Source organism: Alteromonas gracilis (assembly GCF_002993325.1).
Lineage (GTDB): Bacteria > Pseudomonadota > Gammaproteobacteria > Enterobacterales > Alteromonadaceae > Alteromonas > Alteromonas gracilis.
Genome location: NZ_PVNO01000005.1, coordinates 173014 through 277157, shown reverse-complemented (window position 1 = coordinate 277157; position 104144 = coordinate 173014). Strand labels below are relative to the sequence as shown.

Here is a 104144-nt window from a genome sequence, read left to right as displayed (position 1 = left end):
GACACTCTTAACGAGTGCCCACACAGATTGTCTTGTCTAAATTGTTAAAGAACGTAGCAGCGTCGCTGCTATTCACTAGAAGCCGTTGCTTCTTAGTGATTCACCCTGTCCGAGTGAGGTGCGCATTATACGCTGGAAGTTTTCGTTGTCAACACTTTTTGAAAATTTATTTTCTGAAGCGTTTCTTCTAAACTCCCGTCTTTACTGGCCTATAAAGGTAGTAGAGACTTACTTCAGGAGGGTTGCTGTTTTGCTTTTCCCCCGAAGCGGATGCGCATTTTAGGGAAATGAGCGCTCACGTCAACACTTATTTTAAAAAAAACCTTATTTTTCGATCGTTTGCACAAACAACACTCAAAACGTTCATTTTACCTACGAATTAACCATGCTTTTAATCATCTATAAGGTTAGTTAAGTGGTAACTGCTGGTTTGTACTATAAATTAAGTACCACGTAACTACTTAACTGTACGCTCTAATTAGGAACTCACTATGAAAGTTTCAGAGTTTAAAACCGCAGGAAAACTCATTACGGGTCTTGGTTCTATAAAGGCACTGGCAGATGAGATGGCGCGACTGTCTATCAGAGACTGCGCCATTGTGACTGATAAAGGTGTTTCTTCTTCAGGTCTTCTTGATCAAGTACTGAAATTAATCCCCTCTTCGCCATTACTTATTATCGATGACATTCCACCTGAACCAGAGGTTAATATTATAGAAGCTAAGTTAACGGTGCTTCGTGAGAATAAGGTTGACGGAATCATTGCCCTTGGCGGAGGCAGTGCTATTGATAGCGCAAAAGTACTCGCAGCTACCTATAACTACACTGGAAGACTAAGCGAACTATTCGGTGAGAATACGCTTTCGAAACGACGCCTACCTCTAATCGTCATTCCTACTACCGCCGGAACCGGCTCGGAAGTTACTAACATAGCTATCTTGTCTGACCCGATAGCACAAATGAAGAAAGGCATTGTTAGTCACTGCTTATTACCCGATGTTGCTATTGTTGCACCAGAGATGACAAAAACGTGCCCGCCGTCTATAACAGCAGCGAGCGGTATAGATGCATTTGTTCACGCCCTTGAAGCGTACATAAGTGTTAATGCCAGCCCGATTACTGACGCCCTCGCAGAAAAAGCACTAAAGCTTATCTTTAATTCACTACATCACGCTTATAATAATGGAGAAAACTTATCTGCACGTGAAGATATGGCCACCGGCAGTTTAATGGCTGGCCTTGCGTTTGGAAATGCGGGCGTAGGTGCGGTACATGCATTGGCTTATCCGTTAGGCGGTAGGTTTCATTTATCACATGGTATGAGTAACGCTGTTATGCTACCCCATGTCTTAAAAGTAAATGCGCCGTTCTGCCAAGACAAACTCTACTGTGTGGCTAAGCTTCTAAAGGTATGTGAGCGCCACCACTCAAAAGAAGAGGCCGTTAAGCTGTTATTAACTGCTATAGAAAAACTGTGTCGCGATGTCGGTATTCCCGCTTCACTCACCCACTTTAATATTTCGCCTTCTTGTGTAACGGAATTAGCAGAAGAGGCGAGTAAAGTAACTCGCCTTCTTCGCAACAACCCCAAGCAATTGAGTATTGAAGAGATTGAAGATATCTACCGGCTTGCGTTTTAAAGCGGTCTTACCCACATATTTTTAAAGCTTACTAAGTTGCCGTGGTCTTGTAATTGAAGCGGTGCGCATCCGTGAGCTTTATATTCAGGCGCACCGATCCATTCAGTTGTACCTTGGATCTCAGTATGATTCTGAACCACCACCCCGTTATGTATTACGGTAACATAGCCCTTCGTTGCCAGCTTTTCACCATTAAAAGTGGGTGCTTTATATATGATGTCATAAGTTTGCCATTCACCGGGGGCCTTCATAGCATTGACCAAAGGAATGGTTTGCTTGTACACACTCGCCGCTTGTCCATTGGGATAGGTCTTATTCTGATATGAGTCCAATACTTGAATTTCATATCGCTGCTGAAGGAAGATACCGCTATTGTTGCGCTGCTGTCCTTCCATATCCGCCTCTGGTTGCGGTACTTTCCACTCTACGTGCAACTGAATATCACAAAACTCAGTACTTGTTTTGATGTCACCCGTTCCTGGCATCACTGTTAGTACACCGTTTTCCAGCGTCCACTTAGCCTCATCTCCTTTTAATGACGTCCAGTTTGACAAGTCATTACCTATTAAAGCTATCGCATCAGAGGGTACACCTGCCTTATCAAAAGAAACCACTTCAGGAACCGGCTCCCAAACTTCTGTTTTGGCGGCCTGTTGTTCGCGTGTTAAACGCGATTCGCTTTTCTCTGCATCTTCATCTGTTGCAGCACATGCAAAAAACGGCGTAAGCAATGCTACAGTTAAAGCCACGAGTGTTTTATTCATAGTGTTAAACCCTTTTCTAATCTGTTCCATCACGTGTTGCGTTTGGCTCTATTATTTCTATTCCCATCATTAGGTTCTGCGTATCGAATATCACGTCGCCCACGCCTTATCACCCTTCTCGTAGGGGTATGCACCGTCGTAACGCCCGGGGATAGCTACATATCGAAGCACTTTAGTCGCGCCAATTTGAGACGTGAAAAAGCAATAGAGTGTTAGCTGTTTAAGTAAAGTAAAGTAGTGAGGGGTTGGCTCATCGGTGCCTGGCTCCCATTGGCTAGGCTTTCCTGTTTCAACGCCTTGATAAACATCGTTAGCAAGGTTAGCCGCTTTCGCTTCTACATCAAGGTCGTTAAATAGAGCCTCTCGTTCTAGTTTGGTAAGCTGTACAAACTGCTTATTGAAACGACTTTGACTTAGCGAAGATATTTTCTTAATGCCATCAAGAAAGGTCTTTTGAAGTAAAGGTGTGTAGCAGTCGGTTACCAATACAGCCATTGTCGCGCCAACGTTCGCTGCTTTTGCTCCAGGCGTATCGGTTTGCGGAATAATTACCTCCCCCATTTCGTTGAGCAAAGCCACATCTTTTTCATTAAATAGCGTATTACTTAGCGGTACTGCGGGAATGTCTTTGTACGCAAACGCACTTCCAGCGAATAAGGCAGTTCCTGTTGCTGTTGCGATAAGTTTAAGTAGTTCTCTGCGCTCCATTATAGGTTTCCTCGCTTTAACTCTTCTACTGCGAAGTCTGCTGCTCTTGCCGTTAGCGCCATGTAGGTGAGTGATGGATTAACACAACTGCCTGATGTCATTGCCGCACCGTCAGTGACAAATACATTGGGTGCATCCCATACTTGGTTATGCGCATTTAAAACTGAGGTTTTAGGGTCTCTGCCCATTCGCGCCGTACCCATTTCGTGAATACCCATGCCAGGTGCATAGTCGGAATCCCAACCTTGAACATTCTTAAGTCCTGCCGCTTCAAACATCTCAATAGCGTCTTGCTGCATATCCTTACGCATCTTGAGTTCGTTTTCTTTTATCTCAACATCCATGGCAAGTACCGGCAACCCCCACTTATCGGTGACCTTTTTGTTCAAGTACACTTTGTTCTCGTGATAAGGAAGCATTTCACCGAAGGCTGTCATACCTATTGTCCAAGGACCCGGTTCGGTTATCGCATCTTTAAGCCCAGCTCCTATACCAAGCTCTGCAATATCTTTGCGCCACCCTGAACGACTTGCGCCGCCTTGATAACCAAATCCTCGCAGATATTCTCGCTTATCGTCGCCCCAGTTTCTAAACCTTGGCACATAGAATCCACTTGGCCTGCGGCCGTAGGTATATTTGTCGTCAAAGCCTTCTACGTCTGCCGAGGCGCCCACTCTAAAGTGGTGATCCATAACGTTGTGGCCCAGCTCTCCACTACTGCTACCCAATCCTCCGTCCCACACGTCTGTGGCAGAATTCATCAGTACCCACGCCGAGTTAAGTGCAGACGCGTTTACGAAAACAATTTTACTTTTAAAGACATAAGTCTCGTTGGTTTCAGCATCAATAATTTCAACGCCAGTCGCGCGTTTCTTGTCTTTATCAAACAAGATTTCTTTTACTATCGAGAAAGGTCTTAGCGTTAAGTTACCTGTTTTTACCGCAGCCGGAAGGGTAGATGCTTGGGTACTGAAATAACCACCAAAGGGGCAACCCAACCAGCATTTATTTCGGTATTGACAATGAACACGCCCTTGTTCGGGCTTGCTTTGTGTCATGTTTGACGTGCGGCCATGCAATATATGACGGGAGCCTTCAAACGCTTTCTTAACGCGGGCTGCTACACTTTCTTCAACGATATTCATTGGCATTGGTGGCTGGTAGATACCGTCTGGCAATACATCTAATCCGTCTCGGTTACCACTGATACCCGCAAATTTTTCTACGTAATCATACCAGGGCGCCAGATCTTGGTAGCGAATAGGCCAGTCAACCGCAATACCTTCTTTAGCATTAGCTTCAAAGTCTTCTTTGTTCAAACGGTAGCTTTGACGGCCCCACAACAGTGAACGCCCGCCCACATGGTAGCCTCTGTACCAGTCGAAGCGCTTGTCCTCGGTATAAGGGTTGTCTTTTTCATTGGCCCACATACCGTAGGTTTTTTCATTTAGCGGGTAGTCACGTTTAAGCACAGGATAATCTACTTTCATTGCCTGCGTGGGCAAATCACGATGAGGATAGTCCCAGTCTTCTTTATGCGCGTTTTTATAATCCTTTATATGCTCAATGTTTTGGCCGCGCTCGAGCATCAGTACTTTTAAGCCCTTCTCGGTTAGCTCTTTTGCAGCCCAACCACCACTGATACCAGACCCAATAACAATTGCATCATATTCGTTACTCGCCATAACACGTCCTTATCGCTAATTTTGTCGCTGTGCCAATTCGCACATTACACATCGCAGATCTGTATCGCTTCTTGAAGCGACGCAATTCTCTGGGCTTGTGTCTTCGGTGTGGGTATAAACTCTTGCGCTAAGTAGCCTTTGAAACCGGTTTCGACAATGGCTTTAGCAATGGCCTCATAATTGAGTTCTTGTGAGGCGTTAATTTCGTGACGCCCTGGAACACCCGCCGTGTGGTAGTGACCAAAATACTGGTGGTTGTCCCGAATGGTACGAATGATATCTCCCTCATTAATTTGCATATGGTAGATATCGTAAAGTAATGAAAAGTGTTTGGAGCCAAGACGCTTGCAAAGTTCTATTCCCCAAGCAGAATTGTCGGCCATGTAATCGGGGTGGTCGATTTTGCTGTTAAATAGCTCCATGAAAATTACTACGTTACGCTTTTCAGCGTGAGGCAAAATGCGCTTTAACCCTTTAACCGCATTTTCAAGGCCATCTTCTCGTGACATTCCTCGCGCATTACCGCTGAAGCAAATAAGGTTGGTGTAACCCGCATTGGCAACTAAATCGATGTGCTTTAAATAACGTGCCTCTAGTTCGTCGTGTAATTCAGTGTGAATAAAGCCATCTTCAAGACTAATTTCAGCGCCGTTGCACATAGAAGAGTCGATACCGTATTGCTTTAGCACAGGCCAGTCTTCGGGGCCTACTAAATCAATGGCTCCGAAGCCTAATTGCTTAACGGTCTGGCACAATTCTTCGATACTCAAATCGCCATAGGTCCATCGGCTTACTGAGTGATTCACATTGCCTTTAAGCGGCGTATTCATGGTATTGCCACCTTTTGTGCCGTTTGTACTTGCTAGAGTAGGCATAGCAGTGGCTAAACCAGCAGCTGCTAACCCGGTTCCGGCAATGCCTGCTCCTGTCATAGCCATACTCTGAAGTAATTTCCTGCGGGTAATGTTATGCATCTGCGCTCACCTTTTCCTTTCTGAACAGAATGGCGAATAGCACCAAGACAACAGCGGCGAACGCGGCTGGGAATAACCAGATTTGCTGCCAACTATGTGCTCCTGTGTCTAACGCGTAGGTGTCTGTAATTGCGCCAGCAACGGCAAAACCCACCAGCATACCTACGCCATATGTCGCCAGGGTAATAAGCCCTTGTGCTGCACTTTTTACATTCTCGCCCGCCTTCGCATTGGTATAGATTTGCCCTGATACAAAGAAGAAGTCGTAACAAATACCGTGCAGTGCAATGCCGATAATAAGCATAAATAGATTCTCGTCAGCATTCCCAAATGCAAACAGTGCATAGCGAATAACCCACGCCGCCATACCAATGACCAACGTCGCTTTGATGCCAAAACGATTCAAAAATACTGGCAGAGCTAACATAAACAATACTTCGGATACTTGGCCCAGCGTCATTTTCCCTGTTGCATTCTCAACACCTATTTCGGTAAGAAAAGGGTTTGCATTCTGGTAGTAGAACGCCAGCGGTATACAAATAAGTACCGAGGAAAGAAAGAATACAAAGAAGTTTTTGTCTTTGAGCAATGCCAACGCGTCCAAGCCAAGAATATCGCGTATGGTTACCGCTTTACCGCCAGATTGAGGTGGCGTGCTTGGCAACGTAAAGCTGAACACACCTAAAATTAGCGAGGCAATACTGCACAGTAGGAAGGTGTTTTTGAGCATACCGTCGGCAATAGACTGGGCAGAATCCCATGAAAAGACATAGCTAATCATTAAACCTGCCACAATCCAGCCGATGGTGCCCCACACACGAACCTTTCCAAACTCTTCAGATGGGTCTTGCATTTGACCAAAGGACACTGAATTGACCAAAGCAAGTGTAGGCATGTACGCAATCATGTAGGCCAACACGTAAGGGTAGAAGCTGGCAAAATCATCTGCTTGGTACATACAGTACATAAGCGCAGCGCCAACGATATGCAATAAGCCAAGGATCTTTTCTGCATTAAAGAATCGGTCAGCAATAAGGCCCACAATAAAGGGGGCAATGATGGCGCCCCAACTTTGGGTTGAAAAAGCCATACCGATTTGCCCACCATTGGCAGAGAGCGTATTTGATAAATACGTGCCTAGTGTTACAAACCAGCCTCCCCAAATGAAGAACTGAAGGAACATCATCAAACTCAGGCGTAGGGTTATCATAGTTATTGTTATCCTATTGATGGCGCTTAGCGCTCAAGGCCTAAAATGCGATTATTTTTCGCTTCGCTAACCTCACCACCAGCAAAATCGTCAAACGCATATTTGCTAGGCTCGATAATGTGTGAAGCGATAAACGGTGCGCCTTCAGCTGCACCCTGCGCACTGTCTTTTAAGCAGCATTCCCACTCAAGCACTGCCCAACCTGAGAAGCCGTATTGGGTAAGCTTGCTAAAAATACCTTTGAAATCGACCTGACCGTCGCCAAGGGAACGAAAACGCCCTGCGCGCTCCTGCCAGTTTTGATAACCACCATACACACCGTTTCTACCGTTAGGATTGAACTCGGCGTCTTTAACGTGAAACATTTTGATCCGGCTGTGGTAGCGATCAATGAAATCAAGGTAATCTAGCTGCTGTAAAACAAAGTGACTTGGGTCAAAAAGAATATTTGCTCGTGGGTGGTTATCTACCGCTTTTAGAAACTGCTCGAACGATGCTCCATCGTGTAAATCTTCCCCGGGGTGAATTTCGTAGCATACGTCAACACCTGCATCGTCAAATGCGTCGAGAATAGGTTTCCAACGCCTAGCCAATTCAGCAAAGCCTTGCTCAACCAAGCCAGCAGGACGCTGTGGCCACGGGTAAACCAAATGCCACATTAATGCACCAGAAAAAGTAGCATGAGCTTTTAACCCCAAGCGCTTACTAGCAATAGCTGCACACTTAAGCTGATTAATTGCCCATTCGGTTCGCTCTTGTGGCTTACCGTGTAAGTGCGCAGGCGCAAAGTTGTCGAATAACTCGTTGTAAGCAGGATGAACCGCCACTAGCTGACCTTGCAAATGGGTAGAAAGCTCAGTGATTTCTACCCCTGCGTCTTTACAAATTTTAGCGATATTGTCGCAGTATTCTTGGCTTTCAGCCGCTTTTTCTAAATCAAAAAGACTAGGATCGGTAGGAACTTGTATTCCCTTATAGCCAAGCGACGCTGCCCATCTGGCCATATTTTCAAGCGTATCGAAAGGTGCGTCTTTTCCCATGAACTGAGCAAGAAAGATAGCAGGCCCTTTTATAGGTTGTTGGTTAGTAGCCATAAGCGCTTACCTTTTTCATATTAAGTTGTAGTTTCATTACTGCGTTCCTTCCTGACTGACCGACTCCCACTTGGTGTCGCTGTCAGTACTGGCGAGCATGGCATCAATAAACACCATGCCGCGTATGCCTGAATTTATTCCCGGTACGCCCTCGGCTTTACCTTTTTGATTAGCACGCACTGCTTTCGCAAAGTCGGTATACAAGTTTGCCATAGCTTCTAAGTAGCCCTCTGGATGACCAGCTGGAACACGACAACGTGCAGATGCCTCATCACATAGCCCAACTTGACCTTGGCCCGCTCTAAACACTTGATAAGGCGCGTCGACGGGGCGATAAATAACAGAGTTTGGCTCCATTTGACGCCACTCCAAGCCACCTTTGTCACCATAGACGCGGATCTTCAATGCGTTTTCTTCACCAGCACAAACCTGCGAGGCAATCAGCACACCCGACGCCCCCTTTTTAGTTTTAATAAGCGCAGCGCCGTCGTCATCTAATCGACGTCCTTCAACATGGGTATTTAGTTCTCCACATAGCGATGTAACACTGTCGTTTAATACAAACTCAACCAACCCAAATGCATGAGTACCGATATCGCCCATTGCGCCTGTTGCCCCAGAAATGGCTGGGTCGGTACGCCACTGCGCTTGTTTGTTGTGCGTTTCTTCTTCACCAGACAGCCAGCCTTGCGGATACTCAACATAGACTTTTCGAATTTTACCCAGCATACCGCTTTCAACGAGATGGCGAGCTTGCCATACCATAGGGTAGCCAAGGTAGGTGTGGGCTAAGCCGTATAAAGACTCACTAGCGTGTACAACGTCTTGCAGTTCTTTTACTTCAGCAAAGCTAACCCCTGCTGGTTTTTCACAGAACACATGGAAGCCCGCTTTAATAGCGGCAATTGAAATGGGAACATGAAGGTGATTAGGCGTTACGATAACCACAACCTGCATGCGCTGCTGCTCTGGCAGCTTGGCCTCTTCTTCAAGCATAGTTTGCCAACTGGCGTATGAGCGGGAAGTGGGTACGTTCAATGACGAGGCAGTGCGCAAATTATTTTCCTCATTGCGACTAAATGCGCCACATACCAGCTGATAGTTCCCATCTAACATAGCGGCGTGGCGATGCACAGCACCGATGAACGCCCCCTCTCCGCCACCGATCATACCCATTCGAATTGGTTTCATAGCAGATCCTCTGTGCGCAGACGCACGGTTGATGTGATCAATACACAAAAATGTAACCCGTTACATTTTAATGGTCAACCATAAAATAATCATTTCATTAATCTAAAGTTTACATTCGGCGTGGAAAGCAAACAGAAATAGACGGTTAACGGGATTACAGTGCCTATAAACCAACGCTAAAATGCTATTAATATTTACAAATAACATACAAATACCCTTTGACGTTTCTTTTTAAGCGAGTATTCTTTTATGAAATGAAAACGGTTACATATTACTATTCCCTTTTTCAACACTCATGAATAGTAACTAAAAGCACGGTTTCAGTGAGTTAGGTTTACAATGCGATGAAAGCAGCACTAAAAAACAAAAACACGAATGGCTAATATAAGAGATGTAGCAGATAACGCGGGCGTGTCGGTGGCGACCGTTTCAAGAACATTGCAGCAGCCCGAGCGCGTTTCACCAAAAACGCGCAACAAGGTAATGGCCGCGGTACAAGCGGTTGGGTATAAACCCAATTTAATGGCGGTAAAGTTTCGCTCGGGAAAGACACATAACCTAGTGGTGCTTGTGCCCACGGTTGCTAATGTATTTTTTGCCCGCGTGATAAGCGGCATGCAGGAAGCCGCAGCTGAATTGGGCTATTCCATTTTATTAGCTAACACCCTTGGTAACAGCGACATTGAAAGCCATTACGCCAAGATGGTCAGCACCTCTCAAGCGGACGGTCTTATTCAACTTCGTGCAAACAATCCGCTTGATGTTTCCATGATTAACGATCACGGGTTACTGCCTATGGTTAACGCCTGTGAGGTTATCGACGACGGGCAATATCCCGTTGTGTCGTTAGACAACCGGGCCGCGGCCAGAGCAATGACAGAGCACTTGATCGGTAAAGGGCATAGCCGCATCGCCATGGTCAAAGGGCCGGACTCCAGCCCACTTACGCAAGAACGTTTAGCCGGTTATAAAGATGCATTGGCTAACGCTAATATCGCTTTTGATGAAAAGTTATTATTTCCCGGAGATTTTACCCTGCATGCAGGTTATAACGCCGGGGTACATATAGCAGCCCTTCATAATAGACCAACAGCGGTTTTCTGTGAAAACGATGAAACGGCTATTGGTGCCATGCAGGCATTCAAGCAAGCCAACTTAAACATACCTAAAGATATTTCCGTGGCGGGGTTCGACGACATCGCATTTTCTGCTTTTGTTGACCCACCGCTTACTACCATAGCTCAACCAGCCGAAGAGTTTGGCAGAACAGCGGTTACACTGTTGGTTGATTTACTTAACGGAAAAATTCGCAAGGCGCCGAAGGTTATTATGCCCTTTGAACTAATAGTGCGTGAGAGCACGGGCGAAGCTTCGAGTTAATCGGCTATCACTTAGCACCATCACCTATGTACCACGACAGTAAAGGAGTAAGCAGTGAATTTAAGTAAAGAAAACTTAAGTAAAAACGCAACATCGGACGCAGCCAGCAAAATTGGCTCTGCTGTTTCACGACGACAGTTCATCAAACTTTCGTCTGGCTTGTTAGCGGCTATGAGCGCTCCTACTGTTTTGGCGCACAATCACAGTGATGAAAAAGGAAGGATGATGAATGGCATGCATAGCAGTGCAGTTGGACTGCAGCTTTATACCCTTAGAGATATTATGAAGGTAAGCGTGCCTGCAACTCTTAAGCTGGCCGCCGACGTAGGTTATTCGGAAATGGAGTTTGCGGGCTATTTTGGCCACAGCGCCAAAGAAATTAAGCAGCTGCTTGATGAAAATGGCCTTACTGCACCGTCGGCTCATATTCAACTAGATGCCTTTGACACTAATTTGCAACAAATTTTAGATGACGCGCAAACGGTTGGTCACAAGTATTTAGTAGTGCCTTGGCTTAGCGAAGCGCAGCGTGGTAAGGGTATAGCGCCTTATCAAGCCCTAGCCGATAAACTTAATACCATTGGTGAAGCCTGTAAAAAAGAGGGTATTACCCTTGCCTACCACAACCACGATTTTGAGTTTGAAGTACGCGACGGCAAGACGCCATTAGATGTGCTTATAACCCAGACCGACCCAAACCTGGTTGCCATGGAGCTTGATTTATACTGGACGGTAAAAGCGGGTAAAAACCCGGTTGATTACTTCAAGCAGTACCCAGGCCGCTTCAAGCTTTGGCATGTTAAAGATATGGCTGAAGACGGCAGCTTTGCTGATGTGGGCACAGGCACCATTAACTTTAAAGAGATATTCGCACACGGCAGACTAGCAGGCATTGAACACAAATTTGTAGAGCGTGATCAAACCACCGACCGCATTGCCACTATCGAGCAAGGTTTTAAAGCAGTAAGCGCACTAAATAAAGGCGTTAGCTAACGCTTTTGCCCTTGCCGTGGTTATAATGGGCACACAGTAAGAACGTCATAATAGTAGTCATTTTATGAGTGAACTTTTCAGTGCCCTTTCTCGCGCATTAAGCCCCTATTACAACGAAATGAGCATTATGCTTATGGCCACTATTTTAGTGGTGTACGGCGACCTGATTAACGGCTATGTAAAACGCATACTTGCACCTTACCATTTCACCATTCGCGTTAGCTTGTTTGTAGTGCTGTGTGCTTTTGGCTATGGTGCACTAACCTTGTACGGCGCACCGTTCTTAAAACACACCCTAGCCTACTTGCCCTGGCAGTACCAAGGTGCAGGCTATGTGGCGTCGTTTCTATTGATTGGCTTTTTGGCGGAGAGACGTAAATATTTATAAAGGCCTGTTAGACGTTAGGGTCAAGCTCTAAGCTACAGTTTCGTTGTACTGCTCTACGAATTTCTTTGGCGGTAGGAGCATGACCTTCTTAAAAGATGTCGAAAAGTAAGCGGCTGTGCCAAAGCCCACGTCTAAGCAGGTATCTAGAATACTGTTTCCTTCCAACAATAGTGGAATGGACTTCTCGATTCTAAAACGTGACAGGAACTCGCTAAAGTTGTATTCAAACAACTCAGACATTCTTCGATTTAAACTTCGCGCGCTGATAAGTAATTCCGCTGCGGCCTGCTCTCTATTGAAAGATTCATCGTGGTAGTTTTTTTCCAGTACCGCGATAAAGTTAAGATAGAACGCCATATCTTTTTCATTATTGAACTCAGGAATTTTCAGGCATCCATATTTAAATACAGGCCGATCATTTTCTTTGTCTTCGTTTTCGTTGGCCTTTCTCAGGGCTAGCAAATGTTCGACACGCAGGGTAATTTCTTGGTTAGAAGCGGGTTTAGACAAGAAATAATCCACTTTTTCTTCTAGCGCTAATTTCTCTAGACCAGTTCCGGTTTCTGCGGTTAGCATTAGGATAGGAATATGAGCGTAGCTATTGTTACTACGAATGGCTTTAGTCAGCGCAAGCCCATTCATTTCATTCATCATTTGATCGGTAATGACTAAATCGACTAAATAGTGCTGCATGACCTCCAGAGCCTGAACCCCGTTCCTTGCGACCAAACATCTATATTTCTTAGAGAATAGATCAAAAAGATAAGTCCGGAATGCTCTGCTATCGTCAACGATTAAGAGTGATTTCCTATTTGTTTTTGCATGCGCTGGGGACAAGTCTTCAGCATGTGAATTTACAAATTCTACGTCATCCATGGGGAGTGTTACTGTAACTTTCGTACCTATACCCTTTTGGCTCTCAAGGTTAATCTCACCTTGGTTCAATTCCACCAATGACTTGACCATTGCCAAACCAACGCCGCTGCCCTCTTTATCGGTATTTCCTTTTTCAAATCTCTCGAATACCTTTTGGTGAAGATGTTCGTCAATACCTTCACCATCATCCGTAATGGTAATCTTCAGTTCCTTGCTATCTTGTACGGCAGCAACTTTTATCGTTCCAAGCTCTGGTGTGAATTTAATTGCGTTTTGTACCAAGTTAACAAGAATTTTTTCTAAGCTATCGCTAATCAGCGACACCTCTTTCTTACCCTTAATTCGAACCTCTAAATTCTGCCTTTTTTGTTTAGCTAAAGGCTCTAGAGATAAAACGATAAATCGAATATTTTCTAGCGAATATAGTTTGTAGTAATCTGCTGCGTTCAAGGCTGTAGGGACATCCTGGCTCATTTGGTTAATTAAATGCTCTACTCTTTTCATATTGTCCTGTACACAAATTAATTCCTTGCTTGCTCCTTTAGCTGTATCAGAGACTTTTTCTAGAGATCCGTTGATGAGTTGGATAGGCGTACGAAGCTCTTGCATAATTTCGTTAATGAAGCGCTCTTTACTACGCAACATTTTTTCGAATTTAGAATGGCCATCGGTGATTTCATACCGAGTAAGGTAGGTGTAAAGTGTTGTTGTTCGAAAATGGTCCATAAATTTAGTAATTAGGCCAACTTTCCATAGCAACCAAAAAAGAAATACTATTAACGCATAGATAAGAAAAGCGGTCGAGGAAGCCCAAAATGGTGGTGCTATTTCAAATGAAATTATCATGCTTTGTGTAGCATTTGATGGAGAGGTTGTTCGCAGGTAGAGATTGTGAGAGCCCGTATCGAGGTCACTTAAGGAAAGATTTAACACTGGTTTATTGTGGGATATCCAATCACCGTCATCTAGATAGAATTCTATTGTTTCTTCTTCCCATTTATCACCATTGATAACAAAGTTAAATGTGGCTCCTTCAAAACTGCTATCAAATTTAAACTCTAAAGATTCTGGAAAATAGGTAACATGCTCTGCAGAATTCTCAATCCACTTTACATTCGAAAGTACAACTGACGATCGACTATTAGCTGACTTTTGCAAACTATCTATCAATATAGCTTCATCTACTAAGTAGCTATATTTATCCCCCTTCAACAGAATTTTTTCGCGTAGCTGCTCAAAACTTTTATATTCGAAGTCAGTGTCTAAAATACCGAATCGCGTTCCGAGCTTAAAGACCTCCCCACTTTCATGAAGTTTAAGAAAAAGCCCCATGTTTGAAGCGACCCAAAGGTTGCGATTTTTACTCATCATAGCGCCACGTATGAATCTGAGCTTCTCATTGCCCAAGATAGATGATGAACTCACGGAGCCTGAGCTTTTATCAATCACTTTTAATCCAGCCCCAGAAGTGCATACCAAGTAGCTATCGTCGAGCTCAATCAGACATTGAAGCCCAAACCAGCTCCCCTCACTGGCTGTAATTGTTCGCCAATTAAATTTAGACAGTTGAAAATGAACGTTGTCATATTCATCAAAAGCAGCGAGCTCACCTCCGGAGAGCAATGTACTTTGCAAAACGCCTCGTGGTGCTTGAATAATGTCTTGGATTTTGCTCTCTTTGACATAAAAGTAACTGGCCTTTTTTCCATCGTAGAAATAGAAGTAAAACGCATCTTTGTCTACATCAATAAAATGAGAATATTCACTGCTACAAACTGCATCATAGTCTTTGTTTATTAGTTTCGTAAAAAGCGTTTCTTGCCAAGAGGTGCAGAGAGAATCGTTCGTTGACGATAGCTGATCAACTAGTAGCTCCCCAGTGCTTTCATTTAATTTAAATACTCCTTTTTCCGTCCGCACCAACGTCTCAGAACCTCGAACAGATGATGTATGAATGTTTTTCCTTAAAACGACATCGTCGATTGACAATAAATTCGTTGCTAACATTGTCTTAGGTAAAGACAGCAACCCCAGTTGCGATGATGCGACAAGGAGAGAGCCACTGGGTCCATTAGCGAGTTTAGTGACCGTCCTTATAGACTCAGATGTGAGAATAGGATTCATAAACAATGGCTTTGATAGCTCATCGTCCGTCAGTGATAAGAGGCGCCCGTCAGAAACCCAGATCTCCCCAGTGTTCGCTTTAAGTACATCGTGGACATAGGTACCGTTAATTCCCTCAAGCGGGACGAAAAGCTTGTTATCGCCAACGATGTATAATCCTTCAGGTCCTCCAATATAGAGCTTGTTATCTATTTCCTTAATAAACGTTCCACTAGTTATAAGAGGCAGGTGCTCGCTAAATTTATACAATTCAACCTCCGAAAAATCTTCGGATGCCTTCACATAGCCTTTGCCTGCTGCAATATAAATGCGCTCTTTTGTTGCATGAAGTGAGTAAGCACTACTTAAGTTAAAGAAGTTTAGATGCGCACTAAGTTTCGCAACACTTTTAGTTCGCTTTTCAACTGAAATGACATCATCGATCACAGAAAAGTAAAAATGTGTTGCGGTATCCTTGATAGCCCAAACAGATTTAGACCACTCTTCTTCAAAAAGGAAAGGTTTCGCGACTCTGCTCTCAAGGTCAACTTTGAAAATCCCAACACCGTACTCGACAATCCACAGGTCAGATCCCACCAAATGGATATCTGAGATAATGCCAGTAGCACTATTAAAAGTATTAAATTCTAGTTTGTGCGATTCACTACCAACTACTTCGAATACACCATTTTCCGAAGCGACGTATAAAATATCACCTCGTATTTCAAGATCTCGTATGGTGCCCGCAGGAACGCCAGCGAAAGAATTGACACCTTCGAGATTAATGCCAATTGCATGGCTCAATTTTGAAAAAAGGAGGAAGTAAAACAGAACTATTGAGACACACGCATTTAATTTATAACGCTTTTGGAAACGCGTCTCAGCAAGCATACCTTACATCCCTGTTCAATCATTAATGTGGTTAAGCTCGTCGAGCTTAAATCTTTAAATAAGAAGGAACTCACATGAATACCGAACAAAAAAAGAACATTCAAGTACTTACAGAGGAAGAGTATACTAAAGTATATGGTGGAACTTATATTTTAGCTTTAGTTGATTTATACACTATTCTTCCAATTGGTCCTATAAAACCAAAGAAACCAGAAATAGATAAATAACGCTAAACCAAAAACCACTTCATCCCTGCATTCTCGGCGGCTTGCTGGTCATAAATAAAGTCGCCTACATACAGGCAGTCTTCCGGTTGAAGCTGCCATGTATTCGCTACCATTAATAATGCGGTTGGGTCTGGCTTGGCTGGGGCATCTTCACGGGTAAGTACATAATCGATGGGAATGTTGTTGTTGGCTACTTTAATTGCGGTGGCTTGGCGGCAGTTTCGGGTAACTATTGCCATGGGCAAATTATGGGCCTGCACTTTTTCTACCATGGCTTTACCAATGGGTAACCACTTGGCGTTTTGCGCATCGTCTAATTCGTGCTGCAAAATTGCATTGTGGGCATTAGCTTTTGTTTCATTACACGCAATAGCATCTACATAGGTCAAAATATCTTGGTCTTGCGGGCAACCAACATCTATACGCATCTTTGTGAAATCTAGGCTCGACTCTACCAAAGTACCGTCTAAATCAAATATTACGCCTTTAATACCGCTTAAATTTAGTTGCTTAATGTTCACGCCTTTTTGCCCTTTCACTTCATTTTAGTTACCTGCACTACCCCAATACCATCTAGGGCGCAGGTTACCACTACAGCTTTTTAACCACATAGTATGAATGATGACATGATTACGCCCAACATTCTGTTACGTTTACTTAAGGCACTGAATTTATCACTAAAAATCACACCATGATTTAAGTTTACCCAAATTGCACCTTGCATTAGCATAGCCGCACTTTTTAGTACGTTTGCTCTTCTTCAAGCTTTTTTCAAAGGTAATTTATGGGTGTTTTTGCTGCGCTAGGTACAGCGCTTTGTTGGGCCATTGCTGCACGTTTATTCCGAGGTACCGGTAACGCGTTTTCGCCACTTACCATGAACTTTTGGAAGGGGCTTATTTCTATTGCCATTTTGGCAGTGGTTTTAGTAGTGGTTGAGCCAACGGGGCTTAGCACTCATGCTGTTTTGTGGCTATTACTTAGCGGGCTTATTGGTATAGGTATTGGCGACACCTGCTTCTTTAAAGCTCTACAGAGCATTGGCGATAGCCAAGCGGTACTGGTTGCTGAAACGCTGGCACCGCTTTTCACTGCGCTTTTTGCGATGGCTTTTATTGGGGAATGGATTACCTGGCAGCAGTGGGTTGGCGTCGCGGTGGTTTTATTTTCTGTTGATATGGTTATTAAAGCGCGCAAACGCAGCACTACTCATGTGTTTGCTACCAGCGGTTACTTATACGGCGTAGGCGCAGCACTGTGCCAAGCTGTTGGCGCGGTAGTCAGCCGCGACATTTTAAGTGCTGGCGAAATCGATGCCGCCAGCGCCACGTTTTTGCGCCTAGTGGGCGGAATGATATTTGTAGTGCCGCTTATAGCCTTTACAAGAACCCGCTATATGCCTGTTATCGACTATCAAAGTGTCAATGGTAAACGCATTTGGCCCGCTTTTGTTTTAGCCACCCTACTTGGCACTACTGCGGCTATTTATTTACAAATGTTTGCGTTTGCATACGCTAAAGCGGCCGTGGTTCAAACCCTTATCGCTACTAGCGCACTGATGTCTTTGGGCGTAGCCTGGATATTGGGTGAGCGCGCTACTAAAGCCACCATTGCGTGGTCTGCTGTTGCCCTAGTAGGCGTCGCTATATTGGTTAGCTTTGGCTCGCCAGCACATTAATAAATTGAAAAAACAACCAAATTCTATCTACTGTTTTTACTTAAACCATATATAGGTTAGGATATCAACAGCCATTACTATTAATGCGCAAAACCATTGATTTTCCGCCGAATAAAGAATGTAGATAAGAAGAAAAATTTATTCTCATGGCTCAAAAACTGTTTTTAACTGTAATTTCGTTTGCGGGCTTCTTGCTAGCCTCTTTTACTTCGTTGGCAAACGAAGGCGTTGATGCTGTTATTGAAAAAGTACGCTCACCTTCTTACGACTGCCCAAGCCAATCCTTACTTCCTGAACTCGAAGATGCGCTTGCTCTTGAGTCTATTTCAAAACAGCAGCACTTCGCGTTGACCGTTGCAAAAGGGCAATTTTTAATTTGTCGGGGCAAGTATGAAGAAGCAGAAAGCCTCTTGCTCAAGGCTATTATGCAAAATGATATCGACCGAGGTTCATACGCATTTGCTTCTGCTATTTATCAAATTGGCTTTTCTTATGACGCTAGGGAAAACCCCGCTCGATGTAAGTATTACCAACAAGCTCAGGCACTGTCATCACCAGAGCGTCACAGCGACATCTACACAAGTTCTTCATTAGGGCTTATAAACTACTGCTCTGATTCAACAGAGCCGGGCATTCGGCTAGGCAAAATGTTTGGTGTTCTCAAACGCTATTCTGATAACGGAAGTCCGGGGGAGCTAGCGCATATACATAATGCGATTGGTTTACTTTACGGCAGCTTAGAACAACACGCTTTGGCTGCAGAGCAGTATTTAAAAGCGCATGAAATGGGGCTTCAAGTTTACAAAGGCAGTAATAAAGTAAGCATTATAATTAGTGCAATTGTGTCATTGATAAGTAGTGGGCAAACTGAAAGGGCTTATCAAAGCATTCTAGAGCTGGGTACCCTTAATAGCGAAATAGACACCCCACTGACTAACTTTTTGTACCAGTACGCATTGTCTATCTATCACAGGAAAACCAAAGACTACAGTAGCTTGGCGTATACACTTCCCGATCTAGAAAAGGCTACAGCGAACATATCAAGCTCGCTTGGAGAGATGCTAGTTGCCTGGCATAAAGCCGAACTCTGTTTACACGAGAATGAACTGAATTGTATTGAAGAATATTTAGCAGAGGTTGAGTCTACTAACACTGCAGCTATACCTCGCGTGTTTCAATCCAACTTAGATTACTTAAGCTTTAATGTTGCCATGTATATGGCGTTAGACAACATGGAGCGCGCTAAGGCGGCTCTTGAGGTTTACTCCAAAGAAGTCACAAAACGACGTGAATTAACACAAGATTCGGCACTCATTATTGGCGCAGCCAATTTGTACACCCGCATTTATGACTTAGAATCTGCAATTGAGCAAGCGGAGCAGCGTCGCAAAAATACCTTGTACATGGCCGTTATCATTTTCCTATTACTAGGCAGTATCACCGGCTATGTATTACGCAGAAAGCACTTGGCCCGCAAAGCCATAGACCCTGTAACGCAACTACTCAATGCAAATTCGGCCATTGCGCGCATTAATAAACTCGATGCGCCGAAAAAGGGCAGAGCGATAGCTATCGCTATTTTCGACATAAGTAATTTGCGCGATATAACGCGCAAAATGGGCTCAACCCAGAGTGACAAAGTACTGAGGCAAATCGCACAAACCCTTCAAAACGTAACTCGCGGTAACGATATTTTAGGGCGATTTGGTACTGAGCAGTTCATTCTATGCCTTCACAATATTGAAGAGCGAAGTGCAAGGCAGTTCTTCGACCGCGTACAGAATGCGCTAGATAATACTTTTGAAAATGAAGCGTCTTCTGAGCATATTGTGGTTGAGTCCCAAATGAGCGTATTTATTGCCAACGAAAAAATTACTGGGCTAAACGACATACTTGATGATATTGCCATGTCGATTGATATGGGTAACCGAACCGACAGCAATTAATACTTACTCAACAAAAAACGCGCAGGCCGTTTATACGGTACCGCGCGTTTTTTGTTTTAGCCGAACTTTTACTATTGGTTCAGATACGATTGAAAGCGGGTATACACCCCATTGGTCCACCCGAAGCCTAGCTGAACGTCGTATTCACCGCCACCTGCTTTTATTTCCGGGTCACACACATTGTACTTTTCTAGCAGCACGCCGCTTGTTGCGAAGTGATTTTCAATGGTTTTGCAAAAGCGTAGCATGATAGTTTGAGCCTGCATTTCAAACCCATAGTTGCGCAGCCCTTCTACGGCAAACAGTTGAAGCGGTGCCCAGCCATTTGGTGCATCCCACTGTTGCGATGTAGTGTTGGAAGTGGTTATCACTCCGCCTTGTTTAAGCAAGGTATTCATTACAATTGCGCGTACCCCTTCCGCTTGTTGGTCATTGGCGATACCGACAAACAACGGCACACACATAGCCGCTGACACAACATTGGTTTGAGTCTGTGTGGGGAAGTGATAGTCAAAATAGCCTGCCTTTTCAGCGTTAAACAAATAGGTGTTTATTGCATTAATTCGCGCCGTAGCGGCTGTGTTAAAGCGAGCTTGCTCGACCCCTTTTGTCACGCTTGCCAGGGTTTGCTCAAGCGTTACCAGTAGAGCATTTAAATCTACAGGTATAATTTCGGTAGTACGAATACTTGCCAGTGAATCTGGATTGGCAAGCCAGCGAGAGCTGAAGTCCCAACCCGACTCGCAAGCCGCGCGAACGTGCTGGTAGAACTGACTTTTATCTGCGCCAATGTGCTCTGCTGTTTCAATGTCTTCTCGATAAGACTCAGGGCGAGGCGTTGGCTCGGTGTCGAAGTAACGGTTGAGTATTGCGCCACAAGGCATGGTAACGGTACGAAGTTGCGCCGCACTTTTCTGCGATGCGCTCTCGCCCGCTCCATTCATCCAAAACTGATATTCTTTCTTCAAGCCCCAAATAACGTACTCTTTTTGCTGGTCGCTTAGTGCGTCTTTGAGCAAGTTATAAAATAACGCCAAAATAGGAGGCTGACTACGAGAATAATAATAAGCGCGGTTGCCGTTAGGAATGCAGCCTACTTCATTTAAAATATCTACAAAATTCACCAACATGTTTATTGCCATGTCGGTGCGCCCCGCGTCAATTAAGCCAAGCGCGGTAAAATATGTATCCCAGTAATAGATTTCACGAAAACGTCCGCCCGGTACTATGTAAGGGCGAGTTAGGGCTATCAAGCTATCTTTCTGTTCGGTGTCGGGAGTGCGCGTTAGCACCTGCCACATATGCTCGATATAGTCGGCTACGTTTGCAAACTTGGTTTGCGAGGTCGCGCTGATCATTTCTGGAATATCGAAATGGCTATTTACAAAAGAGGCTAAATCGACAGTTTCACCACTTTCTTGTGCCTCTAAACACGCCTTATCGTATGCAACTAATACAGTGTTAAGATCTGTTTTAACAATAGCATCAGCAAAAGTTTTGCTGTCAGGAAAAAGCTGTGCCATTTGCACTTGCTTAAACAGGTCGCTGGCGAAAAACGACAAGCTGTCTCGCCAGTTGTGTGAAGAAGAACTCATAATTACTGCGCACCTTTAGGCGATAGAGAAGAAGACGCTTTTTTAAAGAAGAATAGGGTTACTACTAATGCGCCTATCGGAATAAGAGATAGATAAAATGCTTGCTGCCCGCCCACTGCGTCGAAGATAAACCCCGTCACAATTGAGCCTGTGGTTCCACCTAATGCAGAAAATACAACAATTAGCCCTGTCATCGGTGCATGTTGGTGTTGGGGCAACGCGCTTAGCATTACTGAGTTTAATACAGGGTAGATAGGCGCCATCATCAAGCCAATTAGCGGAATGAGAAACGCAGCTATTGGGGCATCAGCCCAGCTGGCAATGGTACTATCCGACACATTTTCGGCAAGTGGTAGACTTAGTAGCATTACCGTAGCCATACCTGCCAAACAGATATTCAAAAAGGGATACCAATTCATTCGCGTGAGCACCGCGCCAGCGGTTAAGCGCCCAACGGCAAGTGCGATAGCAAAAATACTGGTTATTTGAATGCTAACTTGAGTAGGTAAGCCTAGCACCTCTTTGTTAAAGGTTGGCAGCCACGAACCTATGCCCTGCTCTATTAACACGTACAAGAAGATAGAGAATATAAACACTAACACCAGAGGCTTGTAGGCTAGCTTTAACATACTGAAGAACTCACTTGCCAGACCGTCTGATTGTGCTTTCTCTACTGGTTTTATAGGTGCTAGTGCCACAACAATTAAGGTAAAGCCAACCAATGCGGCAAGTAAGTAGTAGACGTTTAGCCAATATAATGAGGCGTCGTTATTGGGGTCGATAAACCCGGCGAACACCCAGTAGCCAGATAACACGCCCAACATGAAAATACCTTCAATAGTGTTCATTAACGATGAGTGCGCTTTAGTGGTTGATGACAACTGACCAATGATGGCGTAAACCGACACTTTCACTAGCGCGAATGCGGTACCTATACAGGCAAACAACACTTTAATGAACCAAAAGCTTGCGATAGAAGGTGTAAGCGCACAGGCAACGGCTACTAATGCTAATCCAAGTAGCATTGAAAGTTTGTAGCCAACCCTTGGGATGAAACTCGCCACTAGGAACGAGACAATTGCGATAGAGAGGTCTTTAAAACCTTCTAGTGTACTCGCCTCTGGCTTACTGATGTCGAAGCTATTGATCGATTGCAGGATAACGGTGCCCACACTGTTTAGCAGTATGGCAAATACGTAATAGCTTATGGCAATGGCTGCAATGACCATGAATCGAGACATGTGTAACCACTCTGTTAACTGAATTATGCAGGAGTGTAGTCGCATGAAAATAAAAATGCAAACGTTTGCAAAACTCTGAATAGCATTAACGAATGTTTACAATCGACCGACACTCCCCGTTAAATAATAGTGTGTGTGAGTAAAAAGCTGTTAAAAAAGCAGAATATTAGTCGCTGTGCTGTGTAGAACGACGGGCTATTAATGTGGTTTCAACTACCTGACTTTCTGTCGGTTTATTTTCAAACTGATTTAATAGCTGAGTCACCATTTCTTTTGCCGCTTGCTGGGTGTTTTGACGCACTGTTGTTAACGAAGGATGCATGAGCTCAGCAAGTGAAATATCGTCGTACCCCACTATGCCAACATCGCTTGGAATACCAACGTAGCGCTCTTTAAGCGCTTTCAATGCGCCCAACGCTACCATGTCGCTTACGCATACGATCCCGTCGAAGTCTAAGCCATTCGCTTTTATGCGCTCGTTAATATATTGGTAAGCCGCTCTAGAGGTAATGTCTATAGCGCAAGTGCACTGCGCATCTATTGGCACGTTAGCGTCTTTATGTGCCTGCGCATACCCTCTGTGACGTTCTTGCATTTCAGCGTGCTCAGAGTCACCTAAGAACAAGATGCGTTTGGCGCCGTGACTTAGCAAATGCTGGGTTGCCGTATAGCCGCCAAGATAGTTGTCGCCGCCAATGATAGGATACGGCGCTTCTGTTTTCGCATCGCCCCATACAACAATGGGGATCCCCGATTGTGCCGCTCGGTCAATCTTAGCAGTAGATTTACCTTGTCCTATAACAATAATGCCGTCGGCTCGCTGGCTGCGAATAAAATAATTCGCCCAGTCATCCGACGCCATAAAAGAATTAGACAGCAGTAGCTCATAGCCTTCGGCGTTTAGTGCCTGATTTAACTCCCCCACCAGCTTGAGTAAGAATGGGTCTGTGGTGCTTTGCTCGGTGTTATCGATTAGATTTAAGATTACCGCAATCACATGCGTTTTCTGCGTTCTTAAACGGCTAGCAGCCGCGTTAATACTGAAGTTATGCTCTTTAGCAAGTGCCTGAATTCTGCTTCGGGTTTCCTGTTTGATAAGCGGATTATCTTTTAATGCCCGAGATGCAGTAGATGTTGATACACCTGCAATATCAGCCAACTTCGCTAAGGTGAGTTTTGTTTCAGAAACCAATGTGACCATTCTCTAATAATATTTTTTTGTACCTTGTTATCCGCGACAGCCGCTTTGAAATAAAAGCGTAAAGCAGTGGCTAAAACCGGATAAATCGTCAGCACTGTAGCCGAAATGACAATATAGCGCGAATCGCCTTAGCGTAAAACCATGTTAACAACAATAAACAAAAAATTTGCAAACGATTGCATTTTATCCTTGCAATCGTTTGCAAACAGATCTATTTTGTTTCGCAATCGTGATGCGTATAACAATTTTTAAACCTGTTTAACGCATTCAGTTAACAACGCAATAGAACATTTTCGGGAGCACACACCATGAAAACGTTGTTTACAAAAGGAATGCTGGCGAGCGCAGTAGCGGTAGCACTAACGCAGCCTGCCATGGCACAAGAAGACGTAAAACAACAAGCGAAAGACAACGCAGAGATCATTGTTGTCAGCGGTACGCCGGGCGGCGCAGGAATTAGAAAAATTGATGCAAGCTTCGCGGTAACGAATATCGATGCGAGCGACATTGAAAAACTCGCACCTAAGTCAACAGCCGATCTGTTTAAAGCCATTCCAGGTGTTTGGGTTGAAAGCTCAGGCGGTGAGTCGGGCGCTAACGTATTTGTGCGTGGTTTTCCAGGTGGTGGCGATGCCCCGTTCTTAACGATTGCGCTTGAAAATTCTCCTATTTACCCTGCACCTACACTTTCTTTCCTTGAAAACTCCCAGCTGTTTCGTATAGACGATACAATTGAAATGGTTGAAGGTTTACGCGGTGGTCCAAACCCTGTAGTAAGCAACGGTCAACCAGGTCTTACGACTAACTTCCGTCTTAAGCGTGGTGGTGAGTCAACAGAAGCATCAGCCAAGTACACTATTTCTGACTACGGTCTTAACCGCGTAGATGTTGTCGCGAGCGGTGCGCTAGATGACGACTTGTACTACATGGTTGGTGGTTACATTAAGAGCTCAGAAGGTATTCGAGATGCGGGCTTTAACTCTGAGCAGGGTAACCAGTTCACCGTTAACATCACTAAAGTATACGATAAAGGCGAGCTTAACCTTTATACCCGTCAAACTGATGATCGCGGTACTTGGTACTTACCTACACCTTTAAACATTGAAGGTATTGATGCCAACTACACGCAAATAGGCCCGTTGAATCGCCAAGGCACCATTACTTACGGCCCTAACGACACAGCTGAGTCTTTCGACTTTGGCGAAGGTCGTGGATGGGACGGACACGTTAGTGGCGGTAGCATCAAGCTTGACTTAGGCAACGACTGGCAGCTTGTTGACCGCTTTAACCTAACCAAGGGTAAAGCAAATACCTTTGGTCTTGTACCAAACGGTTCTGCAACGACCGTTGCAAGCGTTGCCGACAATGGCGAGTCAGCCACCGGCGCTGTAACTGGAACCGTGTATGACGGCGACACTCCAATTCAACAAATTGGACGCTGGGTTGTACTAAAAGACATTGAAGCTTTCACGAACGACCTTGCTGTGTCGAAAAGCTGGGAAGACTTCGATACCTCGTTTGGGATTTACAGTGCAACGACAAAAGCCAAAGACTGGTGGAGCATTGGTAACACGGCTTACCACGTATTACAGCCAGGCGGTGAATTGCTAGACGGTATTAAGTGTAACGCCGACGCACAAGGGTGCGGATTTAACTACGACATCAGCTCAGTAGGTGATGCAAGCACCTTCGCAGTTTATGCAACCGGTACATGGTACGCCACCACAGACTTGAGCATCGACTTAGGGCTACGCCGTGAAAATCACGAAGTGAACTATTCGGTAGATGAAGATCTTGACGGCAAAATAACTAAAGCGCTTGAGTACGACGAAACCAAAACGTCGTGGACAGTGGGCGCAAACTACGCGCTTAATGACACCAGCGGTGTATTTGTTCGTATGAACCGAGGCTATAAAATGCCTTACTTCGATGACTTCAGAGACAACTGGGGTGCTTACACTGGTGGTAACGACCTAATTAAAGAAGTTACTCAGAGTGAACTTGGTTATAAGTTCATGAATGACAGCATTCAGTTCTTTGCGACGGCATTCGCTAACGAAGTAAAAGGCGATACGTTTGTACGCCGTCCGGGTGCGCCGGCTGAAATTCTTACTAACGAAGCTTACGGCCTAGAGCTTGACGGTCGCTATAGTCACGATTCAGGTTTCTCACTCAGCGTAAATGCGACAATTCAAGAGACCGAGATCACAGAAAGCGCAGAAAACGAAGGTAATGAAGCTCAGCGCCAGCCGGGTTGGCAGGTACGTGTAACACCAAGCTATGGCTTTGACATCGGCGATATGTTTGCCACGGTATACGGTACATTATCAGCGGTTGATGATCGCTTTGGTAACAATGAAAACACGGTTGTACTAGAGGGCTACGAGAAAGTTGATGTAGGTCTAACGCTAGAGCCAACGGATTCACTTCGCCTTCAGTTCTCTGTTGATAACCTGACCGACGAACAAGGTATTACCGAGGGTGACCCGCGTAATCCAGATTCGCCAAACGGCCGCTACATTATGCCTCGCAGTATGAAGCTAAGCGTTTCTTACTTATTCTTCTAAGAACGAACACGCAATACCTAAAAAAGATAAAGCCGGCTCTTTGAAGTGCCGGCTTTTTGTTATTCACGGTTCTTTATATTCTTGTCGACTCATTTTGTGGCGCTATCGTTACCCTATTTTTAGCCACATCTTCGGCTCTTATTCCATCAGCGTTAATTCATCGACATTAGTCGTAATTCGCTTCTGTAAAACCAATTCTGTTTTACAGTGGTATAAGCATCGAACAAGGGAAAACAAAGCATACCGTTTTCTGCCATCTACAAAAGGGAGGTGAAGTGTGACGCCAAGGGTAATTTTCTTCGACATTAATGAAACACTCTTAGACATGCAGGCCATTAAAACTGGCTTAGCGGCGGTATTAAATGGCGATGAGACTCTAGTAGACTTGTGGTTCGCTAATTTGTTACATCACAGCTTGGTAGATACTATGTCGTCGCAGTTTCACGATTTCATTGATATCGGGGCGGCAGCACTGACTATGGTTGCGCACGGAAAAGGGATCGTGCTTGATAAAGCAAAGGCGAAAGACACAATCAAACAGCACATCACCCGGCTGCCCGCGCACGAGGATGTTATTCCTACATTAAAGGCGCTTCAAAGTGCGGGCGTAACCTTGGTCGCACTTTCAAACTCCTCAAAAGCAGGGCTTGATGCACAGCTTGAATATGCCAATATTCGAACTTACTTTTCCCATGTATTGAGTGTGGAAAGCATACGCACTTACAAACCCCATGCAGCTGTTTACCACTGGGCCTGCCAGCAGGCTAACGTAAAGAACAAAGACGCCATGATGGTGGCTGCACACGGATGGGATGTGAGTGGCGCTAAAGCGACAGGTATGCAAACTACATTCGTTAAGCGTGCGGGTAAAATGATGTACCCGCTAGGGCTTATGCCCGATCACACTGTTGCATCGCTAAACGAGTTAATCGGTATAGTGACAAAATAGAAGAAGAGGCAGAATGGATTTTGCCATCTTGACGCGGAAATATTTTTTATATTGATAAACGCTGTAACTAGGTTTGCTAATTCGGTTTAATTTTTACTAGCGTTCAAACAAAAAAAGCCCTACCAAGGTAAGACTTTTTCTTTGCTAAACACACTAATCTTAAAGTTTTGCTAGCTCTGTGCTATTAGCTTGAAAACCTTTTGTACTGCAAGACGTTCGTTTAGTTTCTAATGCGCTGAGCTGACGCTTAAGCCATGATTTCTGAATGCCAGACTTTGCTACATCCATCTCTGTACTAACGCGCGTGATTTCTTTGCCAACATTAACGCATTCTTTTTTGTTCGGTTCAAAGCCACCATTGGCTAGTACAGAAGAAGAAAACATTAAGGCCGATATTGCTAAAAGCGTTTGCTGTTTCATAAGAGTCCCCAACTACTCGTTATAATCCCGGGTTTAAGTCATACCGTAAGAAGGAGCATATATTTGCTCTCGAATCTGTAAGAAATATAGCAGGCCTTTTATTCTTGTTAGGTACTTCAAAACATACGCTGTAATAAATCAGCGTTTACTTTGCCACCATCGCAAGTATCAACCATTGTCTTTTATAGTTTTATTATGTCAATTCGTTAAACAGCCAATCTACTTACGTATCAATTCTTATCATTCTACGCACTTAATAAAAAGCCTATCCATAGTATCGGCCACAGCAACAGCATTCTGTAGCAGCATCACTTTTAATTAAGCGGCGTTATTAAATCACCTTAGCTTTAATGGGACAAGGGAAGTGATAACATTTTCTTCACAGATAACCGTTCAATGGTACTTACATAAGCACAGACTCACCCTCATCACAGACGGCTACCGGCATCGAGTTTCTCTACCGTATTCATGACAACGCTGCCCATATCTTCTAGGCTAACTACACTTTTTGCAGCGCCCTTTTCTATCGCTACTTTCGGCATTCCAAATACAATACAACTTGCTTCATCTTGGCAGAAGGTTTCACTACCCGCATTACGCAACTCAAGCAATCCCATTGCGCCGTCGCTACCCATTCCTGTTAGCAATACACCTATGGCATTGCTGCCTGCGCTTCTGCACAGAGAGGTAAATAGCACGTCGACAGAAGGTTTATGTCCGGACACACGCGGCCCGTCGGAAAGCCTAATTCTGTAGTCCGCACCGCTTCTCTCGATTTCCATATGCTTATCACCGGGCGCTAGATAGGCCTGCCCTGGCAATAATCGCTCACCGCCTTTTGCTTCTTTAACCTGCATTTGACATACAGAGTCTAGCCGTTTGGCAAACGTTGACGTGTATCCAGCAGGCATGTGCTGAGTAATCACAGTAGCGGGCGCATTCGCTGGAAAAGTGCTTAATACTTCTTTAATGGCTTCAGTGCCTCCTGTAGACGCGCCAATTGCTATAACTTTCTCTGTTCCTGAGTAACTAACAGTCTTGACTACAGCAGATTTAGTAGGGTTACGTTTTTTGACTTTAGAGCGGGCTGCTGTACGAATTTTTTCTACTATCATTTCATGATAATCAGCCATACCTTGAGCCACGCCAATTTTGGGCTTTGCCACGAAGTCGATAGCGCCAAGTTCAAGAGAGCGGAGGGTGGCATCCGCCCCCTTTTCAGTAAGCGTTGAAATCATCACAACGGGCGTGGGTTTAGCGTTCATGAGTACTTCTAAAAACCGCAACCCGTCGACTTTTGGCATTTCAATATCAAGGGTTATAACATCGGGAGCTTTTTCGAGTACCAGCTTTTTAGCAACAAACGCATCGGGTGCTGCGCCTACAAGTGTCATGTCAGGCTCACTTTTAATTATTTCACTAAGGATCTGCCTGATCAGAGCTGAATCATCCACTACCAATACTTTAATTGTCATTTTAAATCCTCAAACAAATCTACGTCACCGCTTGCATCTCGGTTATTAAGCTCCCAGCGATGCTGGCTTTCTCGCTCAATAATTGTTGCATTATTAAGCTCGTGGATACGTTTCATGAACACATTGCCGTTGGTAGGGAAAAAATATATTTTGCGGGCGTAGGTGTCGCAAAGATCGCTCGCGATAATTGGAATTTTTTCAGTGTTCAAAAATTGTGTAACAAACTCTGCGTTAAACCTGCCCACATCACTTTGTACAAAAGACGGGACGACCCTTCCCCCTCCAAATACCTTTGCTTTTAACCTCTTTTTGGACGCACCTACTTTTATCAGTTCGTTAATAAGCACCTCCATTGCATGCACGCCATACTTCGCCGCCATTCCCTGCACTTTTTCGAACTCGCCCGCCGTTTTATTCACATTAGGAAGCATGAAATGATTCATTCCCCCCACACCGGTTATTGGGTCGAACATGCAGGCTGCTACACAAGAGCCGAGAACCGTGACCAGCATTTTATCTTGAGACGTAACAAAATATTGACCAGGTAACAGCTTGATGGCGTCAACTGAAAAACGCTTATCATAGTAGCTAATAGGTACTTCAAAATTACAGGGCTCCACGTAATCTCCTAACCGGCCGGGCGATAAATAGTCTTTCCTACCGGCCTTACAAGATTAGTATGCATATTGAAGTTTTCAGAGTGCCCCGCCATATAAAGCCCTGTAGGCTTGAGCATATCTACCATCCTTTTCAACACATTCAATTGCGTCGGTTTATCGAAATAAATCATCACGTTTCGACAAAAAATAATATCCAGTGGCGCTTTAACGTCCCAACTTTGGTCGGTAAGGTTGAGCTTCTTAAACTGCACCATTTGGCGCAGCTCATCGACTACCTTAACCTTTCCTTCGTTCGCACCTTTTCCTTTATGGAAAAATTGCTTTTGACGCTCAATGGGGATTTTGGAAATTGACGCTAACGGATAAACCCCGGCTTTCGCCTTTGCCAATACTTTACTATCTATGTCTGAGGCGATTATTTTGACTGGCGTTTTAAAACTACCAAACGCCTCAGCAACCACCATCGCAATAGAGTAGGGTTCCTCGCCTGTTGAGCTAGCAGCACACCAAATATTGGTAACGTTTGAATGCTGAGCCAAATAGTCAGCCAACGCTGTAAAATGATGAGGCTCGCGAAAGAACGAGGTCAGGTTAGTCGTCAGCGCATTAATGAATTGCTCCAACTCTGCTTCAGACCTACCAACAACTGCAAGGTAATCGTTAAAGCTCTTCAGGTTCAGCGCTCTTATACGCCTTGCTAATCGGCTATACACCATTGCTTCTTTCGCGTCGGATAAATTAATTCCCGCCTTTTTAAACAGCATTTGCTGAACTTTTTTGAAGTCCGCTTTTTCAAAAGCGAACTCCCTTGTTCCACTGCGTTCTTGTACTTCTGCCATCATTAAAATGACTCCCACTCCGCTTCAACAGGCATCGCTGGCTTCAAGGCTTGAGCCCTTGGTGCGTGGTTAACTGAAGACGGCATTCTTTGCTGACGGTATTGCCCTTGCGGTAGGGCAGCGATTTGCTGCTGATCAGCAGTCAGCCCTCTTCCTACATTAAACACTGAAACACGTTCATTCAGCTGAGAAGACTGTTGTCTTAAACTGTCTGCCGCAGCAGCAGCCTCTTCTACCAACGCAGCATTTTGTTGTGTCATTTCATCCATTTGGACAACCGCACGACTTACCTCTTCAATTCCACATGCTTGCTCTGCAGAAGCCGCTGCAATTTCAGACATGATGTCGTTTACACGTTTGATGGAAGTTACAACTTCTGCCATGGTTTCGCCAGATTTCACTACTAGTTGGTTACCACTTGCTATCTTAGCTACCGAGTCAGATATGAGCTCTTTGATGTCTTTCGCTGCCTCAGCTGAACGCTGTGCTAAATTGCGTACTTCTGACGCTACTACCGCAAATCCGCGGCCTTGCTCGCCCGCTCGAGCAGCTTCTACGGCTGCGTTAAGCGCAAGAATATTTGTTTGGAAAGCAATGCCATCTATGACCCCTATGATGTCTGAAATCTCTTGGGCAGATTCATTGATTTGAGTCATGGTCTCGACCACTTCTCCAATCACCTCTCCGCCTTGAGATGCAATTTTACTTGCTTGGGCTGCTAGACTATTTGCTTGGTCTGCATTTTCAGCATTGAGTTTAACCGTACCGGTAAGTTCTTCCATGCTTGATGCGGTCTCTTCAAGGCTCGAAGCTTGTTGCTCAGTTCGGCTAGAAAGGTCCGCATTGCCAGTAGCAATTTCTCCCGACGCTACGTTAATAGTCTCTACCGCTTCGTTGATATTGGTAATCGTGCCACGCAATTCATTAATGAACTGATTAATGGCTTCACCAAGGACAGCAAAATCCCCCTCTAGCGCGTGATCGATATTTACTGTCAGGTCGCCCTCTGTCAGCTTGGTCATTACATGCTTGATCTCATCTACCGCCTGGGTTCTACCCGTAATATCAGAGGCAAATTTAACTACTCTGAAAGGCTTGCCGTTGTGATCAAGTATCGGGTTATACGAGGCCTGAATAAAAACTTCTTTTCCGTTTTTACCTAGCCTACGATACTCGCCCGAAGAATAAGAACCATTGCGCAACCCTTCCCAGAATGCAGCATATTCTGGGCTCGCTCGGTAAGAAGGGTCTACGAACATGCTGTGATGCTTACCTTTTATCTCTTCTAGCGTATAGCCCAAGGTGTTTAAGAAGTTTTCATTGGCATCTTGGATAACGCCGTCCATATTGAATTCGATAACGGCTTGTGATTTACCAATGGCTGCAAGTTGCCCTTCAAAATAAGCATTTTTTACTTTTTGTTCAGTAATATTGCTTGCGTATTTGACAACCTTTATAACATTGCCACTCATGTCGAGTATGGGATTGTAGGTGGCTTGGATCCAAACGTCCGTGCCGTCTTTTGCGATGCGATGAAACTCACCAGAATAGAATTGCCCTTCGGCAAGTTGCTTCCAAAAGGTTTTATACTGGTCTGACTCTCGCTCTTGCTTTGTAACGAAAATGCGGTGATGTTTTCCTTGGATTTCATCTAAACCATATCCAACCGTAGCTAGAAAATTATCGTTAGCAGTGAGAATATTGCCATGCACATCAAACTCAATCACCGCCTGAGATTTACTAATGGCGTCTATTTGCCCTGTATTAAAGGCGTTTCTGAGCTTTTGTTCGGTAACATCTGACGCATACTTAACAACCTTAAGGGGTTGACCGAATTCATCGAATATTGGATTGTAAGAGGCTTGGATCCAAAGCTCGCTGCCATCTTTTTTCACTCGTTTGAATTCACCTGATTTGAACTCTCCTTTTTTCAAATCTCGCCAGAAAGCTGCATATTCAGGGCTCATTTTATAATTTGGCTCTACAAACATGCTGTGGTGCTGCCCTTTTATTTCGCTCAGGTCATATCCGGTTGCTGCACAAAAGTTTTCGTTAGCATTTTGTATCACGCCATCTAAGTTAAATTCTATAACCGCAAGCGATTTGCCAATGGCATTAATTTGACCTTCGTAATCTGCATTTTTTCTTTTCTGGTCAGTAATATCGGTAGCAAATTTTACTACACGAATTATATTACCGAGCTTGTCGTATATAGGGTTGTAGGAGGCTTGAATCCAAATTTTATCGCCGTTTTTAGCTACACGGCAATATTCACCGCTGCTACGTTCTCCATTTCTAAGGCCTTCCCAAAACTTGCTGTATTCTAAAGAAACGCCGTAATCGGGTAACACGAACAATCTGTGATGTTGACCAACGATGTCATCTTTTGAATAGCCAGTAACTTTTAGAAAATTTTCGTTGGCGTCTTCAACTATGCCATCTGGCGTAAATGATATGACCGCTTGGCAACGGTCGAGCCCATCTAATACGCCCGTTTTGTATTGAAGTTCCTGGTCATTTAACCACTCAACCATGGTGCCAATTTTTATACCCTCTGCACTTTTAATCACGGTCAGCTTTAACGTAAACAGCAAGTCGCCGATGGGCACTAAGAAGGAATCTTTGCTATTACAGTTGGCATAACGATTGGCGAGTTCATTATTGTTGGAAAAAAAGTTGGCCATAGGCATGCCATAAAGACTGTGGTGGTCAACATTTGGTAACGCTGATTTAAACTTCTGCTGATGTTCTTGTATCAGTGCCAATAGTGCTTTGTTTGCAAAAGTGATTAAGCCTTCAGCGTCGACTAGCATCAAACAGGCCGAACTCTCACTTAGTGCTTGCTCTTGGAAACGAGAAAGGCTTTGTGCTGCTTCCAACTCTTCGTTGTGAAATATTTTAAATACACCCATTGTGTTACCACCTCATCAATAGCGACCCATTTACGACTCGCTTAAAACATATAAAAAAGGCGAATTTTTTTCAAAACTCGCCTTTCTCTCTTCGTTAGAACGATTCCCACTCATCGCTGCTAGGGACCTTTGGCGCAAGCTTTTTAGCGCTATTTAGCTTGGTCACTGGCGCTATTTTTTTCTCGTTACTTATTGCAAAAGATTTTGCAGGCTGCATTTCGTGTGAATCTGCTCTATCACCTATGTTGAACGTTGAAACCCGTTCAGATAAGTTACCAGCCTGCTGCTGTAAGCTTTCAGCCGCTGCTGCCGCCTCTTCAACCAGTGCAGCATTCTGCTGTGTCATCTCGTCCATCTGCACGACCGCTTTGCTCACTTCTTCTATACCGCAGGCCTGTTCAGCACTTGCTGCGGCTATTTCAGACATGATGTCGTTTACTCGCTTGATGGATGTAACCACTTCTTCCATGGTGTCGCCGGACTGGTTAACTAACTTATTACCGCCATCAATTTTATTAACCGAGTCTGAAATAAGTTGCTTTATTTCTTTCGCTGCTTCAGCGGAACGCTGGGCCAAACTGCGGACTTCAGAGGCTACAACGGCGAAGCCACGGCCTTGCTCTCCGGCTCTAGCAGCCTCCACGGCCGCATTGAGTGCCAAGATATTGGTTTGAAAGGCAATTCCATCTATGACACCTATAATGTCTGAAATCTCTTGGGCAGACTCATTGATAGACGACATGGTATCGACCACTTGACGAATTAACTCTCCACCTCGACTTGCGATATCACAGCTTTGAGATGCTAGGCTGTTTGCTTGCTCTGCATTTTACGCGTTCAGTTTTACCGTACCGGTCAATTCTTCCATACTGGAAGCGGTCTCTTCTAAACTCGAAGCTTGTTGCTCGGTGCGGCTGGAGAGGTCGGAATTGCCAGTAGCAATTTCAGAAGCCGCGGTGTTAATGGTTTCTACTGCCTGGTAGATTGAACCTATTGTGCCCGACATTTCAGTCACAAATTGATTAATAGCGTCTCCTAATACTTGGAATTCGCCTTCAAACTGCTCATCGAGCACAGCGGTGAGGTCGCCCTGCGACAAACGTGTCATTACGTCGCTAATTGACCCGATTATGCGACGCATATCGTCTATAAAGCGATTGATAGACGCGCCCAATTCCTTGAACTCTCCCTCAAACTCATGATCGATTCGGCAATCAAGATTTCCTTCAACCAACTCGCTCATAGCGTGTTTAATGTCTTTAATCGCTTGTTTTGTACCCGTAATATCAATAGCGTACTTCACCACGCGATATGGCCTACCGTTTTGGTCCAAAATAGGGTTGTAAGACGCTTGGATCCAAACTTCCTTGCCACCTTTGCCAACACGCTTAAACTCGTCAGAAAATTGCACACCTTGGCGTAGTTGTTCCCAAAATTGTGAATACTCAACGCTGCGCTTGTAGTCATCTTCGACAAAGATGCTGTGATGTTTACCAACTATTTCTTCAAGGCTATAGCCCACCGTATTAGTGAAGTTCTCATTAGCATTTAAAATTTTGCCATCCAAGTCGAATTCAATTACCGCTTGCGCCTTATTTATCGCTTCAATTTGCCCTTCAAAATAGGCGTTTTTAAGCTTTGATGCGGTAATGTCAGTCGCAAATTTAACAATGCGAATAACTTTTCCATCACCGTCAAATACTGGGTTATACGTTGCCTGAATCCATACCTCTTTGCCCATCTTGTCGAAGCGACAAAACTCCCCACTTTGACCTTTACCCGCTTTTAGGTCGCGCCAGAACTGACCATACTCCTCTGACCGCACGTAATCAGGGTCACAAAACATTTTATGATGGTTACCCACAATTTCGTTCAGGCTGTAACCCAAGGCGTTAAGAAAGTTGTCGTTGGCGTGCTGAATAACACCTTCAGCGTTAAACTCTATGACCGCTTGGGCATTGTTCAACACTTCTAACATCGTGCTTTTAATGAGGAGTTCAGACTGATCAACCCACTCAACCATAGTGCCAATGTTTTCTCGGTTTTCGTTGAAAAATGGGGTCAGAGTAAGTTTAAAGTTCAGGTCGCCAATGCTAATTGTAGAAGTCATTGTTGACTTTAATTCGGCTAAAATGCCGCGCTGATGTGAAGGGTTTCGATGAAACTGATCGATGTTTTGCCCTTCTAAGTTATCTGCCGAAAAACTTGGCAAGACAGCTTGAAGCTTTCTTTCGTTCTCTTTTAATAGCGTCTTCACCGATTGGTTGGCATAGATAATGTTCCTATCGGCATCCGCCATCATAATGCAGCAGGTTGTAGCATCTAACGCCTGCTTGTTGCGCAATGCTTGTTCAACGTCAGTTGCTTTAGTAAATTCTTCTAGCCACGTCATAATGCCCATTTTCTCTAGACCTCTACCGCTTGTGTTTTCGTTTCAACTAAACCCAATTCATTGCTCGTTATCAGGCTTTCAATATTAACTAAAATGACCATGTGCTCGTCGACATCAGCCAGTCCATGAAGGTATTTACTGTCGAATGCCACGCCAAACTCAGGTGGCGGCAGCATGTCTTCTTCTGAAAGGCGGATGACATCAGACACACCGTCAACCACAATACCCACGATCCGGTCGTGCACATTGAGCATAATGACTATCGTGAAGTCGTTATATGTCGCCTCTCCCACATTAAATTTAATGCGCAAGTCCACAATCGGAACGATATCCCCGCGAAGATTTATCACCCCTTTGATAAAGCTAGGCGCATTGGCGATTTTAGTAACTTGCTCGTAACCACGAATTTCTTTAACTGTCGTTATATCAAGCGCATAGTGCTCTTCACCTAAAACAAAACTTAAAAATTCGTTTTCTTGTGATGCACTAACGGCTTGCTGTAATGCTGCCTCGCTCATAGTGAAACCTCTTCATTAGGAATATTGATACAGTTTGCTGCCACTGAATCTGCGTCTAAAATCATCGCGACCTTGCCATCACCCATAATGGTCGCGCCGGCTATACCTGCGACCTTCTTGTAATGTTGCTCTAAACTTTTAATAACCACTTGCTGCTGACCGACAAGCGAATCAACTAAGACGCCATACCGCTTTTTGCTACTTTCAAGTAACACAACAATGCCTTTGGTAGGTTCTATAACCCCATTATCAACTTGCATTAGCTGAGTGAGCGAGACGAGAGGCCAATACTGATCTCTAATCCATAGCACCTTGTCGTTGCCCAGTGTTTTGACTTGCGATTTGGTAGGTTGAAAAGATTCGATTACGTTAAGGAGAGGGATAACGAAGATTTGATCTCCCACTGAAACACACATCCCGTCGACGATAGCGAGGGTAAGAGGCAAATGAATATAGAATGCTGAACCCTCACCTTGTGACGATTCAATTTCAATACGGCCACCAATGGATTCAATGTTACGGCGAACTACGTCCATACCCACACCGCGGCCCGATACATCGGTTACCTCTGCGGCGGTAGAGAAGCCTGCTTGGAAAATAAGCTGCCAAATTTCGCTATCTGGCATATCAGGCGAGACCGGAAGTCCGTTCTGTGTCGCCTTTTCTAAAATACGTTCTTTGTTTAAGCCTGCGCCATCGTCAATAATTCCGATGATGATGCTGCTGCCTTTCTGCTCAGCGCTTAATATTACAGTTCCGTTTTCTGACTTACCGCTTGCAAGTCGTTTTTCAGGACTTTCGACGCCATGGTCAATACTGTTTCTCACTAAGTGCGTCAGTGGGTCGACAAGTTTTTCGATTAAGCTCTTATCGATTTCTGTATTACCGCCTTGGATAACTAAGTCGACTTTTTTGCCTAACTTAGAAGATAAATCTCTCACTACCCGAGGGAATCGATTGAACGTCATATTCACAGGCAGCATGCGCATCGACATGACGGATTCTTGTATTTCTCTCGTATTGCGTTGCAGTTCGTCAATCGCTAGCTGCAAGCGCTCTCCGATTTGGCCCTCTACTTCTTGACCTACGTTAGAAAGCATAGATTGGGTAATCACAAGCTCGCCGACTAAATTAACCATGGCATCGATTTTCGTCGTGTCTACCCGTATGGATGCCGCTTCTTTAGGCGCCGCTTTTGGTTTAGGCTTAACTGGTTTAACTATTGGCTGTTTAGGCACTGACTGAGCAGCTTGCTCAGCGTCTGGTTTTATCGGTAAGTTTTCTGGTGCATAGAAGCCAAATCCTTCATCATCTTGAGCTTCATTAGCAGTTTTTTCTGTCTGGGGCTTACTATGGCTTGACTCGTCTTCATCATTGAAAAATCCAAAGCCTTCGATTTCTTCTGACTGCGTCTCGGATACCGCCGTTTGGGCTTCTCCTTCGTCGTCATCAAAGAAACCAAAGCCCTCTATGTCATTGCTTTGGGCTGAGGTATCCTGCTGATGAACAGACTCTTGCAAATCATCAGCGGTCTGCCCAGAAGCTCGAGCTAACGTTTCTTCCAGTACCTTTATACTTGCCTCTATTTGGTCTTGAGGAAGTTCGGTTTGCTCTTTATAAGCCGCTAAGGTGTCTTTCAATACATCCAACGTCTGGAGAAATATGTCTACAATGGCGGCTGTAACCTGAATTTCTTGATTTCGTGCTTTATCGAGCAGGTTTTCCATAACATGGGTGAGGTTCATCAACGCATCAAACCCGAAGATGCCACTGCCCCCCTTAATTGAATGCGCTGCTCTGAAAATACTATTAAGCTCTTCAGGGTCGGGGTTATCTACATCTAAGGTCATGAGCAATTGCTCCATGTCCTGGAGATGCTCGTCGCTCTCGTCAAAAAATACGCCATGGAACTGATTTACATCGATAGTCATAAATGACTCCCCTCTACCCTAAACACGCCGAAATTGGATTAACCTAAAACACGTTTCATCACATCAAGAAGTTTATTCGGGTCAAAAGGCTTCACCATCCAACCTGTCGCACCAGCCGCCTTTCCTTTTGCTTTCATATCATCACCTGCCTCGGTCGTGAGCATGACGATAGGCGTTGATCTGAAATTTGCTAGGCCACGAAGCGACTTGATAAGTGTAAGGCCATCCATTCGAGGCATGTTTTGATCGGTAAGTACAAAATCGAAACGAGCCCCCTGGCATTTATCTAGAGCGTCTTGACCATCTTGTGCTGTTGTCACGTTGTAGTTTGCTGACTTAAGCGTCATTTCCACCATTTGACGGATTGACACAGAGTCGTCCACGATCAGAATGCTTTTACTCATAATTCAACCACCTTTGTGAATATTTGAATGAATCTCACTTGTCTGTGAATATGTTTGTTATTAAAAAAGTTCTACGTCGCCAGCATCCATTGATGTTGCGGAAACCGGGTTATGATCTGCTTGTCCTTTGTCTTTGAGTGAAACCTGATAATTAGCCAAACTCTCTTTAACTTGCTGCGCAGTTTGCGCATTTAGGTCGTTCAGCTGAGCCACTACAAAGTCAATGATTTCTCGCGTATAAGTCAGGTTCTGCCCGTTAATATCGCCAAACTGCATTCCTCTTATGGCGGAATTGGTCGCATCAGATAGCTGTTGACGAATGCCCTCAAGTTCACTTGCACCTTGAATGTCAGCCTCAGCTTTGCGAATTATGCTTTTGAGTTGCTCGCTAATCGCGTCCTTGGCATTTACCACATGAGATATGTCTTGAGAGGCAACGACTTCTGCGGTTTCGGTGAGTTTGTTTATAAGCGACCTAATGTTTTCGATTTGCGTTTTAATTACGTCACTAAATTGGGTTGAGCGCGTAGATAGTGCGCGAACCTCGTCAGCAACTACCGCAAATCCGCGGCCTGCCTCTCCAGCACGAGCAGCTTCTATCGCTGCATTTAGCGCTAAAAGATTTGTTTGAGATGAAATGTCGTCAATACCACCGAGCGCTTCAATTACGGTAGGCATTGCCTGTTGAATGGTCTGTACCTGAGATTCGAGCGCCCGCGTCGACTCGGTCATTTCTTTGGTTGATGCGATAAACTGCGTCAGCGTAGTGTCAGTCTCAGACGCAAAACTGCGCATCTTGTCAGCGTAAGCGCAGTCGCTGTTGTCATCGTCTTTTAGTAAGTTATTGATGCTGACTTCTTGTTGACCTAACAATGACTGGAGCGAGATGAACGCATCACTTAGTGTTCCCACTGCATCCGTTTGCGTAGAGAAGATATCAGCGATATTTGATGAGGTGACCGATAATATCTCGTTAGCATCAGCAATGGTTTCTGCCATTAAATCACTGCTGCTTGCTTCAATTGTCGATACCGTCACTGCTGAGCGAACCTTATTAGGAGCGCTAAGTTGCTCAGACATTTTCGATAAAAAGAAAAGAAGTATAAGGACACACGCTGAGCTGGCAGCCAAAGCTAGATGCTCAAAAGAAGTGAAGAAGAGCGCCCAACTTATCGCCATCGTTAGAAAAGCAATCACGAAGGAATTGCTTTTGTTGGAAAAGAAATTATCCAAATAATCTGCAGCTATAGCGACCACAATCACACCTCTGTTGTTCTTACCGCGCAGGCGGATGCACAAAATACAAACAAAGTATGGTCTATTTTCCAAACCCAACAATTATACTTTTGATTATTTTTATTAAATTGCTACATTGGTGACATTTGCGACATAAAAGCGTAAGAAAAATTAGAGACGGGAACTTGCACCTAACGCTTCAAGCGTATCCAAAATTGCATCTGAGATATCTTCTAACGGCTTGACGAAACTGGCGGCTTTAAGCTCGACAGCAACTTTAGGCATACCATAAACAACACAGGTTTTTTCATTCTGACAAAACGTGACAGAACCTTTGGTGTGCATATTTTTAAGACCTTGCGCTCCATCGCGCCCCATACCGGTAAGCAGCACGCCCACGGCATTAGCGCCTGCATGCTCAGCGAGTGAATCAAACATCACATCAACAGAGGGTTTATGCCCTGATACCTTAGGCCCGTCATCAAGTACTAATCGATAATCAGCGCCACTTCTTTGTACCTTTAAATGTTTATTACCTGGCGCTAAATACGCAAAACCAGGCAATAAGCGCTCTCCACCTTGCGCTTCTCTCACGGTTATTTCACATAGGCTGTCAAGTCGCTTGGCATAGGTTGTTGTATAGCCTGGCGGCATATGCTGGGAAATAATGGTAGCCGGCGCATTGCGGGGAAAATGCATGATTACGTCTTTTATTGCTTCCGTTCCCCCAGTTGATGCGCCTATACCAATTAACTTTTCGGTTCCCGTGTAGCGCATGGAAGCATGTTTTGTGCAGCGAGTTTGGGTTGGTTGACCAAGCTTAGAGTGGGCGGCCGCTTTTATCTTTTCAACAATAACCGCTGCGTACTCAGCCATGCCTTGCGCTACACCAAGTTTCGGCTTTGCCATAAAATCGACCGCACCGAGTTCCAACGCACGTAATGTTGCATCAGCACCTCGCTCTGTCAGCGTGGATATCATCACAACCGGCGTCGGCATCGCCTTCATCATTACTTCTAAAAAGCGCAACCCGTCCACTTTTGGCATCTCAATGTCTAGTGTAATAACATCTGGCCTGAACTCTTGTACCATTCGCTTTGCAGCGTAGGCATCTGGCGCTGCCCCCACCAGCAATAGGTCAGGATCGCGCGAGACTATCTCTGAAAGAATTTGACGTATTAACGCAGAGTCATCAACGACGAGGACTTTTATAGGCATGTGACTGTTCCGGAAATGAAATTACACCCGCTTTAGCTTGTTCAGAAAGTAGAACCCGATGGGTAGATTCACGCTCATAAAGAGTGGCGTTGTTAAACTCACGAATTCGCTTCATGTAAACATTGCCATCAGCCGGAAAGTAATAAATTTTGCGTGCATAGGTAGACATTAAGTCACTACTTATAAGCGGGATATTCGCATTGTCCAAATATTCTAAAACGAATTCAGCGTTTATCCGCCCAATGTCTTGCTGTACAAATCCCGGCAATACCTTTCCTCCGCCAAACGCTTTGGCCGCCAGCTTATTGCGCCGTGCGCCAAGATGAATTAGCTGCTCTATTAGCATATTCATAGCGTGTATACCGTATTTTGTCGAAAGACAATCATCAAGGTTCGTGGTTAAGTTAAGGTCTGGCAGCATAAAGTGGTTCATACCGCCAATCTGCTTTTCCTGATCGAAAATACACGCGGCTACGCATGAGCCAAGTATGGTTACTAAAGCTTTATCTGAAGCCGTGGCGTAATACTGTCCGGGCAAAAGTTTGACGGCTTCTTTTTGGAGTCGGTTATCAAAATATCGAATGGGGTTTTGGTCCTGACTCATACTGCAAATTCCTTTTAAACGACTGGCCGATAAATGGTTTTTCCCATGGGAGCGACCAGTTCAGGATACATCGTGAAGTTTTCAGAGTGCCCTGCGACATACATACCGTCACTGCACATCAATTTAACCATGCGAGCTAAGATTTTGCGCTGCGTGGGCCGGTCGAAGTAAATCATAACGTTACGGCAAAAAATCACATCCACCGGCGCTTCTACACACCAGCTTGGCGACATTAAATTTAGTGTTTCGAACTGCACCATTTTTTTAAGCTCATCCACTACCCTTACTCGTCCAGTTTGTGCGCCCTTCCCCTTATAGAAAAATTGCGTTTTATAGTCGTAAGACAGCTGACTAATACTGTTTTGTGCATACACACCCTCCCGGGCCTTTTGCAGTACTTTACTGTCGATATCAGTAGCAAGTATTTGCACATTGGGGGTATAGGTACCAAACACCGACGCCACTGTCATTGCAATACTATAAGGCTCTTCTCCCGTGCTGCTTGCGGCGCACCAAATGCGCTTAGTTTGAGGTCGCTTTCTTAAATAATTAGCAAGTGCATCAAAGTGATGTGGCTCTCTGAAAAACGCCGTGAGGTTAGTGGTGAGCGCATTAATAAAATGCTCCATTTCATCTTTACAGCTGCCTACGTAAGCAAGATACTCTTTGAAGCTTTTCATATCCAGCAAGCGCAGCCGCCTTGCAAGGCGGCTGTACACCATCGCATCTTTAGCGTCAGATAAGTTAATGCCTGCTTGTTTAAACAGCAGACTTTTTACCCGCTCAAAGTCTCTTCGGCTATATGAAAATTCCCTTTGTGCATCCGTGCTTTGAGTGGCAGTCATACACTAAAATGCCTCCCAATCCGATTCGTCGGGCGCGGCTGGATTAAGCGCTTTCATTCTCGGTTTAGGCACTTCACGCTCTTTAGGTAATGTTTTACTGACATTTAGCGACTGTATTTCAGTGTGCTGGGTAGTCGTGCGACTACTTCCCACTTTGAACACTGACACACGTTGGGCTAGTTCACCCGATTGCTGTCTCATGCTATCTGCGGCAGCGGCTGCTTGCTCAACTAACGCTGCATTTTGCTGGGTCATTTCGTCCATCTGAACCACCGCATTGCTCACTTCCTGTATTCCGGTGGCTTGCTCGGACGATGCTGCTGCAATTTCAGACATGATGTCGTTAACACGTTTAATTGCAGTAACGATATTAGCCATGGTTTCACCAGACTTATTCGCTAACACATTCCCATTGCCAATTTTATCGACCGACGCTGAAATTAGCGCTTTAATGTCCTTTGCCGCTTCAGCAGAGCGCTGAGCCAACGTCCTTACTTCTGAGGCAACGACCGCGAAACCGCGCCCTTGCTCGCCGGCTCGGGCGGCTTCAACCGCTGCGTTAAGAGCAAGTATGTTAGTTTGAAAAGCAATGCCGTCAATAACGCCGATAATGTCTGAAATACGTTGAGCAGAGTCGTTAATTTCCCCCATAGTATGCACTACTTGTTCAATGACCTTGCCGCCTTCAGACGCCACTTCAGACGCTTGGCTTGCCAATCCTTTGGCTTGATCAGCATTTTCGGCATTTAACTTCACAGTACCGGTCAGTTCTTCCATGGCAGAGGCAGTTTCTTCTAAGCTAGACGCTTGCTGCTCGGTACGGCTAGACAGGTCGGCGTTACCCGTGGCTATTTCGTTTGAAGCCGTATCAATAGTTTCAACGGCAGTATGAATTTTTACTATGGTGTCGCGCAGCTCACCAATAAAGTGATTGATAGATTCACCAAGTACCTTGAAGTCTCCCTCTAATGGCTCTTCTATTGTTTTCAGTAAATCGCCATCCGATAGGCTAGCCATAACAGACTTAATACTTTCTACCGCTAAGGTTCTTCCTGTTACATCTGTGGCGTATTTAACTACCCTAAAAGGCTTTCCATTTTGGTCTAAAATAGGATTGTAAGAGGCCTGTATGTAAACCGGCTTTCCTGATTTATTAAAGCGCTTATATTCGCCACTTGCATAAACCCCATGACGCAATTGGTCCCAGAATGCCGCGTATTCAGGGCTATTTTTAAAAGCGGGGTCTACAAAAATACTGTGATGCTTACCTTTAACCTCATCAAGGGTATATCCCATCGCCGCGAGGAAGTTACTGTTCGCATTCAAGATTACGCCTTCAAGGTCAAATTCAATGACCGCCTGAGACTTGCTTATCGCGTTCAACTGTCCCTCAAAATAAGCATTTTTCAGCTTATCTTCGGTTATATTGGTTGCATACTTTACTACCCTGAACGGGTTGCCATTCATATCTTCTATTGGGTTATAAGAAGCTTGAATCCATACGCTTTTACCTGATTTACTTTCTCGCTTAAACTCGCCAGAGAAGAATCTCCCCCCTTTGAGCTCTGACCAAAAGCGCTGGTACGACTCTGACTGTCTGGTTTCTTCATCCACAAATAGTTGGTGATGCTTACCTTTGATTTCGTCTAGCCGGTAACCCATGGTATTCAGGAAATTATCATTAGCAGTGATAATGTTGCCATCTACATCAAACTCGATGACCGCCTGTGATTTACTAATAGCGTTAATTTGCCCTTCGAAATACGCGTTTCTTAGCTTATCTTGCGTTACGTCGGTGGCAAATTTAACCACTTTAAATGGCTTGCCTGTACCGTCAAAAATGGGGTTGTAAGACGCGCGGATCCATATTTCTCTGCCGCCTTTTGCTATCCGTTTATACTCCCCTTCGCTGTGCTCTCCTGCTTTTAAGCTTTGCCAAAATGCGGCGTACTCTGCACTGAGTTTGTAGCTTGGGTCGACAAACATACTATGGTGCTGCCCTTTAATTTCAGACAGGCTGTAGCCCATTGCGGCGAGGAAGTTCTCGTTCGCGTTTAGAACAGTGCCCTCAAGGTCGAACTCAATAACAGCTTGGGATTTATTAATGGCAGTAATTTGCCCTTCGTAATCTGCATTTTTTTGCTTTTGTGCCGTAATGTCAGAGGCAAATTTGATGATGTAATCCACCTTCCCGTCATCGTCAAACACCGGGTTATAGGTCGCTTGGATCCACACCTCTTCGCCTTGCTTGTTAATTCTGCAAAACTCACCGCTGTGTACGTCGCCACTTTTTAGCTTTTGCCAAAACGCTTTATACTCGTCGCTTTGTGCGTAGTTACTGTCAACAAAAATACGGTGATGCTTTCCCACCACTTCATTTTCGCTGTATCCCATTGCGGATAAAAAGTTGTCATTAGCAGACAAGATTTCGCCGTCTGTGGTAAACGATATGACTGCTTGGCTTCGCATGATGGCGTCGACCATACCTTTATTGCGTTTATTTTCAGTGTTGTCCTGCCACTCGGTGACATAAAGCTGAGTGCCGTTTTCGTCCGCCGTTATTGCAGATGCACTTACGCAAAAACTGTGTTCAGCGAGTGAAACGAGCTGCTTGTTATCACCTGTGGCATGGGTGAGTAAATAAGATGGATTTTCTACAGAGTTTGGCCTAACAATAATATCGTCAATGTGTTTTCCCGATAATGTTGACTCGCCACCACCGACAGAGAAGTCTTTGGGATAGGCTTTTGCCATGCTTAAGAAAGCGGGTGTGTGAAAGTGAATAACCCCAGACTTATCAATAACCAACAAGTTTGAGGCACTGGCCTTTAAAATATTCGACTTCAATTGCGCGTCGTGTTTCGCAACTTTTAACTCTTCGCCGTTAAGAAAATTAAATACGCCCATAACTAATATTTCCCAATGTCAGGTGTTTCCGTTTAGTGAAGGACCTTGTAACTACGCGTCGTCTTTTACGCTCTCAGGTGCAACTAAACCCAGCTCTTCGCTGGTAATTAAGCTCTCTATGTTCACCAGAATGACCATCTTTTCATCTACATCGGCTAAGCCGTGCAGATACCTACTGTCAAAAGCTACGCCAAACTCTGGTGGCGGAAGTACTTGCTCTTCAGACAAGCGAATAACATCGGATACGCCATCTACCACAATGCCAACAATGCGCTCTTGAATGTTCAGCATTATCACGATAGTGAAGTCGTTGTAGGTAGCCTCGCCTACGTTAAACTTAATGCGCAAATCCACGATAGGAACAATGTCACCTCGCAAATTAATCACGCCTTTTATGAAGGCTGGCGCATTCGCAATCTTTGTGACTTGTTCGTACCCTCTAATTTCCTTTACTGTGGTTATATCCAACGCGTAATGCTCGTCGCCAAGCACAAAACTTAAGTATTCTTTGTCTTGTCCACCGGTAACCGCTTGATGCAAGGCAGTTTCACTCATGAAAGTAACTCCTTTATTTGACTGGAGGTATACGTTGTTGCAATAGAGTCTGCATCGATGATAAGTGCGACTTTTCCGTCGCCCATAATGGTTGCCCCCGCTATTCCAGCCACTTTGCGGTAATGTTCTTCTAAGCTTTTAATCACCACCTGCTGCTGACCCACTAACGCATCGACTAAAATACCAAAGCGTTTTTTACTGCTTTCAAGTAACACCACAATGCCTTCTGTAGGAGAAAGCGCGGCATCCTCAACTTCCATAAAGTCGTAAAGAGGGACCAAAGGCCAATATTGGTCTCGAATATAAAGTACAGTGTCGTTGCCTAAAGTTTTCAGCTGTTGCTTGGTTGGCTGGAAGGATTCAATAATATTTAAAAGTGGAATTACAAAAATTTGCTTGCCCACTGACACACACATGCCGTCAACGATGGCCAGTGTTAGCGGCAAGTGAATGAAAAAGGCCGAACCTTCCCCAGCACTTGATTCAATATCAATACGTCCGCCAATTGACTCGATATTTCGGCGCACCACATCCATACCTACTCCTCTTCCCGACACATCGGTAATGGCTTCGGCAGTGGAAAACCCAGGCTGGAATATTAGCTGCCATACCTCTGCGTCTGGCATATCGTCTGACACGGCAAGCCCGTTACTTCGCGCCTTATCTAGAATTTTGTCGCGGTGAAGACCCCCACCATCATCAATAATGCTGATAATAATGCTGCCGCCTTTTTGCTCGGCACTTAAAATAACCGTACCTTTCTCTGGCTTGCCGGCAGCCACTCGCTTATCGGGCATTTCGATACCATGGTCGATACTGTTGCGCACCAAATGAGTCAGGGGGTCGACAATCTTTTCGATTAAACTTTTATCAATTTCCGTACTGCCGCCTTGAAGCACCAGCTCTACCTGCTTACCCAACTTTCCTGCCAGATCCCTTACTAAACGAGGAAAACGATTGAAGGTTGCAGTTAAAGGAAGCATACGCATAGACATCACCGACTCTTGAATCTCTCGGGTGTTACGCTGCAGCTCATCAATAGCAAGCTGAAGACGCTCGCCAACTTGCCCCTCAACTTCTTGGCCTATCATAGATAGCATTGATTGAGTGATAACCAATTCGCCCACTAAATTGACCATGGCGTCTATTTTCGTGGTGTCTACCCGAATAGAGGCCGATTCACGGGAGGTGCTTTTTTTCGAAGAGGGCTTGGCTACTGGTTTAGCAGGCGCGGACGCTGCGCTGGTATTCGTTGTTTTGTCGAGGTCAGTTGTGGCAGCGGAGCTTGGTTGTTTGCCTGGGCTTTGCGAATGGTTACTGCTCGCCGTTTCTAGCGTGGTATTTATATGACGGGCTGACGGTACGTCTTCAAAAAAACCGAAAACCTGCTCTTCTTCACCCGTTTCGGTTTCAATTGTTTCCGTCGTAGTGGAGCCCGACGCGTCAGTTTGAGACGCAACAGAATTATGCGGTATTTCATCATCGAAGAAGCCAAATCCGTCATCTTCATTACGCTCACTTTTAGCTTGTTCGTTGTAAGAGAGCTTTTCCTTAATAGGCTCGTTATCGAAAAAGCCAAAACCATCGTCAGAGTTTGCACCAGCACTGGTAGGCTCGTCGTCAAAGAAACCAAAACTTTCATCTGGATTACCTTCGCTTTGGGTATTCGCGCTTATTTCAGGAAGCGCGCCATTCTCGCTAAGCTCAGCGTCGGTGGACTGCTCGTTAATAACGCCGTTTAATATTTTGATGCGATCGTCGATGTTTTCCTGTGGGATTGCAGTTTCATCGCGATAAGCATTAAGCGTGTCTTTTAATACGTCAAGGGTTTCTAAAAGTACGTTCACAATGTCGGCGGTTACAGCAATTTCGTTATTGCGGGCCTTATCTAGCAAATTCTCCATCACATGCGTTAAATTCATTAACGCATCAAAGCCGAAAATTCCGCTTCCGCCTTTAATAGAATGGGCAGCACGAAAAATGCTATTGAGTTCTTCAGGGTCTGGAGACTCGACGTTCAAGCTCATCAATAGCTGTTCCATATCGTCGAGGTGCTCATCGCTCTCGTCGAAAAACACGCCATGGAACTGCTCTATATCAATGCTCATTCTGAATCCTTCCAGACTTAAAGTATTAGAAGATGGGCTTAACCCAAGACGCGTTTGGTTACATCAAGAAGTTTACTTGGGTCAAAGGGTTTTACCATCCAGCCTGTAGCACCCGCGGCCTTGCCTTTTGCCTTCATATCCTCGCCAGCTTCTGTAGTAAGCATAACGACCGGCGTTCTGCTATACGACGCAAGACTCCGCAAGTTTTTTATCAGGGTAAGACCATCCATACGAGGCATGTTTTGATCAGTTAGTACGAAATTAAACTGCTGACTCTTACATTTATCGAGCGCTTCTTGCCCATCTTGGGCTGTCGTTACGGTATATCCAGCGCCTTTGAGGGTCATTTCTACCATTTGACGAATCGACACCGAATCGTCGACAACTAAAATATGCTTGCTCATATGCTCACTTCTCCTAAGAATGTCATTACTGACAGTGCTTCCTGTTCCTTTTTAGCTTAGAACAATTCCACCTCACCCGCGTCCATAGAGGTTGCAGACACGGGGTTGTGATCATTTTTACCTTTTTGTGCGAGCCCTTTTTGATACTCGTTTAACGCTCTTACGAAGCTTTCGATATTGGTCGCGTTTAATGTAGCCAACTGCTCTAAAATAAACTTGAGCATATCTTGGGTATACTGGATATGCTGGCCGTTGATATCGCCGAATTGCATTCCTCGAATAGCGGTATTTATCGAGTCATCAAGCTGTGACCCTATATCTTCAATTTGTTTGGTAGTAATAAGGTCTGCTTCTGCCTTTCTGATGATTTCAGCCAACTGATCGCTAATGTGAGCTTTGGCATTAACAACTTGCGAAATATCTTGCGAAGCTACAAATTCTGCCGTGTCGGTGAGCTTGTCTACCAAACTGCGAATATTCTCAACTTGGGTTTTAATTACGTCGCTAAACTGAGTCGAGCGAGTTGAAAGTGCTCTAACTTCATCTGCAACTACAGCAAAGCCCCTGCCTGCCTCTCCTGCTCTTGCCGCTTCTATCGCAGCATTCAGCGCGAGTAAATTTGTTTGTGCAGCAATATCGTCAATACCACTCAGTGCATCGATAACTGTAGGCATAGCCTGTTGAATGGTTTGCACCTGATCCATAAGGTGCTTGGTTGACGAGGACATTTGCTCGGTTGAATCGATAAACTGAGTCAGTGTCCCATCTGTTTCTTGCGCGAACGTACGCATGCGTTCTGAATAAGATTGTGTTTGCGTACTATCGACGCTCAGTAACGCGTCGATGCACTGAATCTGCTGTGCAACAAGCGCTTTTAAACTGCTAAAAGCGTTAGACAAGGTTTCTACGGCATCATCTTGCGTCGATTTAATGGAAGACAAGTTGGAATCGCATGTACTCAGGGAAGCAGAAAGTTCTTCACTGGCTTTTTTGATGTCTGTACCACCCATACTCTCCCTTTGCGCGAGAGGCTCGCTATCTGGGTAAATCTCTTCGTTTTCTTCCATTGATTTTGCGTAAACGAAAACGCTGAAGACAACCACGCCTGTTAATACCGCAAGCGCCGTGAGCGAAGACACAAAAAAGAATAAAGCCCAAGAAGCAGCAACGCCCACTCCCGAAACTACATATATGCGCTTCAAAGCCCCTTGCTGCGTTGGAGGTAAGTTATTTAACGACAAAAAACTCTCCTTAAAAAAGCACTGTGATCGAAAACCAGCAGAACTCTTTCATAATTACGATGTAACTTAGTTAACGAATTACAGAGCGCGACGCACGCTAGATAAGCGCCGAAGACAAAAAGCCTCGCGCAAAGACAGCATAGCTTTGTTAATCCAGGTAGATAACAAAGTTATACTTAACTGGCTATGACCGTATCTGGCTGTGCCCATATAATGTAAGCGTAGTATCCATTTTGGGAAGTAGGCAAGAACATGCATAAATTTTTTATAAAAAGGGTATTTTGGTCGCTATTTGTGTCTAACTTGAAAGTATGTACCACTCTAAAAGAGTGACAGGTATGGACGATTTAGATATTGATAAACTAAAAGGCACAGCAACAAAGCGTTAAGGGTTAATTAAAAAATCGTGTAACGTTGCAGTTAGGATTGAGATAAAGCGTGACAGGCGTTACGACAAGGGAGCTTTTGGAAAATTGTAGCTCTTCATCATTTTGCTGAGCAAAAGACAGATTATCACTTAGAGAGTAATCTACACGCCCCATCTTTACTAGACGAATACCCGTTACAATGTTTTCAACAAACACCACATCAAAACCCGCATCAGTAAATTGTTGTGCAAACGCAGAGTCCTCTTTTGTGCGCAATAACGCTACACTCCTTCCAGCAAGCTCATGTAGTGATTGCCATGAAAATGTATTTTCTTCTGCTAAGCGCACTAATCCAATACTGACTTTACTTTTAGACAGGACAATCGACTGAGACTTTATGCTCTCAACAACGGGATAGAAACTAGCGCACCACTCCCCTGACCGAATAATTGCTGCCGCTCGCCCTGGGGGCGCATAAACAGCTCGCCATGTTATGTCGTCGCTAAGTGCAGCTTTTCGCAACAGCTCAAACGCTATACCGTCACTTGATTCCTTTGACGTGGTAAAAGGCGGGTACTCAATAGCTAACACGTCAATTGTTTTCGCCTGGCCAGCCGTAGGCATCTGAAGAAGAGCGCCAATAATTATAAGTAAGCCTGAAAAACGCATAATTGGGAAAGGAGAAGAGAAAACTAATTAAAAGAGTAGCAGAACGATTCGAGGCTTGCACAAAGAGATGATAATTCACAATAGGATTGCAACGCGCGGCGCAGCCGCAGGGGCACGTTAGCGTGTGCCTGGTTTTCCAATCATCGGAATCAAAAAAGCCCCTGCATTTCTGCAAGGGCTTCAATGATGGTGCCTCGACCCGGGATTGCAACGCGCGGCGCAGCCGCTGGGGCACGTTAGCGTGTGCCTGGTTCTTCAACCGCCAGGATCAAAAAAGCCCCGCATTTTCATGCAGGGCTCTCTGAATAATGGTGCCTCGACCCGGGATCGAACCAGGGACACGCGGATTTTCAATCCGCTGCTCTACCAACTGAGCTATCGAGGCTGAAACTTGTTAGCGTTCTAGGCGTTGACTGCCTGTCCTGCTGTGGGTGCGTATTAAACGGTTTTCGCTTTCACAAGTCAACCGTTTTTCTCGCTTTTTTTGCGCTTTTATTACTGTTTGCACATTGTTTGCTCAAAAAACGCTTTTTTGCTTATTTTTCAGGCGGAACATAGCCTTCAATCGTAGGCTCTACGTCGTCAAACAAGTAAGCCGACATTTTTTCTTCCAAAAATGAACGGGCATTCGGTTCCATCATATTTAACTTATGTTCGTTAATTAGCATGGTTTGTTTCTTTTGCCATTCGGCCCACGCTTCTTTAGAGATGTTGTCGAAAATACGTTTACCCAGTTCACCCGGATAAAGTTGGAAATCTAAGCCGTCTGCTTCTTTTTGAAGCTTGCGACAAAATACCGTTCTTGCCATGTTATTTCCTTTCGTTCGCTATCTGCTTAGCAATGCATAAACAGTACGCTGTTTATACTCAATTCACTAGCTGCTGAATAATTTTGGTTGTCGGTGCCGCTAAACCAACTTCAATGGGCTCGTTTAACGAAAACCAGCGAGATGCCGTCTCGGCAACGCGTTTTGATGGAGCAGAGTTTACCACGGCCACTACTGGGGTGATATCTAAATGAAAGTGACTAAAGGTATGTCTGAACCCTTCTAGTGCTCGAGTCTCATCAACAACTATGCCTCGCTTGTTTAGCTGTGCAACCCCCTCTTCTAGTGAAGACACCTCTATAAAACCATACAAGCCCCCCCATATTCCCGTTGATGGCCGCTGTTCTAAATACACCTGGCTATTGAACTGCGCCACTATCATAAAAGTAGATTTTTCTGGCAGCGCTTTTTTAGGTTTTTTGCCTGGATAGTCAGTTTGCGCGCCTTGTGCGTAAGCGATGCAGTCGGCTTGGAGCGGGCAGTCATCACATTTTGGTTTGCTACGCGTACAAATCATTGCGCCTAAGTCCATCATCACCTGGGTATAGTTCGCACAACGCCCATCTTCTGGATTAGCAGGTGTGTTTTTCTCGGCGACTTCCCAAAGCTGATTCTCTACTTTTTTCTGTCCCGGCCACCCACCTATTGCGTAGTAGCGAGCCAGCACGCGCTTCACATTCCCATCTAAAATAGGGAAGCGCATATTGCGGGATAGCGACAATATAGCCCCTGCGGTAGAGCGTCCTATACCGGGTAAGTCCATGACTTCTTCAAGAGTGTAAGGAAATTCCCCGTTATATTTGTCTACTAACGTGTTCGCAGCTTTATGTAGGTTCCTTGCTCTTGCGTAGTAGCCAAGCCCCGTCCAATGATGCAGTACGTCGTCTTGGGATGCTTCAGCCAAGTGCTCTACGCTAGGGAACGATGCCATAAATCGTTCGAAGTAAGGGATTACCGTGGTAACTTGGGTTTGCTGGAGCATAATTTCCGACACCCACACTTTATAAGGCGTAACGTCTTGCTGCCAAGGCAAATGCTTTCGCCCGTTTTTGTCGAACCATGCAAGCACTCTTTCTGCAAAGCTACCTGTGTGTTGTTGTTTTGTCATAATCATCTATAAGCTAATGAATACCGTTTGGTCGTTTATCAATAATGCTTGTTCACTTACAACGCCTGGTCGTTTTCTGCGTAGCAACCATTCATTAAAAAGCGCGCTATGGTAGCATGTAACTAGCCAGTTTATTGTTAAGGAGCACACGTGTCTGTGCAGCACCCTGTTTTATTTTTTCCCGGTACGCTTTGCGATGAGCGCATTTTTATGCCCCTTTGGCGCACTTTAACTATCGCGCAGCGTCGTTATGTACCGCTTCAATGGGCTGCATCACAAGAAGAGATGCTGGCATTGAGCGAAGATCGTATTCTTGAAAATGAAAAAGTGCATCTTGTAGGTTACTCCATGGGTGGATTTATAGCCGCCTTAGTGGCACAACGCAATCCTGCCAATATCGCCTCGGTAACGTTAATCGGTTACAACCCAGAAGGGTTGTCAAAAGAAGAAATTGCCAAGCGTAAACAACTGACCACTATGCTTAAGCAAGGAAACTTTAAACCCGACAACGATGCCTATCTTTCACGATTTATACACCCTTCTCGTTTGAAGGATGAGCAAGTGGCTGGCATTGTAAAATCCATGGCGCAGGATTTAGGGAAAACAACGCTACTTAATCATACGCTCGCCACTACGCCACGAGAAAGTACCGTTGATGCGCTGGCAAAGATCAATGCCCCAGTTACCTTTATTGCTGCACAGCAAGACGCTATCGCGCCGGCGCAAGCGATACAACAGCTGAAAGGCAAGCTACCAAAAGCCGCGTTTCACACTATCAGTGATGCAGGACATATGCTGGTACTTGAGCAAACTGAAGCGGTTGCATCTATTATTGCTAAGCAAATTGGCGTATAAAATTACAGCATTTTTACTACTCTAGCGTTGCATAAGCCGTGGGTAAGTGGATAATGCGCCACCAGAAAATTGGGTTAGAAAGGCATTGCAAATGAGGCAATTCAAAAGTCAGGCGGAAGCTGAAGCCGCCGGAGTATACGTAAGCAAAGTAAAAAGCTTCGTAAAACGCGAAGGTAGACTTACAAAAGCACAAGAAAAAGCGCTTGAAGATCACTGGCCAACTAAGGGTATTGACTATGTCGAATCCCCCTTATCGCTGCCTGATCTTTTTGGGCGAAGTGCGCCTGTGGTGTTAGAAATTGGCTTTGGTATGGGCAAATCGTTAGTTGAAATGGCCGCGAATGCCCCTGAAAAAGACTTTATTGGCATTGAAGTGCATCGACCAGGCGTTGGTGCTTGCTTATCCGATGCTAGCGAACAAGGCGTTGAAAATTTACGGGTAATGGAGCACGACGCGGTTGAAGTGCTAAAAAATATGATCCCAGATGGTTCAATATCTCGCCTCCAGCTATTTTTCCCAGACCCATGGCACAAAAAGCGCCACCATAAGCGTCGTATTGTACAACCTGAATTTGTTGAATTAGTTCGCACTAAATTAGCCATTGGCGGCTGCTTTCATATGGCGACTGATTGGGAGCAATACGCTGAGCACATGCTAGAGGTCATGAATAATGCTGACGGTTACACCAACACGGCAACTGACGGCGACTATGTACCTCGCCCGGACTATCGTCCAATCACCAAGTTTGAAACCCGCGGCCAGAAGCTAGGCCATGGGGTATGGGATTTAATATTCGAGCGCACTAAGTAATGATCTTATCTCCTCAAAGCCAGCTGTTAGAACGCAATATTTCACTGTTCGAAAAAGGCGAATGGGCGTTTATCAACCCTTCCGACGCTTACTTCCTAGATAGTTTGAAATCACAGGAAGTGACCGTTGTTCATCAGTATTTTGATGTGTTTTCAGAGTCTGTACGGGTTATTCCCTCAGCGTCATTTGATAGCAGAGATATTAACCGCAAAGGTTTTGAGGTGACTCAAAAAGTCGGTAATCATACTCATATATTCGCGCCCTTTGTGACGCTTGAAAAATCACATACCGATGTAATGATTTTCTTGCCCAAGGCCAAAACCCATTTCCAAATGCTGTTAAGAATGGCGGCAGGTATGGTCGGGCAACACGGTCATATTCACGTTGTAGGCGAAAATAAAGGCGGTATAAAAAGCGCTGCGAAATTGATGCAGCAATATGGTACGACACAAAAAGTGGACTCGGCGCGTCACTGCAGTCTTATTACCGTTGTGGTAGATGAACCTCATATTGCGTTCGAGGCCGATGCATGGGTGGATATAAATACCTACACCGTTGAAGGTACATCATGGCAAGTAGCCACAATGCCTGGTGTGTTTAGCTACAAAGAACTTGATGCAGGTACCGAGCTATTGTTAGAAAAACTCTCGTCCTCACTGAGTGGTGAAATACTAGACTTTGCGTGTGGTGCGGGCGTTATAGCGAGCTACATCATGCTGAAATATCCGCATTTAAAATTGCACCTCACAGATGTGAGCGCGCTGGCGGTGTATTGTAGTGCACTGACGCTTGCGGAAAATCAGTTGTCGGCCACCTTGTACGCTGCTGATGGTTTGCATGGTATAACGCAAAAAATACAGCACATTGTTACTAATCCACCTTTCCATACCGGTGTAAAAACAGACTACACGATCACTAAACGCTTTATATCAGATGCGAAAGCCTGCTTGTCTCGTGGCGGTACCATGCAAATGGTTGCCAACCGCTTTTTACCTTATCCTGGATTGCTGTCAGAACATTTTCAAACGGTTTATACAACAGCACAAACTTCACAATTTTCTGTTTATCAGGCTGCGTTGTAATTAAAAAAGCCATAAGCTTGTGCTAATTTAGCATGACTGTCTGATGTTAAAGCCATTGAGTGCTCTGCTCGGTGGCTTTTTATGCGGTTCGAACCTTACAACATAATAAGTGCGCTGTGCATTAAGCTCTGGGAGAGCACCTGTGAATATTGTATTTGCTATTTCGGAAGTGGAAGAACTGGTGAAAACCGGCGGCCTTGCAGATGTGGGGAAAGCCCTTCCTCTTGCACTTCATGCGTTAGGTGAGGATATTACTATTGTGATGCCCTACTACCGTGTACTGGATGAACAACTTAATTTAGCCACGGTAACAGAACCGCAAACCTTGTTTACTGAAGGCCAAGTTTACCATTTTAATATTCGGTATTTGCAGTGGCACGATATTCCTATTTATTTCGTCGACTCACCCGAGCATTTTATGCGAGAAGGACTCTATGCTAACGCATTTGACGCATACGACGATAACGGAGAGCGATTTAGTTTTTTCAGCGGTGCAGTTCTACAAACGCTAAAAGCGATTAATAAACAACCAGATGTCATCCATTGCCATGACTGGCACACGGCTATGTTGCCGTTCTTACTCAACCATGAAAAGTCAGGCTATTTTAAAGATACCGCAACTGTATTCACTATTCATAACGCGGCTTTTCAAGGGGTGCATAAGCTCGACACCATTCCATATCTACGCCATCATCCCGATATCTCAAATCAAGTGCATGGCGGATATGTCAATATGCTCCAGTGCGGTATTGAGTTCGCAACGAAAATCACTACCGTTAGCCCAAATTACGCAAAAGAGTTATTAACCGATTTAGGCAGCCATGGGCTTCACGAGCGCTTAGTTAAACGGCAAGCAGACTTGAGCGGGATACTGAATGGCTGTGACTACACACAATGGAACCCTGAGACCGACACATTTTTGCCAGAAAATTACAGTACCGAAAACTTTCATGCGAAAACGTCGTGTAAACGCGTATTGCAGGAAAAATGCGGATTGCCTGATAACGCTGATATACCGCTAATCGGTATGGTATGTCGCCTTACCGAACAAAAAGGCTTCGGTTATATTCTCCCGATTTTAGATGATCTGATTAAGCATAGTGTTCAAATGGTGATTGTAGGAACCGGCGATCCGAAAGTGTGTATGGATTTAGGTGAGTTTGCCCAACAGCATCCCGACCAATTTGCTTTTATTAACGGATTTAGCTCAGAACACGCCCATCTTGTTGAGGCGGGCGCAGACTTTTTCCTCATGCCGTCTCAGTTTGAACCCTGTGGCTTAAATCAGATGTATAGTTTAGCCTACGGTACCGTTCCAATTGTGCGCTCTGTTGGCGGTTTAAAAGATACGGTTATCGACCATAGCAATGACCTAGAAGGGACTGGGTTCGTGTTTGACGATCCAACGCCTTATGCACTTTTGACATGTATTCGCCGCGCACTGCTTGCCTATTATGAAGATAAGGCTAAATTCAGAGAGATGCAGCTGCGGGGAATGAGAACACGTTTTACGTGGGAGGCCGCGGCAAAAGACTATCAACAGCTTTACGCATCTCTTTGAAGCTCGCCGTTTTTGCCATATTAATTATTGTTTATGCGCACCTTTCCTTTTGTAGGATAATGCGCCACTATTGTCCTACGGAAGACGCGCATGGTTTGTATGCAAAACGGATATGACAGATAACGCAGTTAAGCTTTCTATTAGAAGCCTTTTTCTTTGGGTAGTAATGTCAATTACTACGTTTTCACTTGCCGTTTTGTCAACGCTCGCTGTTTATACGCAAATTGAGACATATCGAAATGAGCTTGAGTCAAACGCGCTCATGCTCGCAAAACTGGTCGCGAGAAGTTCCTCTAATTATCTCTATGATGAAACACCCGAACGCATCGAAGGTGCATTGAGCAATCTTAGCGCAGCAGAGCTTGTTTTAAACGCCCACGTATATAAGTTACAAAGCCAATCAGCTGAACCTCAAATATTTGCCTCTTATAATAGAGAAGGCCAGCTACTGCTTGGCGGAAAAGAAAGTCAATTACCTTCCCTATTCATGGCGCCTCAGTTTGCTGATAACGGTCACTACCTTGAATTAAGTGCCAAAGTCTTCGACACAGAAACCAATATTCAGCTGGGCTGGATATATTTGCGAGTGTCATCAGATAACTTCAATGAGCTAGTTGGAAAGTCAATTTGGCTTAACATAGCAGTAGCACTTGCTTTACTTGCCATTAGTTTCTATTCAGCAGTGCGCTTGCAGCGCGTTGTGACCGGCCCCGTGGAACAAATTGCTAGCTTCTTACAGCGTACATCCCGTCAAAGGGATTACTCTGCAAGAGCTGACCGCTCTAGTATCCGTGAGCTAGATATACTGGCTGACGCGGTAAATGTGATGCTTTTTCGCATGCAAGAGTATATGCAGAAGCAGCGTCAGGCAGAAGAGCAGCACAGAAAGCTTAATGCAAGCCTTGAAGATATGGTGAGTCATCGAACCACAGCATTAAAAGACGCAAACCAAGAACTAATTCAAACGCTAGAGAAGCTTCATCAATTCCAGCGACAAATAGTGCAAAATGAAAAAATGGCGTCCCTGGGTGATATGGTTGCAGGGGTGGCTCACGAAGTAAACACGCCAATTGGCTTAGGCGTTACAGCATCAACCATGATGTTAGATAGACTTGAGGTTATCCAGAAAGACTTCGACAACAAGACGCTTAAGGCTAGCGCAATGAAGCGCTTTTTAGATGAAAGCAAAGAAAATCTGAACATCATTTATAGGAATTTGAACCGAGCAGCAGAACTAATTAGCAGTTTTAAGCAAGTTGCGGTGGATCAAACGTCAGAATCTAGCCGAAGTTTTTGCGTTGTGCAGCTAGTTAATGAGATACTACTGTCATTGCAGCCTCGACTAAAAAAATTAAAACACAACATCAACGTAAATTGCGACCCTACCTTAAACGTTGAAACGAAGGCTGGCCCAATAAATCAAATCTTGATTAACTTAATTATGAATTCAGTTATTCATGGGTTTGAATCAATGGAAGAAGGCACAATAGACATTAGTGCCGAGTTAGTTAGTGATAATAAACTCAAGCTTGTTTATACCGATAACGGTAAAGGCATTCCACCTGAGATCCGCAAGCGAATATTCGACCCCTTCGTTACGACAAAACGAGGTCAGGGCGGTTCAGGACTAGGCATGCACTTAGTTTACAACTTGGTGACGCAAGCGCTTAATGGTTCGATATCGATAACCAGTGAGGAAGGCGAAGGAGTGGAATTTATAATTGTATTCCCCGTTATTAATGCGAAAACCTCGTAATAGTTGTATAAAGTATGAACTTTTCTTGTTTTTTATTGGCTAACCCCAATATCTTACTGTTAAGAATATTCACAAGTTACTTGCAATCAAGTGTATGAATATTAAAATTTAACCAGTTAGTTGCTTAAATCGTATTTTAGAAAGAGTGTAGAACACCATGCAGACGCCAAATGTGTTAATTGTTGAAGACGAAGTGGTAACCCGTACCACGCTTAAGAGTTTATTTGAAGCGGAAGGGTATAATGTATTTGAAGCCGAAAATGGTGATCAAATGCATGATTTCTTCGAGAATCACGCTATTAACTTGGTGATTATGGATATTAATCTTCCAGGGAAAAATGGCCTTATTTTGGCGCGCGAAGTGCGTGACCGTAAAAATGTAGGTTTAATTTTCCTTACTGGTCGTGACAACGACGTGGACCGTATTTTAGGTCTAGAAATTGGTGCAGACGATTATTTGACTAAACCATTTAATCCTCGCGAGCTAACTATTCGCGCACGCAACTTACTTTCTCGCACAACTAACTCTGCTGAAGACGACGATTTACCAAGCCGCGTAAGCTTTAATGGCTGGACACTTGATGGCGATAGCCGCTCATTGATTTCTCCTAACGGCAAAGAATTCCGTTTACCACGCAGTGAGTTCCGTGCTCTTCACCTTTTCCTTAGCAACCCAGGTAAGATCCTTACCCGCGAACAGCTTATTATGGAAATGACAGGCCGCGAGCTGCGTCCTAATGACCGCACGGTAGACGTTACCATTCGCCGAATTCGTAAGCACTTTGAATCAGATCCTACAGATGAAGAATTGATCGTGACTATTCACGGTGAAGGCTACCGTTTCTGTGGGCAGGTTGACGGCTAAGTTATACCTTTGCCAGTATTGAATCTGCAAGAAGCCGCTACAAAACGTAGCGGCTTTTTTATAGGTAAACGTTAAGAAGCGAAACTCCACGTTAGCGAGCTTAAGCGACAGAGCTGCGCGCACCGCAGCTCTGTAAAGTGCTTTATTTATATTGCTTCAAAAAGGAATGAATACCGGTACGTTTTTTCCTCTAATAGGAAAGCTTTGTGCGTACTTGGGCTCCATGAGTCATCTCCCCCAACTCCCATATGTGCATGGTCGATGTAAACGAAGATGCAATCTTGCGGGAATAAATCACTGGTGTGTTTAGCATTATCAAGTTGTGCCTGGCCATATTCACTGACGTTAAAGTAGAACTTCCCTTGCGCTTGCAGACCCGCAATATTTAATTGCTTACAGTCGCTTCGCAAACCGTTATCAGTTGGAAAAACATATCGCGTTTGCATTTCATCAATTGGCAGCGCGTAGTGACCATAACGGGCCGCGGCCTTTCTATCAGGATAGTTCTCAAACGGGCCCAAACCCAACCAAGAAACGGTTAAATGATTTTGCTGCAACTCGGTCTGTGCCGGTACTGCCGTTTGCAAACCAATTCTAGGCATAGGCGGTAAGCTATCATCTAACAGCACTTCTACGTCCACTTTCAGCTTCGCTTGCCTGTCAATGGTATACGTCCACTTAGTCGCCGCCACAAGCATGTCGGCGTGATGGTATTCAAATAACGATGTTATACGCACATCGCTGGTACTCTGTTTTACGTCAATATGGGTGCAAGTGCGTTCCCATTGCCCTATACCGGCACGACGCCAGCGTGACTCCCACGCATTTGGGTCAGGGTTATCGACTTCACTCACGCCAATATCGTTATCTAGCGGAGCCCTGAAAAAGTTGTCTTCTAGGGGGGCGCTAAGGGTCTCATTCCCGTTTTTAAGCCACGACGTTAATAGCCCGCTTTTACTATTGAAGCTGAACACCTGGTTTTGCACACTAACAAGCAGCACGGCATCTTGCACTTCTACATCTATTTCTGCTTTGACGCTTTCTATGTCTCTATCCGTTGAAGCAAAAGATACAATACCGCTTTTGTTGGCAAGCGCTAATTGCGCGGTATCCATTACGTGCCCCGCGTTCGCCCACGAACAGTCATTAGCTAACACCACGTCGATGTTTAGGTGATAGTCAGCGCCAGCCTTAAACGTAATTTCAGGGTTTATATCAAGGGTCTGTGTTTGCTGGGGTGCGATATCAATATCGCATTCGCCTTCTGCAATTGCTTTGCCGTCTTCAAGTACCTGCCAGCGTAAACGCTCGTTGTCTGTTCGCCTGAATAAGTAGTCGCTTTTTAAAGAAAGCGCGAGGGTATGGTCTTTTTCCACTAATGAGAAGCTCACGTGTTGCTGGCAATATTTGGCTTCAAACAAGTGCGGGTGTGGGGTTCTGTCTGGGAACAGCAATCCATTTATACAAAACTGCCTATCGTTGTCCGTATCGCCGAAGTCTCCGCCATAGGCCCAATAGGCTTCGCCGCTTTCTGTATGCTTTGTTAACCCTTGATCAACCCAGTCCCAGATAAAGCCACCTTGAAGACGAGGATACGCCTTAAACGCTTTCCAGTACTCGTCAAAGCTCCCTAAACTATTACCCATAGCGTGCGCGTACTCGCACAGAATAACGGGCCGGTTTTCACCGGGCATCGACAACCACTTCTTAATAGCCCATTTAGGCACCGCGTCGTCTTTAATGTCGGTATCTACCCTTGCATACATTGGCGCAATGATGTCAGTTGCTGTGGTATCCGCGCCGCCGCCCTCATACTGGACTGGTCGCGATGGGTCAAATGACTTAGCCCATCCATACATGGCGTCGTGTGTCGGCCCGTGGCCACACTCATTGCCTAATGACCAGATGATGATACACGGGTGGTTTTTATCTCGCTCAACCATTTGAGTAAAGCGCGCCATGTAAGCACCAGCCCAGAGTGGATCACGTGACAACCTGCCCATTGGAAACATACCGTGGGTTTCAATATTGGCTTCATCTACCACATAAAGCCCGTATTCATCACAAAGTTCGTACCAGCGAGGGTGATTCGGATAGTGTGCGGTGCGTACGGCGTTGAAGTTGTTTTGCTTTAACAGCTTAATGTCTTCAAGCATGTCATCTTCGTTAATAGCGTGACCTTTGGATTGATGATGCTCGTGTCGATTCACGCCGCGAATCAATATTGCTTTACCATTAACAAGCAACTGACCGTTTTTCATTTCAACAGTTCTAAAGCCCACGTTATAGGCTTCTCGGTCTACTGTGTTGCCACTCTCATCAATAAGGGATACGACAATGCGGTACAGGTTTGGCGTTTCTGCGGTCCAGTGTTTGGGCTCTTTTATAGCTAACGTTTGGAATACCACATCATCCCAACCGCCCTTTTCATCTATACGCTTATTATTGGTACCTGTAATCGCTTGCTCTGTAACAGCGTTATCACCATCAAAAAGCTGGATACCCACTTTAAAGGTAGAAGGTGCATTGATGGCGGTACGCACTGAGACACTTCCGTCTCGATAGCAAGCATCAAGATTTGGTGTAACAAACACATCTTGAATGTGATGATGAGGCTTAGTTATTAGGCTAACATCGCGAAAGATACCGCTTAACCACCACATATCTTGGTCTTCTAGGTAGCTACCGTCAGACCATCTGATCACCATAACAGCAAGGCGATTTTCGCCCTCTACCAGTATCTTTGTAAGATCAAATTCAGCAGGTAAACGACTGTCTTGAGAATAACCAACATATTCTCCATTGCACCATAGATGAAAGGCACTATTTACCCCTTCAAATACGATGTGATTACGTTGTGAAAGCTGCTCTTTTGTGACAGTAAAAACTGTGCGATAGCAACCTGTAGGATTATCTTTAGGCACAACTGGAGGGGTTACCGCAAAAGGATATTTGACGTTGCAGTAAATGGGCTTGTCATACCCTTGCAGCTGCCAATTTGAAGGGACAACGATGGATTGCCAAAGGCAACCTTCTTCAGCGCTCAATGTTGCAGAAAGCAAACTTTCGGGGACGCTCTCAGGCGCATCAAATAACCGAAAATCCCATTGGCCATTAAGGCTGCACGTGCGTGTTTTGATATTGTGCAGCGCATTCTCTAACGAAGTAAACCCATGATGGGGGCTGTGAGCATTGATTCGATTTCGCTGAAACACCACGGGGTTTTGCCAATCATTCTGAGCCACTACTTGCGCAACATTAAACATATTTGTTCTCTTACATTTTAGTTGCTCTCAATATAGCTAACTTTCAGTGAATCCTTTATGCTCTAATCTTTCATCTATTTATCCAAAACTATCAAATCATATTTATGCAACCTAGTTTCAAAGATATTGTAGACATAGGGCCAAGCTGCTTTGAACGCTTTATCGATAGCAGCAATGCACCAGAAATTAGTGAGCTGGAAATAGAGCTTGCCGGATGCTCTAATTTATCAGGAAATTACACGGTTGGACGCGTCTCGCCCCCTAACCATACGTTGTTTTATTGCCTCAGTGGGAAAGGTGTATTTCGTACGCCATGTGAAAATCCTTCATTGTCTGAGGGGCAGCTTATCATTTTGCCCGCTAATCAGAGTTTCGAAGTATCTATCGTTAGTGAGCAATGGGATATTATTTGGCTCAATCTCGCGGATGTTGAACGTTGGAAACCGCTTAGAAACCGTGGCGCTGTAGTTTTAGACAATGTGGCTTTAGAAGGACTGCATCACGCTATGGAGCTTCTGTATCTAGAGCGCGATGTCGAGAGCAGACAGGCGGCGATGCAAATAGTATCAAAATACCTTTATACCATTATCGAGAAACAGCTCGGGGAATGTAAAACCGGTGAGCAAAAGGAAAGACGTCAAATCAACAGGCTAAACAGCTTGTTTTCAGCTGTAGATAAACAACTGCAGTTTGATTGGGATATTAAAAGCTTAAGTGAGAAAGCCCATTATTCATCCCCTCACCTTCATAGGCTTTGTTTACAAACCTATGGAAGAAGTCCGAAACAGCATGTCATCCACCTGCGCATGGCTAGGGCAAAAAGCTTGCTGCTAAGTACCCAATGGCCAGTATCCTATATCGCAAGCTATGTGGGCTATGCAAACGTGTTTACGTTTTCAAAGCGCTTTAAGAAGTCCACTGGCATGTCGCCCACCGAGTTTCGCAATGTAAACGAACAATCATCGGTGAGCTAACAGGTTTTATAAACCTCGTTGAACGGTATAGATAAAATATGCGGGTTGTAAGCTTAACTTCCCGCTATTTTCATTTGGTCAATAAGCACCGACCCAGTCTGCACACTGCCCCGTACATCTTTTTCAGCGCCAATTGCAACAATGCCTTTGAACATATCTTTCAAATTGCCGGCAATGGTTACCTCGTGCACTGGATACTGAATGACACCATTCTCAACCCAGTATCCTGCTGCACCGCGTGAGTAATCACCAGTAACACCATTAACGCCCTGCCCCATCAGTTCGGTCACAAACAGACCTGTGCCCATATCTTTAAGTAATTCAGCATCACTTTGACCCGTATCACCCACTAGCCAGTTGTGAATACCACCAGCATGGCCGTTCGAACGGGTGTTAAGCTTGCGCGACGAATAAGTGGTATAAAGATATGTGGCTAACTGCCCTGCTTCAACAATGGTCATGTCAGAACACGCTACGCCTTCATTATCAAAGCTTGAGCTTGCCAGACCACCTTTAATAAATGGCCGCTCTTCAATGTTAAGCCACTCTGGGAAAACTTGTTTGCCTAAACTGTCTAGTAAGAAGCTTGAACGGCGATACAGGCTGCCACCGCTAATTGCGCCCACATAATGCCCAAACAGACTAGACGCGATATCGCGATGTAGAAGCACAGGTACATTCGCTGTATTGATTTTACGCGCACCTAAACGGTCAACAGTGGCTTTCGCCGCGTCTTCACCGACAGACGCTGCCGATTGAAGCAGTGCCGCTTTGCGACTTACCGTGTAGGCATAGTCACGCTGCATATCGCCATCTTGTGCGCCAATAACCATACAGCTTAGTGAATAGCGACTGCTTGGATAACCTGCGTTTATTCCATGGGTATTACCGTACACACGCATACCTAGATTCGCATTATACGATGCGCCATCTGAATTAGTGATGCGCGGGTCGTAGTTCATTGCAGCCGTTTCAGCTTCAATGGCAATTTTGATCGCATTCTCAGTATTAAGCTCTTCTGGGTGATATAAGTCTAAATCAGGAAATTCTGTCGCAATAAGATCTTCGTCGGCTAGTCCTGTACACGGATCTTCACTTGTATATCGCGCAATATCTACGGCCTTTTCTACCGCCAACGTCAGTGCCGCTTTGCTTAAATCTGCGGTAGACGCGCTCCCTTTACGCTTGCCCACATATACGCTGATCCCTAAGCCGCCGTCGTTAGTAAACTCAACGTTTTCAACTTCTTGCATACGTGAAGATACGGCAATGCCCTGCACTTTAGACATGCTGGCTTCGGCTTGGGTCGCGCCTTTAGATAGCGCTAATTTTAGTACATCATCTACGACATTTTGAATGTCGCCTAACTGCTGCTCAATTTGCATAGTAAGTTTCGCTGTCTTAATTCGACTGTGATAGTTACAATTTAGCTAAAGTGTAACACTAATGAGTTTGAAATGAGTGATCAGAAATACAATTCTCCCGAAGATCCTTACTTCGAAGATGCGCAAGCAGATGAGTTCGAAGAGGAAGAGTTAGTCAGTAAAACTGAACTTAAGCGTCAGGCAAAAGAGCTTCACAAGCTAGGTGAAACTCTGGTTAACCTGACCGATGCCCATATTGCCACTATTCCCATGGATGAAGAGTTAGCAGATGCGGTGGCTATAGCGCGTAGGGTTAATAAGAAAAAGGATGGTTATCGCCGTCAGCTTCAGTTCATCGGCAAAACCTTGCGTAATCGAGACACCACTGCAATAGAAGAAGCATTGGCTAAGCTTACCCATCAACATCAGGCAGCAAATGCTGCATTTCATGCATTAGAGAAAGCGCGTGAGTCGATTATTGAACAAGGTGACCCTGCCATTCAAAAGCTCATTGAACAGTACCCTGAGCTCGATAGACAAAAGCTACGCCAGTTTCATCGCCAAATTAAAAAAGAGCGCGAAAAGAATGCACCGCCGAAAGCGTTTAGAGAACTGTTTCAGTATTTGAAGGATGTGATGCACGACGACCAGTAGCCGTTAGCTTCTGTCGCCAAAGACAAAAAAGGTTGGAACGACTGTCCAACCTTTTTAGTTTCATCGGGTATTGATTACGGATAGCTATGCAGTACCACCCACAGTAAGCTCATCTATTTTAAGTGTTGGCTGACCTACACCCACTGGTACACTCTGACCGTCTTTACCGCATACCCCTACGCCTTTATCAAGCGCAGTGTCGTTGCCTATCATTGATATTTTCTGCATCACTTCTGGGCCGTTACCAATTAAGGTTGCGCCTTTCACTGGTGCAGTAATTTTGCCGTTCTCAATAAGGTAAGCTTCCGCGCTAGAGAACACGAATTTACCTGAGGTAATATCTACCTGGCCACCCGCGAAATTCGGCGCGTAAATGCCTCTATCGATAGACGCAATAATTTCTTGAGGGTCGTGTTGCCCTTCCAGCATGTAAGTGTTTGTCATACGTGGCATAGGAAGGTGAGCATAAGATTCACGGCGGCCGTTACCGGTTGGCGCAACCCCCATAAGCTTGGCATTGTGCTTGTCTTGCATGTAACCTTTTAAAATACCGTCTTCAATTAAAACGTTATGTGCGGTTGGCGTACCTTCATCATCCACTGACAACGAACCACGACGGTCGCTCAATGTACCGTCATCAACGACGGTGACACCTTTAGCAGCTACCTGTTGGCCTATGCGGCCACTGAATGTTGAAGCGCCTTTTCTGTTGAAGTCGCCTTCAAGGCCATGCCCCACCGCTTCGTGAAGTAACACGCCCGGCCAGCCGTTACCAAGTACAACTGGCATAGCACCTGCTGGAGAGGCAACTGCCTGCATGTTCACTCGCGCCATGTGAAGTGCATCTTCAGCAAGGTTCTCATAGTAAGGCTTTCCGTTTTCATCTTGTTTGAAAAACGAATAAGCATAACGACCACCAGCGCCGGCTGATCCACGCTCGCGTCTATCACCTTGCTCTAGCAATACCGAGCAGTTCAAACGTACCAATGGACGTATATCTGTTGCTAGCGTACCGTCGCTCCCTGCTACTAGTATTTCTTCGTATACACCGCTCAAGCTCACGACGACCTGATTGGCAGAGGGCTCTTGCTTGCGAATGTAAGCGTCTACTGCCTTAAGCAGTGAAATCTTTTCAGCATCTTGCATCGCAAGAATAGGGTTATTCTCGCTATAACGCGCTTCAACAGCTTTTTGGCCTAATGCTGCAACTTGCTGTGTACCGCCACTAGGTGCGATACCACGGGCCGCCTTACATGCTTTAGTTAAGGCTTCTTCGCTTATTTCATCTGAGTAAGCAAACCCTGTCTTTTCGCCGCTGATAGCGCGCACACCAACGCCGCGCTCAATGTTGTAGCTGCCTTCTTTAATAATACCGTCTTCTAGCACCCAGCTTTCATGCTGGCTAGACTGAAAATACAAATCGGCATAGTCGGTGCTGTGACTATGAATAGTAGCTAGCGCCTTCTCTAGCTTTGAAATATCTAGCCCTGAGTCAGATAATAAATGACGCTCAACAGATTTAAACAAGGTGACTCCTGAATCGGTTATGTTCGGCAACCGGCATATTTTGTTTAATGGTCTCTCTTTCTGCAATGTCAACGTTGGCCGCCACAAAACCTACGTCGGTTTTACGTTCGGCAAGGGTTTCGCCCCATGGTGATAAAACAATGCTATGGCCGTAAGTTTCACGACCGTTTGCGTGCACGCCGCTTTGATTTGCTGCCACCACGAAACACTGTTTCTCTATCGCTCTGGCTTGCAATAATGCATGCCAATGCGCTTCACCAGTACGTTGGGTAAACGCCGCCGGCAATACTAAAATATCAATATCGCCCATTGCAGAAAACAATCCTGGAAAGCGTACATCATAGCACACCGCAAGCCCAATGTTGCCAATTGGCGTGTTAATGGTGACAACCTCAGTTCCTGCCTGCGTTGTCGCCGACTCACGGTAACTTCCCGTATTGTCGTTCACCGACACATCAAACATATGTATTTTGCGATAGTCCGCAAGTACCTCGCCTTCAGTACCATACAACATACAGGCTGCAGAAAATTTTTCTGGATTATCCGTTTTAACCGGAAATGTACCAGACACGATATAACACTGATATTGAGCAGCCAATGCAGACAAGCGCTGTTGGATCAAACCTTCGCCTTTGTTTTCGGCAATAGCTAACTGACCTTTGTCTTTGCCGCCGAAACAGGCAAAACATTCTGGCAGCACAACCAAACTGTTTATTTCAATATTGGCCGCAGCCATCTCTTTTGCCACGTTATCAAGATTTTCATCTACATTGGGCGTAGATGTCATTTGAAGTGCAACTAGATTAACCATCGATCACCTCCATTTTCACCCTGCGTAGGTCATCATCCGTTAGCGGCCGGTCTTGCGGATTAGCAGGAACAGGCGCATTCTGCGCAGGCAAACTAATGTCTTTACTATTACGCTCAACTTCGTCGAACTTAGGATCTTTTATGGTGCCAGTAACGCGATAGTTCACATTCGAAATCACTTTCGCAGAGGTTAGCACTTGGTCGATGGCCAATGCGGCTAATGCTGTGGGTGGTGTTGCTAAAAAATACACCAAGAACGGCAGGTTACCCGTGACGTTTGGCGCAAACGACACATTGTAGTTTAAGCCGCCGGTGTTTAAATCTGTGTAACCATTAATTTCTATTTCACCTGCACCACCGTCAATTTCAGTATCGTCGGTGTACGCTTTTCCGTTCACGATATTAAGCGTGCCGCCCATGTCATCGTAAAAAAAGCCTTTTGCGAAAACATCTCTAAAGTCGAGACTGAGCTTTCTAACAATTGAATTCAAGCTAAACAGCGTGAAAATTCGGGAGCCTTTGTCGCTAAGCTCGGTTAAATATCCATCAGACAAAGACCATTCCACGTCGCCGTTCAGTGCTTCAAAGCCAAAATCCATGGGTGCGTTGGGCCAGTTAACGTTAAACCTAATATCGGCGCTCGAATCTTTAATACCCGACTCAACGCCATATTCTTTTAACATTTGCCCAACGTCAGCAGACGTTAGCGTACCGTTTAATGCGCTTTGTATCTCTCCACCAACGTGCTTCCAGTAACCGCTGGCGGTGATATTGGTTTCGTCTGACTTAAGCAAAAGCTGACGAATGGCAAGCCCGCTATCATCCTTTGCAATATCTAGGGTAACTTCACCTAAGTCGATGCCATGAAAACCGCAAGATTGGCAATAAAAATAAATGGGCGGTAGAGAGATAGGATCGATAGTGTATGGCGAATCTTCCTTTACCGAGACGTGTTCTGTTACAACAGCGGTGCTCTCTACATGAAGACTATCGTTTGATGAGCTAGACGCCAGTTGCACCGGCTTATCTAGCGACAAATAGTCTGCGTTTATCTCTATACCTTGCTGCGCTAAATCGCTATTAATCCGAATCGTGGCCCGCGCCTGAGGTGACGCCAAATCTAAAATCCAGTCCTTGTTCCGCTCGGTCGCGTTTAGCTGGGCATTTTTGATCGTGTGTCCGGCAAAATTGAGCTTTTCAGCTTTTGCAAAAATCCGTGACGGTGTACCAAACAAATTGGCACGGGGCGTACTGCGTTCGGAGTCCGCCGTATTTTCCATATCGCTTGTTAGCGCGCTTTTTACTCTGGCTTTTTGTTCAGCATCTTCCCCTGCCCCTGAAAGCAGCATATCAATCGTGCTAAACCACGCTTGCACATCGGCTTCGGCCAAGTTTGCGCTGATGCTAAAACCCGTGCCGATATTAGCGATATCACTTTCACCTAACGCGAGATGAGCGCGGGAAAACTGCATTTCCTTGTGCGGTAAAATTCCGTCAAAACGAATACTGTCGCCGAGCGTTGCCACAACATTTGAAGCTTTACTATTGCCCTCGCTACTTACCACGAGAGGCAGTTCACTTCCTGCTGATGTATCAAAGGGTGCTGGCAATAGGCTTTGCGTCGCCGTCAAATCAGCTGTCAAATTTGCTGCGTACTCAAAGCTATCTTTCGATAACGTGAGATCAACGCTGGTCTTCCACTCACTTTCACCATCAATATAGTCAGTAAGCTCCGTATTCACATAATTTGCAAGTGGGTGTACATGCCAGCGCCCCCCTAACTCAACTGAGAGGTCGTAGGTATCGCTCTGCCTACCTGATAGTGAAAGGTAGATAGGCTGCTTTAAGAAACGTGCTTGTAGATTAGTAGCGTCAATGTCACCGTTGGTGAACGACACGTCTCCTGATGCTTTATCGAAAAGCATCTTTGTGGTGGCCACATAAACGGGGTTATTGGCGAGATGTGCCGTACCAGAAGCCACCACATCTTTACCTTTGAACGGGATATCAAGCTTAATGTCTGCGGAAAGCGGCCCACTAATTTGCACTTCATCCTTAAGTACTTTCCCTAAAGAATTTTCAAGGGATGAATTCATCATAAGTGCAGTAAGCGCGTCACCGGTTCCCTCACCGGTGGCGTAAATTGCAAGACGAGCATCAGGTTTAAAACTTGGAATTGCTGCTGACATATTACTTATTTGCATGCCTGCCAACGTCGCGGTCGGACTCTCCATCACCAAAGCGTTGTTTACAAAATAGAGCGAGAGATCTAAATCACTGAGCGCAGGCCAGTCTGGCGCAAATAAAAAGTCGCCACCTTTGATATCGACATATGCTTGAAAGATGCCTGTATTATCCTCAAAAGGAAAGTCACTGGTTGCGCCATGCCACAGAATGCGCGCACTGCTTATGTCGCCTTTTCCGTTAAAAGCGCGGGTTAGATACTTATCTGTATTTTTCCCCATTACGGCTACCGGAAAAAGATCGCTCACCTCGCTTAAGGGGATTGCGCTCACGTCCGCGTAGAGAGACATGAACCCCGTAGAGGTATTGAGCTTAAATTGAGGTTTTAGTGTGACCGCATCGCTGTCAAACAGCATGTTGCTGCCTTTAACTATCCACTGCTTATCCTTCCCGCTTGAGGTTGTGGGATAAATGTAGAACTGCGAGGTGAATGAATGGATATTGAGGTCTTTTTTAATTATCCCGTTCGCGCTCAACACACTATCGGTGCTATCTAAGTAGATTGCCCCATTATTTTTATACCAAAACAAGTCAGCGTTCAGCGACGATAGCCCTGGAATTTTATCCGTTTTATTCCATTGTAAATCGAACACTTTTGCAGCCAACGAAGGTTCACCGTTATGTAATTGGATCTGCAAAATCGCAAGCTCGCCTTTCGGATCTAGCTCACGTATCTCGTCTTCACCGGTGTCGTCCATAAACAGTGGAAGGAGCAGTAAAAACGGATTTACCTGAACAGGCTTAATCGTATTTACCAATACATCGCCACTTGGTGCAATACTGCCTATAAGGTCGGTTGTCATCGTCTCACCGTTAGAACTAACGACAAGATTGTCTAATCTGACATTCCACCCACCCTGTTTATTTGCCGTGTTGGGTAATACTTGCAAACTCCCGCTAGTAATACCTGTTACGGTTTTAGCGCGACCGCCGCCCCATTCTAGTAAGCTATTATCGAGCTCCGCCTGTACGCTAACAATTTCACTATTGGTAAAGTCAGCCCATACTTCAAAATTAGCTCGACTTTGCGTTAACGGACGCTTCGTTTTTATTAAATCGCTAACCCATGGTGATATATCAAGTTCTTCTGCTTTTGCGTAGAAAACGCCTTCAAAGTCCTCGCGCGATCCCTTGATATCAATAACAAACGAAGCAGAATTTGCAGCTAACTCGGCGACTTTTAACTGGCCTAATCCCTGATGTCGCTCGTTATGGTTATTCCAAGACAAGCTTTCTATGTTAAAGGAGTTCGTCTCGTTAAGATGCGTTAGCGATACGGCACCGTCTTCAAGCGAGAAGCTTTGTAGCTGCTCCAAGAATAAGCGTTCAAGTGCACTTACGACAGGAAAGTTACTTTTTCCTCCACCTGATAAACGGTCTGCATCGATATTCAGTTGAAGACCGCGTAACTCAAAGCGAGTAGAAGAAATAAGTTGATGGCGCAGAGACTCCCAAAAGTCCAGTTCGACGTAAATTTGCCGAATATCAAGCGCAACTGGAGAGGCATCATCTTTGGCTAGAGACACCGAATTTAGTACAATGCTAGGACCGCTGCGCTGCCAAACAGCATGCACACTTTTTATAGATAGGTTTACGCCATACTGCTCATTTATATAGTTTTCCAACAAATGTTTGTTGTGCTCAATATGCGGCAGAGCATAGCGTGCAGCGCTTAAAACTAGCGCGAAAAGTACCAGTAATACGGCGAGTAGCAGCCAGAACTTCTTAAGTAGATAAGCAGCTACCGACGAAAAATTTGTCACATTTTGCCTTTGTATAACGTTAATGCATTACATCATGACGACGTCGTACTTATCCTGGTTGTACAGTGTTTCTGTTTGTACCTTAATCTGCTTAGATACAAATACTTCGAGTTCGGCCAGCATATGAGACTCCTCCCCCATTAGCGCTTCTGCTACTTTGGGAGACGCATAAACCACAAATTTATCAGCGTCATAGGCGCGGTTAACCCGCACTATTTCACGCATTATTTCAAAACAAATGGTTTCAATAGTTTTCACTGTGCCACGCCCTTTACACACAGGGCACTCGCCACAGAGAATATGCTCAATGCTTTCACGGGTGCGTTTACGGGTCATTTCAATTAACCCCAACGCGGTAAAACCGTGAATGTTAATTTTGGCTCTGTCCTTGTTAGTCGCTACCTCTAATGAATGTAAGACACGTCGTTTATGATCTGGTTCAATCATATCGATAAAGTCGATAAGGATCATACCGCCAAGATTACGCAATCTTAGTTGACGAGCTATTGCTTGCGTCGCTTCAGTATTGGTATTAAATATGGTTTCTTCTAAATTACGGTGCCCAACAAAGGCGCCAGTATTTATGTCTATGGTGGTCATAGCTTCGGTTTGGTCGATGATGAGGTAACCACCAGATTTCAAGTCAACCCGACGTTCAAGCGCGCGCTGCGCTTCATTTTCAACATCGTATAGATCAAAGATAGGTCTATCGCCGGTGTAGTACTCAAGCTTGCCGTTCATTTCAGGCACATATTCTTTGGTGAACTGAAAGAGTTCTTGGAACGATAACTTTGAGTCTATGCGTATTCTATCGAGTTCTGTGCCTACAAAGTCACGCAATACGCGCCGTGCAAGCGGTAAATCTTCATAAAGCACATTAGATTTGCGTTTTTTCATGCGAGACTGAATTTTATCCCAGAGTCTTCGCAAGAACGCGGCGTCTGACTGCAGTTCATTTTTGCCTACACCCTCTGCGGCGGTGCGCAAAATAAAACCACCGTTTTCATCACAAAACTCTTGCACCAACGACTTCAAGCGCTCTCTTTCGACTTCTTCTTCGATGCGTTGAGATACGCCTACATGGGTAACTGAAGGCATAAATACAAGATAGCGACTTGGGATAGTAATGTCTGTTGTTAAGCGCGCACCTTTAGTGCCAATTGGGTCCTTTACCACCTGAACCACAATATCTTGACCATCTCGCACCAACTCGCGAATGTCTTGTTTTTGAATATGGCTTGCCGAGACTTCCTCTGCAATTTCGTTGTGAATGACTATGTCCGACGCGTGTAAAAAGGCCGCTTTCTCTAGGCCGATATCAACAAAAGCTGCTTGCATACCGGGCAATACACGGCTTACTTTACCGCGATAGATATTGCCAACCAGCCCGCGTTTAGTGTGACGCTCGACGTGTATCTCTTGCAATATTCCGTTTTCAATCAGCGCAACCCGTGACTCTGATGGTGTAACATTAATAAGCAGTTCAGCACTCACGACACAACTCCAAATGCATTGAGTAATTGGCGGGTTTCATAAAGGGGTAAACCTATTACAGCACTTGCACTGCCATTAATTGACACCACAAATTCTCCACCAATACCTTGAATAGCGTAACTCCCTGCTTTATCAGCAGGTTCTCCTGTCTCCCAGTATGCGTCAATTTGCTCATCCGTCAATGCTGCAAAAGTCACAGCGGTGGTGATAACTTGGGTCTGTTGGCGCGAATCACTCAATGCGCTGATAGCTGTTAACACCTCGTGCTGCTTTCCAGAAAGCATTCTCAGTATTTTTTTAGAGTCGGCTTTATCAATTGGTTTCCCAACGCTTTGCCCCTCAAATGCAATTAGCGTATCGCTTGCTAGGATGACGGTATCTGCGGTCATAGAATGCTGCGTTTCTAGCTGAGCTTTAACGGCTTGCGCCTTTTCTGCTGCAAGGCGTGTAACGAGCGCTTGCGGTGTTTCATTGAGGCGCGGCGACTCGTCAATATCGGCAGGATGTATTGTGTGCGCAATGTTCATCTGCTTGAGCAACGCGGTGCGTCTTGGTGATGCTGACGCTAATACTACCGATTTAGTCATTGACTTACCTTTGGTTAAAGCAAAAAGAGGGGTGGATTAGGATATAGAAAACTGTCTTCGGGTACGTCTTAGCAGCCAAAATACCCAGGGCCATAGCACCATAGACGTTAAAACTGGCCACAAATAATCCACCTGAAAATAAATATCGGTTAAAAGGTGCTGAACCCAAAACGTCATGAGGTGATAAAGCGACGACATAAGACCAATAATTATCGCTTGCTGCCACACGGAGTAGTTGCGTAAGCGTTGATAGTTTGCCGCCAATATGTACACGCTAAGGCTCAACCCTAAACTGTGAATCCCAAGCGTTGTGCCGACTAACACGTCCATTGCCACCCCTGTTAGAAAGGCAACACCAACATTAACTCTATGAGGCAGCGCCATGCTCCAATAGGCTAGCACGACCAATACCCAATCAGGGCGATACACGTCAACCTGCGAAGGTAAAGGTACAATTTGAAGAACCAGTGCAACCAGAATGCTTAGCCAAATAACGAGGTTACGTTTACGCATCGGACGCTTTCTCCTCGTTATCGATTACATCATCCACTTCGGGTTCCGATTCATCTTCATCCGGCTTATTTTGCCAAAGAAGAAGAAGGTGACGAAGCCTGTCTAAATTAGCCAAAGGCTTAACGATAACCCGGGCAAAAGGCCGGCTTTCATCGCGCACAACTTGCGTGACTTTTGCCACAGGATATCCTTCAGGAAAAACGTTTCCCAAGCCGGAAGAGATAAGCGTATCGCCTTCTTGTATATCAACGCTGTGGGGAACATGCTCAAGAAAGAGTTCATTGAGGGCACCGCTTCCCGTCGCGATAAAGCGGATGTCGTTGCGAAGAGAGCGCACGGGGATGGCGTGGGTTACATCGGCGATAAGTAAAACACGACTGTTTGTCGATCCTACTTCCATTACTTGGCCCACAACACCCTTGTCATCAAGCACTGGTTGAGATAGGTAAACGCCATCTATGGCCCCTTTGTTTATCACCACTTGCTGGCTGTAAGGGTTTTTATCTACAGCCATAAGCTCGGCGACCATTTTTCGCGAGGTCTCTCTCACTGGCGCTTGTAATAACTCACGAAGCTGGGCATTTTCTTTGGAAATAACATCGAATTGCTGTAGCTTCTCACTCATCAGCAACAGCTGGTTATTGAGTTTTTGATTTTCAGCCAAGAGCTGTTCTTGAGACGTAAGACGCTGAGCGCTTTCGCTAAGTAAAAGGCCAGGAAGGTTAGCGATATACTGAAGGGGGCTCATTAAAGAGTTCAGATAAACTCGCGTCGATTTAAAGCCATCTAATTTATGATCGACAAATATCAGCGTCACTGACAAAACAAGCGCCAGTGTTAATCTGATATTTAAAGAGGGCCCACGAGTAAAAATAGTATCCATGATACAAATAAGGCAACCTTACGGTTGCCTTTCCTGTTTATTCGTAGCTAAACAGGTCGCCACCGTGAAGGTCAATCATATCGAAAGCCTTACCACCGCCGCGTGCTACACAGGTCAGCAGGTCATCAGCGATAACCACTGGTATACCCGTTTCTTCCATTAGCAATCTATCTAGGTCTTTCAGTAACGCACCACCGCCGGTTAACACCATACCACGCTCTGATATATCTGAAGCAAGCTCAGGCGGAGACTGTTCTAGTGCAACCATAACTGCAGAAACAATACCGGTTAACGGCTCTTGAAGTGCTTCCAAAATTTCGTTCGAATTTAGCGTAAATCCGCGCGGCACGCCCTCTGCAAGGTTACGGCCGCGAACTTCAATTTCACGCACTTCTTCACCAGGGTATGCAGCACCAATTTCATGCTTGATACGCTCTGCGGTGGCTTCACCAATTAGTGAACCAAAGTTACGACGAATGTAGTTGATAATCGCTTCATCGAACTTATCACCACCAATACGCACAGAAGAAGAGTAAACAACGCCGTTAAGTGAGATGATCGCAACTTCAGTGGTACCACCACCGATATCAACGACCATCGAACCTTGTGCTTCAGATACCGGTAAACCTGCACCAATCGCCGCTGCCATTGGTTCATCGATAAGGAAAACCTCACGGGCGCCAGCGCCAAGCGCAGACTCTTTAATTGCGCGACGCTCTACTTGGGTAGAGCCACAAGGTACACAAACCAAAACACGAGGGCTTGGTCGAAGAAAGTTATTATCGTGCACTTGCTTGATAAAGTGCTGAAGCATTTTTTCAGTGACGTAGAAATCGGCTATCACACCGTCTTTCATTGGACGAATAGCACGAATATTGCCCGGCGTTCGGCCAAGCATACGTTTAGCTTCTGCACCCACCGCAGCCACGCTTTTAGGGCCAGCCGCTCGTTCTTGGCGAATAGCTACTACTGAAGGTTCATTAAGTACGATACCTTGGTCTTTTACATAAATCAGCGTGTTAGCTGTTCCGAGGTCGATGGACAGATCGTTAGAGAACATGCCTCGAAGCTTTTTAAACATGAAGAGTGTATTCCTGTTTCTGTGTTAACGCGTATTTGCAAAGGTAAGATGGCGACGCTTTAACGTGAAGTCGATAGTTATCCGCACACTTTAACAATGGGGGCAATTTTGGGCAAGCGATGCTGTAACTTAGAGCAAAAATAACTGCAATAAAAAAAGCGACATGAGCGCTTACCCTGTAAAGGTATACCACTATACGCGTTTATCAATTGAATCTTAGGTTAGACCCACATAATGACCGCGTAAAAAAAAGAAGGTTCAATACACCGCCAGTTTATTACCTTTATTCGTTATTGATTTGCTCTCTTTTGTAAATGATATTGTCGTTTCCTCGATAAACACCGTAAGTTAGCGTTGCGCTAGGAGGATTATCAGCTTCACCATCGCCATCCCAATCCCACAGTAACCATGGATCTGGGGTATAACTTACCGGATAGTTACCAGCGCCGTTTGGCGACGATAAACGCATACCTTCGCCGGTAGTATACGCACCTTCATTTAGGGTTCCGTCTTCAGACGAAATCAGCTCACCGGAGGCGTCGGTAATGTTAGCGTGCTCAAAATCAGTACAGCTATCATTAGCGTTTATTCGCCACGTTTGACCGTCCCAATATTGAGTGCGAAGCGGCAGTAACAACGCTTCATCTGCTCCGCCATAGTTGTTTATCAACGTGGCTCGGCCATACGCGAAACTGATTGCGCCTCCGAAATCGTCGACACATGAACCACCGCAAGAAAGCCCATTAAAGTTTGCGCCTTCTATTTGTCCGCTATCTGCCACCAGCACAATAGCAGCATCAATATATGCGCCATCGAGCGCTGCGCTGCCTAATCGACTAAATGCTATATCATTGTCTGAAAAGCTAATTTGCCCTGTCGCTCCGCTTTGGGGCCACCCTATCGCGTTTATGTTTTCTAAACGGTCCAGCAAACTTCCGTCATGTTCAACTTGCAGCCCAACGCTTGTTAGTTTGTCGAAGCCATCGTAGTAATTTACCGTGCGGCTGCCATTTTGGTTAAGAGCAGTAAGAGAGAAGCTCACTTCGCTTATTGGCTGACCAAAGTAGTTGAACGCATCATTCGCCGTACACGCCGCCACTACATTTCCCGTCAGTGCAAAATTAGAGGGCGCAAACCTGCCCACATTGTTTACCTCGCCAAGCACGGTAGAGTTTGTTAAATACGTACTTTGCGCAGCGATAGATATAGTACCAACCTCATCGTAATTTAGAGCCAAGCTAACTTGACCCTCGTTATCAAAATTAACGGCAGTGGCGCTTAATGAACCTGCTGTCCCACCTGCTGGCAAGATTTGTTGAGGGGTCAGAGTAACACTCCCTGAATAATGCTCGGCTATGTTGTTATTAGCTAACTCTGCGAAGTTATCTGGTATACCGTCGTTATTGCTGTCTTCGCCATCAACCCACTGCACAGTGCGAAGACCTAGTACAAAGTTTTCTCCCGTGCGCTTCAGCAGTGAGCCATCCGCGTTAGTCGCATATCCGTTGGCATTAGTACTGGTGCCACTGTCATTTAAAATGTCCATTGCGAAACCGAAAGGGCGAACTGTGAAGATATTTGAAGACCCAGATATTGCTGTTCTGTCAGTGATGGTTCCCGTAAGCGACAATTCACCCGCGTCAGGATACTGCAACGTAAACTCAGCGCGAGAGTTTGCATCGAACTGCAGCGCGAATGTCTCTGCAGACAGCCCCAATTGATATGTATTGCTGTTATTAATTAGCGCTAGTTTGTTCGAGCAATTGCTAGCACTTGCGCAATTGTAATTAAGGTCAACATCCACAACTTTATTTTTTAAGAGTTCGGAATTGCCACACGCCTCCACAGCGTAAGTTTTACTGTTAAAACCTTGGTCAGATGGCTTGCCCGATAGTTGGGTGACTATGGTTGTGTTGTCGTCAGAAAGATTTTTAAATACTAAGCCATCGTCTTCAAAATTAACCTTGCACCCTTCAATACCCACTTCTTTTCCGCCAATAAAGCAGCGAAGCTGAGATGATGGCGTTTCTCCTAGTGTTGCAAGTTTTGTATCGTTTCCTCCCAAGCTGTCTAGGGCTAACGAAACTTGTCCAGTAAACGAGACGACATCGTTTCCGCTCCACTGAAAATTAGCATTGTTTTGCGGCGACAGATTAACCGTTGAAGGCTGAGAGTAGAGGAGATCGCAATTCACATCTGCACAGGCTTTAAGCGTTATCTGTTTAGCCGCACAGCTACTTCCCTTGTTGTCCGCTAACTCATAGCGATAGTGATTAAGTACTTCGATTACCTCACGGCCGCATATGCCGGGGATATTATTGGGTACTTCGTTCGCAGTTACTTTAAGAGGTGCAGGAATATTTACCGTAGGTGAAGAAATAGATCCAATCCCCCCGCCGGCGTTAAATCGCCCAACAACGGTTTCATCACCTACGTTAGCAAACGTTATCGTGCCTTTGGCAATAACTAACGCTTTGGGATTGGAGCCATCAATGAGGACGTCACCATCTACATAAATAGCTAAATAGGCGCCATCAGCAACGGTAACGTTGGCATTAGCCATAATGAATCTGGTTGGCTCGCCGATTGGATTTGTACCTGGATCGGAAATATAAATGCGCGTTGGGGCAACAACGTTATAGTTTCCAGCTGCCATCAGCACATTCTGCCTGTTGAAGTAGTAATTCCCCGCTAGATTACCCGCAGTTATTTCGGGACCGCTATCATCAACAGTAATACTAGGTATTGCTCTAGCCTGTGACTCAGTCAGTGAGTCGGTGTTATTTACGGTACAGTCGACTCCCGGCTCTCCACATTTAGGGTAATCAACGGTGCCAGCTGTCCCTCCGGGGATTAACTGAGTTGCGCTTAGTACGCCTCTGTTTTCATCGATAATACGGCTATTAGCGGGAAGACTAATTGCCGAGCCGCCAAATGCTGCTACCGCGCCAGGAAATGCCACGTCACAACTTGGCACTTCACCACTAAAAACAAACTCTGATGTCATGGCCAGAATACTGGCCTCTTCTTCGGCGTGATTACGTTCTGAATCTAAACTTCGATCTTCATCAACGCGAAGCCCCAATCTATTTTTATTGACCTGACAACTGCGCAGCCAGCCTCCGTCTTGACCGTTGCGGCTAATCTTACTTGCAGCTACTAAAGGCGTTTGCGTATAATTATTTTTAAAGTTATTTCGAAAACAGCCGTCACTCCACCCTTGAATGCGTACGTCTGCAAAGTCAGCTTCCCAGACTACTTCTATACCGTTGTCATCGAAAAACCTACGGTCAAACCCTTCCGTGGTAGCCATATAAGCAACGGTTTCGGGTCGTGTTACAGGTTCATAATCTGTTTCTGATGCTTCCAAGGCGATGTAGTAGGAAGGCGCTTCATATTTTGCTGCAATGGTGAGAAATGGCAGTAAATATTCATTGGGAGGTTTCTTTCCATTTACGTCTACTTGGTTATTAACAGTTTGAATGGAATGGAAGAATACGGGCTGCTCACCAAAGTCTGTCTGTAACGGTACTTGCGCGTATCGCGCATCTTCAGTACCAGGTACTAATGTCCCTGTTGGAATATACCAAGGTGAGTTAGTAGAAGCTTGGATGGTAGTAGCATCCAGCTCCATTTTTCCTACCTCAACAATGTCGCCGCCAGGGAATTCGTGAACGCCGTAGGCTATGGCTAAATAATGGCCACCCATTGTGATATGGGGGCCATCTTCACCAGAGGGCTCAAGCGGCAATGCTTCAAAACCCGTTCTGGTGACGTTGCGAATTTTGACTATAGCAGGGTTATCACCTTGGTTTGTTGAGAGCATAAATACGGCTGGCGGCTCATCGTAAACCTGCGAAAAACTAATTGTGGTCCATTCTGCTTTGTTATAGGTATTTTGAAGTTCGATGAACCTGCCTTCAATTTGAGGTACGGCAAGCACCGGCAGTACCAATACAGATAGCCCCACCAATAATAGGGCTCGAATAAGGGATATATGGTATGTCATTATTCTTCCTGCCTTACTTCAACAAGCACGCGTTTTGAGGTTTCAAGTTGGCCTACACTGCACTGCGCTTCAGCCCCTAACGCATAAACCCTAATTTCACCGGCGGCCACTTCAGGCTCTTCAACCTCGGTCTCTACCTCACAAGAGAGTGTAATAACACAATTCTGCACGTTTGCTGCACTGATAATTACAGGTTGCGTGATGGCAGCACATGCTGGGTTATTACCATTAATTAGTCTTGAAATCGCAACTTCCATTCCGCTTTGTGCCGCCAGATAAGCCCGGGCGCCATAATATTCAATGGATTGCTGGCGGATGTTGGATGAAATTTGATTAGACAGCGCAATACCAAGCCCTAAAAGCACAATACTGATAATAATAGCTACAATAGTTGTAGAACCTTTTTGCCGAGCTGGCGACCTACATAGACCGACAGGGCGTAGTTTTTTGCTATGACTGACGTTTGGTCGCGTTTTTTTATGGCACATTAGGGAAGTGAACCTCGTGTACAACCGATATCTGCTCATCATCACTGCTTTCTAAGGTCATTTGCAGCTCTATAAGACCATTTTGTCGCAGGCCTGCGGTCACTACGTTCGCGCTCCATGATGCCACATTAGTACCAAGGACGCCGGAAGTAGCACCTTGGGTTCTTATTAAACGATCCCCTTGGGCGGTAGATGTTCTGCATACTGTCACTTGCGCTTCAGGAACAAAGAAACGTTTGCCTGGGGAAGCTTGCGTATTGGGTGCACTAAGTGTGAGGTCATACTGATTATCGCTAGACGGGTCGGCAGCGGCATCTGCAATAGCATCTATTGTTCGCCCGTTATCAGTCACGCTCTGCGGATTTGTCGGGTATATAACAAGTGTATCATTCACACTCAACTGACTATTGAACACGACTACGTGCATGGGGTTATTAAACGCATCATCCACGTAGGTGCCACTTTCTTTTATCGGATAATAAGAAAGGCACCCCAAACTTGCGTCAAATGACACAGAATTTGGCACCACATTGCGTAACTCTTTTTCCAGTCGCAAAATAATAAAGCGTGCGTCTGAAACAAGGCGAGTACGCTCTGCACCTGTTATATAGATTTGTGCACTTAAAGAAATCACCTGCGCCACAGATACACTAATTACACCTAAAATAGTGATAACCAAAATTAGCTCTATAAGCGTAAAACCGCGCTGGCGCTGTGCTTGTCGTGGAGACATTAATAGCTCCCTCGATAAGCGCTGAAGTTGTAAACTTGGCCGTCTGGGGCAGTCACTGCTATATCAATGCGCTTGAACGCTTGACCGTCTGTTGGCGTGCTATCGTTTAGATCACTGTCGTAATCTACCGTTACCGCAAAAGCAAAGTTATTGTAGTTCCCCCCCACATTGCTAACTACATAGCCATTGTAATCGTCGACATCATCATACTCATCTTCATTAGCTTCTTCGGGGCCGAGTGTGGTCGAACAGTTACCCTTAGCATTACAGGTTTCAAAAGGCGGGCTTCGGTCACTATTTTCATCAAAAGAGCGACTTAGAATATCGTTCATCAACGACTGACCTAATTTCGCAGCTTTTACTTGGCGAAATGGCTCAGCCGTTTGTTCAGCTTGCGGCACGATTAGAGACAGCACAATAGTTAGGCTAATCGTGAATACAACAATACCAATTACTAGCTCTAACAAAGTAAAGCCTTCACTGCGTTTTCTACGCGTAGGAAACATTGCGCTAGCACGCATAAATGGCTCCTTCACTCTGAAGGCACACAGCAAAGGTGCTTATCTGAATTTTGCAGTTCGTTGAGCACGCGATGTTTCGCGGTCTGCCAAAACCGTCAAATTGGATTTGAGAAAAACTATTGCCGTTTTCATCGGCAGTTTGGAAGGTGAAGTCAGTACTAGATGCATTGACGACTTGATCATCATCAAAAGCGGTAGAAAGTGAATTTGCGCAATCGTGACCAGCAGGTGGTGCAATAACTGCACTCGTTATTTTTACGCAACTGCTATCTTGTACATTTTGCATGGCGCGAAGCTGCATATTGCGCACTAACTGAAGGGCCCTGTCACGAAGCGCAATGGCTTCTTCAGTATCGTTACCAAGAAAGCGAGGTGCGGCGGTAACCGCCAGCACCCCAATAACCAATATGGTTATAATAAGTTCTACTAAAGTAAAACCGTTTTTTTTCACATTACTGAACGCAAGTATTGACTTCAATCGACGGGCGCTCGCCTGCGGCTGTTGAGTTAGTGTACACAACAGAACAAGCCGCAGTGGTAGCAGTAGGAGGCGTATTCTGATAGTCACCAAACCCCGTGTAATATATAAGAATAGAATCTGGGTCGGCGGTAATTAAAGCGGTTGCATACTCTGTCGTATCATAGTCAACAACGTCGGTGATATTTGTTGCAACCTCGGCATTTGGGTACCCGAAAACCGTCGTGACGGAGGTTGTGGCGTTTAAATCGACAGTCCCAGTTGCGCCAGCTTGGTCTTGAACCAAGGCTTTACCATAAATAATGGATGAAGCTGACTCTAATGACCCAGCAATACCTTCCAGTACAGAATCACGGGCATCGTCTTGAAGGTTCAAAAACTTAGGTGCCGCGGTTACCGCTAGAATACCCAGCAATACAATAACAATGATTAACTCGATTAGGGTAAAACCCTGTTGCGCTGATACTTTTTGCATAATCAAACTTCCTGAGTATTAATTAAAAAACAGTAACCTGGCCAGTGGCTGGGTTGTAAGTGAAACCGTCAAACGCGGTGCCATCTGGCGCGCCATTTGCGGGTACCGTGTTATTAGGCAAGCCCATAGACTCAACTAGGTAATAAACACATTGGGTATTAGTCCCCGAATCATCTTCGCGAACCGCATATCTGAAATCAGCGACTACAGCGTCGTTAGTTGACGTAGTATTGGTCGGCGCTGATTGCAAAATAAGGTCGAACACATTTTTGCACTCAGTTTCGTTAACCGTTGTGATCAGCGTATTGCCTGTTGCGCTACCTGTCGGATAGCCAATGGTACCGTCAACACCAACTGGTGTTTGGTCATAGGTCACAACCGTACCGTTACCGTTGCCGTTATTTCCGCTAGGGCGACCTTCCACTTCCCACTGCGCTCTAACAAGTCCAACCGCCGCTGCGAATCCACCTGCTACACCTTCAACGCTGGCTTCTCGTGCTTCGTCAGTAACATCAATGAAGCGCGGTAGTGCGGTTGCCGCAAGTAAACCTAAAATAATGACAACAATAATCAACTCGATAAGAGTAAAGCCTTGCTGTTTCGTGTTCATAACATCTCCTAGATTACAAAATAAGCGACTCGCTCCGGCGCTTAGTTAGCTTCTTCTTTCCATTACAACACCGCTACCCGCGTTGTACTCAAACCAAACTCTGTTATGTATGAAAAATGCACATTGCAAATAGCCATTTACATATTCATCGCGTACCACTATCTCCGATGACATGGACATTTCTCTTAACGTCGCTAGCGTGTATAAATATTCACAGGCTTTACCTTGGCCTTTAGCAAGACCTTCAGGCCACCCTTTGACATTAACAAAAAGCTCCGCAGCCACGTCTTTTTTCTGTTGGATATTTCCACTAGCGTCAAGCGACGTTTCATATATCAAAACCGAGTGCTGCTTCGTTTTTATCCACTGTGCCCTTGCCAACATCACTACGCGCTGAAATTGAGCTACGGCGTTCTCTTTATTAACGTCTTCAGCTTCTTTAACTATCGATGTCGCATGGTAGATATAGGATGATAAAACGATAGCTAACACCGTTCCTATCACAACAAAATTAAGCAACCCCGTCTTCGAACCAGCCACTTAATTACCCACTCTACGCGCGACCACTTAACCGCCTTTTACCGCAGACATCATGTTCCACATTGGTGTAAATATACCCAACGCCAGTATCAACACCATTATTGCAACAAACCCTATCAGTATAGGCTCTATCTTGGCTGTTAAGCTCTTAAGGTCGAAGTCAACTTCTCGCTCATAGTAGCCTGCGCTTTCCTCTAAAAGTGTTTCTAAACGACCGGTTTCCTCACCCACCGCTACCATTTGCAAGACAATGGTCGAAAACAGTTCGCTATTTTTCGACACTCTCAGCAAACTTTCACCTTTTTCAATACCCTGACGCATTTCTTTAATGCGCATCTGCATATAAGCGTTATCCACAGCATCAGCAGTTAAAGACAGCCCCGCCGTCAGTGGTACACCTGCACGCAGTATCATAGAAAAACTACGGCTATATCTTGAAAGTAATGATCGCTCAATAATACTGCCCACAACAGGCAACTTTAGTTTAAATTTGTCCCACTTAAGTCGTCCATTAGTCGAATTAACATATTGTTTAGTTGAGAAAACCCCACCAATAATGATGAGTAAAAGGAGCCACCAATAGTTAACAAAGAAATTTGATGTTCCTATCAGTATGCGAGTCATCAGTGGTAGCTCCGTATCAAAACGCTCGAACATTTGAGTGAAAACAGGCACAACAAATATGTTCAAAATAAACATAGCAATTACTAAAGCAATGACTACAAAGGAGGGATAACGAAGCGCCGATTTTATACGTTTTCGCGTTTCTTGCTCTCGTTCGAAATAAAGCGCTAGCTGTAAAAAAACGTCATCTAATTTACCGGTATTTTCGCCGACCACCACTACCGAAATAGTCAATCGTGTAAAGACCTTCTCATATTTAGACATGGCCACCGACAAACTCCGTCCTTGTTCAAGCTGATCGGCGATATCCTTTAATATTTCTTGGAAGCGTTTGTGAGACGCGTTTTCGCTGAGCCCCTTTATAGCTCGAATAATGGGTATCCCTGCTTTTAACAATGAGTACATTTGGCGAGAAAAAATAATCATCTCGTCTAACCCGACCTTTGCCTCAAACAGCCGCCCCATATTGAAGCCTTCGCCTTGATCGGCAGTCTCTGTTTTCTTTGTCTCTTCAATAGTGACGGGAATGATATTTTTTGACAGCAGTACCTGTGCCGCGGCTTGCGCAGACGCGGCTTCAATAATCCCTTTTAAAGGACTACCTTGTGCTGATTTCCCCGCGTAGCTGAATTGAGCCATTAATGGTTCACCACTTCTGGAACAAACTCAGACACCTTAAAGACCTCATCTAATGAAGTTTTACCTTCTGCGGCATAATCGAGAGCCATATGAGAAAGCGGAATAAAATCCTTATTCGCTTTAGTCGCGTCAACAAAACCCTGCGTATTATCGTCACGCAACGCTTCCATCATGTCTTCATTCATTTCTAGAAACTCAAAGACACCAATACGCCCTTTGTAGCCTGTATGGTTGCAGCTGTTACAACCTCTTCCTTTGTAAAAAGAAGCGTTAGCAAGTTCTGGTTTTAAGAAACGAACCCAAGCCTGCTCTTGAACCGTAGGTGGTCGCTCTGCTTTACAGTTTTCACACACGCGGCGAACTAAGCGTTGAGCGAGAACACCTCGTAAAGACGTAGCCACCAGATAGGGTGCCGCGCCCATGTCGATTAAACGAATTGCACTGGTTACTGAGTCGTTAGTATGAAGGGTACTCAGCACCAAGTGACCGGTGAGCGCCCCACGAAGACCTATTTCAACCGTCTCCTGATCACGCATCTCCCCCACCATGATAATGTCTGGGTCCTGACGTAGGGTTGTACGCAAAATAGCGGCAAAATCTAACCCTATTTTATTATTAACTTGAACCTGGTTAATACGAGGCAAGCGGTATTCAATAGGGTCTTCCGCGGTAATTATTTTTAAGTCTGGCTTATTTAACTCGCTCAACGCACCGTAAAGCGTAGTGGTTTTACCTGACCCCGTCGGCCCCGTTACCAAAATCATTCCGTGAGGACGATTAATAGCTGCCCGAAACTTTTCCGCCATTGCCGCTGGCATACCCGTTTGGTCAAGGGTTAACAGACCTGCCGACTGGTCGAGAAGACGCATTACGACCGCTTCACCGTTGGCCACCGGCATGGTCGATAAACGCACATCAATAGTGTGGCCTTTAACTTTAATGTTAAAACGTCCATCTTGAGGGATGCGTTTTTCAGAGATATCAAGACCCGACATCAGCTTTAGCCTAAGCACTAGAGCAGAGGCAATTTTCACTTGATCCAGTGTATTTTCCTGTAGCACGCCATCAACGCGCTGACGGATACGAAGAATTTTTTCATCTGGTTCTATATGGATATCCGATGCACGTACCTGAACAGCATCTTCAAAGATAGAGTGAAGTAGCTTAACGACCGTTGCGTCAGAGGTGTTTTCATCAAGGGCTGACAATTCAAAGTCGGCTTCATCCGCGTATTCTTCGCCCAATTTCTCAGCAAAAGAGGCTATATCTTGTGTGCGACGATACACGCTATCAAACGCTTCAAGCATCTGACTTTCCTGCACAACAGCAAGCTCAATATTGCGAGGCGCTACAAGCGGACCTAACTGATCTAGGCCACCTAAATCGGTAGGGTCACTCATTCCTATTAGCACTTCGTCGTCATTTGCTTCAAGCACTAAGGCACGATATCGGCGTGCGTAAGTTTCCGGGATAAGTTGCGCTTGCTCCGGATCTATTCGGCGCTGAGTAATGTCTAGAAAAGGAATATTTAATTGCTGCGCAAGAAAACGAAGAAGTTGGTGTTCGCTAATAAAACCCAAGTCAATCAATGTATCCCCTAACTTACGTCCGGACATACGTTGGCTTGCTAGCGCTTCATGAAGCTGCTCACTTGAAATAATAGCTTCGTGAACTAATAAATCGCCAAGGCGCATCTTTAATCGAGGGCGCATCAAGGTTGCTCCTTTAAATCGTTGAGGCGCGAGCTGGCGTATTGCGCTGACGCAGAAGAAAGTCCGCCTATAGCGAGCGCTCTAGAGTAAGAGGATAAAGCCAGGCTGGCATTGTTTAATACATCGTAGTTGACACCTAAAGCCAACCACCATTTAGCATTTTCTGGCTGAAGTGACGTCATTGCACTGAATGCCGATACGGCTTGGGTTGGACTATTTATGGTTTGCGCCGCCGTCCCTTTAAGTATGAGATAGTCCGCCCTTTTTTCAGCCAGGGCTTTAGCGTCGAGGTGGTCAGGCATAAGGCTCAGCACCTCTTCAAAACGATTTTCTTGCACTAAAATTTTGGCCATTAACTCACGCCACGCTAAGTTCTCGGGAGAGAGCATGATGCCTTCAGAAAGAACTCGAAGTGCTTGTTGGTTTCTATTTTGTCCAAAATACAGAGCTGCAAGCTGCTTCCTTGCCTGTTCATTTTTTGGAGAAGTCGTTAACGCGAGATTAAAACTTTTCTGCGCTTCTTCGAACATACCAAAATTATAGGCTTTGAGCCCTGCTTCGAGATGCACAGCACTTTGCTCTTCAGGAGATTTAGGCGCAACATCGACGGTTGGTTGTCTTGATATAATCCCCGATGAGGTTACTGAATCGCTGACTTGTCGATCATATTCGCTATTGCTGACCGCTACTTCTTCTTTGATGGTGGGCGACAAGGTTGTATCAGTTGTCATAGCGTTAGCATCTGATTGCTTAGCCGATGAATCGCCTTGCGCTTGCGCTTTATACTCAGCCTCGTCGTCTTCAATTGTTTCATCAATACGAGTAAAAACAAGGTCGGCAACATCAGAAGGCGTGGCTTGATAAGCTAAATCTTGGTCAGATAAGGGCGTTGAACTCATCCCCTCTCGTTTATTTTCAGATTCTGCCGTCGCACTTTGCTTGTGCTTATCTTCAAGGCGTTCCACCACTTTTTGCGGAACAGCAGCGTTTGTATTTACCAGATTATCGCTTTCATTGTTATTAGAAACAAAATTATCAAAAACAAAACCAGAAAGTAGCCACGCCAGAGTAAAGAAAATTACAATGACAAATACAATGCCGATTTTAAGCAGAGGCGAGCGCTGAGATACGACAACCGTAGGCGGCAACCCAAAGTTTTCAGACTGATTGCGGTTGTCTAAGGACTTAAGCGTGTCGTTTAAGATGCTCATAAACCACCAGCCCCATAAATATGCAACATGCCTAATGCCCCTAATACCGCGAGAGACGCTAAAACGACACTCTGCCTAGGTATGAAACGGCGCTTGCAATCATCAGTATCGAATACCGCATTTAAAGTATGAAACCAATTTGCAGAACTTTTACCCTGACCATAAGCGCGGAGCAAAATTTTGTGGCAAACAATGTTAACCAGTCTAGGTGTGCCTTTGGTTACCACGGCAATAAATGCACGTAACCCTTTTGATATAAGATGCTCGTCTCCACCCGCAGTCTTCAATCTATGAGCTATGTAATAATCCACCTCAGGGGAGGTCATGGTGCGCAACGTGTATGAAAAGCTAATACGCTGGCGGATTTGCCTTACCTTGGGGTTCGCTAAATTTTCATCAAGCTCAGGCTGACCGAACATTACAATCTGTAGAAGCTTACTTTTTTCAGTCTCAAGATTACTGAACAAGCGAAGCATTTCTAGCGCATCCCAGCTTAACGACTGCGCCTCATCAATAATAAGTACCGCCTGACGCCCTTCTTTTTTCAACGCTAAGAGTTGAGTCTCAATTGCGCTATGTAGCCCTTGCAAGTCTGACTTCCCGTTTATTTCTAAACCTAATTCTTTAGCAAACGCAAAGCGCAGCTCATCTGGCGACAAATAGGGATTCGGGAGGTAGCAGGCTACAAATTTATCTGAGAGGTGATTAATCAACTTACGGCATAATAGGGTTTTCCCTGTACCCACCTCTCCTGTCACTTTTATAAACCCTTCTGACATGCTTAATGCAGACAGAATAACTTTCAACGCTTCATTATGCGGTGCTAACGCACAAAAGAACTCCGTATTTGGCGTAAGCGAAAACGGCATGTCAGTGAAGTGATAAAAGTGCTGGTACATAATTACTCTCTATACCACTGGTCAAGGAGCGACTGAGTGCGAAGGCGCTGCTTTTCCCATGTATCCGGCTGCACGACAGAAGGACGTATCAAGATGACTAGTTCGCGTTTACTTTGCGTTTTCGCCTTATTTTTAAACGCGTTGCCGATGAAGGGAATATCGCCTAACAGCGGAGTTTTCGACTCTTGCTCGCTGGTAACGGTTTCCATCAGTCCACCAATAACCACAATTTCCCCGTCTCTGGCGCGAATTACCGTGTCAGACTCTCGAATGTTGCTCTGCGCAAGGGGGAGTAAAATTTGCTGGTCGCCCACTTGAATCACTTTAGTTTGCTCCGCAGTCTCGGTTACTGAGGGATGGACATGAAGTATAACCGAGCCACTTTTATCAATTTGCGGCGTGACGTCTAGCGCAATACCTGAGAAGAATGGCGTAAGCTCAATGTCGTTTTCGTTTTCAGTCTGTGTGGCGCTTTGATCTTCGCTGGTTGACACATCAGTGACGAAGTATTCATCTTGCCCAACTTTTATGACAGCCTTTTGATTATTAGTTACTGTAACTCTTGGGTTGCTCAGCATCTGTACATCACCCTGAGTTTGCAACATGTTAATCACACCATCAAAATCGCCTCGAGATATACGAAGTGTAGACACACCACCAATATCCGTAGAAATAGTGTTACCAATTGCGTTAACTGCATTGATAGCTGGGTTTATTCCTGCAGCCGTATTCGCGGCGAAGTTAGAAGCCAGCGCGCCTCCGCTAAAACCAAAATTAACACTTCCGGTAAGCCCGCTCGCAATGCGATCCCAACGCACACCCTGTTGATAACCATCATTCAACGTAACTTCAATAATACGCGCTTCTAACACGACTTGGCGCTGTAAGCTTTCTTGGCTTTGATTCAGAAAATCTCTTACCACTGCAATTTCGCTGGGCAATGCGCGAACGGTAACCAAGCCAGCTTGGGGGGAAACAACCACTTGACGCCCTTCTGTTGGTGACACCAAAACTTTCAACGCTTCTTTCAAATCGCTCCAAAAATCGTTCTCGCTGGTTGTTTGAATGTTAGAGCCGTTAAGCTGCTGAATATTGTTGCCGCCCTGGCCTCCAAAACCACCTTGTCCACCAAAGCCGCCCTGGCCACCCAATGCGTTGCCGCTAATGTTGTTATTACCGTTTATACCGCCGTTGTTACCACCGTTGTTTTGGTCCTGCTCACTCACTCCGCCAGCAATAACGCTCACATTTGATACGCCAAACCGTTTGATCATCAGAAAGTTAACGGGGATAGACTCGGTTTTTAATTGAGACGGCATGACCTGAATGACCTTGCCTTCCAAAAATACATCCAATGGATACATTCTAGAAATGATGGTTAATACATCGTCAAGTGCTACGTCTTTGAGCGTTAAGCTAATTTGGCCAGATACTGCGGGATGAACGGCTACGCTGTAAGGCGTATCCTCAACCAATGCATCAAAGAAGGGACGCACGTCAACGTTGTTTGCCGATACCGCAAAGGTTTTTTGAGACACGGGCGCAGGAAGTGATTGATAACGGGCGACCTCAGACAGCAGCTCTTGGTTTAATTGGGGTGGTGGCGCTGGCACGCTAGACGTATTATTCTGCGAACGGCTTAGTTCGTCGCGAATGTGAGGTTTTACTTCCTCTCCAACACCGTACGTTTGACAACCAGCAAGTACACATACTGCTGCCACGAACAGTGCATTTAAAGTAAGATTATTTTTTAATTTCATATTCATACATTCTTAGTGTTTTTTGCTGACGCCCGTCGGTAATAACTACGTCTTTAGAGTTAATTCTGGAAATGGTGTACTCACCAATCGTATCCCCTTCGCGATAAGACTTTCCCGATATGATTGCGCTGAAACTATCACTACGTGAAAAAATGGATTGAAGCGTGAACTCACCGTCAGCGGCACTGGTTTCACTAGGCATGCTGGAAACCCCTATTGCAGGCTTTGTCGGGTCGAGGGCGGCCAAAGCAGGGGAAAGCACCACAATAATTGGTACTGCACTTATCAATATTATTGTAGAAAGCTTCACATTCTCTCCTTATAGCGAGATGAAAGTTGCGTTACTACTCACCGTTGCCAACCCAAGAGCTAATGTGGCAGTAGGATATTCACCTACACGGTACGTAAATTCTGTTACTACTACCTTTTCTGGCGCTACTTGTAAGCGCGCTAAGTAATGACGTAAATCGAAGTAGCTGCCCTCAATAACTAAGCGCATGTTATGACGATAAAACGGCGTACTTTGTGTGTCTCCTTCGCCAAACCGAATGGTTTGTGTTGGCTCTACACTAAAGTTAAGCAGGCGTATATCGTTCTCTTCGTTCAACAGTGTCATCAGCAAGTCGGGCATTTTATCTGCGGCGACGAACCCTTCGTCAAATGCAAGTAACGCCTCATCTGTTGCAAGCAATGCTTTTCGTGCATCATCCAATGATTGCTGCATCCGTTGGGTGTAATCGATAGAGAGAGCCTGTTGAATCGCGTCTCTTTGGATGATTAGGGCCTTTTGCTCACTTTCCTTTCTTGAAAGTGACTTATCTGCCGCTGACAGTCTGTCTAGGGCCGGCGAAATGCCAAACCAAAAGAAAAGGTAAACAATAAGCCCAGCGCTTACCCATAAAATGAGCTGCTTTTCTCTATCTTGTAGCGCTGAGAACTTTTCAGAGAGTTGTTGATATTGACTCATCAGCCTCTCCCACGAAATCAGTAGATATAGAAAATTCTTTTACGTTTTCGTTTCCGTCAACTTCATCAAATTTGACCGACGAAAATGTTTTTCCTTCAAAGAACGGCGACTGCTGTAGCGCTTTCAGCCATTGCGGTATGACAGACGGAGTCACAGTCTGACCGGCCAATCGGATTCGTTGCGTATTAATTTCGATGTCCGTTAGCCAAAGATTAGGATTGTGGTAGTTAGCCAAATCATCCATCACTTCACCATATCGAGTAGCGTCAAATGAAAGCTCCCCACTCTCAAGGTAAGCTAGCAATTGCTTCCTGCTATCAATTTTTGAATTTACACGGTCTAACTCTTTCTGCAGATTTTTGGTATCTAGCTTGGTTTCAAGCGCTGTATTCAACGTTTTAATTTCACTCTCAATCACCTTAACTGAAGCCGTTTTCTGTGCTAACTCTTCTTGCTTACTGTTTAAGACAAGGTTAAGCAAAATTACCGCACTAACCATAATAGTTAGCACTCCGCCCGTTATAAAAAGGACGTTAGAAAGTGGAAGGCGCTCTTTCTCAGGTATTAATGACCAATGGTAGAGGTTAATCGTTTTTTTCATTGGCCCTCTCTCGCGGCTACAAGCGCACTGGCCAGAGCAAAATGACAGGTTGGCTCTACCACATCAGCTAATTGAAGCTGTGGCGTAAATACATTCATTGCTGCTGGTTGAAATGGCTTTAAACGCTCTATAACTGGTACACAGTCGAACTGAGTATTAAATAGAATTTCTTTAAGGGGAGGTTGCTTTAACTGCGATTCATAAAAATCCATTGAACGCTGAATTTCCAATCCTAAGGCATCGCTTAACTGAGACATGCCCGCCTCGTCATTCACCTTATTTACAAAGCCTCTAAGACGACGAGCTAGCCAAATTGCTCGCGAGCGAACTATCATCAAAAAGGGCTCACTGTTGGGTTCTTGAACAATGAGTAGCCGCGCATAATCATCATCGGGCACCATTTCGGTAATCAATATTTCTTTTGTATGAATATGGGTTAGCGCCTGCTTTTTCTTTCTTGCTATTGTTCTAACTACTGAAGATAAGGAAGATTTCTCGGCGGCAAATACGTTTATTTTCTTACCGCCCACACGTGTTTGTACGGGATAGTCAACATAGTCCAATACCATATTGTTAGCGTCATAGGGGACTAACTCACCGAGCGTCCAGGGTAAAGCAGCCGCTATATCCTCTTCCGGCACATCAGGCTTTTCTACTTGAACCATCTGATACATATCTTGAGAGAGCACGACAGACAGCCGGAATGATTCTTTTTCAAATGCGCTCAAAGCACTGCTGATTTGTTTATCAAGAGGACCTTGAGGGTCAAAAGGAAAAGATGTAACTGAACCGAGCACAACGCTAGTATCACCACAATCAACGGCAACAAGATGCAACTCAGCGGCACCTATAGATATTCCTATTGTGAGCGTTGTTTTTTTCGTTTGCGAAGTAAACGGTTTAGAAAACATAGATCCACTTAGTTCGTTAATGTCGGGGATTACCGTATGATTAACAATATCCCAATGCGTTATTGAGTAATATAACGCTTAACAAAAAGTAGACTAATTATCTAAATAGAACAAACACCTACATAAGTATAACCTAATGAGCAAAAAAGTTATCTGAAGTAGTATTTAGTTTGTAAGGCTGGTCACTGAACCGTCATCAGGAAAGTAATCGAAATAACTTCCGCTACTTAGACTAAAGCGACACCAATAGTTATCGTCGCCATCATCTAACTCTGCGTAATATCGAGCGTTAACTTTAAAGCCGTCCACACGCAAAGGCGCGGCCACTAAAGCTTTCCATATATTCTCACATCCTGTATCTGATAATTCATAGCTAGGCCAACCATTGTGACTCATGCGGACGGGCGTTCGGTTAATCTCACTGCCTGATTCATCATAGTGAATAAGCATAATCATGTTTGTCGGCTGCCGAACTCGCCATTGCCAGTGAGAAGCAACAATATGACGCTTGAATTTGTCTAATTGAGCAGCAAAAGCCTTGGTTGTTGTATCTTCTTCTCCCGTGTGAAGAAAGCTCATAGTAAGCCCTAATGTTATGGCAAAAAGAACAGCAATAAGTGCTTTTGTGATGGTAGCCATAGAAGAAGTTTCTTTATTCTTTTTTTTCATCAGCCTTCTCTCAATCAATACTGAGCAGTAGCGTATCTTATTTTGTAACTTACCCTATTATCGGCAGTTTTAGAAAATGTTGAAGGAAGGCTCAACAAATCGCGGAAACGTTATGATAGACACTTGCCACGTTTAAACATTGTTAGCCGCTTCAACATCGTATTTTCTAAGTGCAGTGACACCCCAAAAATCACCATCTTTTTGCGTGAGTTCCCATCCATTTTTCATTAACGCTTTTCGCGTAAAGTAGTTCGTCATACCATGCCCGAAAAGCACAATGCGTTGATGGCTATTGCTCAAACTTTCGATGTGTAGAGAGAGTTCCTCAACTCTCTGTCGCGCACATTTGAAGCTTTCAAAGCGACCTTTAAAACCCATAATCCACAGCGTACGGCTTAATAGTACCCAGTGCCAAGTGCGTAATACAAAGGGAAGCTTGTAATAAGGAATATCCATTTCCTTAAGATTGAAAATCTCTTCATCAACGCGATTCACGCCGTAGTAGGCGGCTGACAGTTTAGCTCTCAGCAGAGGGCTAACAATAATGTAGCTATTTTCGATGGATACTTGCTGCTTGGGATGACTAGATGGATCTAAAGGAGATTTATTGTAATTGCGCACCCAGTTAGCGTAACTAGCCGAACTGACTTTTTCGTTGTGGGCGGAAAGAGGCTTCCCGTGTCGAATGAGTATTACTTCTTTTATTGAAGTCAACGCTATAACGTCCCTGTTATTAATAAATGTCGAATTAGTGTAAGTGAGCATTAAAAATAAACGCGTCTTACGTTTAAAAATACCCTGCGTTACATAACAAAAAAAGCCCTCGAAAGGGCTTTATAAAAGCCTTTATTTTTAAACCGTTATGCGCTTGCAACTTCAGCATTTACAACATCAGAAGTGCCATTAATGTTACTTGTTATATATTGCGCTAACGCCGTTTGCTGAGATTTATCTAGACGCAATCCGTGCTTCGTTCTACGCCATATTACGTCTTCTAGCGTGCAAGCCCACTCCCAATCGATAAGGTAGTCGACCTCAGCACGATACAATCCCGCGCCAAAATCCTCACCCATCTCTTCTAACGATGTGAGACCTGTTAAAAATTTATAGCACAATAGGCCATATTGGCGTGCGTATCGCTCTGCTATTGATTTATCTAACCAAGGGAACTCACTCGTTAGCTTTTTAACCAATGATGCTTGGTCTGTAAAAGCGCCGCCAGGTAGAGGTACTTCTTTCGTCCATGCCTTTTTTGCTTTCGGAAAACACGTAACTAACTTGTCAACGGCGTGTTCGGCCAGTTTTCTATATGTTGTTATCTTGCCGCCAAAGATATTAAGTAAAACAGGTTTTCCAGTTTCGCCTTTTAACTCGACCTTGTAATCGCGGGTAAGCTCTTGTGCAGACGCATTTTTTTCTTCCAACAGAGGACGAACGCCGCTGTACGAGTGCACAATATCATCTTGCGTTATTTTGGTTTTGAAATAGGTATTTACAACGTCAATAAGGTAGTCGGTTTCTTCTTCTGAAATAGCGGCTTCAGATGGATTGCCTTTATAATCTTCATCTGTGGTACCCACCAAAGAGAAGTCTCCTTCGTACGGGATAACAAAGACAATGCGACCGTCTTTATTCTGAAGAATATACGCTTCTTCCGTATCGTAAAGCTTCGGTACGATAAAATGACTGCCCTTAACCATTCGCATTGCATTAGGGTTATTAACATTTACTAAGCGATCTAAAAATGACACCGCCCATGGGCCTGCCGCATTAACAATTGACTTAGCCTTAACTGTAAACGTTTTCCCTTGGACCGTTTTAAGTTCTACATTCCACAGGTTATCTTGTTTCTCGGCTTTAACGCATTCTGTTCGAGTATAGATTTCTGCACCTTGGTCTTGAGCAGCCAACGCGTTCAACACCACAAGGCGCGCATCGTCAACCCAGCCATCTGAATACTCAAAGCATGTAGTAATATTGCTAACTAGAGGACTTTCACTCGTAGTAGAAAGCTTACGCGAACGAGGCAGCATGTTGCGTTTTGCCAGTGAGTCATACATGAATAAGCCAATGCGAATCATCCAAGCGGGGCGTAAATGCTTTTGATGCGGTAATCGAAAACGCAGGGGCCACATAATATGCGGGGCTTTTTTCAATAAGACCTCACGCTCAGCGAGTGCCTCCTTTACTAAACGAAACTCGTAATGTTCTAGATATCGCAGGCCACCGTGGATTAGCTTACTACTAGATGACGATGTTGCGCCGCCTAAGTCGCCTTTTTCACACAATGCAACTGAAAGACCGCGTCCCGCGGCGTCAAGCGCCACACCCACGCCATTCACACCGCCGCCAACGACCAAAACGTCGACTGTTTTTTCAGATTCATTGTTGTGACTCATAATTTGCCCCTAGTGGTGTTCACGTTTTCATTCGCTAAATTACTGGCTATTTGACAACCAAAAAGAAAACATGTCAACACAAAACGAACATTATCGAACATTAAAGAAAGTTAAATGAACACCACTCTGCAGATTTTGATTAGGCCAATAAGATAGATTGGGATGACAAACAGCCCCATATCCCGGTAAAGGCCGCTTATACACACTTAAGGGGAAAATTGAAAAGTAGAGTAATTTCGTGCTCTTATAGGATGTGTCTAGACAAGCGCAGCCAGCTACAAGTAAAGATAGAATAGCATTATGGACAATGCCATGATCATAATTGCATAACGGCATAACCGAAGCACAAGCTAATGATCACGCTTTCACAAAAGTGATATTATTTTCTTTTATAATTTTACTTATGCTAGGTGGCGGCGTCTTGTCACATACCAAGCAATCGACTTGTGAAATATGGCCCTGTTCAACCATAGCGCGGCGTTCGAATTTACTATAGTCAGCAGCAAGAATAACATGCTGGGTATGTTGCAAAATGGCTTGTGAAACTTTTACTTCTCTGAAGTCAAAATCTAGCAGCGCGCCATCTGAACTAATTCCGCTGATACCGATAATGCCGTAATCCATGCGGAATTGACTAATAAAATCACAGGTTGCTTCGCCAATAATACCGCCGTCCCGATAGCGGACCTCGCCTGCGGCGATAATCACTGAGAAATCTTCTTTAGCCGATAAGATAGTCGCTACGTGAATATTGTTCGTTACAACGTGTAGGTTTTTGTGATTAAGCAGCTTAGTGGCAATAAGTTCTGTGGTAGTGCCTATGTTGATAAATAAAGATGCCCCGTCGGGTATCATTGCCGCAACAGCTTCAGCGATCTTCTCTTTGACTTCACTGTTTTGCGTTTTTCGCTCCTGATAAGGGGTATTTTCCCAACTTCGGTTTAACCCAGCACCGCCATGATAGCGGCTCACTACACCAGTTTCAGCAAGCTGATTTAAGTCTCTTCGGATGGTCTGGGGCGTAACCTCACAGGCGCTTACCAAATCATCAATAGACATAAAACCCTGTTGCTTTATAAGCCCAACAATTTTTTCGTGTCTTTGCGTTTGGTTCATCACACTTCCTCAGAAATAAAAACTTATGCAATTATACGTGCTTAAAAGCAAAGTTCCCATGATAAAACGAAAACCAAATGTTCGTTTTCGAAAATATAGCATTGTTAAACATCTGTAAATGATGCAAACTCTATGAAAATTATCTTCAGGAGTGACCAATGGGACAACATATTCTTGCCATTGACCAAGGCACAACAAGCTCTCGCAGTATTATTTTTTCTTCAAAAGGCAGCATTGAAGCTATAGCCCAGCAGGAATTTTCTCAAAAATACCCGAAAGATGGCTGGGTTGAGCACGACCCTGAAGAGATTTGGGAAAGCGTTATATCTACACTCAAAGAAGTTTTTAATAAGTGTTCGCTAGCGCCTTCTGATATCGCTGCTATTGGCATAACGAATCAGCGTGAAACTACGTTAGTCTGGGATAAAAACACGGGAAAGACAGTGTACCCCGCTATTGTTTGGCAAGACAGACGCACCGCACAATATTGCCGAGACTTCAGTGAAGACGAATCTTTCGTTTCTTACATCACGGAAACGACCGGGCTCTTACTCGACCCTTACTTCTCAGCAACTAAGGTAGCTTGGATACTCGACAATGTTGAGGGTGCTCGAGAAAAAGCGGAAAATGGTGACTTACTCTTTGGTACGGTTGATACATTTTTGATTTGGCGCCTTACGGGCGGTGAGTCACATAAAACAGACGCCACTAACGCTTCTCGTACTATGCTATTCGATATAAATAATCAGTGTTGGGACGAGAAATTGCTAAGCAAATTCAATATTCCTTCATCGATGCTACCTGAGGTTATGGACTGCGCCGATGATTTTGGCGTCATCAAAGAAGACATTATCGGCAGAGCCATTCCTATTCAAGGCGTTGCTGGTGACCAGCAAGCCGCTCTTGTAGGGCAAGCTTGTTTTGAAAAAGGCATGGCTAAAAGTACCTACGGTACCGGTTGCTTTATGATTTTAAATACCGGTGACAAGCCCCTTCAGTCGAAAAACCGATTGCTCACCACTGTAGGTTACCGCCTTAATGGCAAAACGACTTATGCGCTAGAGGGCAGTATTTTCATGGCGGGGGCTACTGTACAATGGCTTAGAGATGGCTTAAAGCTTATCGACGATGCAGCAGAAACCGAAGCCCTCGCCCAACGTGCCAGGCAAGACAACGGGGTGTTTCTGGTGCCTGCATTTACAGGTTTAGGTGCACCTTACTGGGACCCAGATGCTCGAGGTGCAATTTTAGGATTAACCCGTGACACCGGCATTAGTGAAATCGTCGCCGCTGGCTTACAGTCAGTTTGCTATCAAACCAAAGATCTTCAAAAGGCCATGGAAAGCGATGGAGCGCGCCCCACTACTATCCGCGTTGACGGCGGTATGTCTCGAAATGACTGGGTTATGGGGTTTCTCTCGGACATTTTAGGCGCTGAGGTAGAACGCCCTGAAATTACGGAGACCACGGCACTAGGCGCCGCTTTTCTCGCAGGGCTACAATCCGGTCTTTTCGGCTCAGTTGACGATCTCACCCAATGTTGGAAGAGTGATAGCGTTTTCTCTCCCAGACTAACAAAGCAAGAACGAGACGCAGCTTATGATGGCTGGAAAGAGGCTGTAGCTCGAATTCGCTGTAGTTAATTTTTCCTTATTTTTCTGATTGTTAATAAAGTGCGGTTATAAGCCGCACTTTTTTTATACAAAAAAATTTTTATAACATTGTAATTACATTGTCATTTTGTGCTAGTATTGAAATTAAGGTAAACGTTTCACCTTTTACCTTTAAATAGAAACATTATATTTTTCATAAAGTTACAAATAATAATCACGAAAATATAACGTTAAATGTGTAAAAGTATTGTTAATAAGCTTGATCCGCACATACTAAGAACGTAATTTAAGTGCAAAGTACGTTAAAACGTAGCCTACTCACGGAGAAAACACAGTGACACATAAAATTAACACATCACAGTTAGGCCCTATTGCGAAGCGCTCACTTTTAGGTGTTGCTATCGCCTCTGCCCTACATACCCCCATCGCATTTTCACAAGACGCAGACACGCAGAATGTAAACGATGCACCCGTTGAAGTTATTGAGGTTCGCGGCATTGTAAGCAGCTTGAAAAGAGCAATGGCTGACAAGAAAGAAAACCTAGCTGTTTCAGACGGTATTGCAGCAGAAGATTTAGGTAAGTTTCCAGATCTTAACGTTGCAGAATCACTTCAGCGTATCACTGGTGTTTCCATAGACCGTAACGGCGGCGAAGGCCAACAAGTAACAGTACGTGGTTTTGGTCCACAGTTTAATACAGTACTTGTAAACGGCCGTCAGCTAGCTACCGACGATGCTGGCCGTGCTTTTAACTTCGACGTACTGGCTGCCGACCAAATTACTGGTGCCAATATATATAAAAGTGGTGTTGCAAACCTTCAATCAGGTGGCATCGGCTCGACTATTAACGTATCGACTGCCCGCCCTTTCGACTACGACGGCTTTCAAGCAGTTGGTAGTATTAAAGGAATGTACGAGACACTTTCAGAAGAAACGTCTCCGCAGGCTTCTTTCTTGGTAAGTAACACATTTGCAGACGATAAGTTTGGTTTATTACTAGCAGTATCGCATCAAGAGCGTCAAGTTCAGATTAACCGTATTCAAACAGCTGGATGGCGTCCTGGCCTTACACTGTCTAATCGAAACGACGGCGTAATCGCATCTAATGTTTACCTTCCTCGTAACTGGGACCAGGTTGTTGATCAACAAGACAGAACGCGTACAAATGCGTCTCTTGTTGCCCAGTTCGCGCCATCTGATGACGTCACTATCACGTTAGACGGTTTTGTATCTAAGTTTGAAATTGATTCACAAGTAACGGATCTTGCGTCTTGGTTTGAGCCAGACCGTGTGGGTTCCGCAACTATTTCTGAATACGGTACTGCAATTCAATTTACGCAAGAAATTGATCTTCACCAAGGTAGCGGTAACCCGGCATCTGACTTCGTATCATCAACCCGTGGAGTTCGTGACGTAACCAACAAAGGCTTTGGCTTAAATGTTGATTGGCAAGTTACAGAGTCACTTTCAGCAGCATTCGACGTTTCAACGTCTGAAGCTGAAAACGACGTTGCGGGCCAAGGTCGATTTAACGTTGTCGGTATTATCAACAACTACGAGTTTGACGGCACAGGGAGCACACCTACTGTTATTCACGATGGTTTTGGCAACGGTCAACTACCCGATATTTCGCTAAACCGTCTTCACTATAATGACCTAGGTAACGTTGTTGCATCGGAAGACGAAGTAACAGAATACAAAGCAGATTTCACCTATCTAGCTGATTCTGACGTGTTCCGTAAAGTAGATTTCGGTATCTTGCGCTCAGAGCGTGAAAAATTTGTATTCCAAGAGTTTGCGTCACAATGTGCATTCTGTGGTTACGGCACACCAGCGCCTATTGACGAATTGAATATCCGCCCGTTTACCGCGAACAATTTCTTCAGCGGTCTGATTGACACTTGGTATACATACGACGGTGATGCGTACCTAGACTATCTTGCCTCTCAAGGTGCGCCGGTAACGCCAACGTTGCAGAACAATTACTATAACATTGAAGAAGAAGTAACTGCACTTTATGCACAGTTCGAATTTGGTTATGACATCGGTGACATGCCGCTAACCATGAACTTCGGTGCACGTTACGAAGAAACAAATGTAGCTGTTTCAGCGGTACAAGCGTTTGTTTCTGACATTGTTCCAACCACTGACTTAACACTTTTCTCAAACGTATTTGCTCCAGCAGAGAACATTACTGGAACAACGTCTTATTCTAACCTTCTGCCTAGCCTTAACGTTAAGTTAGAAGTGCAAGAAGACATGATTGTTCGCTTCTCTCGCTATGATTCTTTGACACGCCCTACTATGTCTCAGATGTCACCGGCAACGACCTTTGGTGAACCTCGCCGTCAGAATCTTCAGGCGAGCGGTGGTAACCCTAACCTTAAGCCATTTAGCGCTGAAAACTGGGACCTATCTTTTGAATGGTACTACAGCGACGACTCTGTTTTCTCGTTTGCAGTATTTAGTAAAGAAGTAGAAGACTTCATTGTTACTCTTTCAGGCGCAGAAACTTATAACATGACTGACCGCCTCCCAGGTGATTTCCGTTGTGCTGCAGCAGACTGTGCACCAGGCGTATCGCTGGATCCACAAGACCCTAATCGAGATGTAGTTGCAGACACTGAAGAGCTAAACGGTGCTAGTGAAGTTTATACGGTTACTCGTCCGCAAAACGGTGAAACTGCTACGGTTAACGGTTACGAAGTTGCTATTACTCACGTGTGGGACAATGGCTTCGGTGTAACAGCCAACGCTACAGTAGTTAACAGTGACGCAGAGGTATCTGGCGATACTAGCCAAACATTTGCACTGGAAGGTCTAGGCGATTCGCAAAACCTTATCGTGTTCTACGAGCGAGATGCTTTCCAAGCACGTGTTGCGTTTAATAATCGTGAGTCATTCCTGTTTTCACTTGATAATGGTTTATCTGGTGAGCCGACCACTACTGAAACCTATGGTCAGTGGGACGTAAGCGCAAGTTACGACATCAACGAAAACCTAACGGTATTTGTTGAAGGCATAAACGTAACTGAAGAAGAGCTTACACAAACAGGCCGCTTCCCAGACCAAATTTACTCAATTGAAGACAATGGTGCTCGCTACTCTGTAGGCATCCGAGGCTCATTCTAAAATTTGTGTGTGTGTTTTGGCAGGGGTAAAACCCTGCCATTTATCCATAAGCCTATTGGCAAATCGAGTACGTTTATGGATAAATGTAGAAAGCAGTCATAATTCCATTTAAGTAGTGTTGTTTCATGAACCATTCATCTGATACATCTAAAAAACAGCGTATTGTTATCGTAGGTGGCGGCACAGCAGGCTGGCTTACCGCTGCTATCGTCGCAGCTAAGCATAAAGTAGCAATGGGTGAATGTGGTTTAGACATTACGCTAGTTGAGTCCAGTGACATCCCTACCGTTGGCGTGGGCGAAGGCACTTGGCCAACAATGCGAAATACGCTTAAAGACATTGGCCTATCTGAAAAAGAAGTATTTAGACGCTGCAGCGCAGCATTTAAGCAAGGCGGCAAGTTTGTAAATTGGGTAAATGGCGATGGTGATTTTTACTACCACCCGTTTACTGTGCCGCTAGGCTACGGCCGTGTTGAGATGGCGCCTTACGTAGGTGACATTGCAAATTTTGCCAATGCTACTAACTTTCAGCAGCACGTGTGTGAACGCAATATGGCACCGCGCACGCTCAGCGAACAAGAATACAGCAGTGCACAATCGAACTACGCTTATCACTTAGATGCTGGCGCTTTTGCCGATATGCTAAGAGATTTCAGCAAGACTGAGTTAGGCGTAAAGCATATTGTCGCCACAGTTGAGAACGTGGCTGCGTCATCAAGTGAGCATGTCGAAAGCGTTACCCTCAACAACGGCATGGTTCTAGACGCCGATTTATTCGTCGACTGTTCTGGTTTTCGCTCACTACTGCTTGGCGAAACACTAGGCGAAAGCGTTGTGTCTGCAAACGATGTGCTATTCAACAACTCTGCCCTTGCCCTTCATGTACCCCACGAGGAAGACTTCGAAATAAAGCCCTATACCCAAGCCACAGCACAAGAAGCAGGCTGGATTTGGGATATTGGCTTGTCTTCAAGAAGAGGTGTAGGTCACGTTTATTCCACTGATTTCACTACCGACGAACGGGCAGAAGAAGTATTGCGTC

At 44.9% G+C, this 104144-nt stretch carries 83 protein-coding genes, 1 tRNA gene and 1 pseudogene (1 of these 85 running past the window's edge); 20 read left to right on the top strand and 65 right to left on the bottom strand.

Annotated elements, in window-relative coordinates:
- Nucleotides 1–491 precede the first annotated feature (491 nt).
- Entirely contained in the window at nucleotides 492–1640 is a 1149-nt protein-coding gene (locus tag C6Y39_RS03915) for an iron-containing alcohol dehydrogenase (RefSeq protein WP_105930007.1), read from the top strand.
- On the opposite strand, the gene C6Y39_RS03910 is transcribed toward C6Y39_RS03915, so the two are convergent.
- The 7 genes from C6Y39_RS03910 to C6Y39_RS03880 form a co-directional block, all read right to left on the bottom strand.
- On the bottom strand, nucleotides 1637–2404 hold the full coding sequence (locus tag C6Y39_RS03910) for a 3-keto-disaccharide hydrolase (RefSeq protein WP_105930026.1): 768 nt from the start codon (nucleotides 2402–2404) through the stop codon (nucleotides 1637–1639). The genes C6Y39_RS03915 and C6Y39_RS03910 overlap by 4 nt on opposite strands.
- Before the next feature lie 90 nt (nucleotides 2405–2494).
- Nucleotides 2495–3112 carry a gluconate 2-dehydrogenase subunit 3 family protein gene (locus C6Y39_RS03905; RefSeq protein ID WP_105930006.1) on the bottom strand — a complete coding sequence of 206 codons (618 nt, stop codon included), beginning with the start codon at nucleotides 3110–3112 and terminating at the stop codon, nucleotides 2495–2497.
- On the bottom strand, nucleotides 3112–4797 hold the full coding sequence (locus C6Y39_RS03900; RefSeq protein ID WP_105930005.1) for a GMC oxidoreductase: 1686 nt from the start codon (nucleotides 4795–4797) through the stop codon (nucleotides 3112–3114). The genes C6Y39_RS03905 and C6Y39_RS03900 overlap by 1 nt, the downstream gene beginning before the upstream one ends.
- A 44-nt stretch (nucleotides 4798–4841) precedes the next feature.
- The gene (locus tag C6Y39_RS03895; protein ID WP_105930004.1) at nucleotides 4842–5771 is read right to left on the bottom strand and encodes a hydroxypyruvate isomerase family protein; all 930 of its coding nucleotides are present in this window, start codon (nucleotides 5769–5771) and stop codon (nucleotides 4842–4844) included.
- On the bottom strand, nucleotides 5764–6981 hold the full coding sequence (locus C6Y39_RS03890) for a nucleoside permease (RefSeq protein ID WP_205664131.1): 1218 nt from the start codon (nucleotides 6979–6981) through the stop codon (nucleotides 5764–5766). The genes C6Y39_RS03895 and C6Y39_RS03890 overlap by 8 nt, the downstream gene beginning before the upstream one ends.
- 26 nt (nucleotides 6982–7007) lie before the next feature.
- Entirely contained in the window at nucleotides 7008–8075 is a 1068-nt protein-coding gene (locus C6Y39_RS03885; RefSeq protein ID WP_105930002.1) for a sugar phosphate isomerase/epimerase family protein, read from the bottom strand.
- 36 nt (nucleotides 8076–8111) lie between these two features.
- A complete protein-coding gene (locus C6Y39_RS03880; RefSeq protein ID WP_105930001.1) occupies nucleotides 8112–9266 on the bottom strand; it encodes a Gfo/Idh/MocA family protein in 1155 nt (384 codons plus the stop codon).
- A 375-nt stretch (nucleotides 9267–9641) separates the two neighbouring features.
- Here C6Y39_RS03880 and C6Y39_RS03875 point away from each other — a divergent pair, with 375 nt between their 5' ends.
- The 3 genes from C6Y39_RS03875 to C6Y39_RS03865 all read left to right on the top strand — a co-directional run bounded on the left by C6Y39_RS03875 (nucleotide 9642) and on the right by C6Y39_RS03865 (nucleotide 12027).
- Nucleotides 9642–10646 carry a LacI family DNA-binding transcriptional regulator gene (locus tag C6Y39_RS03875; RefSeq protein ID WP_105930000.1) on the top strand — a complete coding sequence of 335 codons (1005 nt, stop codon included), beginning with the start codon at nucleotides 9642–9644 and terminating at the stop codon, nucleotides 10644–10646.
- 54 nt (nucleotides 10647–10700) lie between these two features.
- A complete protein-coding gene (locus C6Y39_RS03870; RefSeq protein ID WP_105929999.1) occupies nucleotides 10701–11639 on the top strand; it encodes a sugar phosphate isomerase/epimerase family protein in 939 nt (312 codons plus the stop codon).
- Nucleotides 11640–11703: 64 nt separating this feature from the next.
- Nucleotides 11704–12027, top strand: a complete 324-nt coding sequence (locus C6Y39_RS03865) for a DUF3392 family protein (protein ID WP_105929998.1) — start codon at nucleotides 11704–11706, stop codon at nucleotides 12025–12027.
- A gap of 27 nt (nucleotides 12028–12054) precedes the next feature.
- Here the strand turns inward: C6Y39_RS03865 and C6Y39_RS03860 are convergent, their stop codons facing one another.
- Nucleotides 12055–15897 (bottom strand): hybrid sensor histidine kinase/response regulator transcription factor, encoded by a 3843-nt coding sequence (locus C6Y39_RS03860; RefSeq protein WP_105929997.1) that lies wholly within the window; start codon nucleotides 15895–15897, stop codon nucleotides 12055–12057.
- Nucleotides 15898–15971: 74 nt separating this feature from the next.
- Here C6Y39_RS03860 and C6Y39_RS18715 point away from each other — a divergent pair, with 74 nt between their 5' ends.
- Complete coding sequence (locus tag C6Y39_RS18715; protein WP_167390614.1) at nucleotides 15972–16124, top strand: hypothetical protein; 153 nt, start codon at nucleotides 15972–15974, stop codon at nucleotides 16122–16124.
- Nucleotides 16125–16126: 2 nt separating this feature from the next.
- Here the strand turns inward: C6Y39_RS18715 and C6Y39_RS03855 are convergent, their stop codons facing one another.
- Nucleotides 16127–16645 (bottom strand): HAD family hydrolase, encoded by a 519-nt coding sequence (locus C6Y39_RS03855; protein WP_105930025.1) that lies wholly within the window; start codon nucleotides 16643–16645, stop codon nucleotides 16127–16129.
- A gap of 263 nt (nucleotides 16646–16908) precedes the next feature.
- Here C6Y39_RS03855 and C6Y39_RS03850 point away from each other — a divergent pair, with 263 nt between their 5' ends.
- Both C6Y39_RS03850 and C6Y39_RS03845 read left to right on the top strand, forming a co-directional pair.
- Complete coding sequence (locus C6Y39_RS03850) at nucleotides 16909–17802, top strand: DMT family transporter (RefSeq protein ID WP_105929996.1); 894 nt, start codon at nucleotides 16909–16911, stop codon at nucleotides 17800–17802.
- 146 nt (nucleotides 17803–17948) lie between these two features.
- A complete protein-coding gene (locus tag C6Y39_RS03845) occupies nucleotides 17949–19748 on the top strand; it encodes a GGDEF domain-containing protein (protein WP_105929995.1) in 1800 nt (599 codons plus the stop codon).
- A 71-nt stretch (nucleotides 19749–19819) separates the two neighbouring features.
- Here the strand turns inward: C6Y39_RS03845 and C6Y39_RS03840 are convergent, their stop codons facing one another.
- The 3 genes from C6Y39_RS03840 to C6Y39_RS03830 form a co-directional block, all read right to left on the bottom strand.
- On the bottom strand, nucleotides 19820–21343 hold the full coding sequence (locus C6Y39_RS03840) for a trehalase family glycosidase (RefSeq protein ID WP_105929994.1): 1524 nt from the start codon (nucleotides 21341–21343) through the stop codon (nucleotides 19820–19822).
- A gap of 2 nt (nucleotides 21344–21345) precedes the next feature.
- Nucleotides 21346–22584, bottom strand: a complete 1239-nt coding sequence (locus C6Y39_RS03835) for an MFS transporter (protein ID WP_240618804.1) — start codon at nucleotides 22582–22584, stop codon at nucleotides 21346–21348.
- 166 nt (nucleotides 22585–22750) lie between these two features.
- A complete protein-coding gene (locus C6Y39_RS03830) occupies nucleotides 22751–23785 on the bottom strand; it encodes a LacI family DNA-binding transcriptional regulator (protein WP_105929992.1) in 1035 nt (344 codons plus the stop codon).
- Between the two features lie 308 nt (nucleotides 23786–24093).
- Between C6Y39_RS03830 and C6Y39_RS03825 the strand changes: the two genes are divergently transcribed.
- On the top strand, nucleotides 24094–26352 hold the full coding sequence (locus tag C6Y39_RS03825) for a TonB-dependent receptor (protein WP_105929991.1): 2259 nt from the start codon (nucleotides 24094–24096) through the stop codon (nucleotides 26350–26352).
- 277 nt (nucleotides 26353–26629) lie between these two features.
- Nucleotides 26630–27301 carry a haloacid dehalogenase type II gene (locus tag C6Y39_RS03820; protein ID WP_105929990.1) on the top strand — a complete coding sequence of 224 codons (672 nt, stop codon included), beginning with the start codon at nucleotides 26630–26632 and terminating at the stop codon, nucleotides 27299–27301.
- Between the two features lie 159 nt (nucleotides 27302–27460).
- Here C6Y39_RS03820 and C6Y39_RS03815 read toward each other — a convergent pair whose 3' ends face one another.
- The 22 genes and pseudogenes from C6Y39_RS03815 to mutY form a co-directional block, all read right to left on the bottom strand.
- Nucleotides 27461–27721, bottom strand: coding sequence for a hypothetical protein (locus C6Y39_RS03815; protein ID WP_105929989.1), 261 nt, complete (start codon nucleotides 27719–27721; stop codon nucleotides 27461–27463).
- 428 nt (nucleotides 27722–28149) lie between these two features.
- Nucleotides 28150–29196 carry a protein-glutamate methylesterase/protein-glutamine glutaminase gene (locus tag C6Y39_RS03810; RefSeq protein WP_105929988.1) on the bottom strand — a complete coding sequence of 349 codons (1047 nt, stop codon included), beginning with the start codon at nucleotides 29194–29196 and terminating at the stop codon, nucleotides 28150–28152.
- The gene (cheD, locus tag C6Y39_RS03805; RefSeq protein ID WP_105929987.1) at nucleotides 29193–29816 is read right to left on the bottom strand and encodes a chemoreceptor glutamine deamidase CheD; all 624 of its coding nucleotides are present in this window, start codon (nucleotides 29814–29816) and stop codon (nucleotides 29193–29195) included. Before cheD (C6Y39_RS03805) ends, C6Y39_RS03810 begins: the two co-directional genes overlap by 4 nt.
- An 8-nt stretch (nucleotides 29817–29824) precedes the next feature.
- On the bottom strand, nucleotides 29825–30655 hold the full coding sequence (locus tag C6Y39_RS03800) for a CheR family methyltransferase (RefSeq protein ID WP_105930024.1): 831 nt from the start codon (nucleotides 30653–30655) through the stop codon (nucleotides 29825–29827).
- Nucleotides 30656–30657: 2 nt separating this feature from the next.
- Nucleotides 30658–33567 (bottom strand): methyl-accepting chemotaxis protein, encoded by a 2910-nt coding sequence (locus tag C6Y39_RS03795; RefSeq protein ID WP_105929986.1) that lies wholly within the window; start codon nucleotides 33565–33567, stop codon nucleotides 30658–30660.
- Nucleotides 33568–33661: 94 nt separating this feature from the next.
- Nucleotides 33662–35968, bottom strand: a pseudogene (locus C6Y39_RS18935) (methyl-accepting chemotaxis protein).
- A gap of 5 nt (nucleotides 35969–35973) precedes the next feature.
- Nucleotides 35974–36477 carry a chemotaxis protein CheW gene (locus tag C6Y39_RS03785; protein ID WP_105929985.1) on the bottom strand — a complete coding sequence of 168 codons (504 nt, stop codon included), beginning with the start codon at nucleotides 36475–36477 and terminating at the stop codon, nucleotides 35974–35976.
- Nucleotides 36474–38408, bottom strand: coding sequence for a chemotaxis protein CheA (locus C6Y39_RS03780; RefSeq protein WP_105929984.1), 1935 nt, complete (start codon nucleotides 38406–38408; stop codon nucleotides 36474–36476). The genes C6Y39_RS03785 and C6Y39_RS03780 overlap by 4 nt, the downstream gene beginning before the upstream one ends.
- Nucleotides 38409–38446: 38 nt before the next feature.
- Entirely contained in the window at nucleotides 38447–38812 is a 366-nt protein-coding gene (locus tag C6Y39_RS03775; protein WP_039217225.1) for a response regulator, read from the bottom strand.
- 60 nt (nucleotides 38813–38872) lie between these two features.
- The gene (locus C6Y39_RS03770; protein WP_105930023.1) at nucleotides 38873–40069 is read right to left on the bottom strand and encodes a methyl-accepting chemotaxis protein; all 1197 of its coding nucleotides are present in this window, start codon (nucleotides 40067–40069) and stop codon (nucleotides 38873–38875) included.
- Between the two features lie 150 nt (nucleotides 40070–40219).
- Nucleotides 40220–41266, bottom strand: a complete 1047-nt coding sequence (locus C6Y39_RS03765) for a protein-glutamate methylesterase/protein-glutamine glutaminase (protein WP_105929983.1) — start codon at nucleotides 41264–41266, stop codon at nucleotides 40220–40222.
- Nucleotides 41241–41870 carry a chemoreceptor glutamine deamidase CheD gene (cheD, locus tag C6Y39_RS03760; protein WP_105929982.1) on the bottom strand — a complete coding sequence of 210 codons (630 nt, stop codon included), beginning with the start codon at nucleotides 41868–41870 and terminating at the stop codon, nucleotides 41241–41243. The genes C6Y39_RS03765 and cheD (C6Y39_RS03760) overlap by 26 nt, the downstream gene beginning before the upstream one ends.
- Nucleotides 41871–41884: 14 nt before the next feature.
- A complete protein-coding gene (locus tag C6Y39_RS03755; RefSeq protein ID WP_105929981.1) occupies nucleotides 41885–42715 on the bottom strand; it encodes a CheR family methyltransferase in 831 nt (276 codons plus the stop codon).
- Nucleotides 42716–42718: 3 nt separating this feature from the next.
- Nucleotides 42719–45622, bottom strand: coding sequence for a methyl-accepting chemotaxis protein (locus C6Y39_RS18930; RefSeq protein ID WP_105929980.1), 2904 nt, complete (start codon nucleotides 45620–45622; stop codon nucleotides 42719–42721).
- Nucleotides 45623–45673: 51 nt separating this feature from the next.
- The gene (locus C6Y39_RS03745; RefSeq protein WP_105929979.1) at nucleotides 45674–46177 is read right to left on the bottom strand and encodes a chemotaxis protein CheW; all 504 of its coding nucleotides are present in this window, start codon (nucleotides 46175–46177) and stop codon (nucleotides 45674–45676) included.
- Nucleotides 46174–48285 carry a chemotaxis protein CheA gene (locus C6Y39_RS03740; RefSeq protein WP_105929978.1) on the bottom strand — a complete coding sequence of 704 codons (2112 nt, stop codon included), beginning with the start codon at nucleotides 48283–48285 and terminating at the stop codon, nucleotides 46174–46176. Before C6Y39_RS03740 ends, C6Y39_RS03745 begins: the two co-directional genes overlap by 4 nt.
- 38 nt (nucleotides 48286–48323) lie before the next feature.
- Nucleotides 48324–48689, bottom strand: coding sequence for a response regulator (locus C6Y39_RS03735; protein WP_105929977.1), 366 nt, complete (start codon nucleotides 48687–48689; stop codon nucleotides 48324–48326).
- 56 nt (nucleotides 48690–48745) lie between these two features.
- The gene (locus C6Y39_RS19045; RefSeq protein WP_420808451.1) at nucleotides 48746–49417 is read right to left on the bottom strand and encodes a methyl-accepting chemotaxis protein; all 672 of its coding nucleotides are present in this window, start codon (nucleotides 49415–49417) and stop codon (nucleotides 48746–48748) included.
- A gap of 905 nt (nucleotides 49418–50322) precedes the next feature.
- On the bottom strand, nucleotides 50323–50922 hold the full coding sequence (locus tag C6Y39_RS03725; protein WP_146128587.1) for an amino acid ABC transporter substrate-binding protein: 600 nt from the start codon (nucleotides 50920–50922) through the stop codon (nucleotides 50323–50325).
- 354 nt (nucleotides 50923–51276) lie between these two features.
- A tRNA-Phe gene (locus tag C6Y39_RS03720) sits at nucleotides 51277–51352 on the bottom strand.
- Nucleotides 51353–51503: 151 nt separating this feature from the next.
- Entirely contained in the window at nucleotides 51504–51776 is a 273-nt protein-coding gene (locus C6Y39_RS03715) for an oxidative damage protection protein (RefSeq protein WP_025256893.1), read from the bottom strand.
- Between the two features lie 58 nt (nucleotides 51777–51834).
- Entirely contained in the window at nucleotides 51835–52902 is a 1068-nt protein-coding gene (gene mutY, locus C6Y39_RS03710; RefSeq protein WP_105930022.1) for an A/G-specific adenine glycosylase, read from the bottom strand.
- A gap of 150 nt (nucleotides 52903–53052) precedes the next feature.
- On the opposite strand from mutY, the gene C6Y39_RS03705 reads away from it, so the two are divergent.
- From C6Y39_RS03705 to arcA, 6 genes are all read left to right on the top strand, one after another.
- The gene (locus C6Y39_RS03705; protein ID WP_105929974.1) at nucleotides 53053–53757 is read left to right on the top strand and encodes an alpha/beta fold hydrolase; all 705 of its coding nucleotides are present in this window, start codon (nucleotides 53053–53055) and stop codon (nucleotides 53755–53757) included.
- 91 nt (nucleotides 53758–53848) lie between these two features.
- On the top strand, nucleotides 53849–54568 hold the full coding sequence (gene trmB / locus C6Y39_RS03700; protein ID WP_105930021.1) for a tRNA (guanosine(46)-N7)-methyltransferase TrmB: 720 nt from the start codon (nucleotides 53849–53851) through the stop codon (nucleotides 54566–54568).
- Nucleotides 54568–55650: a methyltransferase gene (locus C6Y39_RS03695; RefSeq protein WP_105929973.1), complete on the top strand. Its 1083-nt coding sequence runs from the start codon at nucleotides 54568–54570 to the stop codon at nucleotides 55648–55650. The genes trmB and C6Y39_RS03695 overlap by 1 nt, the downstream gene beginning before the upstream one ends.
- Nucleotides 55651–55792: 142 nt before the next feature.
- A complete protein-coding gene (gene glgA / locus C6Y39_RS03690; protein ID WP_105929972.1) occupies nucleotides 55793–57211 on the top strand; it encodes a glycogen synthase GlgA in 1419 nt (472 codons plus the stop codon).
- A 112-nt stretch (nucleotides 57212–57323) separates the two neighbouring features.
- Complete coding sequence (locus C6Y39_RS03685) at nucleotides 57324–58967, top strand: sensor histidine kinase (protein WP_105929971.1); 1644 nt, start codon at nucleotides 57324–57326, stop codon at nucleotides 58965–58967.
- A 157-nt stretch (nucleotides 58968–59124) separates the two neighbouring features.
- Nucleotides 59125–59832: a two-component system response regulator ArcA gene (arcA, locus tag C6Y39_RS03680; RefSeq protein ID WP_105929970.1), complete on the top strand. Its 708-nt coding sequence runs from the start codon at nucleotides 59125–59127 to the stop codon at nucleotides 59830–59832.
- A 146-nt stretch (nucleotides 59833–59978) separates the two neighbouring features.
- On the opposite strand, the gene C6Y39_RS03675 is transcribed toward arcA, so the two are convergent.
- Complete coding sequence (locus tag C6Y39_RS03675; RefSeq protein ID WP_105929969.1) at nucleotides 59979–63098, bottom strand: beta-galactosidase; 3120 nt, start codon at nucleotides 63096–63098, stop codon at nucleotides 59979–59981.
- 104 nt (nucleotides 63099–63202) lie between these two features.
- On the opposite strand from C6Y39_RS03675, the gene C6Y39_RS03670 reads away from it, so the two are divergent.
- Nucleotides 63203–64072: an AraC family transcriptional regulator gene (locus C6Y39_RS03670; RefSeq protein WP_105929968.1), complete on the top strand. Its 870-nt coding sequence runs from the start codon at nucleotides 63203–63205 to the stop codon at nucleotides 64070–64072.
- A gap of 53 nt (nucleotides 64073–64125) precedes the next feature.
- Here C6Y39_RS03670 and pmbA read toward each other — a convergent pair whose 3' ends face one another.
- A complete protein-coding gene (gene pmbA / locus C6Y39_RS03665; protein WP_105929967.1) occupies nucleotides 64126–65457 on the bottom strand; it encodes a metalloprotease PmbA in 1332 nt (443 codons plus the stop codon).
- A 72-nt stretch (nucleotides 65458–65529) separates the two neighbouring features.
- Here pmbA and yjgA point away from each other — a divergent pair, with 72 nt between their 5' ends.
- Complete coding sequence (gene yjgA, locus C6Y39_RS03660) at nucleotides 65530–66090, top strand: ribosome biogenesis factor YjgA (protein ID WP_105929966.1); 561 nt, start codon at nucleotides 65530–65532, stop codon at nucleotides 66088–66090.
- A gap of 84 nt (nucleotides 66091–66174) precedes the next feature.
- Here yjgA and tldD read toward each other — a convergent pair whose 3' ends face one another.
- The 29 genes from tldD to C6Y39_RS03515 form a co-directional block, all read right to left on the bottom strand.
- Nucleotides 66175–67617 (bottom strand): metalloprotease TldD, encoded by a 1443-nt coding sequence (gene tldD / locus C6Y39_RS03655; protein WP_105929965.1) that lies wholly within the window; start codon nucleotides 67615–67617, stop codon nucleotides 66175–66177.
- The gene (locus C6Y39_RS03650; RefSeq protein WP_105929964.1) at nucleotides 67610–68428 is read right to left on the bottom strand and encodes a carbon-nitrogen hydrolase family protein; all 819 of its coding nucleotides are present in this window, start codon (nucleotides 68426–68428) and stop codon (nucleotides 67610–67612) included. The genes tldD and C6Y39_RS03650 overlap by 8 nt, the downstream gene beginning before the upstream one ends.
- Nucleotides 68421–72434 carry a YhdP family protein gene (locus C6Y39_RS03645; RefSeq protein ID WP_105929963.1) on the bottom strand — a complete coding sequence of 1338 codons (4014 nt, stop codon included), beginning with the start codon at nucleotides 72432–72434 and terminating at the stop codon, nucleotides 68421–68423. Before C6Y39_RS03645 ends, C6Y39_RS03650 begins: the two co-directional genes overlap by 8 nt.
- A gap of 27 nt (nucleotides 72435–72461) precedes the next feature.
- Nucleotides 72462–73928, bottom strand: a complete 1467-nt coding sequence (gene rng, locus C6Y39_RS03640) for a ribonuclease G (RefSeq protein ID WP_105929962.1) — start codon at nucleotides 73926–73928, stop codon at nucleotides 72462–72464.
- Complete coding sequence (locus C6Y39_RS03635) at nucleotides 73925–74515, bottom strand: Maf family protein (RefSeq protein WP_105929961.1); 591 nt, start codon at nucleotides 74513–74515, stop codon at nucleotides 73925–73927. The genes rng and C6Y39_RS03635 overlap by 4 nt, the downstream gene beginning before the upstream one ends.
- 36 nt (nucleotides 74516–74551) lie before the next feature.
- Entirely contained in the window at nucleotides 74552–75028 is a 477-nt protein-coding gene (gene mreD, locus C6Y39_RS03630; protein WP_105929960.1) for a rod shape-determining protein MreD, read from the bottom strand.
- A complete protein-coding gene (mreC, locus tag C6Y39_RS03625; protein ID WP_105929959.1) occupies nucleotides 75021–75911 on the bottom strand; it encodes a rod shape-determining protein MreC in 891 nt (296 codons plus the stop codon). Before mreC ends, mreD begins: the two co-directional genes overlap by 8 nt.
- 37 nt (nucleotides 75912–75948) lie before the next feature.
- Nucleotides 75949–76992 (bottom strand): rod shape-determining protein, encoded by a 1044-nt coding sequence (locus C6Y39_RS03620; protein WP_105929958.1) that lies wholly within the window; start codon nucleotides 76990–76992, stop codon nucleotides 75949–75951.
- Nucleotides 76993–77275: 283 nt separating this feature from the next.
- Entirely contained in the window at nucleotides 77276–81001 is a 3726-nt protein-coding gene (locus C6Y39_RS03615; protein WP_105929957.1) for an H-type lectin domain-containing protein, read from the bottom strand.
- Nucleotides 81001–81489 (bottom strand): pilus assembly PilX family protein, encoded by a 489-nt coding sequence (locus C6Y39_RS03610; protein ID WP_105929956.1) that lies wholly within the window; start codon nucleotides 81487–81489, stop codon nucleotides 81001–81003. Before C6Y39_RS03610 ends, C6Y39_RS03615 begins: the two co-directional genes overlap by 1 nt.
- Entirely contained in the window at nucleotides 81479–82222 is a 744-nt protein-coding gene (locus C6Y39_RS03605) for a type II secretion system protein (protein WP_105929955.1), read from the bottom strand. The genes C6Y39_RS03610 and C6Y39_RS03605 overlap by 11 nt, the downstream gene beginning before the upstream one ends.
- On the bottom strand, nucleotides 82222–82743 hold the full coding sequence (locus C6Y39_RS03600) for a prepilin-type N-terminal cleavage/methylation domain-containing protein (RefSeq protein ID WP_105929954.1): 522 nt from the start codon (nucleotides 82741–82743) through the stop codon (nucleotides 82222–82224). The genes C6Y39_RS03605 and C6Y39_RS03600 overlap by 1 nt, the downstream gene beginning before the upstream one ends.
- Nucleotides 82733–83221, bottom strand: coding sequence for a type II secretion system protein (locus tag C6Y39_RS03595; protein ID WP_240618802.1), 489 nt, complete (start codon nucleotides 83219–83221; stop codon nucleotides 82733–82735). Before C6Y39_RS03595 ends, C6Y39_RS03600 begins: the two co-directional genes overlap by 11 nt.
- Nucleotides 83196–83696, bottom strand: a complete 501-nt coding sequence (locus C6Y39_RS03590) for a prepilin-type N-terminal cleavage/methylation domain-containing protein (RefSeq protein ID WP_105929952.1) — start codon at nucleotides 83694–83696, stop codon at nucleotides 83196–83198. Before C6Y39_RS03590 ends, C6Y39_RS03595 begins: the two co-directional genes overlap by 26 nt.
- Before the next feature lie 22 nt (nucleotides 83697–83718).
- Nucleotides 83719–84306 (bottom strand): prepilin-type N-terminal cleavage/methylation domain-containing protein, encoded by a 588-nt coding sequence (locus C6Y39_RS03585; RefSeq protein WP_105929951.1) that lies wholly within the window; start codon nucleotides 84304–84306, stop codon nucleotides 83719–83721.
- Between the two features lie 45 nt (nucleotides 84307–84351).
- The gene (locus C6Y39_RS03580) at nucleotides 84352–84846 is read right to left on the bottom strand and encodes a hypothetical protein (protein ID WP_105929950.1); all 495 of its coding nucleotides are present in this window, start codon (nucleotides 84844–84846) and stop codon (nucleotides 84352–84354) included.
- A 27-nt stretch (nucleotides 84847–84873) separates the two neighbouring features.
- Nucleotides 84874–86109 (bottom strand): type II secretion system F family protein, encoded by a 1236-nt coding sequence (locus C6Y39_RS03575; protein WP_105929949.1) that lies wholly within the window; start codon nucleotides 86107–86109, stop codon nucleotides 84874–84876.
- Nucleotides 86109–87821, bottom strand: a complete 1713-nt coding sequence (locus tag C6Y39_RS03570; protein WP_105929948.1) for a GspE/PulE family protein — start codon at nucleotides 87819–87821, stop codon at nucleotides 86109–86111. Before C6Y39_RS03570 ends, C6Y39_RS03575 begins: the two co-directional genes overlap by 1 nt.
- Nucleotides 87821–89032, bottom strand: a complete 1212-nt coding sequence (locus C6Y39_RS03565) for a tetratricopeptide repeat protein (protein ID WP_105929947.1) — start codon at nucleotides 89030–89032, stop codon at nucleotides 87821–87823. The genes C6Y39_RS03570 and C6Y39_RS03565 overlap by 1 nt, the downstream gene beginning before the upstream one ends.
- On the bottom strand, nucleotides 89029–89931 hold the full coding sequence (locus C6Y39_RS03560; RefSeq protein ID WP_105929946.1) for an ExeA family protein: 903 nt from the start codon (nucleotides 89929–89931) through the stop codon (nucleotides 89029–89031). The genes C6Y39_RS03565 and C6Y39_RS03560 overlap by 4 nt, the downstream gene beginning before the upstream one ends.
- Nucleotides 89932–89933: 2 nt before the next feature.
- Nucleotides 89934–91691 carry a pilus (MSHA type) biogenesis protein MshL gene (mshL, locus tag C6Y39_RS03555; RefSeq protein WP_105929945.1) on the bottom strand — a complete coding sequence of 586 codons (1758 nt, stop codon included), beginning with the start codon at nucleotides 91689–91691 and terminating at the stop codon, nucleotides 89934–89936.
- Nucleotides 91675–92001 (bottom strand): agglutinin biogenesis protein MshK, encoded by a 327-nt coding sequence (locus C6Y39_RS03550; protein ID WP_240618801.1) that lies wholly within the window; start codon nucleotides 91999–92001, stop codon nucleotides 91675–91677. Before C6Y39_RS03550 ends, mshL begins: the two co-directional genes overlap by 17 nt.
- 9 nt (nucleotides 92002–92010) lie before the next feature.
- Nucleotides 92011–92658, bottom strand: coding sequence for a type II secretion system protein GspM (gspM, locus tag C6Y39_RS03545; protein WP_105929944.1), 648 nt, complete (start codon nucleotides 92656–92658; stop codon nucleotides 92011–92013).
- The gene (locus tag C6Y39_RS03540; RefSeq protein WP_105929943.1) at nucleotides 92633–93259 is read right to left on the bottom strand and encodes a PilN domain-containing protein; all 627 of its coding nucleotides are present in this window, start codon (nucleotides 93257–93259) and stop codon (nucleotides 92633–92635) included. The genes gspM and C6Y39_RS03540 overlap by 26 nt, the downstream gene beginning before the upstream one ends.
- Nucleotides 93256–94170: an agglutinin biogenesis protein MshI gene (locus C6Y39_RS03535; RefSeq protein WP_105929942.1), complete on the bottom strand. Its 915-nt coding sequence runs from the start codon at nucleotides 94168–94170 to the stop codon at nucleotides 93256–93258. The genes C6Y39_RS03540 and C6Y39_RS03535 overlap by 4 nt, the downstream gene beginning before the upstream one ends.
- 165 nt (nucleotides 94171–94335) lie before the next feature.
- Nucleotides 94336–94839, bottom strand: a complete 504-nt coding sequence (locus C6Y39_RS03530) for a hypothetical protein (RefSeq protein WP_105929941.1) — start codon at nucleotides 94837–94839, stop codon at nucleotides 94336–94338.
- 132 nt (nucleotides 94840–94971) lie between these two features.
- Nucleotides 94972–95553 carry a phosphoglycerate mutase family protein gene (locus tag C6Y39_RS03525; RefSeq protein WP_240618800.1) on the bottom strand — a complete coding sequence of 194 codons (582 nt, stop codon included), beginning with the start codon at nucleotides 95551–95553 and terminating at the stop codon, nucleotides 94972–94974.
- A 146-nt stretch (nucleotides 95554–95699) separates the two neighbouring features.
- The gene (gene glpD / locus C6Y39_RS03520) at nucleotides 95700–97238 is read right to left on the bottom strand and encodes a glycerol-3-phosphate dehydrogenase (RefSeq protein ID WP_105929939.1); all 1539 of its coding nucleotides are present in this window, start codon (nucleotides 97236–97238) and stop codon (nucleotides 95700–95702) included.
- Between the two features lie 357 nt (nucleotides 97239–97595).
- Nucleotides 97596–98354, bottom strand: a complete 759-nt coding sequence (locus C6Y39_RS03515) for a DeoR/GlpR family transcriptional regulator (RefSeq protein ID WP_105929938.1) — start codon at nucleotides 98352–98354, stop codon at nucleotides 97596–97598.
- A 158-nt stretch (nucleotides 98355–98512) separates the two neighbouring features.
- Here C6Y39_RS03515 and glpK point away from each other — a divergent pair, with 158 nt between their 5' ends.
- From glpK to C6Y39_RS03500, 3 genes are all read left to right on the top strand, one after another.
- Nucleotides 98513–99997: a glycerol kinase GlpK gene (gene glpK, locus C6Y39_RS03510; protein WP_105929937.1), complete on the top strand. Its 1485-nt coding sequence runs from the start codon at nucleotides 98513–98515 to the stop codon at nucleotides 99995–99997.
- Between the two features lie 370 nt (nucleotides 99998–100367).
- Entirely contained in the window at nucleotides 100368–103100 is a 2733-nt protein-coding gene (locus tag C6Y39_RS03505) for a TonB-dependent receptor (RefSeq protein ID WP_420808450.1), read from the top strand.
- 125 nt (nucleotides 103101–103225) lie between these two features.
- Nucleotides 103226–104144: the 5' portion of a tryptophan halogenase family protein gene (locus C6Y39_RS03500; RefSeq protein ID WP_105929936.1), read on the top strand. 614 nt of this gene lie beyond the right edge of the window; only the first 919 of its 1533 coding nucleotides appear in the window; its start codon is at nucleotides 103226–103228; its stop codon lies off the right edge, out of view.

Coding starts and splice junctions, on each gene's coding strand:
- C6Y39_RS03915 (WP_105930007.1), top strand. CDS start 492: ATGAAAGTTTCAGAGTTTAAAACCGCAGGAAAACTCATTACGGGTCTT.
- C6Y39_RS03910 (WP_105930026.1), bottom strand. CDS start 2,404: ATGAATAAAACACTCGTGGCTTTAACTGTAGCATTGCTTACGCCGTTT.
- C6Y39_RS03905 (WP_105930006.1), bottom strand. CDS start 3,112: ATGGAGCGCAGAGAACTACTTAAACTTATCGCAACAGCAACAGGAACT.
- C6Y39_RS03900 (WP_105930005.1), bottom strand. CDS start 4,797: ATGGCGAGTAACGAATATGATGCAATTGTTATTGGGTCTGGTATCAGT.
- C6Y39_RS03895 (WP_105930004.1), bottom strand. CDS start 5,771: ATGCATAACATTACCCGCAGGAAATTACTTCAGAGTATGGCTATGACA.
- C6Y39_RS03890 (WP_205664131.1), bottom strand. CDS start 6,981: ATGATAACCCTACGCCTGAGTTTGATGATGTTCCTTCAGTTCTTCATT.
- C6Y39_RS03885 (WP_105930002.1), bottom strand. CDS start 8,075: ATGGCTACTAACCAACAACCTATAAAAGGGCCTGCTATCTTTCTTGCT.
- C6Y39_RS03880 (WP_105930001.1), bottom strand. CDS start 9,266: ATGAAACCAATTCGAATGGGTATGATCGGTGGCGGAGAGGGGGCGTTC.
- C6Y39_RS03875 (WP_105930000.1), top strand. CDS start 9,642: ATGGCTAATATAAGAGATGTAGCAGATAACGCGGGCGTGTCGGTGGCG.
- C6Y39_RS03865 (WP_105929998.1), top strand. CDS start 11,704: ATGAGTGAACTTTTCAGTGCCCTTTCTCGCGCATTAAGCCCCTATTAC.
- C6Y39_RS03860 (WP_105929997.1), bottom strand. CDS start 15,897: ATGCTTGCTGAGACGCGTTTCCAAAAGCGTTATAAATTAAATGCGTGT.
- C6Y39_RS18715 (WP_167390614.1), top strand. CDS start 15,972: ATGAATACCGAACAAAAAAAGAACATTCAAGTACTTACAGAGGAAGAG.
- C6Y39_RS03850 (WP_105929996.1), top strand. CDS start 16,909: ATGGGTGTTTTTGCTGCGCTAGGTACAGCGCTTTGTTGGGCCATTGCT.
- C6Y39_RS03845 (WP_105929995.1), top strand. CDS start 17,949: ATGGCTCAAAAACTGTTTTTAACTGTAATTTCGTTTGCGGGCTTCTTG.
- C6Y39_RS03840 (WP_105929994.1), bottom strand. CDS start 21,343: ATGAGTTCTTCTTCACACAACTGGCGAGACAGCTTGTCGTTTTTCGCC.
- C6Y39_RS03835 (WP_240618804.1), bottom strand. CDS start 22,584: ATGTCTCGATTCATGGTCATTGCAGCCATTGCCATAAGCTATTACGTA.
- C6Y39_RS03830 (WP_105929992.1), bottom strand. CDS start 23,785: ATGGTCACATTGGTTTCTGAAACAAAACTCACCTTAGCGAAGTTGGCT.
- C6Y39_RS03825 (WP_105929991.1), top strand. CDS start 24,094: ATGAAAACGTTGTTTACAAAAGGAATGCTGGCGAGCGCAGTAGCGGTA.
- C6Y39_RS03815 (WP_105929989.1), bottom strand. CDS start 27,721: ATGAAACAGCAAACGCTTTTAGCAATATCGGCCTTAATGTTTTCTTCT.
- C6Y39_RS03810 (WP_105929988.1), bottom strand. CDS start 29,196: ATGACAATTAAAGTATTGGTAGTGGATGATTCAGCTCTGATCAGGCAG.
- C6Y39_RS03800 (WP_105930024.1), bottom strand. CDS start 30,655: ATGGCAGAAGTACAAGAACGCAGTGGAACAAGGGAGTTCGCTTTTGAA.
- C6Y39_RS03795 (WP_105929986.1), bottom strand. CDS start 33,567: ATGGGTGTATTTAAAATATTTCACAACGAAGAGTTGGAAGCAGCACAA.
- C6Y39_RS03785 (WP_105929985.1), bottom strand. CDS start 36,477: ATGAGCGAGGCAGCATTACAGCAAGCCGTTAGTGCATCACAAGAAAAC.
- C6Y39_RS03780 (WP_105929984.1), bottom strand. CDS start 38,408: ATGACTATCGATGTAAATCAGTTCCATGGCGTATTTTTTGACGAGAGC.
- C6Y39_RS03775 (WP_039217225.1), bottom strand. CDS start 38,812: ATGAGTAAAAGCATTCTGATCGTGGACGACTCTGTGTCAATCCGTCAA.
- C6Y39_RS03765 (WP_105929983.1), bottom strand. CDS start 41,266: ATGCCTATAAAAGTCCTCGTCGTTGATGACTCTGCGTTAATACGTCAA.
- cheD (WP_105929982.1), bottom strand. CDS start 41,870: ATGAGTCAGGACCAAAACCCCATTCGATATTTTGATAACCGACTCCAA.
- C6Y39_RS03755 (WP_105929981.1), bottom strand. CDS start 42,715: ATGACTGCCACTCAAAGCACGGATGCACAAAGGGAATTTTCATATAGC.
- C6Y39_RS18930 (WP_105929980.1), bottom strand. CDS start 45,622: ATGGGCGTATTTAATTTTCTTAACGGCGAAGAGTTAAAAGTTGCGAAA.
- C6Y39_RS03745 (WP_105929979.1), bottom strand. CDS start 46,177: ATGAGTGAAACTGCCTTGCATCAAGCGGTTACCGGTGGACAAGACAAA.
- C6Y39_RS03740 (WP_105929978.1), bottom strand. CDS start 48,285: ATGAGCATTGATATAGAGCAGTTCCATGGCGTGTTTTTCGACGAGAGC.
- C6Y39_RS03735 (WP_105929977.1), bottom strand. CDS start 48,689: ATGAGCAAGCATATTTTAGTTGTCGACGATTCGGTGTCGATTCGTCAA.
- C6Y39_RS19045 (WP_420808451.1), bottom strand. CDS start 49,417: ATGTCCTCGTCAACCAAGCACCTTATGGATCAGGTGCAAACCATTCAA.
- C6Y39_RS03725 (WP_146128587.1), bottom strand. CDS start 50,922: ATGCCTACGGCTGGCCAGGCGAAAACAATTGACGTGTTAGCTATTGAG.
- C6Y39_RS03715 (WP_025256893.1), bottom strand. CDS start 51,776: ATGGCAAGAACGGTATTTTGTCGCAAGCTTCAAAAAGAAGCAGACGGC.
- mutY (WP_105930022.1), bottom strand. CDS start 52,902: ATGACAAAACAACAACACACAGGTAGCTTTGCAGAAAGAGTGCTTGCA.
- trmB (WP_105930021.1), top strand. CDS start 53,849: ATGAGGCAATTCAAAAGTCAGGCGGAAGCTGAAGCCGCCGGAGTATAC.
- C6Y39_RS03695 (WP_105929973.1), top strand. CDS start 54,568: ATGATCTTATCTCCTCAAAGCCAGCTGTTAGAACGCAATATTTCACTG.
- C6Y39_RS03685 (WP_105929971.1), top strand. CDS start 57,324: ATGACAGATAACGCAGTTAAGCTTTCTATTAGAAGCCTTTTTCTTTGG.
- arcA (WP_105929970.1), top strand. CDS start 59,125: ATGCAGACGCCAAATGTGTTAATTGTTGAAGACGAAGTGGTAACCCGT.
- C6Y39_RS03675 (WP_105929969.1), bottom strand. CDS start 63,098: ATGTTTAATGTTGCGCAAGTAGTGGCTCAGAATGATTGGCAAAACCCC.
- C6Y39_RS03670 (WP_105929968.1), top strand. CDS start 63,203: ATGCAACCTAGTTTCAAAGATATTGTAGACATAGGGCCAAGCTGCTTT.
- pmbA (WP_105929967.1), bottom strand. CDS start 65,457: ATGCAAATTGAGCAGCAGTTAGGCGACATTCAAAATGTCGTAGATGAT.
- yjgA (WP_105929966.1), top strand. CDS start 65,530: ATGAGTGATCAGAAATACAATTCTCCCGAAGATCCTTACTTCGAAGAT.
- C6Y39_RS03650 (WP_105929964.1), bottom strand. CDS start 68,428: ATGGTTAATCTAGTTGCACTTCAAATGACATCTACGCCCAATGTAGAT.
- C6Y39_RS03635 (WP_105929961.1), bottom strand. CDS start 74,515: ATGACTAAATCGGTAGTATTAGCGTCAGCATCACCAAGACGCACCGCG.
- mreD (WP_105929960.1), bottom strand. CDS start 75,028: ATGCGTAAACGTAACCTCGTTATTTGGCTAAGCATTCTGGTTGCACTG.
- mreC (WP_105929959.1), bottom strand. CDS start 75,911: ATGGATACTATTTTTACTCGTGGGCCCTCTTTAAATATCAGATTAACA.
- C6Y39_RS03620 (WP_105929958.1), bottom strand. CDS start 76,992: ATGTTTAAAAAGCTTCGAGGCATGTTCTCTAACGATCTGTCCATCGAC.
- C6Y39_RS03615 (WP_105929957.1), bottom strand. CDS start 81,001: ATGACATACCATATATCCCTTATTCGAGCCCTATTATTGGTGGGGCTA.
- C6Y39_RS03610 (WP_105929956.1), bottom strand. CDS start 81,489: ATGTGCCATAAAAAAACGCGACCAAACGTCAGTCATAGCAAAAAACTA.
- C6Y39_RS03605 (WP_105929955.1), bottom strand. CDS start 82,222: ATGTCTCCACGACAAGCACAGCGCCAGCGCGGTTTTACGCTTATAGAG.
- C6Y39_RS03600 (WP_105929954.1), bottom strand. CDS start 82,743: ATGCGTGCTAGCGCAATGTTTCCTACGCGTAGAAAACGCAGTGAAGGC.
- C6Y39_RS03590 (WP_105929952.1), bottom strand. CDS start 83,696: ATGCAAAAAGTATCAGCGCAACAGGGTTTTACCCTAATCGAGTTAATC.
- C6Y39_RS03585 (WP_105929951.1), bottom strand. CDS start 84,306: ATGAACACGAAACAGCAAGGCTTTACTCTTATCGAGTTGATTATTGTT.
- C6Y39_RS03575 (WP_105929949.1), bottom strand. CDS start 86,109: ATGGCTCAATTCAGCTACGCGGGGAAATCAGCACAAGGTAGTCCTTTA.
- C6Y39_RS03570 (WP_105929948.1), bottom strand. CDS start 87,821: ATGCGCCCTCGATTAAAGATGCGCCTTGGCGATTTATTAGTTCACGAA.
- C6Y39_RS03565 (WP_105929947.1), bottom strand. CDS start 89,032: ATGAGCATCTTAAACGACACGCTTAAGTCCTTAGACAACCGCAATCAG.
- C6Y39_RS03560 (WP_105929946.1), bottom strand. CDS start 89,931: ATGTACCAGCACTTTTATCACTTCACTGACATGCCGTTTTCGCTTACG.
- mshL (WP_105929945.1), bottom strand. CDS start 91,691: ATGAAATTAAAAAATAATCTTACTTTAAATGCACTGTTCGTGGCAGCA.
- gspM (WP_105929944.1), bottom strand. CDS start 92,658: ATGAGTCAATATCAACAACTCTCTGAAAAGTTCTCAGCGCTACAAGAT.
- C6Y39_RS03540 (WP_105929943.1), bottom strand. CDS start 93,259: ATGAAAAAAACGATTAACCTCTACCATTGGTCATTAATACCTGAGAAA.
- C6Y39_RS03535 (WP_105929942.1), bottom strand. CDS start 94,170: ATGTTTTCTAAACCGTTTACTTCGCAAACGAAAAAAACAACGCTCACA.
- C6Y39_RS03530 (WP_105929941.1), bottom strand. CDS start 94,839: ATGAAAAAAAAGAATAAAGAAACTTCTTCTATGGCTACCATCACAAAA.
- glpD (WP_105929939.1), bottom strand. CDS start 97,238: ATGAGTCACAACAATGAATCTGAAAAAACAGTCGACGTTTTGGTCGTT.
- C6Y39_RS03515 (WP_105929938.1), bottom strand. CDS start 98,354: ATGAACCAAACGCAAAGACACGAAAAAATTGTTGGGCTTATAAAGCAA.
- glpK (WP_105929937.1), top strand. CDS start 98,513: ATGGGACAACATATTCTTGCCATTGACCAAGGCACAACAAGCTCTCGC.